The organism is Streptomyces sp. NPDC101234 (assembly GCF_044767525.1).
Lineage (GTDB): Bacteria > Actinomycetota > Actinomycetes > Streptomycetales > Streptomycetaceae > Streptomyces > Streptomyces sasae.
Genome location: NZ_JBIWOA010000002.1, coordinates 327515 through 442857, shown reverse-complemented (window position 1 = coordinate 442857; position 115343 = coordinate 327515). Strand labels below are relative to the sequence as shown.

The following is a 115343-nucleotide window of genomic DNA, read 5'->3' as shown; positions in this document are numbered from 1 at the left end:
GGTCTGGCGGGGCCCGACGTTCCAGTGCCCCTGGAACGTGCCCAGCTGCTCCTACGCCCGGCAGCAGTCGAAGACCACCGGCTGGAAGTGGTTGTGGCAGTACACCTGGTCCCCCAACGAGCGCTGGGGCAACTGGACGACCAACCTGAAGGTCAGCGACTACGGGACGTACCACGTCTGGTGACCCGTCCGCCGGCCGCTGAGAGCCCGGGTGCTCACGCCCCCACGGTCCCGTCGACGCCCTCCCGCAGGAAGTCGGCGTGCCCGTTGTGGCGGCCGTACTCCAGGAGGACGTGCACCATCACCATCCGCAGCGACACCTCCTCCTCCCACCTCGGCTGGTATCCGGCCAGGTCCAGCGAGCCGGCCGCGCGCTCGATCCGGCGCGAGGTCTCCACCTCGGCCTCCCAGGCCGTGAACGCCTCGGCCCGGGTCGACGCGCTCGCGTCGTACGCCGCCTGGAAGTCGATCTCGTCCGACCAGACCATCGGCGCGTCATGGTCCTCGAAGACCCGGCGGAACCAGGCCCGCTCCACCTCCGCCAGGTGCCGCACCAGGCCGAGCAGCGAGAGCGTCGAAGGCGGCATCGACCGCTGCCGCAGCTCCTCGTCGGTGAGCCCTTCGCACTTCATGGCGAGGGTGGCACGGTGGTAGTCGAGAAACGCCCGCAGCGTCTCGCGTTCGCTGCCGAAAGCGGGCGGTCCTATGCGGCTGTCGCTGCTCACTGACGCTGCTCCTGATCCGTTTGATCCGTTCCGAGCTCCGGGGACAGCAGCATGCCTCCTGATGCCGCCGGTCTTCCACACCCTGTGGACGGGGAAGGGTGCCGCCCGTCACCCGTTCGCCGGTGGGCGATGGCCGACGGCCCCGGGGGCCTCCACGATGGCGAAGAGGGCTGCGCGCGGCGCCCGCGGCCAGGCCGGACCACCCGACTCTCTTCCCCCGGAGGCCGCAGTGGGACACGCTGTCGGTGATGTGCTGGGGCTGGCCGCGGGTGTCGCGATCAGCCCGCTGCCGATCGTGGCGATCATCCTCATCCTGGCCACCCCCCAGGGACGCCTCAACGGACTGCTGTTCGCCCTCGGCTGGGTGCTCGGGCTCGCGGCGCTCGGCGCGATCATGCTGGCCGTGGGCGGGTCGGGCGGCGCCTCCGCCCACAAGCACCCCGCCACCTGGGTCGGAGCCCTCAAACTCGCACTGGGCGCGCTCCTCGCGCTCTTCGGCGCCCTGCAGTGGCGGCGCCGCCCCAAGGACCCCTCCCAGGCGCAGCTCCCGAAGTGGATGGCGGCGATCGACCGCTTCGGCCCCGGCAAGATCCTCGGCCTGGGGCTGCTGTTCTCGGCGGGCAACCTCAAGAACGCGCCCCTGACCATCGCCGCGGCCGCCTCGATCAGCTCCGCCGGGATCTCGGTGCCCCAGCAGATCGTCACGCTCGCGATCTTCGTGATCATCGCGTCCCTCGGAGTGCTCGCCCCGCTCGCCGTCTACCTGGTCATGGGCGAACGCGCCAAGTCCATCCTCGGCAGCTGGCGGGACTGGGCGGCGCAGCACAACGTCGCCGTCCTGGCCGTCCTGTTCTTCGTGCTCGGCCTCAAGCTCCTCGGCGACGGCATCAGCATCCTCGCCGGCTGAGGCTGGGCAGCCCCGCTAACCGCCGTTCTGCTCGACCTGCAGATGGATCGGCCCGCGCAGCACGGGGCTGCGCCGGTACGGCGGCGGGTCGGCGACCAGGCTGGGGTGGTCGAGCCGGCGGGCCAGCTCGGTCAGCGCGATCTGGGCCTCCCGCCGGGCCAGCGGTCCGCCGAAGCAGAGGTGGATACCGCTGCCGAAGCCGAGGTGCTGGTTGTCGGTCCGGTCGGGGTCGAAGCGGTCGGGATCGTGGAAGCGGTCCGGATCGCGGCTGCCCGAGGCCAGCATCAGCATGATCTGCGAGCCCTGCGGGATGACGGTGTCGCCGACGGTGATCTCGCTGTACGCCGCCCGCCAGGGAATGATGTGCACGGGCGGCTCGTAGCGCAGCAGTTCCTCGACCAGCGGTACCGCCAGATCCGGGTCCTCGCGCAGCCGTTGCAGCACCTGCGGGTACCGCAGCAGCGTCAGCATGCCGTTGGTGATGAGGTTGACGGTGGTCTCGTGGCCGGCGATCAGCAGCAGGTTGGCGGTGCTGATGATCTCCTCGTCGGTCATCCGCCCGTCCGGCCCGTCGTCGTTGGCCAGCCGTGACAGCAGGTCCTCGCCCGGGTGTCCGTGCCGCTCGGCCAGCAGCCCGCCCAGGTACTCGCGCAGGTCGGCGCGGGCCTGCACACCCTTGTCGAGCTTCTCCTTCGGGTCGGTCCTGGCGTCGTAGTCGATCGAGTTGATGATGTCGTTCACCCACAGGCTGAACCTCGGCTCGTCCTCGCGCGGCACGCCGAGCAGCCGGCAGATCACCGTGACGGGGAACGGGTAGGCGAGGTCGTCGACGATGTCGATCCGCTCCTTGCCCGCGAAGTCGTCGATCAGACCGCCGACGGTGGCGGACAGGGCGGGTTCCATGCCGGTCACCAGCCCCGGGGTGTGCGGGGGGCCGAAGTGGCGCATCGCCATGCGCCGCAGGCGGTCGTGTTCGGGCGGGTCGATGTTGATGAACGACGGGGTGGTCTCGCCCTCGTGCGAGGGCATCGGATGCGACAGATTGCGGACGTCGGAACTCAGGTGCGGGTTGTGCAGGATGTCCGCCAGCTCGCGATACGTGCTGATGACATAACTGCCGTCCTCCTGCCGGGCCACCGGTGTCCTGCGCAGCTCCGCGTAGAGCGGGTACGGGTCGGACCGGGAGGAGTAGTCGAGGATCCGGTGCAGCATGTCGGGCATCTCGGTCGTGGTCATCTGGCGCTCCCTCCTACCGGTGGTGCTGGTACGCGGCCGTGACGCGTCGCTCGCTCGGGTTGTGTCCGGTGACGACCACGGTGGCGCCCTGCGCGAGCAGGAGCGGGCCGGGGAAGTCGACGGGCACCGGTTTCGAGTCGACGGGCTGGTCGGGCGTGGGGCAGGACGGCGGGAAGTGCGCGGCCGTCTCGATGAGACGCCGGTAGTGGTCCAGCCACTTGGCGTTGTTGAAGCTCACTGCGGCGGTGACCCGGCCCTGGTAGCCGTAGGCGGCGACAAAGCGGCGGTCGGACACCGACCCCTGGGTGACGACCACCTCGTCGGCAAAGGTCGGTACGCCGACGGACTTGATGTTGACGCCGAACTGGATCGACCAGAACGTCGGGACGGACAGATGGGGCCAGCGGTCCGCCTGGCTGTTGACCATGTTGTGGGCGGCGACCTCCGCCTGTTCCACGGCGTTGACCCAGTGCTCCAGCGAGATGAGCCGGTACTCGTAGACCGGGTTCGGACAGCGCGCCACGTCCCCGGCGACGAAGACGTCGTCGGTGACCATGCCGTTGAGATCCATGGCCCGGCAGCCCGTGTCGCAGGCGATGCCCCAGACACCCGCCGCCAGTCCGGAGCCCTGCAGCCACTCGGTGTTGCGGATGCCGCCGAGCGCGACCACCGCCACGTCGACGTCGAGCGTGCTGCCGTCGTCGAAGTGGGCGCGGCGGAGCTTGCCCTGGCCGTCGCCCTCCAGCTGGGTGACCTTGACACCGCACCGCAGGTCGACGCCGTGCGCGCGCTGCAGGTCCGAGGCCACCTCGCCGATCATGGCGCCGAGCGCCCCGACCAGCGGGGCCGGCGCGAGTTCGGCAACGGTCACCGGGATGTCCCGCTCACGGCAGATGGAGGCGATCTCGGAGCCGGTGAACCCCGCACCGATGACCAGCACCCGGGAGGGCCCGGCGGCCAGCGCCCGCTGCAGGCCTTCGGCGTGCTCGCGCGTGCGGACGACGAACACCCCGTCCAGTTCCGCCTCGCTCTCCACGAACCAGGGCCGGGCCCGTACTCCGGTGGCGATCAGCACCCGGTCGAAGGGGACCTCGCGTCCGTCGGCGAGACGTACGTTGTCGGTGGCCAGGTCCAGCCCGGCGGCGGGCACGCCCAGCAGCCACTCCGCGTCGATCTCACGGCGCCGCGGCAGCAAGGTGCCGTCGGCGGGCACCCACCCCGTCAGGACCTGCTTGGACAAGGGGGGGCGGTCGTAGGGCTCGCCCGTCTCGTCGCCGATCATCGTCAGCGATCCGGTGAAACCCTCGTCACGCAGGTACTCCGCGGCCCGCAGTCCCGCCAGTGACGCCCCGACGATCACGATACGGCCGTCGCGCTTGAACGCGCGCAGATTGTCGGCGCTGGTCATGACCTCGACGCCTCCACCGGTACGCCCCGCTCCTCCGACCGCCCCTCCAGCCGGTCGACCAGGATCGCCTGGACCGGGCAGGCCGCCGCGGCACGCAGCACCCGGTCGCGCTGGGCGTCGTCCGGGTTCGGGTCGTACATCAGTGCTTCCTCGCCGTGCATCCGGAACGCGTCCGGAGCGAGGAACGCGCACTGCGCGTACCCTTCGCATCGGGAAAGATCCACGACAACTCTCATCCCGACCTCCACAGGGACTGCGAGACGGACTGCAGGACGGACTGGACGGACTGACTGCACGGGCTGCAGACGGGCTGGACGGACTGCAGACGGACCGCGGGCCCTGGAGCCGGCGCCGCTCCGGCGCACGAAGCGCGGGACAGGCCCGACGCGAAGGGGTCGCGCTCGTCGGGTCCGCGCGGAAGGAATCGGTCATCGCCCGCAGGGCCGGCGGCGTCTGTAAGACCGCCTAGAAATCCTGGAATTCCACCTGATCAGCCTAGGCCGCACACCCGGCACCCGCACCCCGGGAGGGTGGGTGCCGGGGCCCGGCAGGGTTCGGCCGTTCTGCCGATCGGCGCAATCCGCCCGCGCCCGGCGGGTGGCACGGCCCTCCCGATGATTCGGTGTCGGCAGGAGCGTCGGCAGGCGCAGTCGGCCGCAGCAGTCGGCACGAGTAGGAGATGTCCCGATGACCTCGGACCAGCCCGTGCCCTCCCGTCCCACGGCTGCGTGGCCCCTCACCGAAGCGGCGTTCCGTGATCTGTACCGCCGGCTGCGAGGCCGGCCCCGGGGTGGTGGGGAGGAACTCCGCGGCGCTCTGAACCGGCTGACACCGGAGCGGGTCGTGGCGGCCGCCGCCGAGGTCCGGTCGGGGCGCACCGTGTCGCTGGCGGCGACCGTGGAGACCCGGCCCGGCCCGGACAGTCCGGAGCCCGCCTCCCACCGGATGACGGCTCCCGCCCACCCGGAGACCGCCGCGCCCGGTCTCGCGTTCGCCCGCGACCGGTTCGCCATGAACGTCCACAGCGACGTCGACAGCCACCTCGACGCGCTGTGCCATGTGATCTTCGACGGCGAGCTGTACGGCGGCGTCCCGGCGAGCACCGTGACACCGGACGGCGCGGGCGCCCTCACCCTCGATCTGGTGCGGGACGGAATCGTCGGCCGCGGCGTCCTCCTGGACATCCCCCGGCTGCGCGGGGTGCCCTGGCTCGAACCCGGCGTCCAGGTGACCGCGGAGGACCTCGCCGCGGCCGAGGCCGCCCAGGGGGCCGCGGTCGGACCGGGTGACCTGCTGTTCGTGCGGGTGGGGCACCGGCTGCGGCGCAGCAGCCTCGGCCCCTGGGACGTGACGCGGGCCCGGGCGGGCCTGCATCCGACGGCGATGGACTTCCTGGCCGAGCGGGGCGTGTCCGTCCTGGGCTCGGACGGCAACAGCGACGCCGCGCCGAGCGCGGTCGCCGAAGTCGGGTTCCCCGTGCACGTACTGGCCGTCAACGCCATGGGGCTGCACCTGCTGGACTGGCTGGACTTCGAGGAACTGGCCCCGGTGTGCGAGCAGCAGGGCCGCTGGCACTTCCTGTGCGTCGTCGCCCCGCTGCGGCTCCCGGCGGCGACCGGCTCCCCGGTGAACCCGATCGCCGTGTTCTGACACCGTCCCTGCCCTGCCGGTGTCCGGCGCCGACGCGGGCCCGTTCCAGGTGCCGCGCCCCCGTACGGCGCGTACGTTCGAAGAACGGAGACCTGCACCGGCCGCGGACAAGGACGGTGGTTGCCATGGACGCCCTGCCCCCGTACGACGTCATCGTCATCGGAACCGGTGCCGGCGGCGGCACACTGGCCCACCGCCTGGCCCCGTCCGGCAAACGCGTGCTCATCCTCGAACGCGGCGACTACCTGCCCCGCGAACGCGACAACTGGGACTCCACCGCCGTGTTCGTGAAGGCCAAGTACCGGGCGCCGGAGTTCTGGCTGGACCGGCACGGCCAGGAGTTCCCGCCCGAGGTGAACTACTACGTCGGCGGGAACACCAAGTTCTACGGCGCGGCCCTGTTCCGGCTGCGCCCCGAGGACTTCGGCGAACTCCGCCACCACGACGGCATCTCCCCAGCCTGGCCGATCGGTTACGACGACCTGGAGCCGTACTACACCCAGGCCGAGCACCTCTACCTGGTGCACGGCAGGCACGGCGAGGATCCCTGGGAAGGGCCGTGCAGCGCCCAGTACGCGTATCCGCCGGTCGAACACGAGCCGCGTATCGAGCAGTTGAGCATGGACCTGGAGAAGCAGGGGCTGCACCCCTTCCATCTGCCGATCGGGGTGAACCTCACCCAGGACGAGGACGGCCGGGCCACCCGCTCCAGCGTCTGCATCCGCTGCGACCGTGTGGACGGCTTCCCCTGTCTGGTCCGCGCCAAGTCGGACTCCCAGGTGATCTGTGTCGAGCCGGCGCTGGAGCACCCGAACGTGGAGATGGTCACCAACGCCCGGGTGACCCGGCTGGAGACCGACCCCACCGGACGCAGTGTCACGTCCGTCGTCGCCGAACTCCCCGGCGAGCGGGAGGCCCGGTTCTCGGCCGATGTCGTGGTGGTGGCCTGCGGGGCCGTCAACTCGGCGGTGCTGCTGCTGGCTTCGGCGAACGACCGGCATCCGCGCGGCCTGGCGAACAGCTCGGACGTGGTCGGACGGCATTACATGCGCCACAACAACCTGGCGCTGATGGCCGTTTCGGAGGAGCCCAACGACACCCGGTTCCAGAAGACCCTCGCCCTGCACGACTGGTACCTGGGCGCGGACGACTGGGAGTACCCGCTGGGCGGGATCCAGATGCTCGGCAAGTCGGACGCCGAGCAGATCCACGGCGAGGCCCCGCGCTGGGCCGGGACGGTCACGCCGGACATGCCGTTCGAGGTCCTGGCCCATCACGCCGTGGACTTCTGGCTGTGCGGCGAGGACCTGCCGCAGCCGGACAACCGGGTGACCGTGGAGGACGACGGCCGGATCCGGCTCACCCTCGACGAGGGCAACAACATCGCCGGTCTCCAGCGCCTGCGGCACAGGCTCCAGCACCTGCTCGGCCATCTGGGCATGCGCGAGCAGCACCTGCTGTCCCACAGCATCTACCTGCACAAGGGCATGCCGATCGGCGCCACCGCACACCAGGCCGGCACGGTGCGCTTCGGCACCGACCCGGCGTCCTCGGCCCTGGACGTCAACTGCAAGGCGCACGACCTGGACAACCTGTACGTCGTCGACACCAGCTTCTTCCCGAGCATCGGCGCGGTGAACCCGTCCCTGACGGCCATCGCGAACGCCCTCCGCGTCGGCGACCACCTGCTGGAGCGACTGGGCTGAGCCCGCACGGGAACCCGGACCCCGACCGGGCGAACATCCTGCGCCGGGCAGCGCAACACGGTCCGCCGTGCCGTGCCGACGTCCCCGCCCGGTGCTTGTCTGAGGCCTGACCTCCGGGCGACGGGCCCGGCGGAGGCGGGCACGCAGTGGAGGGGCAGGACATCGTGAGTTCCACCGAGGGCGCACCCCGGGGCGTGATCCCCGCGCACCTGCTGAAGGGCCAGAAGGCGCTGGTCACCGGCGCGAACTCCGGGATCGGCAAGGCGACGGCCGTCGCCCTGGGCCGGGCCGGGGCCGACGTCGTGGTCAACTACGTGGCCGGCAAGGACGAGGCGGAGAAGGTGGTCGAGGAGATCACCGGCCTCGGGGTCAAGGCGGCCGCCTACGAGGCGGACGTCTCCGACGAGCAGCAGGTCGTCGCCATGATGGACCGGATGGTCCGGGAGTTCGGCACGATCGACATCCTGGTCGCCAACGCCGGACTCCAGCGGGACGCCCCGTTCACCGAGATGACCCTGGCCCAGTGGCAGAAGGTCCTCGACGTCAACCTCACCGGGCAGTTCCTCTGCGCCCGTGAGGCGACCAAGGAGTTCCTGCGGCGCGGAGTCGTCCCCGAGGTCTCCCGCGCGGCCGGGAAGATCATCTGCATGAGCTCGGTGCACCAGATCATCCCGTGGGCCGGGCACGTCAACTACGCCTCCTCCAAGGGCGGGGTGCAGATGATGATGGAGACGCTGGCCCAGGAGCTCGCCCCGAAGAAGATCCGCGTGAACGCGATCGCCCCCGGCGCCATCAGGACCCCCATCAACCGCAGCGCCTGGGAGACGCCCGAGGCCCTGGAGGACCTGCTGCGGCTGATCCCCTACGACCGTGTCGGCGACCCCGAGGACATCGGCTACGCGGCCGTCGGCCTCGCCTCCGACCTCATGGACTACGTCGTGGGCGCCACCCTGTACGTCGACGGCGGGATGACCCTCTTCCCGGGCTTCGCCACCGGCGGCTGACCCGCACCCCGCCCGCGTCGGCCCCGGAGAGACGACAGATGCACACGGTCCTGCTGCTGGCGGACGTACCGGCGCAGACGCTGCCCGCCAGATCGATGATGGCCTTCACCCTGGTCACGCACATCATCCTGGTGCCGCTGGGCGTGGCGCTGCCGCTGATCACGCTGATCATGCACGGCTACGGGCTGCGCCACGGCGATACGACCGCCCTGCTGCTGGCCCGGCGCTGGTCGGCGGTGATGGCCGTCCAGTTCGCCATCGGCGTCGTCACCGGCACCGTCCTGTCCTTCGAGTTCGGGCTGCTGTGGCCGGGCATGATGGGCCGGTGGGGCGATGTCTTCGGCCTCGGGTTCGGGGTGGAGGGCTGGGGCTTCTTCCTGGAGGCCGTCCTCATCGCCGTCTACCTGTACGGCTGGCGGCGGCTTCCCGCCCGGACCCACTTCCTGGTCGCCCTGCCGCTGCCCTTCGCGGCCCTCCTGGGCGCCTTCGGGATCATCGCCGCCAACTCGTGGATGAACACACCCCGGGGCTTCACCCTCGACGCCGCGGGCAACCCCGTGGACGTGGACGTCCGCAGGGCGATCTTCACGCCCATCTTCGGCCCGGAGTACTGGCACTTCGTCGTGGCGATGTTCATCACCGCGGGCTATGTCACGGCGGGTGTCTACGCCACGGGCTGGCTGCGCGGCCGTCGCGACCGGTACCACCGGCTCGGCTTCACCATCCCCTTCACGTTCGCCGCCGTGTTCACACCGGTGCAGTTCGTGCTGGGCGACTCCATCGCCCGGCAGGTCTTCCACAAGCAGCCGGTGAAGTTCGCCGCCATGGAGATCGTCTGGAAGACCAATACCCATATGCCGGAGTACCTGCTCGGCCGGCTGCATCCGGACGGGACCGTCTCCGGCGGCATCAAGATCCCGCAGCTCGACTCCATCCTGGCCGGCTTCCGGCCGGACACCAAGGTCACCGGGCTCACCGCGGTCCCCGCGAGCGACCGGCCGACGACCACCCAGGCCACCCTCGTCCACTGGACCTTCGACATCATGGTCGGGATCGGCTCCCTGCTGCTCCTGCTCGCCCTCTGGTACGGCGTCCTGTGGCTCTGGAAGCGCCGGCTTCCCGTCTCCCCGTGGTTCTTCCGCGGCGCGGCATGCGCGGGCGTGGCCTCCGTGGTCGCCGTCGAGTGCGGCTGGATCACCACCGAGGTGGGCCGCCAGCCATGGATCGTGTACCAGAACATGCGGGTCGCCGAGGCCGTGACGGCGACCCGCTCCGCCAGCCTGTGGATCATGTTCGCGCTGGTCGTCGTCGTGTACGTGTTCGTCTTCGGGTCGTTCCTCGTGGTGCTGCTGAAGATGCGCACACGCTGGCGGCTCGCCGACGCCGAGGGCGGGCCGCGGCCGCCGGAAGAGACACCCCGGGCGGAACTGCCGGAGACCGGCACACCGTACGGCCCCCGCTCCACCGGGAGCCGGCCGTGATCGCCGGGGTCGTCGCCGTCGTCCTGCTGCTCGCGGTCGCCGCCTACGCCTGCGGCGGAGGCACCGACTACGGCGCCGGCTTCTGGGACCTGACCGCGGGCGGAGCCGAGCGCGGCAAGCGCCCACGGTGGCTGATCGACCACGCGATGGAGCCCGTCTGGGAGGTCAACAACGTCTGGCTGATCTTCGTGCTGGTCATCATGTGGACGGGGTTCCCCGTCCTCTTCCAGCGGGTCTTCACCACCATGTGGCTGCCCCTGTCGCTGGCGGCCGTGGGCATCGTGCTGCGCGGCGCCGGCTTCGCCCTGCGCGAGCCCGTGCGGCGACTGGCCGGACGGCGCCTGTACGGGGCGGTGTTCGCCGTCTCCTCCCTGCTGACGCCGTTCTTCTTCGGCGCCGCGATCGGCGGGGTGGCCTCGGGCCGGGTCACCGCCACGACGACCGCGTCCACGGACGCCTGGGCCAACCCCACCTCCCTGCTGTTCGGCCTGCTCTCCATCGCGGCCACGGCGACGCTCGGCGCCGTCTTCCTCGCCGCGGACGCCCGCCGCTTCGACGCCCCGGACCTGGACCGCTACTTCCGCCGGCGGGCCTTCGGCGCCCTGGCCGCGGTCGCCGTACTCGCCGTGGTCACCCTGTTCGTCACCCACGGGGACGCACCCCATGTCTGGCACGGCCTCACCCACGGTGTCGGGCTCGTCTTCGTGATCGTGGCGGCGCTGGCCACGCTCGCCACCGTATGGCTGCTGACCCGCCCCTCGGGAGACTGGTCCCGGGTCACGGCGGTCGGCGTGGTCGCCTCGGCGATCATCGCCTGGGGCATGGCGCAGCGCCCCTATCTCATCCCGACCTCACTGACCGTCGCCGAGGGCGCGGGCGCCCACACCACCCTGCGCTGGCTGGTGCTCGTCACCGTCGTCGCCCTCGTGCTCGTCATCCCCGCGGTCGCCCTGCTGTACTGGATGGACACCCACGGCGAACTGGAGGGCCTCACCGACGCCGAGCTGCGGCGGAACGCCCCCTCGGACCCTTCCTAGTACGGAAGGGGCTGGACCTGACGTCTGTTCCTAGTACGGAAGGGGCTGGACCTGACGTCTGTTCCTAGTACGGAAGGGGCTGGACCTGACGTCTGTCGAGAGCCTCGTTCAGAGTGATGGCCGAGTCGATGAGGGCGAGGTGGGTGAACGCCTGCGGGAAGTTGCCGAGCTGACGGCCCGTCGGGTCGATCTCCTCGGAGTACAGGCCCAGATGGTTGGCGTACCCCATCATCTTCTCGAACACCAGCCGTGCCCGGTTCGTCCGTCCCGCGCGTGCCAGGGCGTCGACGTACATGAACGTGCACAGGGAGAAGGTGCCCTCCGAGCCGCGCAGGCCGTCGGGCGAGGCATCGGGGTTGTAGCGGTAGACCAGGCTGTCGCTGACCAGTTCCTCCTCCATGGCGTCCAGGGTCGACGCCCACATCGGATCTCCGGGGGTGAGGAACCCGACCGTCGCCATCCGCAGCAGCGAGGAGTCCAGGACCTCGCTGCCGTAGTGCTGGACGAAGGCCTTCCGGTCCCCGCTCCACCCCTTGGCCATGACCTGCTCGTAGACGGTGTCCCGCTCGGCCTTCCAGCGGTCGGCCGCGGACGGCCACCCCTTCGACTCGGCGAGCCGCACCGCGCGGTCGAACGCCACCCACGACATCACCCGGCCGTAGGTGAAGTCCTGACGGCCGCCGCGGGTCTCCCAGATGCCCTCCTCCGCCTGGTCCCAGTGGTCGGCCAGCCACTCCAGATCCGTCCGCAGCGAGGTCCAGCCCCCGTGCGCGACCTCGAAGCCGTGCTGGTGCGCGAAGTAGATGCTGTCCAACGCCTCGCCGTAGATGTCCAGTTGGAGCTGGGTGGCGGCGCCGTTGCCGATCCGTACCGGGGCGGAACCCTCGTAGCCCTCCCAGTGGTCGAGGATCAGCTCGGTCAGGTCGGAGGAGCCGTCGACCTTGTACATGATGTTCAGCGGGCCCGTGTTCCCCTCGCGGCCGGCCCGCTCCTTGACCCGGTCGCCCAGCCAGACGATGAACGCCCTGGCCTCCTCCGTGAAGCCAAGTCCCAGCAGGGCGTACACGGAGAAGGAGGCGTCCCGGATCCAGGTGAAGCGGTAGTCCCAGTTGCGTTCACCGCCCAGCTGCTCCGGGAGGGCCGCCGTCGGGGCGGCCACCACGGCGCCGCTGGGGGCGAAGGTCATGAGCTTCAGCGTGATCGCGGACCGCTCCACCATCTCCCGCCAGCGTCCGGCGTAACGCGACTGCGCCAGCCAGGACCGCCAGAACCCCGCCGCCTCCTCGAAGAGCCGCTCGTGCTCGTCGTGCCGGATCTCCCTGGGCGGGCCGTCGGCGCCCATCTCCAGGATCAGCCCGCGCTGGTCGCCGGCCTTCAGGGTCAGCGAGACCTGCAGATCGGCGTCCCGGTGCGTCAGGATGTCCCTGAGCGGCTCGTCCTCCGGCTCCCGGATGGGGTGCACGGTGAGTTCCGTGCCGTCCTCCGCGACGAAGACCGCTCCGTGCGGGGTGACGTGCAACTCGTGTTTGCTGCGCCCGTAGTCGAACCTCGGGGCGATCTCCACGTCGAACGTCATGGTGCCGCGCACACAGCGGACCAGGCGGGCCAGCCGGTGGCGGCTCGTGGCCGTCGTACCGGTCACGGGCATGAAGTCGATCACCTCGCCGGCGCCCGCCTCGGTCATGAACCGGGTCACCAGGATCGCCGTGTCCGGCAGGTACAGCTGCTTGGTCGAATGGGTCGGGTGGGCGGGCCGGACCGTGCAGTGGCCGCCCTTCTCCTTGTCCAGAAGCGCCCCGAACACACTCGGCGAGTCGAACCTCGGGGAGCAGAACCAGTCGACCGCGCCCTCGGTGGTCACCAGCGCCGCGGTCTGCAGATCGCCGATCAGCCCGTGGTTCTCGATCAGCGGGTAGCCGTCCATCGGGGCGTCCCTTTCGGTGCGCGATTCACCCGAACGCACCCCCTCGATCAGCGTATGCCGGAGCCTCTGCTCCGGCTCGTCGGGCGAGGCCCCCGGGCTGCTGTCGCGCTGCTGCGTACGGGCGTGCCCCCGGGCTTCCGACGGTTCACCGGTCCGGCGCGGGCACCGCCCGCACCACGGCCGCCAGCACCTCCTCCGGGCGCTCCGAGGCGTTGATGTCGATGGTGACGCCGGGTTCGTCGGGGTGCAGCGGATCCAGCGTGGCGTACTGGGAGTCGAGCAGCCCCGCCGGCATGAAGTGGCCCCTGCGCCGTGCCATGCGCCGCTCGGCCACCTCGCGATCCAGGGCCAGATACACGAACCACACGTCCGCTCCCGTGCGCCGGAACCGGTCGCGGTACGCGCGCTTGAGCGCGGAACAGGCGACCACACCCCCGTGTCCACCGGACGCGGTGGCCCGGATCCACTCCGTGATCGCCGCCAGCCAGGGCCGCCGGTCGGCGTCGTCCAGCGGGTGCCCGGACGCCATCTTGAAGCGGTTCGACGCGGAATGGAGGTCGTCACCCTCCAGGAACGGCACACCGAGCAGATCCGCGAGCCGGGCGCCCACGGTGGACTTGCCGGACCCGGACACACCCATGACGACCACCACGCGCGAACCGCCGACCACCTCGGCCAACGGTCCTCCCGGAACTGACACCGGAATGCGTTGCTCCGCTCCCCACTATCGCCCGTACCCCTGCGGCCCGGCTCGTCGGGAGGTCACTTCCGGGCGGCGGCCAGGTATTCGTCGATCTTCTCCCGCATGAAGACGGAGGACTCCCTGGCCTTCTCCTCCCAGGCGAAGACGCAGGCGGTGAGGGTGCCGTCGAAGCCGTTCGCCCGCAGTTCGCGGAAGAGCTCGTCGAAGTCGACCTCGCCCTCGCCCATGTTCAGGTGCTGGTGGATACGGGCCTGGGTGCCGGGCGGGTTGAGGATGTAGCGGTTGCCGGAGGACGCGGTGTGGTCGAGGGCGTCGGCGAGGTGGACGTGGGTGAGGAGGTCGCCCGCGTACTTGATGATGCCGGGGGCGTCGTCGCCGATGTGGAAGGTGTGCGGGGCGCAGTAGAGGAAGCTGACGTTGGGGTGGTTGATGCCGCGGATGAGGTTGACCGCGTCGTAGCCGTTCTCGATGAAATCGTCGGGGTGCGGCTCCAGGGTGAGCTTGATGCCCTCGCGTTCGAACAGCGGGAGCAGTTCGTCCATCGACTTCCAGAACTGGGCCTCGCTGCGGTCGGCGTCCTCCGGGCGGCCGTTGAACTCGGAGATCATGCTGGTGACCCCGAGGTCGGCAGCGATCTGGATGGCGCGCTTCCAGTACCGTACGGCGGCCTGGCGGGCGTCCTCGTCCGGCCCTGACCAGCGGAACAGGGGGAGGACGGAGGAGATGCCGACCCCCGCGCCGTCCAGCGCCTTGCGGAAGGTGCGGACCGTCGCGTCGTCGACGCGGGGGTGGCGGAAGAAGGGGATGAAGTCCTCGCGCGGCGACAGCTCGATCCACTCGTAGCCCAGCTCGGCCACCACGGCGGGCAGTTCCAGCAGCGGGACGTGGCGGATCATGTACGGGTCGAGGGCGATCTTCATGGTGGTGGGTGCTCCTTGGTGTCACAGGGGTCGGGGTGTTCCGCCGGAGGCGCTGGTACCGGCGGCGGCCTGGTCCTGGTGGGGGTGGCCGGCCCGGGCGGTCAGGACCGCAGGCTCTCCTGGAGCGCGGCGTCGGCGGCCTTGAGGACTCCGGCGGCGACGGCGACGCCCTCGACGCGGCCGAGCTCGGTGTCCTCGTGCTCGATGTTGACCAGCATGTCCGGGTCGACCTCGTGCAGGGCGCGCAGGAACTCGGTCCAGTAGGCGACGTCGTGGCCCTTGCCGAGGGCGACGAAGTCCCAGGCGGAGTTCTTGGGCCATTCGTTGGCCCACTCGTCGCCGCCGAGGTTGGTGCGCGGCTCGTCGGGCGACAGGCGGCGGAAGCTGTTGTCGAGGACACCGTTGAGGGCGGCGTGCTCGGGGTTGATACGGACGTCCTTCGCGGCGGCGTGGAAGACCAGCTCACCGAGGTGGCGGACGACGGCGACCGGGTCCATCTGCTGCCAGAACAGGTGCGAGGCGTCCAGCTCGACGCCCACGTGGGTCGCGCCGGTGAGCTCGATCAGCCTGTGCACGTCGGCGGAGTTGAAGATCAGGTTCTGCGGGTGGAGTTCGAGGGCGACCTTGACGTCGTGGTCGGCGGCGAGACGGTCGGTCTCGCGCCAGAAGTCGGCGGCGATCTTCCACTGGTGGTCGAGGACGTCGAGGGCGGCGGAGTTCCAGGCGTTGACGATCCAGTTGGGGCGGGTGGCTCCGGGCTCGCCGCCGGGCAGGCCGGACATGGTGACCAGGCGGTGCTGGCCGAGGCGTTCGGCCAGGCGGATGGAGCGACGGACGTCCTCGGCGTGCTTCTCACCGATGACGGGGTTGGGGTGCAGGGGGTTGCCGTTGGCGTTGAGGCCGGCGATGGCCACGCCGGTGCCCTCGAAGAGACCGAGGAAGTCGTCGCGGGCGGTGTCGCTGACGAGGATGTCGTCGAGGGTCGGTACGTGCACCGGGGGGAGGAAGCCGCCGGTGTTGATCTCGATGCCGGTCAGGCCGAGATCGGCGATGACCTTGATGGCTTCGGGCAGCGGCCGGTCGTGCAGGATGGCGTTGTAGAGGCCCAGCTTCATCGTGTTTGTTCCTCGGTCCTTCTCGGGTGCTTCTCGGGTGCTTCTCGGGTGCTTCTCGGGTGCTTCTCGGGGGTGGCGGGGCGGGTGGGGCGAACGGCCCGGGGTCACTGGACGGTGACGGCCGTGCCGCCCGCGTCCGCGGAGGCGACGATCGCGTCGATGACGCGCAGGTTGTGCAGCCCGTCGGCGAGCGTGGGGCAGGCCGGCAGTCGGTCAAGGCCCGCGATCTGCTCCAGGAAGGCGCGGGCCTGCCAGACGAAGAACTCGTGCTGGCCGTGGCCGACGCTCGGGAAGTCCATCGGCAGGCCGCCCGCGACATAGGGGTGGTCCGGGCCGACCACCACGCGCCGGTAGCCGTCCACCGGGTCGGAGGACGCCGAGTCGGCGATGGTGAACTCCGCGGCACGCGACAGCTCGAAGGTCGCCGCGCCACCCTGGGTGAACACCTCGAAGCCCAGCGAGTTGGCGAGGCCCCGGGCGATACGCGAGACCGAGAAGGTGCCGACGGCACCGGAGGCGAACGTCGCGGTGAAGGTGGCGATGTCGTCGTTCTCGACCCGCTCGCGCTCCTGGCTCACGGCCACGTCGGACGAGTGGCCGACGGCCGTGCCCAGCGGTACGGGCCGCTCGTGCACCTGGGTGGAGAGCACGGCGCCCTGCACGCTCCGCACCGGACCGCAGAAGTACTCGCCGAGGTCGATGAGGTGGCTGCCGATGTCGGACAGCGCGCCCGAGCCGAGCGGCCCGCGGTAGCGCCAGCTCATGGGGGCGTCCGGGTTGTGCCCGTAGTCGCACCAGTAGTGCCCGTTGAAGTGCTGGACCGGCCCGAGCGAGCCCTCCAGCACCTGCTGCCGTACGGCGTTGATCGCGGGTGAGCGGCGGAAGGTGAAGCCGGTCGCGGCCACCAGACCGGTGCCCTCGGCGGCCTTCACCATGGCCTCGGCGTCGGCCACGCTCGGCGCGAGCGGCTTCTCGCACAGCACGTGCTTGCCGGCCGCCAGCAGGGCCTCGACGATCTCCCGGTGCAGATGGTTGGCGACCACGACGCTGACCGCGTCGATGTCGTCCGCCTCGACGATCGCCCGCCAGTCGGTCTCGGCGCGCTCGTAGCCGTAACGGCGGGCGGCGTCCAGGGCGAAGGGCTCGTGGGCGTCGGCGACGGCGACCAGCCGGACCTCGGGCAGCCCGGCGCCGTACAGCGTCGCCGCCTGCCGGTAGCCGTTGAGGTGGGCACGGCCCGCCATACCGGCCCCGATGACCGCCACCCCGATCGGTCGTGTGCTCATGAGGTTCCTCTCCGGCGCGGCTCTGCACCGTGGCTCTTTAAAGCGCTTTAAGTGCTGGTACTATCTGCGGCGTCACTGGCAGATGTCAAGGGTGTTGCCGCAGAACGACGGGAGGCCGCGTGGAAGAGCCCGGTTCCAGCGCCCTCGCGGGCGCCAACGGCGCCTCGCGTCCCCGGCTGGAGGACGTGGCCGCGCGCGTCGGCCTGTCCACGGCATCGGTGTCACTGGTGCTGCGGGGCGTCCCGGGTCCCAGCGAACGCACCCGGCAGCGGGTCCTGAAGGCGGCCGCCGACCTCGGCTACCGCCCGGACCGCACCGCCAGCGCCCTGGCCAGCAAGCGCAGCCGGCTGCTCGGCGTCATGATCGACATCCACAGCGCCTTCCAGGCCGAGCTGGTCGAGCACCTGCACACGGCGGCCGAGGAGGTCGGCTACGACCTCGTCCTGAGCACCCACACCCGCACCCGCACCGAGAGCACCGCCGTCGAGACGCTGCTGGCCTTCCGCTGCGAGGCGCTGATCCTCATCGGCTCGGTGGCTCCCACCGCCGTCCTCGCCGACCTGGGCCGCCAGGTGCCGGTCATCTCACTGGGACGCCGGGTCACCGGAGCCGGCGTCGACGTCGTACGCAGTGCCGACGACGACGGGGTGGGCCAGATCGTCGCCCACCTGGTGGGTCTCGGCCACCGCGCGATCGCCTACGTCGACGGCGGCAAGGGCGTCATCGCCACCGACCGGCGCCGCGGCTACCGCACCGCCATGCGCAACCACGGCCTCGACGCGCAGATCAGGGTCCTCCACGGGGACCTCACCGAGGAGGCCGGCGACCGGGTCGGCAAGCACCTGCTCGACGGCGGCGAGCTGCCGACCGCGGTGGTGACGTTCAACGACCGCAGCGCCATCGGCATGCTCACGGCCCTCCGGGGGGCCGGTGTCGACGTCCCCGGTGATGTCTCCGTCGCGGGCTACGACGACGACACCCTGTCCCGGCTGACCTGCTTCGACCTCACCACGGTCAGCCAGGAGGCCGAGGAACAGGCCCGGCAGGCCGTGGTGGCCGCGGTCGAACGCCTCGACCAGGGCCGCACCGCCTCCCGCGAGATCGTCCTCGCCCCCTCCCTCGTCGTCCGCGGGACCACGGCACCTCCGCGCTGATCCGGGCCCACCGCACCGTCGGAGTCGGCCGTGCGCACCATGGGGCGCGACCACACGGGCCAGAAATGCATGGCCAATGCAGCTTTTCCCGGGCGAATAACGGGACTATGCGCATTTACGGGCAGAGCCTTGACACGTATCGGAAACACAAGCATGCTCTGGCCACCCCTTAAAGCGATTTAAAACAGCGCGGAACCCTCACTCACCATTCAGTCCGGTATCACCGCGACCGGTGCCGGGACGCCCCCGCGACGAGCCGTTCCACCGATCGCCGACACCTCTGTGCCCGACCACGCGAACCGCACGGCACCGCGAACGTGCCGGCCTTCCCCGGGCCTGCGTGCGACCCGCTGCACACACCCGCACAGCCCGAGCCCTGCCCTGCCCGGCCCCGCTCAAGCACCGCCCGGCACCACACGAAGGAGCACCCCAGCACATGGAACGCACGCAGACCCGGCAGCCGTCCGGCCGCCGTCTCTCCAGAAGCGGCCTGACCGCACTGAGCCTGCTCGCCCTGGCGTCCACCGCGCTGACCGGGTGCGCCAGCGGCAAGGCCACCGGCGACGACACGGGCACGGCGACGGCCTCCTCCGGCGGCGGCACGACGTCCACCGCGAAGACCGGCAAGGTGTCCCTCGTCGTCATCGGCGGCAAGTCCGACGACCCGTTCTGGTCCACGGTCAAGCGCGGTGTCGACGACGCGGCGAAGCTGGTCAAGGCCGGTGGCGGCACGGTCACGTACCTCGGCCCGGCCAACTACGACAACCTCGGCCCGGACGTCGCCAAGCTGACGCAGACCGCGGTCTCGCAGAGCCCGTCGGCGATCCTGGTACCGGACTGGGTGCCCGAGAACCAGGACTCTGCGATCAAGGAGGCCATCGCCAAGGGCATCACGGTCTTCACCTACAACTCCGGCGGCATCACCGCGGCCGACAAGGTCGGCGCCCTCAAGTACATCGGCTCGGACGACTACCAGGCCGGCAAGGCGGGTGGTGTCGCGTTCGCCGAGGCGGGCGCCAAGAACGTGCTGTGCGTCAACACCGTGCCGGGCGCCGCCAACTCGGAGGCCCGCTGCAAGGGCATCAAGGACGGCGCCGCCGGCAAGGGCTCGTCCTCGAAGCAACTCCCGCTGCCCTCCTCGAACTTCGGCAACCCCTCCGCCGTCACCCAGGCCATCAAGGCCGCGCTGCTCAAGGACAGCAGCATCGACGCCGTGGTGACCATCGGCGTCGGCGACGCCGACAGCGCGGCCGCCGCCATCAAGCAGGCGGGCGTCGGCAGCAAGGTCAAGCTGGGCACCTTCGACCTCTCGCAGAGCCAGCTCGACCGCATCAAGGCGGGCAACGAACTGTTCGCCATCGACCAACAGCCCTACCTCCAGGGCTTCTACGTCGTCTCGATGGCCAACCAGTACCTGTCCTACGGCGTGCTCCCGCCGCAGAACCCGATCCTGACCGGCCCGCTGCTGGTCACCAAGGACAACGTGGACAAGGCGATCGCGGGCACCAAGGCCGGCGTCCGCTGACCCACCCCGTCCCTGGCGCCGGGCCTCTCCCCGGGCCCGGCGCCCCTCCCCCACCCTGCCGCGCGGCACAACCGGATTCCCAAAGGTGACTTCACTCCGATGACAACCTCACTTCCTGACACCACGGCCGAGAAAGAGACCGCCGTAGCCGCTCCTCCGAAGCAGTCCGAGAGCATGCTGGGGCAGTTGCGGCATCGTCCCGAGGCGGGCGCGCTCATCGGAACGATCACCGTCTTCGTCTTCTTCGCGATCTTCGGCGGGACCAAGTTCCTGGCTCCCGCGGGCGCGGCGAGCTGGCTGAACATCGCCGCCGAACTCGGCATCATCGCGATCCCGGTCGGCCTGCTGATGATCGCCGGTGAACTCGACGTGTCGGTGGGCTCGGTCCTCGCGGGCAGCTCGATGACCCTCGCGATCGTGTCGGGTCACTGGGGCGCCCCGATGATCGTCGGCATCCTCCTCGCCCTCGCCCTGGGCCTGCTGACCGGCCTCCTCAACGGCATCCTCGTCACCCGCACCAACGTCCCCTCCCTGGTCATCACCCTGGCCACGCTCTCCGCGATGGCGGGCCTCACGCTCGGCCTGTCCCGGATCGCCACCGGCACCACCAGCGTCCCGGTCAGCCCCGACCCGCTCTCCAAGGCTCTGTTCGGCACCCTCATCGCCGGCCAGTTCGAGGTCGCGATCTTCTGGTGGCTGGGCCTGGCCGCCGTGGTCACCGTGCTGCTGCAGCTGATGAAGTACGGCAACTGGATCTTCGCGATCGGCGGCGACAAGGAGAGCGCCCGCGCCACCGGCATCCCCGTCGACAAGGTCAAGATCGCCCTCTACATGGCCAGCGGCTTCGGCGCGGCGCTGGTCGGCGTGATCCAGACCATCCTCTACAACGGCGCCCAGGTCGCCAACGGCCAGTCCTTCGTCTTCAACTCCATCATCGCCGTCGTCGTCGGCGGCGTGCTCCTGACCGGCGGCTACGGCTCCGTCTTCGGCGTCGTCCTGGGCACCCTCACGTTCGCGATCGTCAACCAGGGCATCTACTACACCGGCTGGAACTCCGACTGGGCCAGCCTCATCCTCGGCATCCTCATCCTCGCCGCGGTCCTGATGAACAACACCTTCCGCCGCCTCGCCCTGTCCTACAAGCCCCGCACCGCGAAGAAGGCAGCCTGACCATGACCACCCCCCTTCTGCGCCTGACCGGCATCGACAAGTCCTTCCTGGGCACCAACGCCCTCACCGACATCTCCCTCGAAGTCGACGCCGGCAAAGTGCTGTGCCTGCTGGGCGACAACGGCGCCGGCAAGTCCACCCTCATCAAGATCCTCTCCGGCTTCCACAAGCCGACCTCCGGCACCATCGAGATCAACGGGGAGAAGGTCGAACTCGACAGCCCGCGCGACGCGTCCGCGCGGGGCATCGCCACCGTCCACCAGTTCGGCGGCACCTTCCCCCTCATGGGCGTCGGCCGCTGCTTCTTCGTCGGCGCCGAACCCACCAAGGGATTCGGCCCGTTCAAGCTCTTCGACAAGAAACTCGCCGGCGAGATCGCGGTCCGCGAGATGCAGTCCCTGGGCATCACCCGCGTCACCGACGGCAACCGCCTGGTCGGCAGCCTCTCCGGCGGCGAACGCCAGGCCCTGGCCATCGCCCGCGCCGTCTACTTCGGCGCCAACGTCCTCATCCTCGACGAGCCCACCGCCGCCCTGGGTGTGAAGGAGGCCGCGCACGTCCTGCGGATCGTCATGCAGGCCCGCGCCAAGGGCGTCGCGGTCATCCTCGTCACCCACAACGTCCGCCACGCCATGATGGTCGGCGACCACTTCGCCGTCCTGATCCGCGGCCAGAAGGCCGACGACTTCCAAAAGGGCGAACGCACGCGCGAAGAGATCACCGACCTGATGGCCGGCGGCGAGGCCATGGCCCACCTCGAAGCGGAGCTGGCGCAGCTCCAGGCCGACGCCAACGGCTGAGCCGGGTGAGGCACGGTCGAGGACCCTGCCTCACACCGCGTCTTCCCCGAAGCGGAGAGCAGGGATCAACTCCCTCTGCTCTCCGCTTTGTTCTGTGCACGTGATCCTCTGAGGAAGCATCGCCGGGATGCGTACCGAGCGAGCGAGCTGTTCAGGGCCGATCCGCCCTGCGCAGCTCGCTTGTGTGCTGTCGCATGCGTGCAAACGGAAACGGCGACAAGGCGGCGGCAAGCACATGCGGGACAGCGGCGTCAGTCGGCCGGGCGACGGACAGACGGAAGGGGCGAGTGCCTCACGACCCTGACCGACGATGCAGAACAAACGTGGGCGGTCGCCCGCCCGCCTTGCCAAGCCGGACGGGCCAGCGGTGGTGGCGCACCAAGGATGCCCGCCGTACCCCTCGTAGTACCGCCGCACCCGTCACGCTGGTCCTGCCCCTCGCGCCCGTCCTGCCCCTCGCGCTGGTCCTGCCCGTCGCGCCCTCGCACCCGTCGCCCTGGTCACCTGCCGGAAGACGGCCTGCCCCCGCAAAATGACATCGGCCGCCCGCTCTCAGGAGCGGACGGCCGACGGAGTGTCGCCTGTGTCAGGCAGGCAGGGCGTGGAAGCCGGGAGCGGTGCTCAGTCGGTGCCGCCGTAGAAGGCGGGGCGGGGCTTCATGTCCGTGGTGATGATGCGGCCCGTCTTCCGTGCCTCGACGGTCGCGTTGGAGATGACGGTCGCGGCATAGCCGTCCCAGGCGGACGGGCCGCTGGGCTCGTTGCCGGCGGCGATGCCGGCGATCCACTCGCGGAACTCGGTGTCGAAGGCGTCCACGAAGCGGCCCACCCAGTCCGTGAGCACGGCCGTGCTGTGCCGACCTGCGGTGCGGACGCCGACCGCGGCCGGGTCGGGCAGCCGGACCAGACCCTCCTCACCCACCGCCTCGCACTGGATGTCATAGCCGTACTGGCAGTTGACGAAGACCTCCAGGTCGATACGGACACCCTTGGCGGTCTCGAAGAGCATGATCTGCGGGTCCGTCAGGTGCTCGAACCGCTTGCTCGTGGAGCGCGGCAGGACCACCTGGGCGGAGACGATCTCGTCGTCGAGGAGCCAGCGCAGTACGTCGATCTCGTGGACCGCGGAGTCGAGCGCGGCCATGTCGGTGTGGTACGACTCGGGCACGGTCGGGTTGCGGTGGGCGCAGTGCACGACGAGCGGTTCACCGATCGTCCCGGAGTCGATGACCTGCTTCAGCCGGCGGTAGCCGGCGTCGTAGCGGCGCATGAAGCCGACCTGGACCAGCCGGCGGCCGTGGGCCCGCTCGGCCTCGACGATGCGCAGGCAGTCCTCGGCGGTGGTGGCCAGCGGCTTCTCGCAGAAGACCGGCTTGCCGGCGGCGATCGCGTTCAGCACGTGCTCGGCGTGGGTGGGGCCCCAGGAGGTGACGAGGACGGCGTCGACGTCGTCCGCGGCGACCACGGCCGCGCCGTCGGGCAGCACCCGGGCACCGACCGGCTCGGCGGCCTCGGCGGCACGGGCCGGGTCGATGTCGGTGACGGCGGTGACCTGGGCTCCGGTCACGGTCTCGGTCAGTCTGCGGATGTGCTCCTGGCCGATCCAGCCGGCCCCGATCACTCCTACGCGTACGGTCATGGGGGTTTCCTCGTCCACGGAGACGGATGGATTTAGAGCGCTTTAAAAGACCCTCTGAATCGAGAACCATGCCGCCAGCCAAATGTCATGTCAATAGGTTGTTGCCGCGAGGTTTCACCCACCCGCAGGCCCTGGACGCCCGCATGGTCAGTCCCGATGCCGGCGGCGCCATACGTGCCGGAGGACGAGTGCGGCGACCAGGGCGGCGAGGGCGATGAGGGCGTAGAGCTGGTAGCGGCGGATCTCGTCGTAGATGGCGGCGATGTGGGTGCCCGCCACATAGGCGAGGCTCGCCCACAGGCCGACCCACAGCGCGGCACCGATGGCGTTGAAGACGAGGAAGCGGCGCCAGTGCATGCCGCTGGTGCCCGCGATGATGCCGTTGACCTGGCGCAGTCCTTCGACGAAACGGGCGACGACGACGATCTTGCCGCCGTGGCGGGTGAAGAACTCCTCGGCCTTCTGGAAGCGCTCCGGGGTGATGAACACATAGCGGCCCCAGCGGTGCACGAAGGCCCGTCCGCCGGTGTGGCCGATCAGGTAGCCGATGTTGTCGCCGACGACGGCGGCGGTGAACGCGATGGCCGCCACGGCCGCGATGTTCAGCTGTCCCGCCCCCGCGTAGATCCCGGCGGCGATCAGGATCGTCTCTCCGGGGGCGGGCACACCGAAGTCCTCCAGGAGGACCACCGCGCCGACGGCCCAGTAGCCGTAGTGGGTGAGCAGCGTGGCCAGGTGGGCCAGCGGGCCCGGAAGCGGCGGGGCGGCCATGCCCCCACCGTACGCGGCCGTCGGGCCCGGGTGCCGTCAGCAGGGCAGGGCGAGGGCCGCCGCCCCCGCGACCGCAGCTGGTCACGGCGGTCACCGCCAAGAAGCCCGGCGCGACACAGCGGATCAAGCAGGACCCGCCGCCCGCGCTCTTCACCGACGCCGAGATCGCCGCGATCGGGAAGGCGGCGGACGCCCAGCGCACGAAGGCCGACGCCCTCTTCGCCGAGTGGCGCAGGACCCACGGCACCGCCCGCGACGACAAGGCGTTCACCGCCTGGGCGGCGCAGCAGGTCCCGGCCCCGCCGTCGGCGAAGGAGCGCACCGCCGAGCTCCGCGCGGACCAGCAACTCGCGAAGACCGGGTCCGTACTCCTACCCCTCCCGGCACGCGGCCCGGTCCGCCGCGGCCGGCACCCTCCTCGGCGCCCTCTCCCCGCACCGCATCGCGGAGTACCGATGGATGCAGGACGAGGTCCTCTACTCCCGCCTCTACATGGCGGGCCACGTCACCGGCGACCTCACCGCCGGCACCCTGCTCGGCGACCTGGTCGGCGACTACGAACTCGCCGCCGGCGGGCACTGACCCCCCTGGTCGTCACCGGAGGGCGGCCGGCCACGCTGTGTGCCTATGGTGGGCGGGTGACGGGCGCTTCCCCGTGGACGCAGGTGCGCCGCAGGCTCCGGGTGCAGGGGCCGTCGGCAGCCCGGATCCTGGTGATCGCGGTGCTCTGCTGGCAGGCGGCGCTGTGGGCCGGGGCCGATCAGCCGCCGGTGTTCGCCGCCATCGTTCCCCTTCTGTGCCTGCGCGGTGACTCCGCCTCCTCCCTGGCGGCACTGCTGCTGAGGATCCTCGGTGTGATGGCCGGAGTGGCCCTGGGCGTCACCGTGGTCAATCTCTTCAAACCGACCACGGTCGTCCTCGCCGTCGTGCTGGGGCTGGCCCTGCTGTGCGGGACCGTCGTCAGTTCCGGGACGACACTGAACGTGCAGGTCGCGGTGACCTCGCTGCTGGTCTTCGCCAACCCTTCGCCCGACTCGTACGGCCTTGCGCGGCTGTGGGAGAACGCGCTGGGGGGCGCGGTCACCGCTGTCCTCGGTCCGTTGCTCTGGCCGCGGAACCCCCGTCGGGAAGCGGAGACGCTGGCGCGGCAGTGCGCGGACGGTCTGGCGGAGGGCGTGGTGCGCAGCACGCGGGCGATCGGGGCGCCGGACGCGGCGTGCGCGAACCGGGCGTCGGCACAGGCAGCGGCGGACAGGCTGCGTGGTTACGGGGCCCAGGCGCGGGAGGCGGAACAGGCCATGCGGTTCAATCCGCTGCGGCGGCGCCACCAGGACGAGGTGACCGAACTGGGCGACCGGATCGACCGCGCGGTCCGGGCGGCGACCCATCTTGTGACCCTGGCCGTCGAGGTCGAGATCTGCACCGTGCGCCACGGGCCCACCCCGACCCTCTCCCGGGCCCGGACACAGCTCCTCCCGGTCGCCGAGGCCACCGGGCGTGCCCTGGAGGCCCTCCTCGCGGGGCGGGATCCCCGCGCGGACACGGACGTCGCGCGCGCCGGACTGGCCCGGTACACGAGGGACGACACCGCACCTGTGGCCGTGGTGCTGCGCCGACCGTTCGGCAAGATCCTCGACCTCTGCGACGATTCCCGGCCGAGGGCGGGGGCCGGTTCCTGACATCGCCGCACCGTTGCCGACGGACGACGCACCTCCGGTCCGCTCAACAGATGGACAGCGTGTCCACGGTCCGCCATGCTGCCTTGGCGGTACTGGGCCCGTGTGGGCCGTGTTGTCCTAAGGGGCGGGGATCGATGGAACAATCGCAGGTCGGGGCTGTGCCGCCGGAGCGCATCCGTTTCCGGTTGACACCCCTCCAACGCCTGCTGGCCGTGCTGCCCGCCATCGTCATCTCGCTCTTTCAGGGCCTGTCCTGGTTGGGCAGGGATCCCTACGGTCCTCCAACCGTCCTGCTGTTCGTGTGGGGGGTCGTGCTGGTCGTGGGACTGATCGTCCCGCGGTCCACCGGGGTCACTCTCACGCCGTCCGCGGCCATCGTGCACAACTTCCGCCGCAGGACCATCCTGTGGTCGGACGTCCAGGCCATCCAGATCGAGCCCCTCATGGGAAACCGGGCCGTCGTGATCTTCGAGGCGGGCGGCCGCCGGACCCGCCTGCGGGCGCCGAGCACCGGGTTCCTCAGCTGGGATCGCGGCTTCGAGGAGAAGTTCCACACCATCGGCAGGTGGTGGCTGGATCACCGCGGCCCGGACTGGACCCCGGTCCCGCCGCCGGCGATGCCGTGGGGTGGCCCGCTGGGGCCCGACGGAAACCCCTACGCCCCTCCCGCGTAGTCGACGACCGTCGCCTGCCGCCGTGCGCTGCGCCGCTCACTTCGCCCAGTACTGGGCGAGGGCCCCTTCCCGGTACGGGGCGGGGCTGACGCTGAGGTCGCCGGCGAAGGGGCGGTCCAGGACGAAGACCAGGAGCAGGCTGAAGCCGCCGAGTCCGGCGACCGAGGCGACGAACAGGACCTGGACCCTCAGTTTCCGCATGCCGTACAGGAAGGTGAGCGGGACCAGGACGAGGGCACCGCCGATGGCCAACGCCTGGAGCAGCGACGGCAGTTCCTGGCGGGCCATGGTGATACGGGCGCGGCGCTGGGAGGCCACGTCGTCGAGATGGCCGACGGCCTGTTGCTCCGCGAAGGGAACCGCGGAGCAGCCTGGCAGGAACGTTCGCCAGAAGGCCGGGCCGAACCGGGGCATCCTCGCTCAGGGCTGGGGCCTGTTGCGTCGGCGCACCGAGCACAAGGCTCCTGGCCGGGTCGAGGACGTTCCTGCGCCTTACACGAGTCTGCGGTGCAGTGCCTGCGGGTGGATCGAGAAGAAGTCGCGTAAGAGCCAAGCCGACTTCATCTGCGTGTCCTGCGGCTTCACCTGCAACGCCGATGACAACGCAAGCATCAACATCGCGGCAGGACAGGGCGGGATCCCCCGCCCCCGGCGAACAGCCGGTGCCGGAGGGGTGACAGCGGCCACCAGCCGTTTGAGCGCCCGTGAACCTCAACCCGCCTGGGTTGGAATCCCCCTCTTTCAAAGAGGGGGAGGATGTCAAAGGGTGACGATCACGAACGCGAGGATGATCCCGTAGATGGCGCCGAACATCCCCGGCGTCACACCGACCATGTCGTTGCGCTCCCCGTGGGCCACCAACGGTTACCTGCGGCGCAGCAGCAGACTGCGGACGACGGCCAGCGTGAAGGTGCTGAAGTGGTTGAGCAACCATAGCGACATGTGCACGTGAGAGCCCGATGCGGGCGAACGGCACGGAGGGCGCGGGTCCGCCGCCTGTCGCCTGCCCCTCACCTCGAATCTGCCATGTCCGTGACACGGCTAGGATTGGCCGACTTCGGGGTTTCAAGGGGGAGTTGATGATGATGGTGCGACGAAGATCGCTCACTTTCGTCGGTGTGGCCGCGCTGGTACCGCTGATCGCGTCCGCCGCCTCCGCCACTTCCGCGCAGGCGGCGTCGGCCTCACTGACCGTCACCACGCTGGGGCGGCACGGCGGCAAGGTCTCGACGACGGTCACCGTCGTCAACGCGTCGTCCGGTCAGACGTACCGCGTCAAGTCCGGCAAGCGGATCAGCCTGCCGTCGGGGCGCTACATCGCGATGACCGACATCTACGAGAGCGCCACGGACGGTCTGGGCACCGACACCATCGGTGCGGCGGTCGTCCAGGTGTCGGGCAGCAAGTCGGTGACGCTCGACGCGCGCAAGGGCAAGGCCGTCAAGGTGTCGCTCGACACGCCCGCCGACGTGACCGCCCCGCCGCGGATCAGCGCCCAGGTGTGCGCCGCCGGTATGGACATGCCCTCCGCCTACAGCGCGGGCGGCTGGAACGACGAAGGGGCGCTCTACGCCATCCCGAACTCGTCCAAGCTGCTGCAGTTCGGGTACCTGGCGCAGTGGTCGGGCAACGACAGCTACGTCGCCGTGAAGAAAACCACGGGCATCCCGGCCGCGCCCGGCGGGTCGTTCAAGCGGTCGGGGCTGGCGGCGGTCCGCTTCTCGGTGCGCAGCGGAACGCAGATGGGCAGTCAGGTCTTCACCGCGCTCCAGGCGGCGCCGAAGGTCGACGACTGCACGACCGACCTGATGGCCGGGGTGCGCGACGACAACGCCCCGTACAGCGCCACCGTCCATGTGACTCCCGGGACCTGGCAGCCGCGCGACGACATCTTCGGCAGCAACGGCGACAACGTCAGCGGCGGCTTCCCGAAGCTCAGGACGCTGAAGGCGGGACAGAGCTTCACCCAGTCCTTCGGCCGGGCCGCGTGGGGTCCGATGACCAGTCTGCCGGTGCTCGGGCAGAAGTCCATCGGCTTCTCTCCGGACGCCCTGATCGGCGACCCCGACATCGGCGGCGGCTGGGGGGACATCACGAAGGAGACGGTGGTCCTGTCCAAGGGCAGCACCACCGTCAAGAAGCAGACCCTGACCGACTGGCGCACCGGGCCCGCCGAGTTCTCCGCCGGCATCCGCTCGGCCGGCTGGTACCGCCTGACGGTCGACGCCCACCGCTACCGCCCGGGCATCACCTTCCCCGTCGGCATGCTGTCGCCCCGGGTCACCCTCGACTGGCACTTCAAGGTGGCCGACCCGGCCAGGGCGATCGTCGCGCCCGTCTTCCTGACCCGCTTCCTGCCCACCGGGCTGAACAGCCGCAACCAGGCCGCGCCGAGCAGCACCACGACGGTCGACGTGACCGCCGGGCGCAGCTCCCAGGGCCCCGACGCGAAGCTGACCAAGGTGACCGCCAAGGCCGTCAAGGTCTGGTCGTCCGCCGACGGCGGCAAAACCTGGAAGGCGGCGACCGTCAGGCACTCCGGCTCGGTCTGGCAGGCGTCCGTCCACAACCCGGCCTCCGGCGCCGTCGCCCTGCGCTCCGAGGTGACCGACTCGGCCGGGGACCACTCGGTGGAGACGGTGTACCGGGCGTACGCCATCGGCTGACGCCCTCGGCACCGGCATAGCGGGAAGGGCGGCCGTACACCGGGGTGAGCGGCCGCCGAAGCCCCCTGAAGGTGCGTGGTAGCGTCCGTATACAGGCTGTATGCGATACCTGGGGGTTACCGTGACGTCCGGTCGGGACAAGGCGTACGCGTACCTCAAGGACACCGTGCTGACGGATCCGGAGATGCAGGGCGCCTTCCTGTCGGAGCAGGAACTCGCGGACCGGATCGGCGTCTCCCGCACCCCCGTCCGGGAGGCACTGCTGCAGCTCGCGGCCGAGGATCTGGTGGAGCTGGTGCCCAAGCGGGGCGCCCGGGTCTCCCCCCTGACGGGACGGGAGATCCGCGAGCTCATGGAGCTGCGGGGCATCGTCGAGCGATACGCAGCCCAGCAGCTCGTCTCCGGGGGCACGGCGCCGGTGACGGAGCTGCGCTCCCTGCTGGCACAGCAGAGCGAGCTCACCGGCGCCGGCCAGGCCCGGGAGTTCATCGCCGTGGACCACCGCTTCCATGCGGCCCTGGTGTCCGCCGTGGGCAACGCCCTCCTGGACCGTCACTACGACGGCCTGCGCAGCCGCCAGGTCCGCGCCGGGGTGGTCGCCCTCTTCAACCGGCAGGGCCGCCAGGAAGCGGTGCTGGAGGAACACGAGGCCATCCTGGACGCCTTGGCGACCGGTGACGCAGAGGCCGCGTGTACCGCCATCGACCACCACCTGGAGTCGACGCTCAGGGTGCTGCTCGCGGGCTAGGGAGTGTCCGGGTAGGTGATCACCAGCATGGTGACGCCGCCCTGGGAGGTCCAGGGGCCGTGCGGCATGCCGGGCGGGCGGCAGGCGTACATGCCCGCGGTGAAGGTCCGGCCGAGGGTCAGGTCGTGCATCGCGCCCTCGACCAGGTAGACCTCCTCCCAGAAGTCGTGGCGTGTCACGCCGTCCGCCGAGGTGTCGGTGCCCGGCGCCCAGCGGACGAGCGCCGTACGGGATCCGCGCCCGGGGTCGTCGGCCAGGACGCGCTCCTCGACGCCCGGCCCGGCACCGGCCGGGGCCTGCCATGGTCCGTCGGGGAAGTGGAACTCCAGCTCGGGCTTGCTCATCGCCACACCTCCGGGCGCCTGTTCGCCAGTACGGAGGTGCGCCGCCGGACCGCGGCGACCTCGTCGATGTCCAGGTCGGCCACCAGCAGCTCGGGGCCGGCGCCCAGGGCGTGCCGGACGGTCCCGTCGGGTCCGACGACGAGACTGTGCCCGATGCCCGTCGGGACGGAGCTCGGTCCACTGCCGGGATCGGCCTGGTCCACGGCGGCGAGCCACACGGTGGCGTCCAGCGCGCGAGCCCGCACCAGCAGCTCCCACTGCTCGCGCTTGCCGGGCCCGGCACCCCAGGAGGCGGCCAGCAGCGTGGCGTCGGCTCCGGCGTCGGCGTGTGCCCGGAACAGCTCCGGGAACCGGACGTCGTAGCAGGTGGCCAGGCCCAGCCGGACGCCGTCCACGTCGATGACCGTCGGGGCCGACCCCGCGGCGACGGTGTCGGACTCGCGGTAGCCGAAGGCGTCGTAGAGGTGGATCTTGTCGTACGACGCCTCGACGCCGGGGCCGGTGGCGAGCAGGGTGTTGGCCACCCGGCCCCCGGGAGCCGGGGTGAACATCCCGGCCACCACGACCGTGCCGGTGGCGCGGGCGATGCGCCGCACTCCGTCGGCCCACGGACCGTCGAGGGGCTCGGCGAGCGGTGCCGGCGGGGTGCCGAAGCAGGCCATCGACGCCTCCGGGAAGACGACGACGCGGGCTCCGGCGTCCGCTGCGCGCCGGGTCCACTCCTCGACGAGCCGGAGGTTCCTGCCGGGGTCGGGGCCGGTGGTGAGCTGACTCAGGGCGATCCGCACAGAGCGGTCCTCCTTCGCACTTCGAACGTCCGGGGCCGGCGGTGGGGTCGGCGTCGCCCTTCGAGCCAGGGGACATCGACCTTCCGGCATACTTCTTGTATACAGGCAGTATGCGCAAGCCCCCGCGTGAGAGCTTCACCGCGGACCCGAGCTCTGGGAGTGCCCTCATGGCCGTGCTGACCTTCGAACTGCCCGACGGATCGACCCGCGAGGTCGACATCGTCCAGGTCCTCAACGCCGGGTACGCCGGGCGCAGCCAGGAGGATGTCGCCGCGCATGTCGCGGAGCTCGCCGAGCTGGGCGTGCCCGGCCCGTCCGTGACGCCCGCCCTCTACCCGGTCTCCCCCTACCTCGCCCAGCAGACCGACCGGGTCCACGCGCAGCACGGGCACACCTCCGGCGAGGCGGAGTGGGCGCTGGTCGTGGCCGACGACGGCGAGCTGCTGCTGACCGCCGCCAGCGACCACACGGACCGCGACCTCGAGGTGCACGGCGTGGCCTGGAGCAAGAACGCGGGCCCCGACGTGCTGGCCCGCCGCGCCTGGCGCCTGGCCGATGTGGAGTCCCGCCTCGACGACCTCGTCCTGCGCGCCTGGGTCACCCACGGCGACACGTCGACGGAGATCCAGCACGGCACCCTCGCCGAACTCCTCGCCCCCGCCTACTGGATCGGCGTCCTGCGCTCACGCGGCGCGCTCACGCCCGGCACCGTCCTCTTCTCCGGCACCCTCCCCATGGCCCCCGGCGTCGACCAGTTCGCCGACGGCTGGACCGTGGAACTGGCGGACCCCGCCACCGGCGACACGATCCGCCTCCACTACGACGTCCGGCCCCTGCCGGCGCCGATCGGCTGACGCGCGGCAGCCCGGCGCCGGGGCCCGATCGCGACAACGCCCTTCAGATACCGGTGCGGCTGTCCGCCTCGGCCCGCGCTATGGCCTCGGCCTCGCTGTCGGCCAGTTCGATGGCGACGCCGAAGGCCTGGGCGATGTGGCCGGCCGCGGACATGACCCGCGCCGTCCCCACGACGGGTGCGATCGCCACGAGGAGATCCTGCAGCTGCTCGACGGTGAACTGGGCCTTGATCGCGGGGTTGACGTGGGCCAGGTAGGAGACCGCTGGTGCGTCCATGGCCACGAGCGCGGCGATACGGCTGAGGATGAGCGTGCGCTCGTCCATGTGGCAATGCTCGATGGAGTCGATCGTCATCGCGGCGATCGTGTCGAGAACGGGGGTGTCGAACCCAGGTGCAGTGGCCATGACGAGACCGCCTTCCGGTTCCGGTGCTACAGGGAGTCGGACCGCCGTCCGCTTCACGCGGGGGTCCCCCCGTCCATGCCCGGCGGTGACCAGTCAAGCGTAGGCATGGTCAAGCGGTGCCGCGCGGCGAGGCGGACGTGCGACCAGACAGGCGACCCTCGTTTGAATCACATGACGCCCTGCCACATATCCCTATGAACGGATATCCATACTTTTGCCTGGTTCGCCCATGTGCTGAGCAAGGAGTTCCATGAGGGGCGCTTCGAAGAAGTCGGAAAAGCCGGGCGCGAGGGGCTTCCTCGCGGTTCTGTCGGTCCTGGCGGCGCTGGGCGCCCTGGTGGCGGTCGCACCCGCCGCCCACGCGGCGTCGACACTGGTCGTACCGCGTGACTACCGCACCATCCAGGCGGCGGTGGACGCGGCCGCCTCGGGCGACACGATCCTCGTCCAGCCGCGGACTTACACGGAGGAGGTCGTCGTCAGCGGCAAGGACCTCACACTCAAGGCCACCGGCAAAGGCTCGCCGGTCATCAAGGCTCCGGCGAAGTTGACCCCCTTCGCCCAGGACGTGCGCCACAGCGTGCCGGTGACGTCCGTCGTACGGATCGCCCATGGCGCCCACGTCCGCATGTCCGGCTTCACCGTGACCGGGCCGGTGCCGTGCGATCAACTGGTCAGCGGCGTCACCGCGCTCCAGTCCGCCGTTCTCGACCTGTCACGCACGCGCGTCGTCGACATGCTGCCCGCCCCGTCCTGTCCGGCCGACCAGGCGTTCGGCCGGGGTGTGACCGTCGGACTGCCGGACTACGTCCAGGTGGACGGCGCGGCCGGCAGCGCCGCTTCCGGACGGATCACCCATGTCACGGTCACCCGCTACCAGACCGACGGCATCAGTCTGAACGGCCCGAGCCAGGGCACGCCCTCCCGGGTGATCGCGGAGAACAACGTGGTCACCGGTGGTGCCCAGATCCCGGCCGCCCAGGTCGGCATCGTCGTCGGAAGCGCGGTGGCCACCGTGACCGACAACCGGGTCTCCCATGCCGTATGCACCCTCCCCGGGTGCGGCGGGGATCCGATCAGCGAGTTCCAGTCCCCCGGCATCGCCGCCATCGGCACCCCGCCGGGCACCGAGATCTCCCGCAACCAGGTCTCCGACACCGACATCGGCATCTACCAGATCTCCAGCCCCGACTGCTGCCGGATCAGCCACAACCGGCTGACCGGCAACCGGTTCTTCGGGATCGTCATCCAGGACGGCAACGGCACGACCGACCACAACGAGATCACCGGCGGCCGGGTGGGCATCGGCGTCGTCGCCGGCACGGTCGACACGACCGGCACCCTGCGCGGCGACCGGATCCGCAAGACGTCCGTCGCCCCCGTCCGCGAGATCCAGTGCTGCGGATTCAAGGCGACGGCCGTCGTCAAGCCCGACTGACGCAACATCGCCGCCCAGGCCCACCGGCGACTGCGGCGGGCCTGGGCCTGGCCCATGAACGGCCGGGGTTCGCGGAGTCAGTCCACGGTGAAGTCGTAGGAGTAAGAGGCCAGTTGGATGCCGGTACGGGTCGTCGCGTAGACCTGGACGCCGTGGGCGCCCGTCGAGTCCGGGGTCCAGTCGACGCTCGCGGTGCCGTCGGCTCCCGCGGCGACCGTGACCTCCGGTTCCGTGTCGAAGGTGTACGTGTAGCTCACGACGCCCTTCACCTTCGGGGTGAACGTGAAGGTGCCGGGGACGCCCGCACCGCCGCCGGAACCGTTCTCGGGGTAGACCTCGGAGGCGACGGTGGGAGTCGTGTCGTAGTCGATGTCCCAGAATGCCGCGTCACTGACCCAGCCGTTCGCGCTCCTGCTGGTCACGTCGAGATGCTCGCCGGTGATGCCGTCGATCGTGAGCTCTGTCGTCGCCGTGCCGTCAGCCGCCGCCGGGACGTCGAAGGTCTTGTCGCCGTTAGGACCGCCGAAGGTGTGCACGGAGTAACCGACGACCGGACTCCTCGACTGGAGCGCGGCGTCGGGCCGGAACGTGAACGCGGTCGTGTCGCCGAACTCGGGTGAGGGGTCGGCCGGGGTGATGGTGGGCGGCGTGGGGCTGACGTAGAACCGGTAGCTGGTGGTCTCCGACGGGTTGAGGGCCCGGTCGAGGCTGCGCACCCACAGGGTCACGGCGCCACCTTGCGGCGGAACCAGGTCGACCGTGGCCGAACCGCCGGTGGCGTCGGCGCGTACGAAGTGCCCCGGGTCCGCGTACGGGTCGCGGGGCTGCGGGATGCCGTGGTCGCCGATGTCCGCGAGAACGATGGACTCAAGGGGCTGTGTCCAGGAGTACTGGAACCCGGCGACGTCGTCGGCGCCGTTGGCGCTCAACGTGAACCTGACCGGGTCGCCGCCCTGGTTCCACTGGTTCGGCGGGTAGTTCGGCGAGGTGACGGTCGGCGCGCTCGCCGGGCGGGTGTCGTCGATCGTGACGTAACAGGGCACGGACCAGTCCGAGGCCGCGTCCCCGGCCACGGTCTGCGCCCGCCACGCGTAGGTCTGCCCGTCGGCGAGCATGTCGCCGGGCAGGATGCTCGTGGCCTCGAACCCGGGGGTGACGCGGTCACGGGTGACCGTCTCGGTGTGCGACGGGTCGGCGACCGGCCAGACCTGGTACCGGACGCCGAGCGGAGAGCTGTCGGTGGGGTCGGTGGTCCCGGGGACGCCCTCGACGACAACGTTGTTCCCGGCCCAGAGGTACGTGGGCCGGTCCGCGTCGGTCGAGCAGTTCCGGTAGCCGTTGAACAGCTGGGTGGGTGTGGTGGGCGTCCCGCCGACCGCGCTCGCGGGCGACACGGCGGCGGCCAGCGACAGGCCGAGGGTTCCCAGCAGTGCGAGGACGGCACGCGGGCGCGCGCCGAAGGACATGGTCAAGTGATCCCTCCCGTTTGGATGCCCGCACCCGGTGCCCGAATACGCACTGGTGTGCGGGCGGCGAAGGGATCGTATGAGGCGCCGTGACAACATGCTTGAGAATTAGGGGGAGTTGAACAGGCGGCCGCTTCTTACCTCGCGCCGAGAACCCGCCCCGCCTTCCTTCCATCTCTAGAAGGGGTGCATGACGTGCGGGGGACCCAGCGAGGCGACAAGAACCGGAAGTGAGAAAGCGTGTCGGCCATCAGCCAGCGGGTACACCTGGTGCTGCTCACCGCCTGGACCGTCCTCTGGTTCGCCGTGGTCCAGCCGCACGGGGGGTTCTCCTGGCACTATCTGCGTTTCGGCGGGCAGTTGCTCTACGCGGGCTCGGGCAGGGCGGACGGCGGCCTGAATCTGTACGCCCACCACCCCCAGCTCCAGATGGGGCCCGTCAGCTTCCTGGCGGCGGGGCTGTTCAACCCTTTTCCCGAGCCCGTCGGACAGTTCCTGGCCGCCGCTCTGATGTCGCTGCTGGGGCTGCTGATCCTGGTGGTGGTCGGACGCAGCGCCGCCTGGCATCTCCTGGGCACGGGCACCAATCACCAGCGGCTGCGGCAGCGGGTGTTGATCGCGGGCCTGGCCTTCATCCCGATGTGGATCGAGGTCGCCGTCCGTTTCGGCCACCTTGACGACGTACTGGCACTCTTCTTCACGGCCCTCGCCGTACGCGCCCTCACCCTCGGCAACCCCGCCGCCACGGGCATCTTCCTGGCCCTCGCGATGGACTCCAAACCGACCGCGCTGGCCTTCCTGCCGCTGCTGCTCGCACTGCCGAGGGGACAGTGGCTGCGCGCGGGGCTGTGGTGCACGGCTCTGATCGCGCTCGCCTGGCTGCCGTTCCTCCTCAGTGACCCGCAGTCGTTGACCGCGGCCCGGTTCACCATCCCCAACCAGCCCGCGTCGGCGCTGCACTGGCTCGGCGTGGACGATCCGCGAACCCCTCCCTGGGACCGGCCCGCACAGGCCGCGATGGGGCTGACGCTGGGCTGCCTCGCGGTCTGGCGAGGCCGCTGGCCCGCCGTCGTCCTGCTCGGCGCCAACGCCCGGATCGCCCTGGACCCCAGCGTCTACACCTACTACACCGCCTCCGTCCTGCTGGGCACACTGCTGTGGGATGCGATCGGACAGCGGGCCCTGGTGCCCTGGTGGAGCTGGATCGGCCTGACCACCCTGTACGGCGCGGTCTTCGTCGTTCCCGGTGACGCGGCCCGCGGGCTGATCCGCCTGGGCTTCGTCATCGTCTCCACCGCATATGTGCTGTTCTGGCCGGTACGGGACCGGCGTCGGCGGGCCAACCGCGCACCCGCCCCGGCGATCGTGAACTGACTGCCCCGGCAGGCCGCGGTCGGTGTCACGGTGGCGACGGCCGGAAGCGCTCCGGCGATCCGCGTTCCGGTCGTGGCGGGGCTCCTTCAGTCCTCCGTGACGCGGATGATCGTCTTGCCCGGGGTTCGCGGGCCGGGGCCGAACGCCGCGGGGGCTTCGGCGAGCGGCCGTACGGCACCGACGGCCGGCTTGAGCCGGCCGTCCCGCAGCCGGGCGGCCAGGTCGGCGAGGCGGGCACGGTCGGATTCGACGACGAAGAAGACCGCGCGCCCGTCCTTGGGCCGGACCCTGGGCGGCATGGCGATGGTGACGAGGGTGCCACCGGTCCGGACCAGCGCCGCCGAGCGGTCGAGGATGTCGCCACCGATCACGTCGAGGACGACGTCGGCCTCGCCGGCGTCCTCCAGCTTCTCGGTCTGCAGGTCCAGGAAGGTGTCGACGCCCAGGGCGAGTACCCGCTCCCGGTCGGCGGTCCGGCCGGTGCCGATCACCCGGGCGCCGGCCTCACGGGCGAGTTGCACGGCGATCGAGCCGACGCCCCCCGCGGCCCCGTGGACGAGGACGGTCTGGCCGGTGGCCAGCCGGCCGTGGTCGAAGAGGCCCTGCCAGGCGGTCAGGCCGGAGATCGGCAGAGCTGCGGCCGTGGTGTGGTCGATGTCCGCGGGCAGCGGTGCGAGGTTGCGGGCCTCCACCGCGGTGTACTCGGCGAGCGATCCGTCACGGGTCCAGTCGGCCAGGCCGAACACCCGCTGACCGACGCTCAGGCCGGTGGTGCCGTACCCCAGCTCCACCACGACACCCGACAGTTCGTGGCCGGGCACGCTCGGCGTCCGATCGCGGCCGGCGCGGTCGGTCCAGGTGCCCGGCCAGTCCAGTTCGCCCGGGGTGAAGCCCGCGGCGTGCACCCGCACGATGACGTCGTTCTCGGCCGCGTGGGGGTAGGGCAGGTCCGTCAGGGACAGCCCTGCCGGACCGGCGTCACGGTCTCGAACAGTGATGGCTTTCATAGGTGTCCGTTCCTTACGAGGGCGGACGACCGGAGCGGACTGCCCGTCCGGCCCCGGGCCCGTCGCCCATGCGGATCGCAGCCTCCGCCGGCTCGCGCAGCCAGCCTAGCCATCCGGACCCGGGGCCCGGTGTTCCCGCGCCTGCCGCGCCGGGACCTGCGGAGATCCGGCGGTGTGTGAGCTGATCCGGGACATGAAGGGGGCGCCGAGACTTCCGGGATCACGCAGTGCGTGACCGTTGGCGCGATGTCACCCTTGCGCATGCGGCACACGGAGCGTGGCCGTCGGGGGATCGCGGAGGCGGGCGAGCGCAGTGGGGGACTTTCTGGGGGCGGTCACGGCGTATCCGACCGTGGTCTTCACCTTCGCCCTGGTCGTGGTGGCGGCCTACTGGCTGCTGGTGCTCCTGGGAGGCGCACATTTCCCCGGGGCACGCGCGGGACATCACGGCCATGGAGCCGGCGCAGGACATCACGGACACGTGCATGGGCACGGCCACGGGCACGGCGGGGGACGCCATGGCCACGGGGGGTTGCAGCGAGTGCTGGGCCTCGGCGGGGTGCCGATCACCGTGGCGGTGTCGCTCGTGGTCGCCTTCGCCTGGTTCAGCGCGCTGACCGGCCGGGTGCTGCTCGGCAGTGGGGATCACGGGGCCCTGCTGCCGGCCGCCCTGGTCGGCGGGTGGGCGGGCGCACGCCTGCTGGCGTGGCCGCTGCGACGGCTGACGCCCGCCCCCGTCCCGCCTCCGTCCCGCCGCGACTTCGTCGGCCTCGGCTGTGTGATCCGCACCGGACGCGTCGGCCCCGACTTCGGGCAGGCCGAGGTGCACGCCGTCGACGGGTCCGCCGCGACCGTGCAGGTCCGGCAGAGCCTCGACGACGCGGCCGGACCGGACGGCGCGGCACTGCGCGCCGGGTCGTCGGCGCTCATCTACGACTACGACGCCGAGGGCGAGTTCTTCTGGGTCATGCCCGCCCCGCCGGCCACCGGCTGACGCAACCGGCCCCGTCGTTCGTTCGTTTCACGCACTCATCCACTCATCCACTCATCCGCGGCAAGGCCGTCCAAGGGATCCGCCATGTCTGTCGTCACCATCGGAATCGGTGTGCTCGTCGCCGTCCTGCTGCTCATCGGCCTGGGCACGCTGCTGCTCTTCGGCCGGCTGTTCCGCAAGGTGGTCCAGGGCGAGGCCCTGATCGTCTCCCGGCCCAAGAGCGTCGACGTCACCTTCACCGGGGCCCTGGTCCTGCCCATGCTGCACCGCGCGGAGGTCATGGACATCTCGGTGAAGACCATCGAGATCATGCGCACCGGCCGCGAGGGCATGATCTGCAAGGACAACATCCGCGCCGACATCCAGATCACGTTCTTCGTCCGGGTCAACAAGACGGTCGAGGACGTCATCAAGGTGGCCCAGGCCATCGGGACCGAGCGGGCCAGCCACCAGGAGACCCTGCAGAACCTGTTCAGCGCGAAGTTCGCCGAGGCGCTGCGGACGGTCGGCAAGCAGCTCGACTTCGCCGACCTCTACACCAAGCGCGAGGAGTTCAGGGACCGGATCGTCGCGGCCATCGGCACCGATCTGAACGGCTACCACCTGGAGGACGCGGCGATCGACCACCTGGAGCAGACCCCGCTGGAGCAGCTCGACTCCTCCAACATCCTGGACGCCCAGGGCATCCGGAAGATCACCGAGCTCACCGCGCTGGAGCACATCCGCACCAACGACTTCCAGCGCAACGAGGAGATGGAGATCACCCGCCAGAACGTGGACGCGCGCGAGGCCGTCCTGGAACTGGAACGGCGGCGCGCGGAGGCGGAGATCCGGCAGCGCAAGGGCATCGAGACCCTGCGGGCCCAGGAGGAGGCGGCCACCGCGCAGGTCCAGGAGGAGGAGCGGCTCAAGGCGCACAGCGCGCTGCTGCGGACCGAGGAACTCCTCGGCGTCCAGCGGGAGAACCAGCAGCGGGAGATCGCGGTCGCCGAGAAGAACCGGGAGCGGGTCCTCGCGGTGGAGGGCGAGCGCATCGAGAAGGACCGGCTGCTGGAGGTCGTCAACCGGGAGCGGGAGGTGGAGCTCGCCCGGGCGGAGAAGGAGAAGCAGGTCGAGGTCGAGCGCCGGGGCGTGGCCGACGTGGTGCGCGAGCGGGTCGCGGTGGAGCGCACGGTCGCGGAGCAGGAGGAGGAGATCAAGCGGGTCCGGGTCGTCCAGGAGGCAGAGCGCACCCGGCAGACGGTCATCATCGCCGCCGAGGCGGAGGCGCAGGAACTGCTCGTCAAGGACATCAAGGCGGCCGAGGCCGCCGAGCAGGCCGCGCATCTGCGGGCCAAGGAGCAGCTGGTGCTGGCCGAGGCCGGGCAGAAGAGCGCGGAGCTGGAGGCCGCCGCCAAGGTACGCCGGGCGGAGGGCGAGCGCGCCATGGCCGGAGCGGCCGGTCTGGCCCAGGCCGAGGTGGCGGAGCGCCAGGCCATGGCCGAGGCGGCCGGTGTACGGGCCCGGCTGGAGGGCGAGGCGGCCGGCCTGAAGGAGAAGGCGGCCGCCATCGAGAAGGTCGGGCTGGCCGAGGCCGCCGTGGCCGAGAGCAAGGCGAACGCGGAGGCGGCGGGCATCCGGGAACGGCTGCTGGGCGAGGCCGCCGGTCTGAAGGAGAAGGCCGCGGCGATGGCCGCGCTGGACGAGGTGTCCCGGGCGCACGAGGAGTTCCGGCTGCGGCTGGCCGCCGACAAGGAGGTCCGGATGGCCGCGCTGGAGGTCCAGCGCACGGTGGCCGAGGCCCAGGCGGCGGTGCTGGCCGCCGGACTGGAGAGCGCGGACATCGACATCGTGGGCGGCGACAGCGTGTTCCTGGAGCGGCTGGTCGGCGCGGTGTCCTTCGGCAAGTCGATCGACGGCGCGGTACAGGGCTCGGAGACGGTACAGGCCCTCGGCGCGGAGTGGCTCAGCGGCGAGAAGAGCTTCAGCACCGACGCGACGGAGGTACTGCGGGGCTTCGCAGCGGGCGGCCCGTGGAACCTGGCCCTGCTGCTGAAGCTGCTGGGCGACCAGCAGACCGGAGACCCCGTTCAGCTCGCCAACGGCACGACGAAATAACGCGACCACAACAGCGCCCCGCAAGGGGCGCTGGGGGTGCCCCCGGCCGAAGGCTGGGGGAGGAACTGCGCGACCAGCCACGACGACGCCGCAGACAACCGACGGCGGCAGGGGGGAACGGCAAAAAACCATGGGCGTCGAGGACGGCACCTACCAGATCCTGCGGGCAAGGCTCGCCGACCGCGCTGCAGAGCTCGGCCGGCGTGCGGCCGAGCTGAACTCCCGTCGGCAGCAAGCCTTCGGCTCACGCCCCCTGGAGCTGGTCGGCTCGGCCCGCCCCCGCACCGCCGGGGAAGGCACCGCCCGCGGCATCGTCGCCGTACGGCCCGACGTCCTCCTCCTGGGGACCTCCGCGCCCGGCCTCGACGCGGGGCTGCTGTCGCTGCACGCCCCGGACGGCTCGGCGCTGGGCCCGGAGCGGGTGCCCGGCCTGCTCGACGACGAGCGTTTCCGCCGCGACCTGGCCGAACTGCTGCGCTACTACCGCGACGCCCGCCTCGCCGACCTGGTGCACACGGCGTCGGGGCGGTTGCTCGCGGTGTTCCGCACCGGTGAGAACGACGGTGATCTCCGGGTCCTGAGCTGGGAGTTGAGGGCGGACCGGGTCGAGTACCTGGGCAACCACGGGGAACGCGACCTGCCGCAGCCGTCCGCCTCCGAGCTGCCGTGGCGGACGACCGGCCGCGAGGACCACACCGACGGGCGGATCCTGATCGAGGGCGGCGAGGGCGCGGTCTCGGTCGCCACCACCGGCGGCAGCCTCACCGTCCACGCCGTGCCCGGCGACCGGCCGCTGTTCCGGGAGCCGGTCGACGAGCCGCTGCAGAGCCTGGCGGACGCCACGGTCGGCTACGCGGTGACCGGGCCCCTGCTGCTCCTGCGGATCCGCCCCTACAACGAACCGGCCGACCGCTACCTGGTCGTCAACACCCGTACCGGGTCGGTGCGCCGCCAGGACTCGCTCGGCCGCGGCGCCCGGCTGCTCCCCGCCGAGCAGGGCCTGATCTTCCCCGGCGGCTACGAGCTGGCGGACGGCAGCCACCGGACCTTCCGCATCGACGGCGGCACCGACGGCGACAGCGGTACGACGGCCGGCGCGGGAGCCGATACCGCCGCGGACGGCGGCCTGTACTTCGACGCCGTCCTCCCCGCCCCCAACGGCGAGGACCTCCTCTACGTCCTGCGCCGCCCCGGCCGCGCCCAGGTCCTGCTGCTGCCCTGGAACACCGTCCGCCGGGAGGCCGCGAGCGCCCTGCACGCCGCCGCGCACACCCTCCTCCCCGACGGCACCCTCGTCCTGCTCAGAGCGGACCGCGAGCCGGTGCGCACCCATGAACTCCAGCTGTGGCAGACCCCCTTCCAGTCCGCCGAGTACGCCGCCGCCCAGGCGGTCGGCGACGGCCCGCTGGAGCGGATCGGCAACGCCGACCTGGTGCACGGCATCGCCGAATGCCTCGATGTGGTCCGTACGGCGACGGCCGCCGCGCCGGAGAACCCGGCCGCGGCCGCCCCGGAGCTGATCCTCGACGTCTGTGCCAAGGCGGCGGACCGCCACTACTGGCTCGCCGACACCGGCCTGCTCGAACCGCTGACCGAACTGCGGGAGGCAGCCGCGCAGTTGGCGGCCGAGCAGACCAGGATCCGGCAGCTCGCCGCCCGTGCGGCGCGGGAGCTGGACCGGGCGCGCGAGGAGGCCGCCGGGCTGATCCGCCGTTCCCACGGCGAACCGCCCGCCGACGCGGACGGCTGGACCGCGCTGCTCGCCGAACTCCGCCGGGCCCAGGGCCGTACCCGCACCCTGCGCGAACTTCCCCAGCTCGACCCGGCCGCGCTGGACCGCGTCGAGGCGGACCTGGCCGACGAGCTCACGACCGCGACCGAGCGGGCCTTCGCGTTCTTCGCCGGTCCCGACGCCTTCGCCGCCCCCCTGGCCGCCGCCCTGCGCACCGCCGAGGACGCCGCCTCGGTCGCCACCGCCGCCGAGGCCGAGCGGCTCACCGACGGTCTCACCGAGCAGGCGGACGCGCTGGCCACCGTCACCGACCTGGTCACCGGCGCGGTCACCGCCGATCCGGGCGCTACGACGGCCGTACTGCTGGCCATCGGCGAGGTGCTGGCGGCCGTCAACCGGGCCCGCGCGGTCCTCGCGAACCGCCGCCGGGTCCTGCTGGACGCCGAGCACCGCGCCGCCCACGCCGCCGAGTCGGCCCTGCTCGCCCAGGCGACGACCGCCGCCCTGGCCGCCGCCGGCTCCCCTGCCGCCTGCGACGACCAACTCGCCCGGCTGTTGCTGCGGTTGGACGCGCTGGAGGCCCGATTCGCCGAGGCCGAGGACCTCGCCGCCGACCTGGCGCTGCGCCGTGAGGAGATCCGGCAGGCGTTCGCCGCCCGGCGCCAGACCCTGCTGGACGAGGCCGCCGCCCGCGCCGACCGGGTGGCCGCCTCCGCGCTGCGGGCCCTGGAGGCATTGCGCCGCAGGCTCGCCGGGCTCGCGTCGGCGGCCGACATCCACGCCGCGCAGGCCGCCGACCCGATGGCGTCGCGGGTCCGTGCCGCCGCCGGGGAACTGCGCGAGCTCGACGACCAGGTGCGCGCCCAGGAGCTGGAGGACGGCCTGCTCGACGCCGTCCGCACCGCCCTGCGCGAGCTGCGCGACCGGGCCGATCTGACCGAGGACGGCGGGGCCGCCGTGCGGCTGGGACGGCACCGGTTCGCCGTCCGCCGGGAGCCGGTGGAACTCACCCTGCAGCCGGACGGCGACGGGCTGGCGTTCGCCGTCACCGGCACCGGCTACCGCCGGCCCGCCCACCTCCCCGAGCTGCTGACCGGACGCGAGTTCTGGACACAGCCTCTGGTCAGCGAGTCACCGGCGCTCTACCGCGCCGAGTACCTGGCCGCCGCGCTGCTGCCCACGGCCACCGACGGCGAGCCGCTGCTCGACCAGGTCCGGCGCGCGGCCGAGAGCGCCTACGACGAGGGCTACGAGCGCGGCGTCCACGACCACGACGCCACCGTCGTCCTCGGCGCGCTGCTCCGGCTGCGGGCCGGTGCCGGGCTGCTGGAGCACCCCGCCGAGGTGCGCGCCACCGCCCAGCTGTTCTGGGCCCATGCCGCGACCGACGACCGACGGGCCGCCTGGCAGCGCCGCGCCCGCTCCCTGGCGCTGGCCCGCGCCCACTTCGGACCCGACGGCGCCGCACCGGCGACGGCCTGGTCCGAGCTGGCGGCCGAACTCTCGGACGCGGTGGCCGCGTTCACCGCCTTGACCGGGCTGCCGCCCGCCGCACGGGCCGGCGACTACCTGGTGGCCGAACTCGCCGATCCGCACGAGGGTTTCGCCACCGGTCCCGCCGTACGCACCCTCCTCGACGGCTTCCGCCACACGGACGCCGCTCCCGCCCTCGCGGCGGACCTGGCCGCGCTCGGCACCGACCTGCCCGCGCGCCGCCAACTAGCAGCCGCCTGGCTGGGGTCGTACGCGGCCGTCCACTCGGAGGGTGAAGGCGTGCCGGAGGCCGTGGCCCACCTGTGCGCACCCGATCTGCCGCGCTACGAGATCGCCGGTGCCGTCCAGGAGACCGTCGACGGACTGCTCGGCGTCCACCCCCGCGTCCACGACGGCCGGTTGACCGTACGCCTCGACGAACTCCCGCACCGCGCACAGGAGTTCCGACAGGAGCGGGCCCCCGCGTTCCGGGCCTTCCAGCGGCGGCGCGCGGACGTCCTGGCCGCCGAGCGGGCCCGGCTGCGGCTGGACGACCACCGTCCCCGCCCGCTCGCCGGCTTCGTCCGCAACCAGCTCATCGACCGGGTCTACCTCCCCCTCGTCGGCGACAACCTGGCCAGGCAGCTGGGCACCCTGGACCCCACGGGCCCGGCCGACCGCAGCGGACTGCTGCTGCTCCTGTCCCCGCCCGGCTACGGCAAGACGACCCTGCTGGAGTACGTCGCCGACCGGCTCGGCCTGCTCATGGTCCGCGTCGACGGCCCCGCGCTCGGCACCGGCACCACCTCGCTGGACCCCGACCGCGCCCCCGACGCGGCCGCCCGGCGCGAGGTCGAGAAGATCGTGTTCGCCCTGGAGGCGGGCAGCAACGTCCTGCTGTACCTGGACGACATCCAGCACGTCAGTCCCGAACTGCTGCAGAAGTTCATCCCGTTGTGCGACGCGCAGCGCCGGATCGAGGCCGTCGCCGACGGTGTCGCCCGCAGCTTCGACCTGCGCGGTCGCCGCTTCGCCGTCTGCCTCGCGGGAAACCCGTACACCGCGAACGGGCACCGCTTCCAGATCCCCGACATGCTCGCCAACCGTGCCGACGTCTGGAACCTCGGCGAGGTGCTCAGCGGCCACGACGACCTGTTCGCGCTCTCCTTCCTGGAGAACGCCCTCGCCGCCAACCCGGTCCTGGCCCCGCTCGCCGGAGCCGACCCGGCCGACCTGCGCCTGCTGGTCGCCCTCGCCGACGGCGACCCGACCGCCCAGGCCGACCAACTCGCCCATCCTGTCCTGGACTTGGACCGCGTGCTGGCCACGCTCACCCGGCTGCGCAGCGTCCAGCGGACCGTCCTCGCCGTCAACCGCGCCTACATCGCCTCCGCCGCCCAGGAGGACGCCGGCCGCCAGGAACCGCCGTTCCTGCTCCAGGGCTCGTACCGCACCATGGCGCAGCTCGCCGCGCGGATCGACCCCGTCCAGAGCGAGGCCGAGGTCGAGACCCTGCTCGACGACCACTACCTCGCCGAGGCGCGGACCCTCGGCAGCGCCGCGGAGGCCAACCTGCTCGCACTCGCCCGGCTCCGCGGCCGGTCCACCCCCGAACAGACCGCCCGTTGGCACGCGTTGTGCGCCGCCTACCCGTCCGCCGGCTGATCCTGGCCCGGCCATCCCAGCAGCCGTGCGCCGAACACCGCCGTCTCCAGGGTGTAGCGCTGCAACGCGTCGTCCGGATCCAGGCCGGTCAGCCGTACGACGTGGGCGATGCGGTACGCCAACGCGCGCACGCTCACCCCGAGCCGCCGCGCCGCCTCCGCCGCGACGTAGCGCGAATCGGCGTAGGCGATCAGCGTCTCAAGGAGCGGCCGGGCCCCGCCGCGTGCCGTCCGCAACGGGCCCAGCACCCCGCGTACCAGATCCTCCAGGGCCTCCCGGTCCCGCAGCAGCACCGGCAGGACCAGCAGATCGGCCGCGTACAACAGCGGTTCGCGCAGCTCCAGTTGGGCCGCGTGATCCAACGCCGACCGGGCCTCCTCGTAGGAGTGCACCACCCCGCCGGGGCCGCTGTGCGGACGGCCCACCACGACCCGCCGGCCCTGGGTCAGTTCCGCGAACGCCTTGACCGCCGTGGCCTCGCCCGGACCCGACGGCACGATGCACACCAGCCGCCCGTGCTTCACCGCCAGCAGGATCTCCTGCTCGCCGAACCGGCCGAGCAGCCGCCGCTCCAGCGCCCGTACCAGCGGATCCTCCAGGTCGTAGCCGTCGCCCTCGGCGACCGCGACGACATGCGCGCACGCCAGGTTGAGCCCGAACCGCTCGGCGTGCTCGGCCAGCCGGCCCAGGTCGCTGCGGCTGCTCAGCAGGTCCGCCACGAACTCCCGCCGCCCGGCCTCCTCCCGGCGCAACCGCTCCCGGTAGGCCCGCCCGTGCCCGTCGGCGAGCGCGGCCATCGCCGCCCGCAGTGCCGTCATCGACGCGGCGTCGACCGGCTGCCCCTCCCAGACCCTGCCGGTCACGGCCAGCCGCTCGTCGACCAGTTCGGCGAGCCCCCGCCCCTGCTCGGCGGCCCGGTCGCCGTACTCGCGCAGCGAATCCAGCTCGGCACGCCGCAGCCGCCGCCCGCTCCTCGCCACGTCCTCCAGCAGCCGCGCCCAGGCATCGTCGTCGGACGCTGCAGACATACCCGTGGCCGCTTTGGCAGTAGCCAACTCCCGTTTCCTCCCCCGCACACCGCACCTGCGACCCGCCAGCGTACGACGAGCCGCGCGCACCCGACATGGGAGGTCGCGTTTCAGCTGCGGCGAGACCCGGTCAGCGGCCGCCGGCCTCGGCGCGCGCGTAGAACGCGGCGAGGTCGTCGGGGTTCTTCGTGTAGACGTCGATCCTCCGCACCGTGCCGCCCTCGACCCGGTGGATCTCGACCATGGTCAGCGGGAACTCCTCACCGGTGGTGTGGGCCGTGAGCGTTCCGACGACGCCGGCCGGGCCCTCGAACACCTGGACATCGGTGAGGGCGACGGCTGCGGCGGGTCAAGGTGGTGAGGCGAGCCGTTGCTCGGTCCAGATGACCTTTCCGTCGGATGTGTAGCGGGTCCCCCAACGGTCGGCGAACTGGGCCACCAGGAAGAGGCCGCGGCCGCCCTCCTCCATGGTGGTGGCCCGGCGCAGGTGCGGCGAGACACTGCTGCCGTCGGAGACCTCGCAGATGAGGCTGCGGTCGTGGATCAGGCGCACCCCGATGGGGCCGGTCGCGTGCCGGATGGCGTTGGTGACCAGCTCGCTGAGGATCAGCTCCAGGGTGAACGCCTCCTCTTCCAGGCCCCAGTCCCGCAGCAGATCGGCGGCGGCGGCCCGGACTCCGGCGACCGCCGCGGGGTCGGACGGCACGTCCCAGGACGCGGTGTGCTTGTCGTCGAGCAGCCGGGTACGGGCCACGACCAGGGCCACGTCGTCGCGCGGCGGCCCGGGCAGCAGGGTGTCCATCGCCGCCTGGCACATCTGGTCCGGTGTGCGCCCGGCCGGCTCGACGGCACGGCGCAGGCGTTCGATGCGCTCGTCGATGTCGTGGTGCCGGTCCTCGACCAGACCGTCGGTGTAGAGCACGATGCTGCTGCCTTCGGGCAGGATCACCTCGGTCTTCTCGTACGGCAGCCCGCCCAGCCCCAGCGGTGGGCCGACCGGTACTCCGGGCAGACTGGCGTGGCCGTCCGGGAGCACGAGGATGGGTTCCAGATGGCCCGCCCTGGCCATCGTGCACCGCCGCGAGACCGGGTCGTAGATCGCGTACAGGCAGGTGGCGCCCGTGAGCGTCGGTGTTCCGCCGTCTCCGTCCCGGTCCTGGTCGATGCGGGTGACCAGCTCGTCCAGGTGCCAGAGAAGTTCGTCGGGCGGCAGGTCGAGCGTGGAGAGGTTGTGGACGGCGGTACGCAGCTGGCCCATGGTGGCGGCCGCGTGCAGCCCGTGTCCCACGACGTCGCCCACCACGACGGCGACCCGCGCCCCGGGCAGGGGGATGACGTCGAACCAGTCGCCGCCGACGCCGCCGAGCCCCGCCTCGGCCGGAACGTAGCGGTGCGCCACGTCGACCGCGTTCTGCTCCGGCAGGAGGTGCGGCAGAAGGCTGCGCTGCAGCGTGACCGCCATGGTGTGCTCCCGCGTGAAGCGGCGCGCGTTGTCGATGCTCACCGCCGCACGGGCGACCAGCTCCTCCGCGAGCGAGAGGTCTTCATGGGTGAAGGAGGTCGGCTCCTTCGAACGCCAGAAGGTCGCCACGCCGAGGATCGCGCCGCGGGCCCGCAGCGGAGCGGTGATCATGGAGTGGACGCCGTGTGCCACCAGTCTGCGAGCGCGGTCCGGGTCCTGTGCCTGCCAGCCGGAGAACGCCGCCAGGTCGGCCTCCAGCACCATCCGCCCGGAACCGAAACTCGCCGCCTGCGGGGTCGCGGGGTCGAAGCGGATGAGCGCTCCGGCCGGGTAGAACGGCACACCCGGGCGGATGCCGCGCAGGGCGACCCGGCGCAGCTCCGCGGCGCTCAGGGGGTCGGGTTCCTCGCCTCGCAGCACGGCGTCGGCCAGGTCGACGGTGACGTAGTCGGCGAACCTGGGCACGGCGAACTCCGCCAGCTCTTCGGCGGTGCGGGTCACGTCGAGCGTGGTGCCGATGCCTATTCCGGCGTCGTACAGCAGCTTGAGCCGTTCCTGGACCAGCTCCACCCGGCCCATCAGCGCACTGAGTTCGGTCGTGTCCCGCAGCGTGGCGACCCAGCCTCCCGGTCCCGGCCGCAGCGTGGGGCGCTGGCTGATGGCCAGCAGCCGGTCGCCGACCTCGATCACCTCGTCCGTGGTCGCCCGGCCCGACAGGAGGAGCTGTTCGGCCTCCGGGGCGAGTCCCAGGTCCGTGACGGGCCGGCCCTCCATGTCGGCGCCGAGCCCCAGCAGACGCCTCGCCTCGTCGTTGGCCAGGAGCAGCCGGCCCCGCGGATCGACGATGAGGACGCCTTCGCGTACCGAGTGCAGAACGGCGTCGTGGTGTTCGTACATGCGGGTCATCTGGATCGGTCCGAGACCGTGTGTCTGACGGCTCAGACGCCTCCCGATCAAGGCGCTTCCCCCGGTGGCCGCCGTGAGCACCGCTCCGGCGGCCGTCAGGACGAGCGGCATCTCCCGTCCGGCCGCCGTACTCACCTGGCTGATGACGATACCCGCGGACACCAGCCCGACGATCTTCCCCTGGGAGTCGGTCACGGGGACCACGGTCCGGACGGAGGGACCCAGCGTTCCGACGGTCGTCTCGGTGACGATGCCGCCGTGCTGGGCCGCCGCGATGTTGCCGATGTAGTGCTGCCCTATCTGGGCGGGGGTCGGATGGGTGTAGCGGATGCCCGTGGGGCTCATCACGACGACGAAGTCCACGCCGGAGCGTTTGCGGGTCTCCTCGGCCTGCTGCTGGAGCACGGCACTCGGATGAGCCTCCGTCAGGGCCCGCTGCACCGTGGGGTCCGAGGCGACGGAGGCCGCCACGGCGAGTGAGCGCTTCTGCGCCTCGCGCTCGGCGTCGTTCCGCGACTGCAGCAGGAGGGCGGCGACCGCCGCCGCCACGAGAACCAGGACGACCACGACCTGCAGAACGAACATCTGACCGGCAACGCTGCGTATCCCACGCCGGGACCACACCCGCAGGAGCAGTTGGTGCATACGGCTCATATAACACCAAAGGGGTGTGACGACATCACCCCTCGGGCGGCACACCTTCACTCCAGGGGCGCACCGCGCGTTCGTGCCTGCACGGTCAGTGACGAGAATCCCGCGGATCCCGGGACGGCGCTCAGGTCGCGTCCTGCCGTCCCGTGCTCTGGGCCAGAGCGGTCAGCTCCTCGACGGTCCAGCCGAGCCGGCCGCTGCGCAGATCGTCCGTGACGCCGCGGAGCCAGTTCAGTTCCGCCGCGGTGACCGCACGCAGATACTCCTCTTCGAGCGTGATCACCCGGGGCAGGCCGTAGACCTCCGCCTGCTCCGCCAGGGACTTGTCGTGCGCCTCAAGGGTCCGCGCGACGGTCGCGGCGCGCTGTTCCAGCACAGCGAGGGCCTCCTCCGGGGCGAGCATGAGGACGAACGACAGCGCGGCGGGGAACTGCGGGAACTCCTGCTTCGGCGCGGCCAGCATCTCGTCGAGCCAGACGCGCAGGGTCGAGCGCCCCTCGTCGGTGAGCTCGTACACCGTCCGCTCGGGGTACTGCTGGTCGCGGCCGGTCTCCCGGACCACGACCAGGCCCGTCGCGAGCAGCCGGTCGATCGTGCGGTAGAGGCTCGCGCGCTGGCCGACGTTGACGACCCGGTCCTTCCCCCACTGCTTGATCAGTCTCTGGATTCCGTACGGGTGCAGCGGCTGGAAGTGCAGCAGGGCCAGCACGGTCAGGGCCAGTGGGGAGCTGCGGGACGGGGTGCTCATGTCCGCATACTACCCACAGCGAAACTAGTTGACATGAGACTAGTTGCACTGCAACTATCGAGTCATCGGAAAGCGCATCGCCCGCGAGCGGACGGAGACCGCAGAAATGACCGTCACCACCACCGAGAAGACCGTCACCACCCAGCGCATCCACGCCGACCACGCCGTGACCAAGCGGCTGGGCGACTGGACCCGCGCCGGACACATCCAGGTGCGCGCCCGCCGGGGCCTGGCCGTGCTCGACCTGCGCTCCCCCGACCTGCCCGACGACATCGAACTGCCCCTGGAACTCCAGCGCGCCACGGTCAAGCTGCTGGTGCCGGACGACGCCGTCGTCGAGCACTGGGACCTGCGCTGGACCGCCCGCGGCAAGGTCAAGGACGCTCAGGTCCGGACCGCCGGGGAACCGGCCCCCGCCGGCGCCCGCCGGATCCGCCTGACCGGTGCCGCCTCCGACAGCGAGGTCCGCGTGCAGCGCGGCGGCGTCGCGGTCCTCAGCGCCATGTGCTCCCGCGCCTACCTGGAGGACCTGCGGCTCGCCCACCGGACGGGCACCCACCCGACGGTCGACGACCCGGCACGCGGGCACGGCCACTGACCATCCGGCCCGGACACGGGAGAGAGGCGGACCCATGAGTGCGATCAAGACGGCGGCCGTCGTCGGAGGCGGCACAGCCGGACCGGTGACGGCCCTCGCCCTGCGCAGGGCGGGCATCGAGGCCACGGTCTACGAGGCCTACGAGAACACGGCGGACGGCCGCGGCGGCATGCTGATGGTCGCCCCGAACGGGCTCAGCGCCCTCGAAGTCGTCGGTGTGGACCCGGGGTTGGCCGGTCAGCCGATCCACCGCATGGCCATGACCGACGGACGAGGCCGGCGCATGGGCGAGTTCGGCGGCCTGACGGGCCTGCCGCCCAGCCAGGTGATGTGGCGCGCCGACCTGTACGGGGCGGTGCGCGAGCGGGCCGCCGCGGCGGGCGTGCGGACCGTGTACGGCAAGCGGCTGGCCGAGGTCGAGGAGACCCCGGCCGGCGTCACCGCCGAGTTCGCCGACGGGACCCGGGTGACCGCGGACGTGCTGGTCGGGGCCGACGGCATCCGGTCGACGGTCCGCCGGCTGATCGACCCGGCGGCGCCCGGCCCCCGGTACACCGGCCTGCTCGGTTTCGGCGCCTTCTCGAAGGCGGAGGTCCCCCGGGCACGGCCGGACACCATGTACTTCGCCTTCGGCGAGCACGGGTTCCTCGGCTACTGGCCCGTGCCCGGCCAGGGCACCGCCTGGTTCGGCAACCTGCCGTACGACGAACCGCTCAGCGCGGAGCAGGCGCGTGCGACACCGTCGGCCGCGTGGATGCGGATCCTGCGGGAGAAGTTCGCCGGGGACGTGCCCGGCCGCGATCTGCTGCAGGGCACCGATGACGACGACCTCCTCACCTTCGGAGGGCTGGAGATCCTGCCCTCGGTGCCGACGTGGCACCGGGGACGGATGGTCCTGGTCGGCGACGCGGCCCACGCGCCGTCCTCCAGCTCCGGGCAGGGCGCGTCCCTCGCCGCGGAGAGCGCGGTGCAGCTGGCGCGGTGCCTGCGGGACATCCCTGACCCGGCCACGGCGTTCGCGACATACGAGCGGCTGAGGCGGGGCAGGGTGGAGAAGGTCGCGGCCCAGGCCGCGAAGACCAACAGCCAGAAGTCGATGGGGCCGGTCGCGACGAAGATGATGGCCCTGCTGATGCCGCTGGCGACGCGGACGTTCCTGACGCCGGAGAAGATGTTCGGCTGGACGCACCGGTACCGGATCGACTGGGACGCGCCCGTGGTGCCCGGCTGACGCCACGGCCGTCAGGACGGGCGCGGCTCCCGCTCCACGACCGCGAACTCGGCCTTTCCCACGGTGAGTACTCCGTCCGTCAGCGGCGTGCAGCGTACGCCGCCCTTGCCCCGCAGAGCCCGCTGCGCGCCCGGACCGATGACGGCGTCCATCCATGCGCAGGGCCGGGCGGGACGCCGTACGGCCAGCAGGACGGGGCCCGCGCCGGTGTCCAGCGACACGGTCGAGCCCACGTGCGCGTCGATGTCGACGCCACGGAGCAGGATGTTCCTGCGGGTGAGCGTGAGATCGGTCCGCGGGTCGATGTCCAGCGGCAGGTTCTCGGCCGACATGATCGTGACGGCGGCGTCGCGGTGTGCCGGGCGCGCGTAGTAACGGTCGCCCACGATGCCCAGGTTCCGCCGCACCTCGACGCTCCGGACCAGCTCCTCCCCGACCGCGGCCGAGGGTCCCTCGGACGGCCGCCCCAGGTACCGGTGCACAGGCGACACCAGCAGCTGGACGACCTCCACCACGTACATGCCGTCCACCCTATTGCGTGGGCGTACGGCCCTGATTCCGTGGGCGTGCGACGGCGAGCGGCTCAGGAATCCGCCCGCTGTCCCTTGTCCCACTGCGCCCTCGACAGGGCGGTGGGCCGCGGGAGCAGGACACCGTCCACGTACAGGTCGACGTGCTCGTTGTAGAAGGCGACCATCCCCGCGACGGCGGCGCACGACACCGTGGGGAAGTCGTACGCCCAGGCCAGATCCTCACGGACGACCGGCCCGCGCGCGAACGACCAGTACTCGCTGGTCCTGCCCTTGTACGGGCATGTCGTCACCGTGTCCGAGCGTCGCAGCAGGGTCCAGTCGACATGGGTGCGTTCCACGTAGTAGCGGGTCGGCAGGCCGGTCTCGAAGAGCTTCACCGAGGACGGCGCGTCCGCCAGGACCGCGCCGTCCACCTCGACGCGCACCCGGCTGGACGAGCGCAGCGCGTCCACCCGGGTGTACGGGCTCCGCGGGTGGACGAAGACCTGTTCCTCCTCCTCGTACCACGCGTCGAGCGCGTCCCACCGGAAACGGGCGGTGCCGATGAGTTCCGCCGGGGCTCCCTCGTCCCAGACCCACGCCGCACCCTCACGGACCTCGGAGCCGACCCGCAGCGAGTGCCGCCGCGCGGGGCCGGGGCCCAGCCGGCCGACGCGGCCGTCGTCGGTCAGGACGCCCTCGGCCAGATCCCGCAGCGGAATGCTGTACTGCGGGTAGCCGGGCCACTCCCACACGTACCGCGCGCGCCGGGTGTCGAACACCCACCGGCCGCCGACCTGCGCACGGATCCGCCGCGGCACCGGCTCGACATGCCCGACCGGGACGATCAGCCCGGGATGGTCCACACCCTCGTCCGCCATTCGCGATCACCTCGGTCTGCTGGATCGGCGCGCCACAACACCGTAGGGGCGCGGCCCGAAAAGCAGCACGCGGCTCGGCGGCTGCCCTCGGCACATCACCTGTGCCGAGGGCAGTTCACCGGCAGGGGCGACGGGTCACGCGGCGTCGCACGGTTCGACCGGGCCTTTGATGAACGACGGCTTGAAGTAGTGGGCGTACTGCACGGCGGGCCCCTTCCGAATGGGACCGGGCAGGTGCTCTTCGACCAGAAACGCGTCAGCGTGTGTCATGACGTACTTGTAGCCCCCCTTGCCGTCGCCGGACCTCTGCTGGTTGAGAAGCTTCCCCCGATCGAGCCGGCAGTGCCTGCCCGGGGGGATCTTGTCGATGACCGCCGTGAAGCCGGCCGCCCGGATCCTGTCCGCCAGTTGCCGGAACTGCTGAGGGCCACCCGACCAGTCGAGGTCGCGGAGGGAGACGGTCAGGGTGCCGTCCGGGTTCTTCTCCACCGCATAGGCGGGGGTCTGCGTCCCGTTGGGCACCGCCACCGTCACGCCTGCCGCGATCGCCGCCGCCGCCAGCCCCCACACGAACCGCTTCTGCACACGGCGCCTGCGCCCACCGGTGCGTTCCTCTTCCATCGTCCGCCAACTGCGCATCAGGTGTTCCTCACGCTGGATCCGTCGGCCGGCGGGAAAGTCCCGCTCGTCCGGCACGGCCAGCAGCCGGCGCAATTCCTGTACGTCGCTGTCCCGACTCCGTTCCCGGCTCACCACGGTCCCCTTCCGTTCCTTCGCCCGGCCGGACCGCCTCGTGGCGGTCACCTGTCTGCTGCCGTCCTGCGGCGGTGGGTTCCGCATTCCGGTCGAGATTCTTCTGCGCCACTCCTTCCAGCCGACGACGCGCCCGGGCCAGCCGGGAGCGGACGGTGCCCACCGGCACCCCCAGCGCCTCCGCGGTCGCGGCGTAGTTCAGTCCGGCCCATACGCTCAGCGCCAGCACCTCACGGTCCTGCCGCGACAACTGACTCAGCGCCTCGACCACCGCGGCGATCCGCTGCTGGTCCTCCAGCCGTCCGACCACCTCCTCGGCGAAGTCCGACAGCGGTTCGGGCGCAGGCATGCGTTCCATCAGGGCGCGGTGCCGCCGAGCCGCACGTCTGCGGTGGTGCACCACGTTCGTGGCGATCCCGAGCAGCCACGGCAGCAGGCTTCCGCCGTCCGTATCGACCTTCTCCCGCAGCCGCCAGGCTTCGAGGAACACCAGCGAGACGCAGTCCTCGGCAACCGACCAGTCGCCTGTCAGGCGGAAACAGTGGTTGTAGACCGCCCGCCCGTGTTCGCGGAAGAGCACCCTGAAGGAGTCCTCGTCGCCCGCACGGACGCGGGCCCTGAATAGTGGCTCCATGCCTGGCTCTGCCAAGAGGCCACCCACCAGTTCCATGTGACGTGCATCACCGGCCCGGGAACGGACCGCGGTGCTCCACCCGAACATCGAAGGCGCCCGGTGAGACCAAGTCTCCGGGCGCCTTCGGCGGATTGAACTCGCCCCCTACGTAAGGGACTTGTAGCCGCTCCAGCCGGTCGCGATGCGCACCCGCGCACCGAACGAGCCCTTTCCGTCCCCGCTGTTGCGCCACACGTTGCCGCTGGAGTCGCGGGAGACCAGGTCCGGCCTGCCGTCGCCCGTGATGTCGCCGACCCCGACGACCGCGTTGTAGGAACCGCCCCAGTTCGAGAACACCTTGACGCGGGCCGCGAACGTGCCGTCGCCCTTGCCGTTGTAGCGGTAGACGTTGTTCGACGTGTCCTGGACCAGCAGATCGGCCCTGCCGTCGCCGGTGATGTCACCGGTGCCGACGATCTTCTTGTAGCCCTTCCAGTTGTCGTAGAGCTTGACGCGGGCGGCGAGCTTGCCGGTGCTCGTCCCCTTGTAGAGGTAGACCGCTCCGGTGGACGCGTTCCGCGCGATCAGGTCCGGGCGCCCGTCACCGCTCACGTCACCGGGCGAGGTGAGCACGTTGTACTGCGTCCAGCCGCTGGTCCCGAGGGTGGTGTACGACGTCGTCGGCTCGACCGCCGCCCCGCAGCCCGGCTTGTAGAGCCGCAGCGCGCCGCTGCTGTAGCGGACGAGGACGTCGTTGCAGCGGTCGCCGCTGAGGTCGCCGAAGGGGACCGCCATGATGCTCGTGGGCCAGCCTGTGCCCGTGTACTTCTCGCCGAACTTCCCCGTCCCGGTGCCGCTGTGGAAGGTCAGTCCGCCCGAGGAGTTCAGGGTGAGCAGGTCACCGCGGCCGTCCGGGCCGTCGGGGCTGACGAAGTCGCGGCGCACCGCGGCCCCGCGCTCCAGGAACCCGTCGCCGGCGGTCACCGTGTCCGGCGTGGCGGTGCCGAGGCCGGTCGCCTTCAGGGTCCAGGTGTAGTGGCCGTTGGGGAAGTAACTCCCGTCCGCCGTCGTGCCGTTCCAGGTCGCCGTCACCCAGGCCGCGGTCGCGCCGCCGGTGAGGGTACGGGTGGCCCTGCCGTTCGCGCCGCTCTGCACCGAGGTGAGGGTGAGCGACCAGGAGGTGGCCGGGCGGGACAGCACCCAACTGCCCTGGAGGGGCGTCCCCGGGCCCACGTAGTCGCCGACCGACGTCTCGAAGGCCGTCACGGCGGACGGGGCGATGCCCGTGGTGGTGACGTGGGTGCGCTCGTAGTCGTCGAACCAGGCGACCAGACCGGTGTACTCGTCGACCGTCCAGCGGTAACGGCGGTCCACGGTCAGCCCCTTGTCGGCCAGACGGGAGGCGATCGTGCGGGTGGTGCCGGTGGCCGCCTCGGTGAGGACCAGCGTGTCCGCGCCGTGGTCGTGGCGGACGGTGAAGCCGTCGCCGAGCAGCACATCGCCGGGGGTGACCGCCCTCGCCGTACCGGCCTTGGTGTCGTACACGCCCGCCGAGTCCGTCCCGCAGGCCCAGTACAGCCAGCGGCCCGCCGCCTGGAGTTCGCTCGGCACGCAGGCCAGACCCGGGACGGTCACCGTGGTGAGCGTCTTCTCCTGCGGGATGCTGTACGAGGTCAGCTTTCCGGCGGTGCTGGTGGCGCTCCACAGGGTGGAGCCGTTCAGGGCGGCGGCGCGCACGGAGCGCTTCAGCTTCTGGCCCTGGCCGAACTCGCCGACGTACTGCGCCGGGGTGGCGCCGCCGGAGTCGAAGACGGCGTAGTCGTCGGAGACGTCGACGATGTGGCCGCCCTGGCCGCCGAAGTCCAGGTAGTGGCCGTCGATCGCCACCAGCCGGTCGTCACCGAGGCTCTCGCCCTCGTCGGTGCCGCCGTTCGAGTCGAGGTAGACGTCCTGGGCGTCGAGGTTCCCCCACAGCGCCGAGCACGTGGTGCCCTCGTAAGGGCAGAGGGCGGAGTGGACCGAGCGGCCCGCCGTGGCCTCGGACGCCGTCAGCGCGGCGGAGCCGTCGGTGGCGAGGGTGCGCACGGAGGTGGTGTCGTCGGTGGACTTCGGGTCGTCCTCGGCGACCCGAAGGCTGCCGCGGCTGAGCGCGATGCCCGTCTTGACGTTCTCCACCGCCGGGGACTGCTGGACCTTCGCCAGGTTCAGCGTGCCGTCCTCGGCCTGGCTCACCCGCCGCACCCACCAGTCGGTGGCGTCGGTGCCGCCGGTGACCAGGGCGGTGCCGTCGCCGGCCGGCAGCGTGTACTCGCCGGCGCTCTCCAGCAGGGTCCGCTGCACCGAGGGGTCGTCCACATTCACCGCGAGCAGCCGGGAGCCGAGCGAGGTGGAGGACAGCGGCAGCAGCAGCCAGTCGCCGACCAGGACCGGGTCGCCGTCGAGCGTGCCCGGGTGCGAGGGCAGGGTGACCACCTGGTCGGCGGCGGTGAGGTCGGAGCGGGACTTCAGATGCAGGGTGAAGGTGCTGGTGTCGTACCAGCCGACACGGTCACCGCTCATCACATAGTGATCGGCGTCGTCGGCGTCGGCGAAGGCGACCGCGTTCACGGCCGACCCGACGTCGATGTAGTCGACGGTCCCGCCCCGCTCCCACAGCACACCGTCGGAGTCCGCGGCGACGACTTCCTGGTCCTGGATGTTCGTCCATTCACCGGTCATCTTGCGGGTGCGCCACGCGCCGTCGACCTTGTCGATCAGGGAGTAGCCGGTGACGATCGTGTCGCCGGCCAGGCCCCGGTAGTTGCCGTGGCCGGCGACCGCCCAGCTCAGGCTCTCGGACGTGGCCGTGGCCGGGTCCCAGAGGGTGACGGACGGGGTGCTCGGGGCCGTCGGCAGGGCGACCAGGTCACTGTCCGACCCGTACCAGGCCGTACGGCACTCGGAGCCGATGCCCGTGCAGCCGGTGCCCGGGGTGTAGACGCCGGCCGCGTTCCGCACGGTCACGGTCCTGCCGGTCGTGTAGTCGGTCCACAGCAGTCCGGCCTTGCCGGTCTGACGGTGCAGGAAGCCGGTGTCGCCCGCGACGTACGGGCGGTCGGTGCGTGGTGTGGTGGAGCTGGGGTCCACCAGTGTGATCGCGGTGGTGTCGGCCTCGGTCGCTTCCGCTGAGCCGCCGCCCTCCGACAGGACGACGACGGACGCGGCCACGACGGCGAGCGCGAGCGAGGAGACGACGGCGGCCGGACCGCCCCGTCTCAGGGCGTGTCTGCCCACGTGATGTTCCCTCCCCTACGAGGGTCCGACCCCTCGCACAAGTGGCCGCATCTTACGCGACTCTTACCTTGGCCTTACCGAGGGGTGGTCCGCGGGCACCGACCAGCGCAACCCACGTGACCGCGTACGGCGCAGGCGGCCTGCCCGGCGTGTACGACGACAGTCTCGGCGCCGGCGAGACCCGCCCGGCCCTGGCCGTGGTCCCGGTCGACGCCGACGGCGACATCCATCTCCACAACGCGACCGGCTCGGTCCATGTCGTCGCCGATCTTGAGGGCTACATCGGCCGACCGGGCGGAGCCTTTGCGACCGTTATGACCTCGGTCACAGCGTTCCGCCCATCATCCGGTGCGCTTAGTAGATGCAGCGGGATGGACATTTACCTATTTGTCCATCTTGACCGTGATATGAACCCCGGCGTACACCTCGGATTTCCGCCCGACCGGTACGCGCGCCCACTGCCCCTCGCCGCAAGGTTTCTGACTTGGCGTCAGCTCTCCCTCCCGTCGTCACACGCGGACCGGAGACCCGCACCCCGCTCCGACGGGGTCCCGGGACCTACGAGGCGACGTAGTTGCGGGGACCCTTTGCGCTCCCTGTGGAGCCGTTCTAAGAATGTCGACCCACAGGACGTCGCCGCAGTTCGGAACCGGTGTTCCCCACAGATTCGACCGCGCACCGGGCGCTCGGCGTCACCGAGTGAGTAGGAGCCCCCCACATGAAGTCGTCCCGAACCTCCGCGAGACTCCTCGCTCTCGCCCTCGGCCTGGGACTGCCCGCCGGCGTGCTGGGCGCGGCGGTGCCGGCGAGCGCCCAGACGGCCGCCGTCCCGTCCGCCTCCGCCGGTACCTCCGTGGCGGGGTACGAGGGGTCGGCCGAGGAGGCCGCGAACAACAAGGCGTTCTTCGAGGCCGTGCTCAGGTCGGTCGCCGCGAAGCGTGCCGCCCAGCCCGGCGGACAGGCGGTGACCGTCTACTACGACGACTCCCAGGCACCGAGCTTCCGTTCGCAGATAGCGAGCGCGGCCTCGATCTGGAACAGCTCCGAGTCCAACGTGAAGCTCAAGGAGGCGTCGAGCGGCGCCGACTTCTCCTACCGCGAGGGAAACGACTCGCGCGGGTCCTACGCCTCCACCAACGGCCACGGAAGCGGCTACGTCTTCCTCGACTACACCCAGACCCGGCAGTACGACTCGGTCCGCGTCGCCACCCACGAGACCGGGCACGTACTGGGCCTGCCGGACGACTACGGCGGGCCGTGCAGCGAGCTGATGTCGGGCGGCACCGCGGGCACGTCCTGCACCAACCGCTACCCGAGCGCCGCCGAGCGTTCGCGTGTCGACCAGTTGTGGACCACCGGACTCGCACAGACCCAGGGCACGACGAACCAGACCACCGGCCAGCCGGGCAGTGCGAACCAGACCACCGACCAGCCGGGCACCGCGGTGCAGCTGCCGACCCTGACGCCGGGCCAGGGCCCGTGGAGTCCGCTCCTGGGCATGCCCTGGAGTTGACCGCGTTTCACCCACCCGCAGATGACACAGAACCCCCAGGTCCAAGGCCTGGGGGTTTCTGCTGGACCGGCTGTCGAGAGTCGCGAGCGTGTCGAGACGGTCCATCGACTTTGCTTTTGCTACCGTCCTCTTCGCCTAAATCGTCCATAAAAGACCGATTCGCGCCCGCTGGTGGCCGAGAGGACACGGACCATGAACGACTTTTCCCGTCGAAGACTGCTGAAGACGACGGCGGTCGCCGGCGCCGGTGCGGTCGTCGTGCCGGGGGCCGCAACCGCCGCGGCCCCCGACGCGAGTGCCATGACCGGTCCGGCCGAGAGCGAGGCGAACGGGGCGCACTGCGGGCCGGCACAGCTGACCGGCCGGATCGTCCGCCCCGAGGACCCCGGGTACACGGACGCGCGCCTCGGCTGGGACCAGCTCTTCTCCCACTATCCGCTGGTGATCGTCTTCGCCCAGAACACCCAGGACGTGGTCAACGCCCTGACGTGGGCGCGCCAGCACAACACCGCGCTGCGGATCCGCAGCGGCCGCCACAGCCTCGAGGGCTGGTCGAACGTCGACGCCGGCCTGGTGATCGACATCAGCGAGCTGAAGTCGGTCCACATCGACGCCGGCGCTCGCATCGCGACCGTCGGTGCCGGCCTCAACCAGCTGGAGGCGGTGACCACACTCGCGAAGCAGAACTTCGCGGTGACGACCGGGACCGAAGGCAGCGTGGGGCTGTCCGGGGCGACGCTCGGCGGCGGGTTCGGCTTCCTCACCCGCTGGCTCGGCATGGCCTGTGACAGCCTGATCGGCGCCGAGATCGTCGTCGCGGAGGGCGGCGAGTGCGCCAAGGTGCTCAACGTCGATCTGCACCACGACGCGGATCTGCTGTGGGCGCTGCGCGGAGCGGGCAACGGCAACTTCGGAATCGTCACCTCGCTCACCTACAAGCTGGCCCCGCTGAAGAGCGTCACGTATCTGACGGCCACCTGGGACGGGACCAGCGACCTGCGCAGGATCTTCGAGACCTACCAGCGCGTCGCGCCGTACACCGACAGCCGCCTCGGCACCCAGCTCGAAGCCCACCGGAACCAGATCCTGCTGTTCGCGGTCCTCCCGGAAGGGACACCCGCGGAGGCGAAGAGGCTGCTGGCCCCGCTCCTGTCGATCGACACCCCCCAGGTGACGACGCAGGTGGGAAACTGGGGCGACGTGTACGCGGGATTCCAGGTCCCGATCGAGAACGAGCCCGCGAACTGGAAGTTCTACTCGCAGTTCGCCAAGAAGCCGCTCCCGACCAAGGCGATCGACATCATCTCCTCGTTCGTCAAGACGGCCCCCACGGACGACAGCAACTACTTCGTCCAGGCGTTCGGCGGGAACGTCAGGAAGTCCCCGCGCGGCGGCACCTCGTTCCCGCACCGCGACGCGCTCTTCTACGCCGAGCCCGGCGTCGGCTGGGGCAAGCGCAGTGACCAGCCGGGCATCTGCGACCCGCTCACCCCGCAGGCCCAGGCCTGGATCGCCGAGTTCAGCCAGGCACTGCGCCCCTTCGTGGACGGCGCCTACGTCAACGTGCCGAACATCGGCACGCAGGACTGGGAGACCGCGTACTGGGAGTCCAACTTCGACCGGCTGCGCCGGATCAAGGCGAAGTACGACCCGCAGAACGTCTTCCAGTACGACCAGAGCATCCCGCCCGCGGTCTGCTGACCGAGCGGCACCCGAGCCCCCTCCCCGACCGGCGAGGGGGCTCAGCCGTGCGTACCCGCCCTGAGCCTCGGCCGTATCGCATGAAGGTGCCGACACGGCAGGGCCATGGATACGGGCACTGAGACGACACCGCGGCCCGCGCAGGCGGAGTCGGGCCCGGGCCCGCGCAGGCCCAAGCCCCGGGGAAGCGGCCCTCGGGTGTCTGTGCGCTGCTTGGCGGTGTGTGTCTCGCCCTTTCGTGTGGCGGGTCCGGCGCGTGGGCGGCCGACGGGAACGGCACCGGCCGACGATCGGTCGACTGGCCGATCGGATCGCAGGAGGAGCCTGCGAGCCGCTGCGTGAGGGTAGGGCACTGTGATCGACAGGCGGAACGTGCTGCGGGCGGGTGTGCTGGGCGGCGTCGGCGGGGCGTTGGGACTGCAGGCACCGGGGAGCGCGGCGGCGGCCGGGGAAGCGGGGCCGGTCAGCGCCCGGGACTGGAAGCGGCTGGCCGACGCGCTGTCCCCCGGGGCCGACCTCTACCGGCCGTCCGGCTCCGTGTACGAGTCGCTGGCCCTGCCGTTCAACCACAGGTACGCCGGAATCCGGCCCGCCGGCATCGTCACCTGCGCGACCACCGAGGACGTGTCCGTATCGATCCGCTGGGCCCGTGAGGTGGGGCTGCCCGCCGTACCGCGCTCCGGGCTGGGACACAACTACGCCGGGTACTCGACCACCACGGGCCTGCTGCTGAACATGGCCCGTATGAAGAGCATCGTCTCCACCCCGGCGCCGGGCCGTGCCCACTCCCGGGTCTACGGGCCGATGAAGGTCGTGCACAATGCCGGCACCGTCACCGTGGGCGCCGGCGTCACCAACGGCGACCTGCATCCGCTGCTGGAGGACCAGGGCATGTTCGTGCCGACCGGTCGTTGCCCCAGCGTCGGCGTCGCGGGGCTGGTGCTCGGCGGCGGTATCGGCTTCAGCGACAAGATGTTCGGCCTGACCTGCGACCGGCTCGTCTCCACGACCGTCGTCCTCGCCGACGGACGCGCGGTCAAGGCGAGCGAGAACACACACCCCGACCTGTACTGGGGCTGCCGCGGCGGGGCCGGCAACAACTTCGGTGTCAACACCTCGTTCACCTTCCAGTACGAGCAGTTCGAGGGCACCGTGGGCTTCTACCAGCTCCGCTGGAGCCTCGACTCCGTAGTGCCGGTGGTCGCCACCGCGCAGCACATCGCCCAGGAGACCGAGGGCGACAGGCGGTTCCATATGCGTATGGGTATCGGGACCAACGGAACGACCAGGGCGCAGATCCGTGCGAACGCCAACGTCAACGCCATCGGCCAGTTCTACGGCACGGTCCAGGAACTGCGTGCCGTCCTCGCTCCGCTGCTGAAGATCGGCACGCCCGAGGAACGCGCCCGCAACAGCGCGTCGGTCCGTCAGGTCACGCCCGGTGAGGCGAGCGTACTGCTGAGCGCCACCACGCCGATCGATCGCTTCGCCACCAAGTCGGCGATCCTGGACTCCCGCACCCTCCTGTCCGACCAGCAGGTCGGCGCGGCGGCCGAGCGCCTGCTGGACTGGCCCGGCAGCAACAACGAGGACGGCGCCGGGTTCGCGATGTTCGCCCTCGGCGGTGAGATCAACCAGGTTCCGCCGGACGCGACCGCGTTCGTCCACCGAAGCGACCTCTTCGTCTTCGCCGCCGAGACCTCGTGGGCGGACTACGACACCGCCGCCGTCGCCGAGGCCAACCTCCGCTGGCTCCAGCAGTTCTACGACGACATCTTCCCCGGCAAGGCGCCCGACCAGGCGTACCAGAACTTCCCCGACCCGACGCTGAAGAACTGGCGAGAGGCCTACTACGGCGCGAACTACCCTCGCCTGGTCGACGTGAAGCGGAAGTACGACCCGACCGGCTTCTTCGACTACCCGCAGGCGATCGGCACACGCTGAGCCCGAACGGCGCCGATCCCTGAGGCGGACGGTCAGCTCCGGGGCTCGGTCCGGGTACGGTCCGCGTCCGCGGGCCGCTGTCCGGCCCTGTCCACGACGGCGAGTTCCAGCTCCGCCTCGCTGGACAGCAGCGTTCCGGCCTTTCCGTACGAGGTGTCCTTGGTCAGATAGCTGCGGGAGCCGAGGAAGGCGAAGTCCTTCCCGTCGAAGACCCACTCGGTCCTGATGCCGTAACGCGTGTCGTCGCGGGCGATACCGAGGCCCCTGCGACCGATCGCGTCGCGCGCCTGCGGGGCCGCCGTGACGCCGGGGATCTTCGCCGCGGCCCGGTAGAGGGCGGCGGCGATACGCGGTGGCATCATCCCGCCGAGCATGGACCCGATCTGCTCGAACACCGCCTGGTCCCGTCCCCGCCCCTCGGCGTGCGGGGTGTTCGCATACAGATACGCCAGCAGTTCGTCGGGGTCGGTGGGCAGCGTGCTGAGCCAGCTGTAGGTGGGCCGGCTGAGACCGGCCGGGGTGCCGTCGGTGTCACCGAACTCGGCGTTGATCGGCAGGGTCTCGCCGTCCTCCCTGACCAGCCCGAGCTTGTGCAGGGGCCCCGGTTCCTGGGCGGACCACGTCTCCCGTTCCTTCAGCGGGTCGAGGACAGCCTTCCCGCTGGTCAGATCGGCCCCCTGGGCCTTCTCCCGGGTGTAGACGAACTGGTCGTCCCGCACGCGGGGCGTGCTGCGCTCCCCGGCGGCGTCGGAGATCCGGCCCAGGATCGCGGCGGCGGGCTGCATGTCGGTGGCCGGACGGTGCGAAGCGGTGTCGGAGGGCGTCCCGCCGTTGCCGTGCAGGGCGACTCCCGTGGCCAGCGCGCAGGCCAGGGTCAGGGCGGTCGCCGGCACCAGGAGCGCGGGCCGCAGCAGCCGGCCGGCGGGGCGGGTACGGGGCGCCTGGTCTCGGTCGATGTGGTGCATCAGCAGTTCCTTGTGACGAAGGTGCTGCTCGCGCGGAAGGTCCCAGTCGGCCGGGACCGGCAGCAGGCGGGCGATCTCCTCGCGGTCGCCGCTGCGCTCCGGCGAAGCGCCGGTGGTCCTGTCGTTCATGTGAGCTCCTCCCGTACGGGCAGGGCCGCGATCGCGGCCGCACTTGTCATCTCTCCGCGGGTGGCGGGTGGTTCCCGGTCCTCTTCCGCAAGCCGGGCGAGCTTCTTGCGGGCACGCGAGAGGCGGGAGCGTACGGTGCCGACGGCGATGCCCAGAGCTTCGGCCGTCTGCTGGTAGTCCAGGCCGGACCACACGCACAGAGCCAGTACCTCCCGTTCCTGGCGCCGCAGCCGGCCCAGCGCGGCAGACACGGCGCGCAGCCGCCGTGCATCGTCGATGCGCCCCACCGTCCGGGCGGCGAAGTCCTCCTCCGCGCCCGGCTGCGGCTGACGCGCCAGGAACAGCTGGCGTCTGCGCTGTCCCCGGCGGGCGTTGTCCGCCTTGTGGGTGGCGATGCCCAGCAGCCAGGGCAGCAGCGAACCGCCGTCCTCAAGCACCCGTGCGCGGGTCCGCCACGCGGTCAGGAACGTCTCGGACATGACCTCTTCGGCCGTCGACCAGTCGCCGGTCAACCGCAACCCGTGGTTGTACACGGCGCGGGCGAACTCCTCGTACAGCTGGGCGAACGCCTCGCGGTCCCCTTCGCGCACACGGCGGCGCACATCGTTTTCTGAGTCCCTCACGACCACTTCTCTCCGCGACACCGGAGGAGTTCCAGTGGCCTGTGTCACGCACGGTACGGCTGCCCCTGGGGGCGACGGCGGATCCGGGCGGCCTCAGCCGGACCGATCAAGAAAACGGTAAGAACCACTCACCTCATGCCTCTCCGCTGCAACCCTCCGTTTCGGCCGAACGTCCAACTCCCGTCCGGTGCATGTCACTTGCCTGGTCACTTCGGTCTCATCTGGGGGATGTCATGAGTTCTGTCTCCATCAGGCGTGCGCTGCACAGCGGGGCCTGTGCCGCAGCCGTGGGGGCGTTGGCCGTCGCCGGTCTCGGGGGCGGGACCGCCTTCGCCGACGCCGCGCAGACCGATCAGCTGTGGATCCAGGCGCCGTACGACCAGGCGGTCACCGTCGCCCCGGAGGGCGGTGCGGCACCGTACCGGCCGCTGGCGCTCGGCCTGTACCACGACAACGCCAACTTCACCGTTACGGCAGGGAAGTTGACCGTCGACGTCACCGGGCTCGCCGGCGTCGCCGAGGTGGCCTGGCCCGACAACTGCGCACCGAACGACGCCGGTACCGTCGCCGTGTGCGACACCGGGGACGTGCCGACCCGCTACAGCGCGCAGGTGCGGCTGCAGGTCCGGGCCGCCGCAGGTGCCGCCGTGGGAGCGCAGGGCACGATCGAGTACTCCGCCGAGGCCACCGGCGGACCCGACGGCAAGCTCACCGCCCCGCAGGGCTCCGCGGAGACCTCCGTCACCGTCGGCTCCGGTCCGGACCTCGGCATCAGCGCCCCGCAGGACGTCGGCGACGTCGCGACCGGCACCAGCCTCACCGTGCCGTTCTCCGTCACCAACACCGGCAACGAGACCGCCCACGGCTTCAGCGTGAAGATGTGGGCGACATACGGCCTCGATGTCGCCACCCGCTACCCGCAGTGCACCTACACCGGGCCGGACGACAGCGGCCAGTACACGGCCATGACGTACGTGACCTGTTCCTTCGACACCGACATCGCACCCGGCGCCACCGTGGAGCTGCCGGAGCCGCTGCGGCTGACCGTCACCGGCCACGCGCTGTACGAGCGGTTCGACTACGAGGTCCAGCCGGGCGCCGGCGCCACCGACCTCGACGGCACGGACAACGGCCGCGCCTGGCACATCGACGCCGACAACACCGCCGACTTCGCCGTGCACGGCACCGAGGTGAGCGGCGCGGCCGGCGACACCGTCACCACCGCCTTCCGCTTCGACAACCTCGGCCCGGCCTGGGTCGGCAATGTCGGCTCCGGCGACCCGGTCGCCGTGATCGACTACTACCTCCCGGAGGGCACCACCGCCACGTCCGTACCCAGCACCTGCCACCCCGCCCGGACGGCCGGCGACGACCCGGCCATCGGCCACTACGCCTGCACCCTGCCGATGTGGGCCAAGCCGGACCTGCAGGTCAGCTTCCCGTTCCAGCTCCACATCGACCGGGTCGTCCCCGACGCGGCGGGCCACGTCGTCGTCCACCCCCAGTCCGACACGTCCCGCACCTTCGACCCGGACAGCGAGAACAACACGGCCACGGTGGTCGTCAACCCGTCCGCCTGACAGCGACGAGGGGGGCGGGCCCAAGGGCCCGCCGGTCAGGTGGGCCAGTTTTGTTTCACGGCCGGTGGCGAACCGGCCAAGGCGAAGGAGAGAACGCTTTGGGCAGGCATGCGCTTCCGCGTGACAGGAACTGGATGAACGGGAGGAACGGCCAGCGGGTGGCCGTGCTCGCTGTTCCGGTGGCGGCCGCGATGGCGATGACCGCCACCTCCGCGTCCGCGGCGAACGCGCTGACGGCGGCCGACAAGGCGATGGCCGGGAAGCTGGACCAGCGCGTGGACGTCGCCCAGTCGGGCAGCAATGCGGTGGGCGAGGTCCGGGACGTCGCCTCGGGGCAGACGGTGTGGTCCAAGGACAGCACCACGGGGGTGATGCCCGCGTCCACCAACAAGCTGGCGACCGCGGTCGCAGCGCTCACCGTGCTGGGTCCCGGCCACACCGTGCAGACCAAGGCCGTCTACCGGTCCGGCACGGTGTACCTGGTCGGCGGCGGCGACCAGCAGCTCGGCTCCGCCGACCTGAAGGCTCTCGCCACCGCCGCCGCCAAGGCCCTGAAGGCCGAGGGCCACCACTCGGTGCGGCTGATGTTCGACGACCACCTCTTCGCCGCCCCCAGTCTCGCCACCGGCTGGAACAGCGACTACTACCCCGACACCGTCGCTCCCGTCCGGGCCCTGCGGATCGAGGGGGACAACACCCAGGACACCGCGCTCACCGCCACCCAGTACTTCGCCCAGCAGCTCACCGCCCAGGGCATCACGGTGGGCAAGCCCGCACGGGCCAAGACGCCCTCGGGCAGCACGGTGCTGGCCACCCACAAGTCCAAGCCGCTGTCGACGGCCGTGGAGTACATGCTCAAGCACAGCGACAACGACATCGCCGAGGGCCTGCTGCGGCTCACCGCGCTCGGCCAGGGCCGGGCCGCCACCTTCGCGGGCGGCACCGCCGCGGTCCACGCCGTGCTCGTCCACTACGGCATACCCCTCACCGGCGTGCAGGAGTACGACGGCAGCGGCCTGTCCCGCAGCGACCGGATGACCGCCGACGCGCTCTCCGCCATCGCCGGGCTCGCCGTCGACACCCGTTACCAGGCCACACTGTGGCCGATCCTGAAGGGCCTGCCGGTCGCGGGCGTCGACGGCACCCTCAGCACCTCCTACGGCCGCTTCACCACCGCGCCCGCCTCCTGCGCCGTGGGAAAGGTCGACGCCAAGACCGGCACCCTGCGCGATGTGTCCGCCCTGGCCGGAGTCACCAAGGGCGAGGACGGCCGCTGGAAGAGCTTCGCGTTCGTCGAGAACGGCTCAGCACCCACCGACACCGTCACCCAGGGCCTGGACGGCCTCGCCGCCACGGTCGAGGGCTGCTGGTAACACCGGCCGCGGTGCCGCGGAAACAGAACGGGGCGATGTCGTCGCCGAAGCTCATGGTTCGGCTCACCGAACCAGCGCGAACGAACGACCGGCGAGTGTCCGACGACACCGGCTCGGCGACACCGGCAGTTCACCGGGCCCCATGGGCGTGCCGGGCCGGTCGGCTCACCGGCCGATCGCGGTGCCTGGGCTGCACAGGAATGACTTGTTGTCGAGGCTCGGGCCCAGACTGCACACGGGGCCGCGTACAACACCGTTCGTGTTGCGGAAGGCGAGGTCCCAGGTAGTGCCCGTGGAGCGGAGGTCCGCGTACCCGAAGACGCCCCGGCCTCCCGCGGTGCTCACGGTCTGGGTGATCGACTGGTGGACGGGCTCCGTCGGGGTGCCGACCGGCTGATTGACGACCAGGCGGTCGTCCGGGCCGTCGTCCAGTGGTCCGCCCGAGGAACCCACGGTCACCTGCGGCGGGCGGACCGTGTTGAAATCGATCATCTGGTAGAGGTGGACGTGCCCCGACAGCACCAGTCGCACGTTGGGCGCCAGCCGGTGCAGGCCGGTGTCGGCGACCGCGTCGCTGAGGACCCTGGTCAGCCAAGTCACCGCGCCGGTCGTCCGGCCGGCTGATTTCACCATCCACAGCGGCTTGTGCGTGAACAGGAAGTAGTCGTTGCCCGGATGCTGTTGCGCATCCTGGTTCACCTGGTTGAGCTGCGCGGTGAAGAGGGCCTTCTCGGCCGTACTTCCGGTGTCCCCGGGGTCGGCGAAGGAAGAGTCCAGGGAGACCAGGTTCAGGGTGCCGGCGCGGATCGCCACCGGATCGCTGTGGCGGCTGCACGACCCGTCCGCACGGAGCTCGTCGGCGAGGTAGCGGAACCATGCGCCGCCCGCACCACCGTGGAAGGTCGCGTTGCAGTCTTCGTGATTGCCCCGGGCCAACGCGACCGGGGCGCCGGCCAGCAGTGTTTCCGCAGGCCTGAAGAAGTCGGCGACGACACAGGCCCAGCCGGCCGCCTCGGCGGACGTCGTGCAGCCGGGATTCCGCAGTTTGTCGTCCTCCCTGGCGGGGTCTTCCCGGTAGAGGTAGTCGCCGACATGGATCACGAGATCCGGCCGCGTCACGGAGGCGACGCTGTTCGCGATCAACGGAAAGGGCCAGCCGGTCCGGCAGTTCTGGACCGTGCCCGTCGTCGGGACCTCGCAGCCGGTGTCACCGATGACGCCGATCCTGCCGGGACGTGTCGCCGCGGTCCAGTCGGGCAGGGGAAGCCGGCCGGTGCCGGGATGCAGTACGGCCGCGGTGACCTGTACGAGCTGCGCGCCGGACGCGGTGAGGGGCACACCCAGCTCGCAGACCTTGGTCGGGAACTGTGCTCCATCGGGGCTGCTCACCAGGTGCATCATGACCGTGTTCGTGGCCGCCCCCAGGGTGTAGCGCACCGAGGGGCATGTCTGGCCCGTGTCGGTGGACACGTAACGAATCTGCGTACCGCGGCTGGTGAGCTGAGTCCATGCCCAGGCCTCGCCGTTGACCGCACCCGGCGGAGGCGTGGGCCGGGGAGGACGCCCCGGTCCGGGGGGACGTGTCGGCCCCGGGGGCCGTGGCCCCGCGCTCCGGGACACGGCCCGTAGGTGAGTCGGGCCGGCCGAGACCGCCGTGGCGGAGGCCGCGATGCTCAGCGCGCCCACCAGGAGGAGCACGACCATCCGGTACTTCATGTTCGGGTTCCTTCGTTCCTGCGGCCGATGAGCGCCACGGATCACCGCCGATGGCACATGCCGAGAACATCCCGTGTCATTTCGCCTTGCACACCGGCCGAAAGCCGAATGGCCCATGCACTGCCGGAACAGCGCGTGGGCGTCAACCGGCCACGGTTTCCCCACCGCCCGTGTCGGGGGACGTCCACGACGCCTGCGAACGCCTGCTGCGAGCGGGCTACGACAGCTACCCCATCGACACCTGAGGCCGGTGCCCCCGTCGCGCCGGGGAGCACGCCGGTCGAGGGGAGGCCGGGTGCGGGGCCGGCCTCCCTTTGGCGTTACGGGATCACTCGACGGTGGCCTTGCTCTGTACGAGATACCCCGAGCCCGATGCGGGCTTGATCGTGGTGGAGTTCGTGCGCACCGTGGCGTTGCGGACCGTGAGGCCGGTCCTGGCGCTGATGGTGACCGAGGTCAGGGTGATCCCGGTGATCGGCCGTTCGGGGAGGCCGATGATCTGGCCGGCCTCGCCGGCGCCGGTCGCGGTGAGGCCGGAGACGGTGATGTCGTGGTAGTTCGGGGTGGTGCCGGTGATCGCCTGGGCGGCGTCGCCGTCCGCGGGCACCTTCGGGTAGTAGCCGACGACCTGGATGGGCGTCGCCACGTTCGTCATCGTGAGGTTCTTGTACGTGATGTCGCGGACCTCGCCGCCGCGGTCGCGCGCGGTCTTGATCCGTACGCCCGCGGTGGTGCCGTTGAGGGTGTTGTCATGGATGTCGATGTCGTAGACGCCGCCCGCGGTGTAGCTGCCGATGGACAGGCCGTGGCCGTGCAGGATCGTGCAGCCGCTCAGCGAGATGTCGTGGGCGGGCCCGCCCGACGGCGAGGAGTCGATGGCGATGTTGTCGTCGCCGTCGTCGATGGTGCTGTTGGTGACCGCGACGTCGGACGACGACCAGACGTCGATCCCGTCGGTGTTGGGCGAGTCCGCCGGTGCCGAGATCGTGATCCTGTCGAGAGCGGCGCCGGTGACCTTCTTCAGGGTGATGTGCACGTTGGGCGCGTTCTTCAGCGTGATGCCGGTGATCTTCACGCCGGAGGCGTCGCCGATGTCGACCAGGCCGGGGCGGGACGACAGCGTCCTGCCCGCCGCCTTCTCGGACTTGGTCCTGGCCCACCAGGGGGCACCCTGGCCGTCGATCGTGCCCGAGCCGTTGATGGTGAGGTTCTTGACACCGGACGCGGACAGGAACGGGGCGAGCTTGGATCCCGAGGCGGCGTAGTCCGCGGCGTCCTGCGAGGCGAGCAGGGTCGCGCCGGAGTCGAGGGTGAAGGTGAGGCTGCCGGGCAGGGTCAGGGCGCCCGAGAGGTACTTGCCGCTGGTCAGTTCCACGGTGCCCTTGCCGGCACAGGCGTTGATGGCCTTCTGCAGTGCGGCCGTGTCCTTCGTCCGGCCGTCCGCCTTCGCGCCGTAGTCGGTGGGCTTGCAGATCGTGGCTGCCGACGTGCCCGCCGTCGTACCGGATGCGCCGCCGGCCGTGGCGAGGGGGTTCCAGCCGTCCGAGCCGGCCAGGTACTTCTCCGGGGTGTAGTCCGCCGCCCGGGAGTCGCCCAGCTGGGGCCGGTTGGCGTTGACCGTCGCACCGGCGCCGGTGTTGCGGTACTCGCTGAAGCGGGCGTTCTTCCAGGTGGCGCCGGACATGTCGGTCCAGGGCTGCCGGGTGTTCACGAACGACCCGATGGTGGACTCGCGGTAGAGCACCTGGGCGTTCTGCCGCCACGGGCGGCCGAGGCTGCTGGTGCCGGCGGCTCCGGCGCCGGTGATGTCCGACTTGTAGAAGAGGTATCCGTAGGTGCGGGCCGCCGGTGTGCTGGCGGCGGTGAGATAGCCGCCGCTGCCCAGCTGGTGGATCTCGGACCGGTCGAAGACCGCGATCCCGCCGCCGAAGACGAAGTCGACGGTCCCGGCCACGTAGGACTTCAGGAAGTAGGCCCGCGCGGAGTCGTTGACCAGCAGGGTGTCCTGGTGGCCGAGGATCCGGACGTCCGTGAGGACCGCCCGGTCGGCGGACAGGCTGAGCGCCACCGCCTGGCCGGTGCTGTTGGTCCCGGTGTCGTAGTCGTTGGAGATGGTCAGGTTCGACGCCGAGAAGTCGTGCCCGCCGACGAACGCGGTGGCGCTGCCGAAGGTCCCGTACGTCGTCCCGTCCGCCTTCTTCGTACCGGCCCCGTGGTTCTGCACGAGGACGACGTCGGCGGGGGCGGCCCCGAGGCCCTTGAGCGTCACGTAGGGCTTGTCGGCCGGGACGGTGAAGACGCCCCGGTAGGTGCCCTTCTTCACGGCGATGGTCACCGGCGTGGTGTTGTTCGCCGGGACCTTGTCGACCGCCGCCTGGACGGTGGTGACGTCACCGCTGCCGTCCGCGGCCACCGTGATGGTCCGTCCGGCGGCCGCGGCCGGGGTCGGGGTCGGGGTGGCGGCGGCGCCACCGACCGGGTTCAGCTTCCAGAGCTTGTTGCTGTTGGCGGTGCAGGTCTCCTGGATGACGGCGGCGCCGGGCGCGGTGCTCGCCCCCTTGTCGCTGACGCACAGCCCGCTGTTGACGTTGACGATCTGGTACGTGCCGTTCCGCGACGCCTTCAGCGTCCACTGCTGGTTGGTCTGGCCGCTCGCGCAGCCCCACTGCTGCAGCTGGGTGCCGACGGCCGTGGAGCCGCCCGGGACGTCGAGGCACATCCCGCCGGCGGACTTGACCGCGAACCTGCCGGAGCCCTGGTCGGCCAGCGTCCACCGCTGGTTGCTCTGCCCGCTCGCGCAGCCCCACTGCTGGATCCGCGCGCCGCTGACCGAACCGCCGCCGGTGACATCCATGCACAGACCGCTCCCGGCGACCGAGAGGGTGTAGGTGCCGGCCTTCGCCCCGGACGAACCGCCGGTTCCCGAGACGACGTCGGCCGCCATCGCCACGCTGCCCGTGACGACGATGGCCGCGCCACCGGCCGCCGCGAGGTGCCACTTGGGGCGCCTGCTCCGGGCTCTTCTGCCCCGACTGGAATTCATTGCGGTGCCGTTCCTTTCTCCGCTGTCCCTACGGAGACGGCCCACCCCGGCAGCCCATAACGGGTTCGGAGCCCTCGATTTCGCCGGACTTCGCGGCCCGGTGCCGCTTGGCCGGTCGACGCGGCCATGCCATCATGACCGCCTTCACCCGAGATCATTCTGCGAGGGCGCTTTGCGCAAGGATCCGGCCCGGCCCACGCCCCCCGGGCCCACGACCCCCACGGCGACCCGCCCGTCCCGGACCGAACTGACCGGACCCGGCCTGGTCGAGGCCGCCCGGTCCGGCGACCCCGGGGCACGGGCGGCCCTGTTCGCCGAGTACCTGCCCCTGGTCTACAACGTCGTCGGACGAGGTCTGCAGGGTCACGGGGACGTCGACGACGTCGTCCAGGAGACCATGCTGCGCGCGATGCGGGCGCTGCCCCTGCTGCGGGAACCCGAGAGGTTCAGGTCCTGGCTCGTGTCCATAGCGATCCGTCAGATGCAGGAGCAGGGACGGCGCAGCAAGGCGGCGCTCGCCCGGCACCGGCCCGTGACCGACGCGGACGGGATTCCCGACGACGCCCGCTCCTTCGCCGACGTCGCCCTCGACCGCCGCGCACTGAAGGAAGCGGGCAACGACCTGCTGGAAGCCGGCCGTTGGCTCAGCGACGAGGAACGCCGGACCATGGCCCTGTGGTGGCAGGAGACCGCCGGGCAGCTGACCCGCGCCGAGGTCGCCGAAGCGCTGGACCTGAGCGCTCCGCACACCGCCGTACGCATCCAGCGGATGAAGGGCAGGCTCTCGGTCGCCGTCGGTGTGCTCGCCGCCTGGCGGGCCGACCCGCGATGCGCCGATCTCGACGCCCTGGCGGGCGGGCGCCGGGCGGGTCCCTCGCCCACGGCGGGCCCCTCGCGCACGGCGGGCACGGCGTCCGCGGCCGGCGGACGGCTGCTGACCAGGCTCGACCGGCATGTGAAGGACTGCCCGCGATGCGGGGCGGCGGCCACCTGGAGCTCGGTCGACGACCTGCCGATCCGGATCGGTGCGCTGGCCGTCCCGGCCGCACTGGTGGCGGCCGTCCCGGGCCTCGCCGCCCAGCACGGCGCGGCCGGCGGACTGGTGTCGTCCCTGCTGAGCTCCTTCCGGCACACGCTCGGCCGGATCCCGGTGAAGGCGGCGGCCGCGGCGGCCGGCGCCACCGTCACGCTGGCCGTCGTGACCGGAGTGGCGATCCATCAACTGCCCCCGGGATACGACGCCCCCAACACCTTGCGGAGCCCGGCCGCCGGCGCCCCGCACCTGCCCGGTGCCGTCCCCTCGGCCCGTACCACGCCGTCCCCCACCCCGAAGACCTCGCCGGCCGCCTATTCAGGCGTCGTCACCGCCGACTACTACGTCGCACCGGACGGGGACGACACCAACCCGGGCACCCTCGCCCGTCCGTTCGCCACGGTGACCCGGGCCGTCTCCCGGGCCCGGCCGGGCCAGACGGTCGCGGTCCGCGGCGGCACCTACCACCCCGGAACCACGATCTCCCTGGCCGCCTCCGGCACCCGGGGGCACCGGATCACCGTGAGCAACTACCGTGACGAGCGCCCTGTGTTCGACGGATCCCGGCTGCCGTCGGGCGCCGGACTGTTCGTCCTGAGCGGCGGGTACGTCACGGCCCAGGGGCTGGAGATCGACGGCACCGCCGGGCAGCCGTTCGTCTGCGGCTCCTGCCACGACGACGTGCTCGCCCGGCTCGTCGTGCACGGCAACGGAAGCACCGGCCTCCTCCTCCAGGGGGCGTGGACGCACGACAACCTGATCCAGGACGGCGACTTCTACGACAACCACGAGTCCGGGGCGAGCGGCGGACACGTCGACGGTGTGGGATTCAAGACCGGTTCCGGGGCGGGAAACCGGATCCGGGGCTGCCGGATCTACGACAACTCGGGCGACGGGCTGGACCTCAGCGGGTTCGACGGCTCCGTGACGATCGACCACACCTGGGCGTTCGGGAACGGGGTGAACCGCTGGGGCATCGCGGACTTCTCCGCCGGGGGCAGCGGGTTCAAGCTCGGCGGTGACGCCGGCCTGAAGGTGGCCCCCGTCGTCTCCGACAGCGCGGCCTGGGACAACGCCGGCTTCGGGTTCACCGAGACAGGGGCCGCCGGAACTCCCCGGCTGACCAACGACACCGCCTACCGCAACGGTGCGGCGGGGTTCGCCTTCGTCACCTCCGCCGCGGTCCTGCAACGCGACCTGGCGCTGGGCAACCACCCCGACGACTGGCTGGGCACCCAGGCCGGGCACACGGCCAACTCCTGGGACCAACAAGGCTGGACGACCGCGGCACTGGACCTCACCGGCACCACGTCACCCACCGCCGACCGCGGTCCGGACGGCCGACTCCCCTCGACACCCTTCCTCAGCAACACCCGAAACCCGTCGATCGGCGCCAGACTGGCGCCCTGACCTCCACAGCGCGACGGGCACGAACACGTCGTGCGGCATGCCCCACGGCTGCGGACACCGGGCAACCGTGCCGAGGCCGCCGCGCGAGAGCGTGTTGACGGCCCTCACGCGGGAGTGGCCTGATCGGCTGATAGCCCGCGAGCCGGGGCTCGCGGGCCAGGGGCGACAGGGACGGCGATCGGGCAAGGTCGCCGCCCCATGTCAACGGCGGTTCAGAGGATCCTGATCTCGTCCATACGGACTCCACCCGGGTTGTTCGGGAAGGTGTAGACCGTGTTCTTCTCGATCGGCGTGGCGGACTGCCATCTTCCGTCCCCGTACCAATGGAAATTCTCCACCTTCCAGGGGTACGGTCCTGCCCTTTGGGGCAACTGCCGATGGTTCAGAGAATCCTGATCCAGGATGCGCTCACTCCACCGGGGTGGTTCGGCCAGGTCATCACGGTCCACTTGTCGATCCCGTCGGCGGGCTGCCACGCCGCGTCCCCGAACCACTGGACGCGGTTGTCGCCGGTCGAGATCCGGGTGATCCACGAGTTGCCGGGCAGGGAGATGGTTCCGGCGTTGGCGAAGCACAGGTCGGTGTCGGAGTGGCCGGCCTGATGGGACGTGACCTGCACGAAGTCACTCCGGCCGCAGTCGACCTGATTGGTCGCGAACGCGTCCGTCGCCGTGACGGCGGTCAGCGACGCCGTCACCGCCAAGGTCGTCGTAGCGGCCAGGGCCGTCCGCTTGGCGATTTGCTTCATGGAAATTCTCCGTCTTCCGGAAGTCGACAAAAATGAATCGGTCGACTGTTGATACGAACCGCCGTCGGAGCAGGTTGCTTCGCCGCGGCAGAGTTTTTCGAGCCTGCCCTTCAAGGCAGGCTCGAAGGCGGAAAGGGCATTGACCCCGGCCATTCATGATTGCCCGTCAGCCTGTTGCATCGCGCATTGCACAAGTTCAGGCGGGCGGGCGCGCAGACAGGACCCCCGGATCCATGAATGCGTCTGAGTAAATCTTCGATTGAAGAGAGTGCATTTGATTCATGTGACTGCGGGCCTTTGACTGTGGCTGTCGGCGCGACGCGGCGATGACGGCGATGACTTCGAGGCGAGGGGAAAGACCATGACTGCATACGGCGAGTTGCTGGCCTCTGTGGTGGAGGCGGCGAACCGGGGAGCCGACTTCCTGAAGGCCAGGTTCGACCCGCAGACGAGGCCCGCCGACCGGGCCGCCATGTACCACCTGGGTGCCGGTCTGGAGCAGGGCTCGGTGGCCGCCGTACGCGAGGTGCTGGACGGGGTCCTGCCGGGCACCGGGTGGTTCGACGACGAAGGCGACGAAGGCGCCGAAGCGGAGCGGAACCTGCCGCCCGGGGAGTGGTGGATCGTGGACGGCGCGGAGGGCGGGGTCAACCACGTTCACGGCCTGCCGGAGTGGGCCGTGACGATCGCGCTGGTCAAGGACGGCATCCCGCAGCTCAGCGTCGTACGGCAGCCGGTCGACGACCTGACCTACACGGCCGTCAGGGGCACGGGCGCCTGGCGCAACGGCGAGCCGCTGCGCGTGTCCGCCAAGACCGGCCTGGACTCGGCCATCGCCAGTGCCAGCCAGGCCGGCAACAGCCCCGGGACGCACGCCAGGTTCGGCCGGGCGGTCGCGGCGATGTCGGACCGCGCGCTGCTGGTGCGCAACACCGTCCCGACGACGTTCCCGCTGCTCAGGGTCGCGTCCGGGCAGTCCGACGTGTTCTGGCAGTACGAGCCCGACCTGCCGGGCACGGCCGCGGGCACGCTGCTGGCCACCGAGGCCGGCGCCCTCGTCAGCGACCTGTCCGGGAAGCCGTGGGATCTGAACAGCCCGGACATCCTGGTCGCGGCCCCCGGCGTGCACTCCGCCGCGCTCGAGGTGCTGTCGTCATGACGCTGACCATCCTGGGCGCCTCCGGCGGCGTCGGTACCGAGCTCACCCGGCAGGCCCTCGACCGCGGCGAGGAGGTCGTGGCGATCTGCCGGCGCCCCGACCGCATCGCGCTCCCGGACTCACCCAGGCTGACCCGCGTGGCCGCCGACGTCCTCGACACGGAGGCGATCGCCAAGGCGCTGGACGGCCGCGACACGGTGCTGTCCGCCCTCGGGACGGGCGACGGGGAGAAGCCCGGCGTACTCACCGCCGGTGCCCGGGCGATCGTCGCGGCCGCACCGGCTCGGGTCGTGTCCGTCGGCGCCTTCGGCACCGGCCGGTCGGCGAAGGCCGCCGGGTGGCTGACCCGCACACTGGCCGGCGTGTTCCTCCGCGCCGAACTCGACGACAAGGTCGGCGCGGACGAGACGATCCTGGCCGCGGGCGGCACGGTCCTGCACGTCGGCCCGATGTCCGACGGACCGGTCAGCGCCACCTGGCGGACCGTGTCCCTCGACGGGGTACCGCGGCGGATCTTCCCGGCCGGCGTCAGCAAGGCCACCGTGGCCGCCGCGATGCTCGACGCCGCGGACACGGGCCCGCGCGGACGGATCCTGGTCCCGCTCGCACGCTGAGCGCGCCGCCTGCCCCTCCCTACTGCGCCAGCGCCTCCGCCAGCGCGGTACGGCAGTGCCCGCGCAGCCAGGTGTGCTCGGGGTCCGTGTCGTACCGGCTGTGCCAGGCGAGCACCACCGGCGCGGCAGGCAGGTCGAGGTCGAGGTCGTGGGTGCGCAGCCCGAGATCGTCCCGGGTCCGCGCGCACAGATGGCGGGCGACCACCACGACGGTGTCGCTGTGCGCGGCGGCCTGCAGCGCGAGCGCGGCCGTGGGCAGTGCCGCGACGACCCTGCGCTCCAGTCCGCGCTCGGCGAGCAGTTCGTCGAGGCCGTCCCGCAGCCGGCCGCGCCGCGAGACGATGACATGTGAAGCGGCGGCGAACCGTTCCAGGGTGAAGTCCTGTTCCAGCGGGTGGCCGGCCCGGAACACCGCGACGAGCCGGTCGTGTCCGACGGTCTCGTGGCTGATCTCCGGCGACGCGGGCACCGTCGCCCCCACCTCCAGGTCGACGTGCCCGCGCGCCAGGCCAGGGGTGTCCACCGCCGGCTCGGGCAGGAACCGCAGGTGCAGACCCGGCGCCTCGACGGCGGCCCGGGTGAGCAGCGCCGGGTACAGCGCCCCGATCAGTGCGTCGTGCCCCTGGACGGTGAACGTCCGCCGCAGCGCGGCCAGGTCCAACTCCTGCGCGGGCCCGAGTAGTTCGTTCGCGCGCTGCACCAGGGCCCGCACCTCGTCACGCATGGCCACGGCCCGCGGCGTGGGAGTCATCGTGCGCCCCGTGCGGACCAGGATGTCGTCCCCGGTCGACCGCCTGATCCTGGTCAGCGCCCGGCTCAGAGCGGGCGCGGACAGATGGAGGCGGTCGGCCGCCGCCTGCACGCTGTTCTCTTCCAGCAGGGCGTCAAGCGCGGTCAGCAGGTTCAGGTCCACCTGCGCCAGGGTAATCGCGCGCCTCTGACGAATGCGTCCCGCTCAACTGCCCCCCAGATCCGGACCGGCCGACAGACAGCCCCCGGGCCACTGCCCTGAGGTCTCCCTCCGGAGCTGATGACGAGAACCGAACCTGGAGGGATACTCCCGCTGACCGACTCCGGTCCCGTGAGCCGGCCACCAGCACGCTGTCCCGGACGGGGGTGCACGCTATCCCACTGTGGCGGTGGGGTGTCGAGGTCCGTTCCGGCTGCCGCAGGACCTGATCGCACGCCGCACCGCAGGCGCCCCCGTGCCGGTGCCGTTCTCCCTGGGAGAGCGGCTGCAGAAGCGCGCGAGCCCCGGCCGGATGGGCTTCCGACCGGGACTTGACAACCGACACCGCTCCGAGGGGGATGCCGTCAGCAGCCGACCCGCTCGAAGCGGAGCGAGGTGTAGCCGGAGTTGTCGGAGAAGATCTGTGCAATGCTGGCGGCCCCGGCGGCGTCGATCCGTTGAGCCTGCAGCCGGATCGTCGTCGGCCCGCTGACTCTGATCAGCTCGCTGATCGGTGCGGTCTGGTTGCCGGCGGCCGCGGCCTGGCCCGGGTTCAGGTTGATGATCTGGTACACGAGCCGCTCGCTCTGCGGCACCTCGGCGCCGGAGTTGACGTTCCACAGCCGCGCGGTGATGAACGTGTTGACGACCGGAGTGCCTTGGAGGCGCCCGCGGACGTCCGCGTCGAGTGTGTATGTGCCGGCCTTGGGGAGGGTGACCTCGAGCGGGGTGTCGGTCCAGACTCCGTTCGGCAGATTGACATTCGTGTTCAGCGTTGCGATCCCAGCCTTCGCTGGGTATGCGACCGCTGCCGTACTCGCGTTGCTCGGCGCAGTGAACGCGGTTGCGGTGCCGATGAGCAGCGTTGCGGCGACGGCGGCGAGGCCGGTGCGCAGGACTGATTTCATGGTTCCTCCCGAACGAAGGCGATTCGGACATGCCTCCGATAAGCTACGGAACCTGACACAATATGAATGTATTCAACATGCCGGTTGAATGGGTGACAGCAGCCCGCGCAGGTGTCTCGGGGCGGCCCAAAACCGGATGCCCGGCATCGGCCTGTTGGGCTATCGTCCTCGTCGTGCAGGTGCGCAGGCTGCGGATACTTCGCCTTCCCAGCGGGTAACGCGGGTTCGAATCCCGCCGTCGGCTTCGGCCGGTGTCGTCCAGCGGCCCAGGACGCCTCATGTCTCCGCCGCCGACCCTGATCTCTGCACACCACACGCGCACCCCGCCCAGCCTTGGGTCGGGGTTGCTCGGCCCCTGGACCGTAAGGCCATGCTCCTCACCCGCCTGCTCGGTGCCACCCGTCGCCCGCCCGGCCGCCGGTTCCTCGCCCGGGTCCAGGATGCCGCTCAGCACGGACCGGGCCCCGTCATCCGCCCGGCGCTGCAGGAGCACTCGGCCCGACTCGTCGACGACGACCGCGTTGACACCCGGGATCCACAGCCGTTGCTCCGAACCCACGGCCGCTCGCAGTTCACGGATGTATTCCGGTGTCTCAGGACGCATCGGCGGTCGGAGCGTGCCGGCACGGTTGCCGATCGCATCACCGCCCTGACTCGGAGAACCGACCTGTCGGAGGCGGAGTGAACCGAACCACAGCGACCCACCGTGATCTTCGGCGATGCCCACATCGAGGGCCGCGTCATCGGTGAGATCGCCGAACGCGGGACAGCCTTCATCCTCGTCGACCCGAAATGGGAGACCACCTCCTTGAAGATGCGGCCGCCCAGCTCACCGGCGGGGTCCGGGCCCTTGGCCGAGACCTCACGGCCTGGCTGAAGTCGTGGCCAGGTGCCCCAGCGGTTACAGGCGGACGATGATCAGAGCGATGTCGTCGTGTCCGCCGCCGCTGACACCCAGGTGGGACAGCAGGACGTCGGCCAGGTGGTCGGGGCTGAGCCGTGGGTTGTCGGTGAGGGTGGTGGTGAGTCGGTGCAGGCCGACGTCTATGTCCTCTTCGCGGCGTTCGATGAGCCCGTCGGTGTAGAGGACGAGGGTGTCGCCGGATGCATAGGGCACGGTGGCCTGGGGGCGCGGGGCATGGTTCGGGCGGGCTCCCAGGGGTGGGTCGGTGGCCTGGTCGAGCAGGACGGCGGTGCCGTCGGGGCGGACAAGGACCGGTGGGGGGTGGCCGGCGCTGCTGTAGGTGATGTGCCGACCGTGGGGGTCGATGACAGCTTTGACGGCGGTGGTTGCGCAGGCACCGTCCACCGACCGGGAGTACAGGCCCAGCGCTTCCATGGCGCTGGCGGGCTCGTGCAGGGCGCGGACCGCGGCGGACAGGGCGCTGCGGAGCATGCCCATGGCGGCGGCGGCCTCCAGGCCGTGGCCGACGACGTCGCCCACCGCGACGGCGAAGCGGTCGTCGGGCAGGTCAACGACGTCGTACCAGTCGCCGCACACGTTGAGTCCTTTGGCCGCGGGCAGGTACCGCACCGCGATGTTCGGATGCCGGTCCAGGTCAGGCGACTGCATCATCGCCTCTTGGAGGGTGACGGCGATCTTCCGTTCCCGAGCGTGGGCCTTGCGTACCTGCTCGATCACCAGTTGGAGTTCCCGCGTCCGCGCATAGAGTTCGGCCTCCATGGCTTCGCGTTCGCTGAGTGCCTGACCGGGCCGGGCGCGGATGTTGTGGGAGAGCACGAATTCGGTGACGTCCTCCACCCGGTGGATGATCCACGCGACCTGTCCGTCCGGCCCGAGCACGGGGGTGTTGATCGGGGACCACCAGCGTTCCTCGAATACTCCGGGGCGGTCGGGCACCGGGATGTCGTACTTCTGCACCGCCATGGTGTCCGGCTGCTTCGCGAGCAGCACCCGGTGCAGGGAGGCACTGAGGTTCTTCACCCCGTCGGCATGGGGGTCCGCCGGGTTGTCGGGGAATGCCTCGAAAAGGTACTGCCCGATGAGGTCGTCCCGCGTGCGGCCGGTCGCCCGGCAGTAGGCCGCGTTGACGTCGAGGATCACGAGATCGGGGCCGAGTACCAGGTATGGGCTGGGGGTGGCGGCGAACAGCGTGTGGTAATCGATCGCTGGTGTGGTCACGGGCGCTCTCCCGTTCCCTTCGGGGCCCCCTCTCCGGTTCCACTATGCGCCCGCAGCGCGGTGGCGGGCCTGACGCGGGTCATCCGATCAGAGCCTCGTAGTGCGCTTGCCACCCGCTATGCCATTTTCAATAGCATCATCGGGGTGTGGCTGATGACGACGTTGACTTCCCGCCCGGCGACGGCCCCACCAGTGGCATCTCCGTCACGCTGACCGCCGGAACCCTGCAGGCGATCCGCGAGCGGGTCGGCAAGCGGGGCGTCTCGGCGTACCTGGAGAAGGCGGCCCAGCGGCAGATCGAGCGGGACAACCTGGACGAGCTGATCGCGGACCTCGACAGGACGCATGGCCCGGCCGGCCCCGAGGCCGTGGCGGCCAAGCGTGCCCGGCTGACCGGCGGTGCTTCAGGTGCCGAGGCGGTCGCGTGAGCGGTGTCCTGGTCCTGGACAGCGAGGGGCTGGCGAAGGCCGTACAGCGTGACCGGGAGATCCACGAGTGGCTGACGGCGGCTCGCGACGCGGACCTGCCCGTGATCACCTCGGCAGCGGTGCTGGTCGAGGTGATCCACCCGGAGATCGACGAAGCCGCACTGAAGTGGACGCTGTCCCGACTTGGTGTCGAGCCGGTGGCCCAGGCCGTCGCGCACACCGCCGCCACTTTGCCGCGTGCAGCGGGACTGCACGGCCACAAGCACGCGATCGACGCCATGCTGTGCGCGACCGCCTTGCAGCATCCCGGCCGAGTGACGATCCTGACCTCCGATGTGGAAGACATCAGGCTGCTCACCACCGGGCATCCACGTGTCAGTTCCGAGAAGGTCTGAGCCAAGGCGCCGTCAGGGCGCACGGCGCTCGCATGCACAGACGCCCCGCACGCCCGGTGTTCCCCGCACGACCTGGCACGGTTCCGGCACGCCTGGCCGGAGCTCCCGTTGCTGAGAGCGCCGCCTGGCCTGCCTGGCCTGCCTGCCTGCCTGTGCAACGCTCTCAGGGTTCCGCGCCACGCACTGTGGTGACGCTTCCGCGAGGGGAGGCGGTCCGCGCACGTCGCCTACCGCACGGCGACGTAGTCCCCGGTCGACGACTTCGCCCCAGAGGTGGAGTTCCCGTAGTACGTCCACCGCCACGTCCCCGGCCCGGTGGCCTTCACCGTGGTCCTGAGCGCCCCCGTACCACTCGACGTCACCTTCTTGACCGTCGTGTACGAGGGCGCGCCCGCCGCCTTGAACTGCAGGCTCACCGTGCGGCCCGCGTACCCCTGGTACGTGTGGGTGTCCCAGTTCGCCCGTGTGACCCGTCCGGTCACGGTGATCGTCTTCCCTGCCGCGACCGGCTCCGGCGCGGCGTCGACGGTGACGCGTGTGGCCCGCTTGACCTGCAACGGGAGGTTCATGTCGTCGGTGTCCTGGGCGTCACCGGCGAGAAAGACCTGAGCGGCGGTTTTCCAGGTGCCGGCGTCCTCGTTCCCGAAGTCGACGTGCCGCGGGTCGATGTACAGCCATTCGTCGAAGTCGCAGATTCCCTTCGCCCTGTCCACGACCTTGCAGTCGCTGGTGATGACGGCGCTGTACAGTCTGTCCCCCGAGTCGAGCCTCCCGCGGTAGGGGAGCACCGTTGGCCCGTAGTCGTATTTGAGCGTGGTCGTCATCCGGAAGGCCGCCGGCACCTCGACCTCCTCCTTGACCCCGATCACGATCGGCTTCCCGCCGTTCACCGTGACCCGGCTGAAGGAGACCCCGCCCTCCGCCGCCCCGGCCGGCACCGCGGCCACCCCTGTGAACACGATTGCCGCTCCACCGGCCACCACCGCGCTCCACATCGTCTTCCCCATCTTCGAGCCCGTCCTTCCCCCTGCAGCCTGGACCGAGCACATGGGCGCAACGGCCAGAGGTTCATCCTCAGAGACCCAACTGTCCGACCAGGGAGGGCTGTTCGCGGTTGTACGCGGTGCGGCAACGATTTGATCACCACCACGGCATCGCTCTGGCCCGGTTCCGGGAGGGACCCCGATGACTTCAAGGCGGGCGGGCTGGACGAGGTGGTGCGGGCGGAGTGTGCGAAGAAACACGAGGCCAACGCCGCGCACCACAAGGAGGAGTGCAGCGGAAGCCGGCCGGGCGGTTGTGGTGCGCGAACCCTGCACCGGCCTGGGCAACAAACGGAAGCGACGGTACTCGGGGAGTCAGGTGGCCGCCGACCTGCGCGGATTCGCCGCGCCGGCACGATCGCGCGGGCTCGCCCACACCGCTGCTGACCGTGGTCGCCCGTTCCTGTGGGCACGCTCTGGGCACGGGAACCACCAGCGGCCGACCCATACGGCTCTTCGGCGAGAACTTCACCGAGGCGGCCCCGTTCACGGTCGTCCATGATGTGACCCCACAGAGCCAGGGTCTCGTCGAGGAACTCCTCCAGCGGCACGGCCTGTTCGCTGTCCCGCCGGCCGAACAGGGTGGTGCGCACGCCCGGCGGGGCCACTTCGACCAACACCGGTGTCCCGGTCAGACCCCCTCGGCGGGGAACACCTCGTCGACAGCTCGGCGCAGTGTTTCGCGGACGACCGCGGGGTCGCCGAGTTCTGCTGCCTGGAACGCGCCGTCGTGCAGCAGGACGAGTACGCGTGCGGCGTGCTCGGGGTCCGCATGGCCCAGGTCGGTGGAGAGTTCGCGGAACACCTCGAACAGCCAGGTGCGTTGGTCGTCGATGACCGCGCGCACCGGATGGGTGCGGTCGGGGTACTCGGCGGCCGCGTTGAGGAACTGGCAACCGCGGAAGCCGTCTTCGAGGGTCGCGTCGCCCAGGACGGCCATCACCGCACGAATCGCCTCGCGTGGCGACTTGCCGTCTCGCGCACGGCCGACAGCGTCGCGTATCCCGTCGGCGGTCGTCGTGAGGTAAGCGGAGACCAGGTCGTCCTTGCTGGGGTAGTGCCGATAGAAGGTGGCGCGCGTGACCTGGGCCTCGGTGATGAGGCGTTCGACCCCGACAGCGTGGATGCCCTCCGCGTAGAACAGGCGGGACGCGGTGCGCAGCAGCCGGTCCTTGGGGTGGAGCTCCGAGGCAGTCGTCATACACCCATCGTAAAGAAAGACCAGTCGTTCTGGACGGTCGCCCTCATCACGTTGCCCCATCTAGAGAGAACGACTAGTCTTTCTCGTAGAAAGACCGATCATTCTTCCCGAGAGGTACGGACCCCATGAGCACCACCCCCACGATTGTTCTCGTCCACGGCGCCTTCGGTGACTCCGGCATGTGGAAGGGCGTCATCGCCAAGCTCCAGACACAGGGCTACACCACCCTCGCCGTCTCGAACCCGCTCCGCGGCCTGGAGTCCGACGCCCAGTACGCGGCCACCGTCGCCAAGACCGTGGACGGCCCGGTCGTGCTGGTCGGCCACTCCTACGCCGGTGCGATCATCACCCGCGCCGCCCGCGACGCGTCGAACGTCGAGGCCCTGGTCTACGTGGCCGCCTTCCAGCCCGACGAGGGCGAGAGCTGCCTGGAGAACGCCTCTCGCTTCCCGGGCGCCAAGATGGGCCCGGACACGACCATCGCCACCGAGTACGAGGGCGAACCGGAGCTGCGCATCCTGCCCGAGCACTACCGGGACGTCATCGCCGGTGACCTGCCTGCCGAAGTCACCGACGTCCTCGCGGTCACCCAGCGCTCGGTGCGCGTGCAGGCCCTGACGGCGGAGCTGTCCGGTCGGCCGGCCTGGCGCACGCTCCCGTCGTGGGCAGTGATCGCGACTCAGAACAACGCCATCCCCGGCCAGGCGCAGGAGTTCATGGCCGAGCGCGCCGGATCGCACGTCGTACGTATGGAGGCGTCGCACGCGGTAGCCATCTCGCAGCCCGACGCCGTGGCCGACCTCATCATCGAGGCCGCCAAGGCCACCGGCTGACTCCCTGTTCTCCGTCCTTGTGGGCACGCGGGATGCTCGACGGTCTTGCGGTCGCCGACGTGCAGGCCCGCGGTGCCGTTGGACCACAGGTGGGCGAAGCGGGGGCTGGTGTGCAGCAGCCGGTCGACGGGGGCGGCGAGGCGGGTGTCGTCGGGGTGGGTGGCGGCGGTGATCCGAAGGTCGGCGACGAGGGCCTCGGCCTCCGCCGCCGGGATGCCGGCCTCGACAGACCCGGACCGAGGAGCGGCCGCACAGGTCTTGCCGACTGCGCAGATCAGCGAACCGGCCTGGTCGGTCGCTGCGCTCACGTCAGGCGCACTGCCCGGGTTCGTCCGATGACGTCATATTCGCCGAATATTCGCCGACTTCCCGCGTGTGTCATGGCGATGAGATCGAACGGCGGGGACATTTCTTCCCGTTGCTCCATCTTGCGCGGGGTCACCACCGCGAATCGATCTTCGTAAACCGGCAGCACGTCCGGATCCGCGGGATTTTCATGTGATAGTGCGTATTTCGCGCGATAATAGACCTGCAGCGGGAGAGCCTCCCCGGAGCGGCCTGACAGGCGGTGACCCGGTGACGGGGGCCTCCAGGCAAGGGAAGTGAGCAGGGTGTCGGTCGCCTGGGACCGCATCGGCGGACTCGTTGACGCTCATGAGCGCTTTCTGTCCGGTGCGCAGGTCGAAAGAGACGTACGCGGTCCGATCCTCGAATCCTGGAAGCGATGCAGGTCAGAAGGGGTCGAGCCGCACGACGTGCTGCTGCCGTACACGCCTGGCCTGGAGCTGGACGACCGTCTCATGCGTGCGATCGAGCCGGTGCTCAAGGATCTGACCGCGTCCTTCTCCAACATGAGCATGACGGTCGCGCTCTGTGACGCGCAGGCCCGCATGGTCCAGCGGCACGGCGGTGGGCGTCAGCTGCTCCAGCGCCTCGACGAAATCAACTTCGCCCCTGGTTTCGACGCTTCGGAACGGGTCGCGGGCACCAACGGTGTCGGCACGGCACTGGCCGGGCGGGGCCCGATCTATCTCGCCGGCCGTGAGCACTTCTCCGACTGCCTGCAGCCGTTCAGCTGCGCGGGTGCGCCCATCCGCGACCTCCTCAGCGGGCGCATCGAGGCGGTCCTCGACCTCACCTGTCTGCGCGGCGACGGCGACCCCGCCATGCTGCGACTGGTGCGGGAGGCCGCCCGCGACATCGAGACCCGGCTGTTGGAACAGGCCACGGAGCGGGAACGGGCACTGCTCGCCGCGTATCGGCGGGCCTGCCGCGACACGGATGGCTCCGGTGGCCGGCCACGGCACGCCCCGCGTGCACTCTCGAGTTCCGGGCCCGAGAACGGCCGCCTCGGCCGGATCGACCTGGCCGTGCTGCGTGAGAAGGCCGAGGAGCTCCTCGCCGCACCGCAGCGCACCCTCGACACGGTGGCCCTTTCCGGCGGGCGGGAAGCCACGCTGCTGCGCCACGCGGTCACGGGAGCGGCAGGTGAGACGGGCGCGGTCGTCGAGGTCCGGCTCCTGGGCGGTCCGAGCCTGCGCCATGCCGGACTCACCGCGCCGACCGAGTCGGGGCGGCCGACGCCCCTGACCGCCGTGCCGGCGAGGCCCTCCTCGGTGCCGAGGCGGCACGTCCGAGTACTCCCACGTGTGGTCGGGCCACCGCCCCCGGCGGCGGCAGCGGCTTCGCCCGCCCTCACCGTGGCCGGCCCGCAACCCCGGCCCCGGGCCGGAACCGAGGGGAACGGCAGTGACTCCGGCTCGGCCGACGGCTGGGTGCTGCTCGTCGGCGAGCCCGGCGTCGGCAGGCTCGCCGTGCTGGCCCGCAAGCGTCTGGAACTGCTGCACGACGCCAGCGTGTGCATCGGAACCACCCTGCACGTCACCCGCACCGCGGAGGAACTGGCGGAGGTGACCGTCCCCCGGTTCGCCGATCTGGTGGTCGTCGACCTGCCCGACTCCGTGCTGCTCGGTGACGAGCCCGAGCCGCTCGGCGGGCAGACGCCGCTGCGCCGGGTCGCGCTGGGCACCGTGCGCGAGGAACTGCCGGTGTACGGCGTCGGCGACCCCGTCCAGTACGTGCCGTCCACCCCACAGGCCCGCTGCCTGGAGACCGGACAACCCGTACTCGAACCCGTCCTGGCCGACGCCGAGGGCTGGATCGCCCAGGAACCGGCACGGTTCGGGCGGGCACTCACGGTGGGCATCCACTCCCTGATCACGGTACCCCTGCGGGCCCGCGGCACGATCCTCGGCGTGGCGAGCTTCTACCGCTCCGAGAAACCCGCCCCCTTCGAGGACGACGACCTGTCCCTGGCCCAGGAACTGGTCGGCCGGGCCGCGATCTGTATCGACAACGCCCGCCGGTACACGCGTGAGCACAACACCGCCCTGGCGCTGCAGCGCAGCCTGCTGCCCCGCGGGCGGCCCGAGCAGAACGCCGTCGAGGCCGCCTACCGGTATCTGCCCGCGCAGGCCGGAGTGGGCGGCGACTGGTTCGACATCATCCCGCTGTCCGGCGCCCGGGTGGCACTCGTCGTCGGCGACGTGGTCGGCCACGGTCTGCACGCCGCCGCCACCATGGGCCGGCTGCGCACCGCCGTGCACAACTTCTCCGCCCTGGAGCTGCAGCCCGACGAGCTCCTCACCCAGCTGGACGACCTGGTCGGTGGCCTCGACCCGGCTGAGCCATGGTCGGTGGAGCCCGGTCACCCGGACCCTGGAATCGTCGGCGCGACCTGCCTGTACGCCGTGTACGACCCGGTGTCCCGGAGGTGCACCCTCGCCCGTGCCGGGCACCCCCAGCCCGCGGTGGTCGGACCCGACGGGTCGGTGGAGTTCGTGGACCTGCCCTCGGGGCCGCCGCTGGGGCTCGGCGGCATGCCGTTCGGGACCGCCGAACTGGAGCTGGCCGAGGGCAGCCAACTGGTTCTCTACACCGACGGTCTGGTCGAGGACCGGTGCCGTGACATCGACGCCGGCCTGCACAAGCTCCGCGCCGTCCTGGCAAGCGCCGGCCGGGAACCGGAGGACACCTGCGAGGCGGTCCTGGACGCGCTGCTCCCGGCCCGGCCGGCCGACGACGTCGCCCTGCTCGTCGCCCGCACGCGCGTGATGGGCTCCGATCAGGTCGCCCAGTGGGACCTGCCCAGTGATCCGGCGGTCGTCTCCCGCTCCCGTGCGGCGGTCACCGCCCAGCTCACCGCCTGGGGGCTGGACGAGCTGGCCTTCGCCACCGAACTGGTCGCCAGCGAGCTGGTGACCAACGCCATCCGGCACGCCGTCGGCCCGCTCCGGCTACGGCTGCTCCGCGATCGCGCCCTCATCTGCGAGGTCTCGGACGGCAGCAGCACGCTGCCCCGGCTGCGCCGCGCGAGGAGCGAGGACGAGGGCGGCCGCGGTCTCTTCCTCGTCGCCCAGCTCACCGAACGGTGGGGCACCCGTTACACCGGCGAAGGAAAGACCATCTGGACGGAACTGCCCCTGCCGTGACGCCCGGACGCCGCTTCCGCATCGAGCTCGGCCGGCAGGAGCAGCCGATGCGTCCTCACCGTGGCCTCGGCGATCACGGGGTTCAGGGTTGCGTCTTTCCGGCGCGGACCAGACCGCTTTCGTAGGCGATGACGACGAGTTGGGCGCGGTCGCGGGCGCCGAGTTTGGCCATGGCCCGGTTGGCGTGGGTCTTGACGGTGACAGGGGTGACGAAGAGGCGTTCGGCGATCTCGCCGTTGGACAGGCCGGTGGCCACGAGGGTCATCACCTCACGCTCCCGCGGGGTGAGGGTGGCCAGGCGGCCGGGGTCGGAGAGCCCGCCGGGAGACGGCTGGGCGAGGAAACGGGCGATCAGTTTCTTGGTCGCGACGGGGGACAGCAGCGCCTCGTCCGCCGCGACGAGCCGGATGGCGTCGAGGAGCTGAGCGGGCTCGATGCCCTTGCCGAGGAACCCGCTCGCACCCGCTCGGAGCGCTTCGACGACGAACTCGTCGACCTCGAAGGTGGTGAGGACGAGCACCTTCACTCCGGCCAGGTCCTCGTCCCGCCCGATGAGCCGGGTGGCTTCGATGCCGTCGACCCCGGGCATCCGGATGTCCATCACCACGACGTCGGCCCGCTCGGACCGGGCCAGTCGCACGGCTTCGTGGCCGTCGGAGGCCTCTGCGACGACCTCCATGTCCGGTTGCGCGTCGATGAGCAGCCGGAAGGTGCCGCGCAGCAGGGCCTGGTCGTCGGCGAGCAGGACGCGAATGGTCATGGGCGGCTCTTCCTCACGGGTGGGTCAGACGCTGGTGGGGGCGGGAGAATGCGGCAGTTCGGCGACGACCTGGAAGCCGCCTTCGCGCCGTGCGCCGGCGGTGACGGTTCCTCCGATGGCGGTGGCGCGCTCGCGCATGCCGATCAGGCCGTGCCCGCTGCCCGGCCCGCCGGCCGCGTGGGGCGCGCCGTCGTCCGTGACGGTGACGCGCAGGGTCGTGGCACCGTAGTCCAGAGTCACCTCGGCGTGTGCCGCGGCGGCGTGTTTGTGGGTGTTGGTGAGGGCTTCCTGGATGATGCGGTAGGCGGTCAGCTCGACGGAGGGCGCCAGGGACCGGCGTACGCCCGTGGACGTCACCGTCACGGACAGACCGCCGCCGCGGACGCCGCCGACCAGGGAGTCGAGGTCGGCCAGGCTGGGGACGGGGGCCCGGGAGTCGGGTGCGTCGTCGGGCTGGCGCAGCAGACCGACGGTGGTCCGCAGTTCGTCGAGGGCGGCGCGACTGTTGTCCTTGATGTGGGCCAGTGCCTCGTACGCCCGGTCCGGGTCGGTGCGCATGAGGTGGTGTGCGACGCCCGCCTGGGCGTTGACCAGCGTGATGTGGTGGGCGACCACGTCGTGCAGTTCGCGGGCGATGCGTACGCGCTCCTCGGTGACCCGGCGCCGGGCTTCCTCCTCCCGGGTGCGCTCGGCGTTCTCCGCGCGCGCCTCGGCCAGTGCGAGGTGCCGGCGGCGGCTGCGGACGGCGTCACCCAGGGCGGTGGCCGCGATCGCGAAGTCGAACCGGAGCAGGCTGGTTCCCACGAGGAGCGGCTCCTGGTGGGTCGCGGCGTAGACCCCCGTGATCGCGGCCGCGGCGATGACTGCGACCGTCCAGGCGGTGCGCCGGTCGCTGCGGGTGGCGAGCGTGTACAGGGCGACGAGGCTCGCCGCCGGGGTGAGGGCGTGATCCGGGGCGAGGGCCATGACCGCCAGATCGACCGCCAGGGTGAGCACGGCGACGGGCAGCGGCCAACGGCTCCGGAACACGAGGGGGACACAGGTCAGCGCCGTCCAGGCCACCCCCGCCACCCGGGGCGCGTGCCAGCCGGAGTCTCCCGCGGCGGTCGCGGCCACCGCGATGACGATCAGCACCACCGAGGGGAGCGCGTCCCTGATCCGGGCGTGCCGGGCGAGCCACCGCCTCATCTCTGTCACCTGCATTTCCACAATGTACGGAGCGCGGGCCGACGACGGGCCGGGTCCGCTCCGGGCCTGCCGCCGACCCGCGTGTGCGTCGGTCTCAGTCGTGTGCGCCGGTCTCAGTCGGCCAGTCCGGCGGGCTGCGGCTCCCGCGCCGGGTGCCGCGGCCGCTCCGGCTCGTCCGGCGGTCCTTCCACGGACACGCGCGGCAACGCCTTGTCCAGCCCGCGCGGCAGCCACCAGTTGGCCCGCCCGCACAGGTGCATGAGCGCGGGGACGACGACCATCCGGATCAGCAGCGCGTCCAGGGCGACCGCGACGGCGAGGCTGACCCCGAACTCGGAGATCACCCGCATGCCGCCGAAGACGAAGGAGCCGAAGACGCAGAACATGATGGTGGCGGCGACCACGATCACCTTGCCCGTCTCGGCCTGCCCGACCCGCACGGCCCGGCGGCTGTCACCGGTGTGGGCCCATTCCTCGCGCATCCGGCTGACCAGGAAGACCTGGTAGTCCATGGAGAGGCCGAACATGATGCCGACGACCAGGATGGGCACGAACGACTCGATCGGTCCGGCGGCGCCGAGCCCGAGGAGCGAGGCGCCGTAGCCGTACTGGAAGACGACGACGATCGCGCCGAAGGCCACCCCGATGCTGAGGATGTTGAGCACGGCGCCCACGGCGGGGATGAGCAGGCTGCGGAAGGCGACGGTCAGCAGCAGGAAACCGAGCGCGGCGATCACCAGCACGAACAGCGGGAGCTTGCCCATCAGCACGGACGCGAAGTCGTCGTTGCTCGCGGTGAGACCGCCCACGTAGACCTTCATGGACGTGCCCTGCTCCGCCCGCGGGATCACGTCGTCGCGCAGGCGGTCGATCAGGCCGGAGGTGGCGGCCGACTGCGGGGAGGTCGTCGGGACCACGGAGATCACACCGACCGTCTGCCCCGCCTTCATGGGCGCCGCGGTGGCACCGGCGACGCCGTCGACCTGCTGGAGGGCGGTGACCAGCTTTGTCTCGGCCGCCCTGTCGGCGGCAGCGGGGGCCTGGACGGCGAGGACGAGCGGGCCGTTGAAGCCGGGCCCGAAACCGTCCGCGATCATGTCGTACGCCTGCCGGTTGGTCGAGGTCGTGGGCAGGTTGCCGTCGTCGGAGGCGCCCAGGCGCAGGGACAGGGTCGGCAGCGCCAGGGCCGCCAGCACGGCGAGCGCGACCAGGCCGAGGGCCTTTGGACGAGCCTGGACCCGCGCCGCCCAGCGGCCCCACAGCCCCGGCCCGCTCCCGCCGTCCACGGGAGCACGGCGTGCCCTGCGGCCCAGGACCCGCGGTCCGATCATGCCGAGCAGCGCCGGCAGCAGGGTGATGGCCGCCAGCACGGTCAGTACGACGGTGACGGCCGCGCCGACGGCCATCCCGTTGATGATGCCGACGTTCAGGGTGAGCATGCCGAGCAGCGCGACGACGACGGTCAGCCCGGCGAACACCACAGCCCGGCCTGAGGTGTTGAGAGCCTTGGCCGTGGAGTCCGCGACGTCCATGCCCGCCGTCAGGTTGGCGCGGTGCCGGTTGACGATGAACAGGGCGTAGTCGATGCCCACGCCCAGGCCGATCAGCGAACCGAGGGTGAGCGTCGTGCTGGACAGGGGGATGACGTGGCTGAGCAGGATCACCGCGACGGCGGAGGTGCCGACGCCGACGACGGCCGTGACGATGGGCAGCACCGCGACCCACACCGCGCGGAAGGCGAACAGCAGCACGACGAAGGCGAGCGCGATGCCCATGGCGTCGGCGACCGGATTGGGCGCGGGGTTGACGGTGAACGCCTGCCCGTTCAGGGCGATACGCAGGCTCGCCGACTCCGGCGCGGTCGCCAGCGTCCTCACCTGCTCGATCCGGGCGTCCGACACGTCCCGGTCGAAGGACACCGTGGCGTAGGCCGTCCTGCCGTCCTTGCTGACCTGCGCCTTGCCGACGGACGTGTAAGGGCTGGTCACGGAGGCGACACCCGGCGCGTGGGCGATCCGCCCCAGCACGTCGGTCATCGCCCGCTCGACCGCCGACGCGGTGACCTTGCCGTCCTTCGGCTGCCAGACGACCCGGCCGTTCTTGCCCGCCGCGCTGTCCGAGGCGTGTTGCAGCAGGGCGGTCGCCTTGGCCGAGTCGGTGTTCTGCGAGGTCTGGCTGTTGCCGAACGCACTGCCGACCGCACCGACCCCGGCCCCCAGACCGATCAGAAGGCCCACCCAGACCAGGACGACGGCGAGCCGGTGCCGGTGGCACCAGCGGGCTAGAGGGGACATCGACGAGCCTTTCCAGGGACACCGCACATGATCGGGCCGGCCATCCCGGCCCCCTCTCACGCTCGCATCGCTCCGGTCTCCCGTCGTCGGGCGACCGCAGACGATTGCCTCTACTGCGATCGCAGCAGAGACGACCGTCCGATGCGGTCAGGAGGCGGTCAGGAGGCGGTCAGGAGCAGGACACGGGTGGTGCCGTACGGTGTGCCGGCGTTCTCGACGCTTTCGGTGCCGTGGAGGAGGGTCGCCCCGTCGTCGCTGTAGTCGGTGCGGGTGAGGTCCGGGTCGCCGGAGGAGTACGGCGTACCCCACGGAACCGGTCGGCATGGCGGCTCCCGTTCAGGTCCCGTTGGCGGGCTGGGTGTAGGCCTGTCCGCCGACCGTCGTGGTGAGGGTGCCGGTCGCCTGGAAGAGGGTCTGCCAGAGGTCGATCGTCAGGTGGAAGCCGTCGGTACCGGTCTTCTTGGTGGCCAGCACCTTGCCGCCGCGCGCGGTCTTCACAAGGTCCGAGTACCAGTCGAGGGTGGTCAGGGTGGGGCTGGCGCCGGTGCGGGTCACGCTCTCGGAGCCGTCGAGGAAGGTGCTGCCGTCTTCGGAGCAGCGGGTGTAGCGCACGGACACCGTCTTCACGGCGGTCTTCGCATCGTCCCAGAGGATGTCGACCCGGGCGCTGCCGGATGCCTTGCCGCGCAGGGTGTACGACCCCTGCGGCGGGTAGGGCCGCTGCGGGGCCGCGGTGCCGGGGACGTACGGCGTGCCCCACGGCACCCGGTCGGACACCGGCTCGACCGGCCTCCGGCGCACCGGCTCGCGATCCACCAGGTGGGCGATCATCAGCCGGGTCCGCCGGCCGCCGGGCTCGGTGGACACCGGGCACGGCAGCGGGTTCGCCCCGCCGCACGAGGGGGCCGAGACCAGCCGCTCGTAGTAGGCGACCGCCGTGCCGTCCGGGGACCAGCGCGGGTCGGCGCCGGAGTTCCAGTCGGGCGACGTGTTCGCGTAGTTGAGCCGCTGGCCCCGATAGGAGCCCCGGTCACCGTGACGGTCGATCAGGTACGGCTGGAAGAAGCGCCGCTGGCCGTTGTTGCGCACGGAGGAGACCACGGAGGTGGACAGCAGGTCGGTGATCGCCGGGATGCCGGTCATACCGGAGACGAACGTCATGCGGTCCGTTCCGCGGGTGTCCAGGGCCACGATCCACCGGTCGTCCGGGGAGGCGTCCACAGGATCGGCGTACCCGGGGTCGGCGGTCATCCGGCGGACCCTGCCGGTGCGCAGATCGACGGCCATCAGGTCGATGTTGGACGACTCGACCGGATAACCGACGTAAAACGCTTCCCTGCCGTTCTCGGAGAAGCCGCGGAACTCACCGACGCCGGGCAGCGAGGGGTCGAAGACCAGCCTCGACGGGTGGCGCGGGTCGACGTGCACCGGCTGCGCGCCGGGGGACGCGTCGAACAGCCGCGTCACCTTCTCCACCTCGTAGCGGGGGACGAGCGGCGCACCGGTCCTCGGGGACGGGTCGAAGCGCAGCCGGCCGAAGTAGCCGTACTGGTCCAGACGTCCGCCGGTGACGGAGACGCTGTTGAAACCGAGGTGCACCTGGTCCGGGTGCAGCCGCAGCTCCCGGATGGAACCGCCCGGTCCGGATCCGTCGGCCGAGGTGTTCCAGCGGATCGGATAGACGTGAACGCGGGCCGGTGTGCAGGCCGGCGAGGCGAGCGGGTACGGGCCGCAGTCGACGATGTTCGTCCCGTACAGCACCCGTCTGCCGTCGGCGAACGGCTGGGGATAGCTGGTGTCGGCGTTGATGCCCCGCTCGTTGCCCGGCGGTGTGCCGCAGGTCAGGCACTTCCAGGGATCGCCGCCCGGGAAGGTGGCCCCGTCGGTGCGCACGAGGACGAGCTGACTTCCGCTGTAGACGCTCGCCGGGTCGGGCGCGGCGGGGGCGCCGGCGAAGGTCACACGGGCGGTGACGGTACGGCCGTCCGACAGGAAACCGCCGTTCTGCAGGGCGTTCCAGTCGGCCGAGATGCAGCCGGTGCCACGGGAGTTGACGGCCCGGGTGCAGGACCCGGCCTCGTCGGAGGGGGCGGTCGGCGGCAGGGGCAGCTCCGCGGCCCGGATGCGTTCGGGAGCGGGTGGGGAAGGGACGGACGGGGCGGCCTGCGCCGGCGACAGCAGGGCGGCCCAGCCCAGCAGGAGCAGCAGCGTGACAAGGGTTCTGCTTCCCGACATGATCCTCATGCGCATGACAATCCAGTTCGTCGTCGAGGCAGTTGTTCTCGCACAGGTACTGGAATCGCGGTGAAGCCCCACGCTCGCACGGCTCCGGTGGCCGGTCGTTGGTCGTACGCAGACATTCGCGTCTACTGCGATCGCAGCAGACGCGGCGGTGAACGGAACATGGTCATGAGCGTCGCCATGACCAACGGCGGCAACATCGGGACCTCCACCGTCACCGGCTACCACATGGACCAGCGCGGCAAGCTCTCCCCGACCGACGAGGCGGGCATCGCCCCCCGTCCTCCGCCAAGCCGCAGAGCGTGATCGACCTCGCCGCGACCGAGGACGCGAGGGGACACCGACACACGTCGTCGAACCGCTCCGCCCTCGGCACACGACGACCAGTGCGGACAACTCCCCGTCGAAGCCCGCGCCGATCCAGAAGCACCTCGACATCGAGGGACAGATGCCCACCGGGCAGGACGAGACGACCACAACCGCCACGGCCTCGCAGCACAAGTCAACGAACAAGCCCCCCAGGTCCACGACCTGGGGGGCGCTGGAGCGGGTGACGAGAATCGAACTCGCGCTCTCAGCTTGGGAAGCGACGGCGCTTGGGGAGTCAGGTAGCCGCCGACCTGCGCGGATTCGCCGTGCCGGCACGGTCGCCCGCGCCCGAACCAGCCGTGAGTACGACGAGATCGCGGAAATGTTCACCGACCTCTACCCCGACGTGGCGGTGCCGAAGAACGCAGGGCGTTGGATCAGCGCGGTGCAACACCGTATGGCCCAGGCCGGGGAGCATCGCAGCGCCTCGGCGGTGGACCTCGTCGTCGCCGCCACCGCCGCCCACCACAGCCTGGCTGTTCTCCACGACGACGCCGACTACCGGGCCATCGCCCGGCACGCAAGCGACCTGCTTGAGCACAACGTCCACGACGTCACCTGAGGTGCTTTTCCCCACAGGTTGCGGGAACTCGCGACGGCGGGCCGTCGGGACCCGACGTGTCACCTTACGTGTACAGCACGCCCGGCAATGCGCCAACCGTCATTGGTACGTCGGGGTTCATCCTCGTGGACGGCGCTGATGACGGTGCCGCCGTCTACGACGCCCAAGCCCTTGGACGGGACTCGGACCTCGTCGCCCGGGCCTTCCGACACAACGACGTTCGTCGTGTGATGAGCACGCGCGTGCCCGTCGGCGCTCAGGCCGTCCCGTACGGCGTCTGGTCGTAGGCGACTTCGGAGTCGACACGCCCGGGGGACTCCCGTGACCCAACAGCTATACACTGCGCGTATACATGTTATGTATAGTGTGCCGGGGCACACCAGAGGTACGTCAGACACCAGCGTGATCGCGGAGGCCGGCATGACGACGACCATGACCCCTGAGGACCTGACGTCACCGGGCGAGGCCGCCGGCCCGCGGGTCGCCACAGCGGCAGCTGCGGTCGGCGGGCTGGCGTTCGGCGTTCTCACCAACTTGGCTCAGGGATGGCTCCCGGGAGCATGGAACCAACTCGCCAACTCCGGCGCCGTCTGGTCCACCGTCGCATTCGCCGCCGGAGCTCTGCTTGCCCACCGGGGGACCTTGTCCCGCGCGGTGGCCTGCGGCCTGGGTGCGGAGGCCGGGCTCGTCGTGGGGTACTACGCCTACGCCGAGCTCGGCCGCGACGGCATGGGTTCCCTGTTCTTCCCGCTCGTCTGGCTCGGCATGGCATGCATCGCGGGGCCACTGTTCGGTGTCGCGGGACACTGGTGGCGAAGCGACCGGGACGCGCGGCGCCGTATCGTCGGCTTGGCGGCATTCGGCGGACTCTTCGGCAGTGAGGCGCTCATGGCCGCATGGGACCTTCACCATGCGCCGCAAGCCTGGACCTGCTTCGCGGCGTTCACCCTTGTTCCGCTGCTCATGGCCCGCGCGAACCGGGAGCGAGTCCACTCCCTGGCACTGGCGTTGCCCTGTGCACTGCTCGCCTACACGGCGATCGACCTGCCCCTCCAGCTGATCCACAGCTGAACGGCCGTTGCCGTCGTCCACCGCGACAGCGAGGACAGCACCCCACACGCGACAACAGATCACCCCGCACAACGAAAAGGCCCGGGTCTGCGACCTGGGCCTTCTCCATGGAGCGGGTGACAGGAATCGAACTCGCGCTCGAACCCGTCAGTCCTTGTAGTCGGGGGCGATGCGGTCGACGAGCCGGAGCAGCGCCGACCAGGCGAGGTCGTAGGCCTTGTCGTCCTGGAGGTCGGAGTCGTGGGTCTCGCCGGTCAGTTGGCGGGCGGTGAGCTCGCAGGTCTCGGGATCGGGAAGGACGAGCTTCGCGCCCCCGGCGGCAGCGGTGGTCTGGATCTCGCAGGCCCTGTCCAGGTAGTACATGCGGAGAAACGCCTGCGCGGGGGTCTCCCCGACGGTCAGCAGGCCGTGGTTGCGCAGGATCATCGCCGGGTGGCCGCCGAGGTCGGCGACCAGCCGCCGCTGCTCGGCGAGGTTGAGGGCGACGCCCTCGTAGGAGTGGTAGCCGAGCCTGCCGTAGAACTCCATGGAGATCTGGTTGAGCGGGAGCAGACCCTCCTCCTGGGCGGCGACCGCGCATCCCGCCCTGGTGTGGGTGTGCAGCACGCACCGGGCGTCGGGGCGGGCCGCGTGGATCGCACTGTGGATGACGAAACCGGCGGGGTTGACGGGGTGCGGAGTCTCCTCGACGGGGTGGCCGGACAGATCGATCTTCACCAGGTTCGAGGCGGTGACCTCCTCGAAGAGCAGCCCGTAGGGGTTGATCAGGAAGTGGTGCTCCGGCCCGGGGAGCCGCACCGAGATGTGCGTGAAGATGAGATCGGTCATCCGGAAGTGGGCCACCAGGCGGTAGACGGCGGCGAGTTCGCGGCGCAGACGGAGTTCTTCCGTGCTGACGGTGGGCATTGAGGACCTTTCCATGGCATACGGCACATGCGAGTGCGGGTGCGATCGGGTGGTGGGGGGGTCAGGCCGCGCTGAGTTCCGGGCCTGTGGCGGCCGGTGCCGGTGCCGGTGCCGGCTCGCCCGCCAGGCGGCGGCGCCAGGTCTCCAGGATCGTCTCGTCGGTCGGCCGGGTCACCAGGCTGACGGCGACGTAGGCGACGAGGCTGGCGAGGAGGCCGTAGTAGATGGGCTCGTTGGCGAGGAGACCGTCGGTCACCATGAGGACGATCACCGTCGTACCGCCCGCGACCATCGCGGTCAGCGCGCCCGGCAGGTTGCCGCGCCGCCAGACCAGGCCGCCGAGGATCGGCACCAGCAGGCCACCGACGAGCAGGTTGTAGGCGACGGTGAGCGCCTCGATGACGTCCCCGAGGACACAGGCGATCGCCATGGCGACCACGCCGAGGACCGCGATGGCGAGCCGGTTGGAGCCGATCTCGTCGTGGTCCCCCGATGCCGTACGGCGGCGCAGCCGGGCCCAGATGTCCTGGTTGGCCACGGTGGCGGAGGCGATCAGGGCGCCGCTGGCGGTGGACATCATCGCGGACAGGGCGGCGGCGAGGACCAGTCCGCGGACACCGGTCGGCAGGGCGTGCTTGACGATGGTGGCGAACGCCTGGTCGGCGGCGGTCAGGTTCGGGTACAGGGTCTTGGTCGCCATGCCGATGAACGCGCCGGCCAGGGCGTACACCAGGCAGTAGACGCCTGCGACGGTGCCGCCCCAGGCGGCGACCCGGTCGCTGCGGGCAGTGAAGACGCGCTGCCAGATGTCCTGCCCGATCAGCATGCCGAAGGTGTAGATCAGCACGAAGGTGACGATGGTCTGCCCGCCGATGGAGGTGAGGGAGAAGTAGCCGCCCGGCAGCCGGTCGGCCATGGCGCCGAAGCCGCCCGCCTTCACCACCGCGATCGGCAGCAGCAGCACGAGCACGCCCACGCTCTTCACGACGAACTGCACCATGTCGGTGAGCGTGATGGACCACATGCCGCCGAGCGCCGAGTAGCCGACGACGATCGTGCCGCCGACGACCACCGCGACCCAGCGCGGCACGTCGAAGAGGACGTCGAAGACACTGGCGTACGCGATCGTCGAGGTCACCGCCAGCATCAGCGTGTAGATCCACATGACGACGCCCGAGATCACGCTCGCGGCGTCGCCGTAGCGCAGCGACAGCATCTCGGCGACCGTGTAGACGCGCAGCCGCGAGATACGGGCCGAGAAGAACACGCTCAGCGCCAGCAGTCCGAGGCCGATGGCGCCGACCATGGCGGCACCCGAGACGCCGTACGTGTAGCCGAGGCGCACACCGCCGATGGTGGAGGCGCCGCCGAGGACGACGGCGGCCATGGTGCCGGTGTACATGAGCGGGCCGAGCCGGCGGCCGGCGACCAGGAAGTCGCTCTTGGAGGCGGCACGGCGTCTGCCCCACAGGCCGACACCGATGATGCCGAGCAGGTAGGCGGCCATGACGAGATAGTCGACGGTCACGGGGACCTCCGGGGGAGGAGAGGGAGCGGGGCGGGGAGGGGGGTGACATGACCGTAGCCACGGGGTGTACTGGTGCTGAAGTGCCGCTTCCGCACAATGTGGAGATGCTCATTGGATGAATCCGCCAACGCCGCCGCCGACGCGGGGCAGCCGTCCGTGCGCCTCGGCGTGCTGCTCGCCGACCCGGACCTCGGCCTCGCCCAGGTCGCCGGTCCGGCGGCCGGGGACCACCCGGTCGGCACGGTCGGCACCACGGAGCTCGAGGACCCCACGCCCTATCTCGTCGGCGGTGAACTCCTCCTCACCTCCGGCGTACGGCTCCCCGGGGACGCGGACGGCATCGACACCTACGTACGGCGGGTCGTCGCCGCCGGAGTCGCCGCGCTCGGCTTCGGCGTGGCCCCCGTGCACGCCGAGGTGCCGCCCGAACTCGTCCGCGCCTGCGACCGGCACGGTCTGCCACTCCTCCGCCTCCCGCCCGCCACCCCCTTCGTCGCCGTCGGGCAGGCCGCCTACGCCGCGATCGCCGCGGTCCGCAACCGCGAGTTGCGGGAGATCTCCCGGGCCCAGTCGGCGCTGGCCTCGGCCGCCGCCCGCCCGGACGCCCTCCGGGCCGTCCTCGGCCAGCTCGCCGCCCACACCGGGGCCTGGTGTGTCCTCTACGACGTCCAGGGCACCGAACTCCTCTCGGCGGGCCGCCGCCCCACGTCCCCGCACCTGCTGCGCGACCTCGCGGTCCACACCCTGCGGCGGGACCGCGGTCCGACGGCGGCCGCGACCCACGACGCCGACCAGGGCAGCCACCTCACCGTCCACACCCTGCCCGCCGGCGGCGACCGTACGGCCGCCGTGACGCTGGCCCTCGGACAGGCCGCGACCGCACCCCCGACCGCCGTGCACCGCCAGGTGACCGGCACGGCGACGGTCCTGCTGGCCCTGCTCACCGGCCCGCGGCACGCCCTGAGCACCGACACCCACAGCGTCGGCGCACTGGTACGGCTGATGCTCGGGGCCACGCCCACCGAGGTCGCCCCCGAACTGGACCCGGACGGAGCGGCGGACGGTCACTGGACGGTGGTCCACGGTCGGTACCCCGACGGGGCGCCCTCCGTCGGGGTACCGCAACTGGCCGCCCTGGCGACCCTGTTGGGCACCCCGTACGTACACATCGACGGCCCTGGGCTCAAGGCGCTGGTGCCCTGCGCCGCCGGCGCCCGGCCGCAGGTGCCCGCCCGGGCGGCCGAGCTCGGCTGGGTCCTCGGCTACAGCGCACCCGTGTCCGCAGGCGACCTGCCGCACGCCGACACCCTGGCCGAACGCGCCCTGCAACGCGCCCTCGCCGCCGGGACACCCGCCGTCGTGCACACGACCGATCCCCTCACCTTCCACGCGCTCGTCGACCCGGCCGACGCCCGCGAACTCGCCCGTACCCGCTTCGCCCGCCTGGACCGGGCGGGCCCGCCAGGCGCTCCGGTCTTCCTCGACACCCTGCGGACCTGGCTCACGCTGCACGGCAGCTGGGACCGCACCGCGGCGCTCCTGGGAGTCCACCGCAACACCGTCCGCCACCGTCTGGCGCGGGTGGCCGACCTCCTCGACGTCGACCTCCAGGATCCCGGAGCCCGGATGGAACTCTGGTTCGCCCTGCAGTGGCTACCGGGCGAGGCACCGCCCAAGCACCCCTGAAGCGGACGTTCTCCGCAGCGTGCCGTCGTACTCCGGGTCCGTCCGGGCTCCGGGAGAAGTCCGTGTCGTCGGCCATCGCCACGATCACGTCCTGGTCCTGGTCCTGGTCCTGGGTCACCTGGGCACGACGTCGCGAAGGCTTGGAGCGGCGCGTGCGGGAAGCGTCGAGCGGCGGGTCATGGACCCGCCGCTCGGATGATGTTCCGGCAGCCCCCGGGCAAGTGGCCGGATCCTGGCGCTTCACCTGTACACAACTTTTGCGCCGGGAGCCTTTTGCCTCAGCCGTAGTAGCCCTCCAGGTCGGCGACGACATCGACCGAGCCGAGCGCGTTGTGGATGCGGATCGAACCGTCGGCGCCGACCGGGACCACGGCGAGGACCGGGCGGGTCTGACCCGCGGTGAGGTTGTCGTTCGACACGGTCGGCAGGGTGCCGTCGCCGTAGGCGGTCAGGTGGGTGTTCGCAGTCGGGGCGACGCCCGTGAGGTTGACCAGTACCGCGGTGGCTCCCACCGGGACCTTGGTGAGCTTCACCGTGAGGGTGCCGTTCGCGCCCAGCGGCTTCGCGGACGCGCCCAGGCCCGTGCGGGTGTCGAGGAAACGGGTGGGCGCGGTTGCCACGAACGGCCCGCCGGCAGGGGCGTCCGGGTCGCCGCCCGTGTTGGCCAGGTCGTTGGTGTACACGCCCTGGAGGTCGGCGATCAGGTTGACGTGTCCGGCGCTGTTGTAGATGTGCAGCGTTCCGGAGTAGGCGCAGGGGATCGCCAGATTGGAAGCGGTCTGCCCGGCCCGGTAGTTGAGAGTGGACGTGGTCGGCGGGGTGGTGCCGTCGCAGGCGACGGTGATGTAGCCGCTGCTGGTGCCTCCGGTGACGGTGACGTTGAGGACGGCACCGTCGGTCGCCCCGCCCCGGGTGTATTTCGGCAAGGTGATGGTCGTCGTGCTGCGCGGCCCGACCGCGCCCTTGGGGGCCCCGATGCCGGAGCGGGTATCCAGCACCCGAGTCGGGGTCACCACGGCCAGGCCGGTCATGTCCTGCTCGGCGGTGGCACCGGCCTTGGTGGTGTAGTAGCCCTCCACGTCCGCGATGAGGTTCACCTCGCCGTGCGCGTTGTACAGGTCGACATAGCCGTCGGCGCCCGTCCGGACGGTGACCAGGTTCGGATTGAGCTGCCCGGCGGAGAAGTTGAGGTTCGAGGCACTCGGGCGGGCGGTGCCGTCCGGGTAGACCGACACGTAACTGGACGCCGTGGCGCCCGTGTCGGTGACGTTCAGGGTCACCGCCGTCACCCCGGACGCCGGGACGCCGCCCACGCCGAGGACCTTCAGCCGGACCACACCGCCGGTGCCGACGGCCCGCTTGGGCGCGCCCGTCCCGGTCCGGGTGTCCAGCAGCCGTACGGGACCGAGGGCGACGAAGGCCGCGCCGACCGTGGCCGGGTGAGTCGCGGTGGCGGTCCGCCCGTCGGAGTCGGTGACCGTCCGCGTGACGGTGTACGTGCCGGGCGCCTTGTAGGTGTGCCGCACCGGACCGCCGGCGCCGGTGACGGAGAGCGCCGCCGAGCCGTCGCCGAAGGTGATCCGGTCGCTGGTGACCGGGTAGGGGTCGAAGCCGGTGTCGTACGTGCACTGTGTGGTGTCCGGCAGCGAGGGAACGGTCCCGCAGCCGATCGTCTGGGTGAGGTCCGGCAGCGGGTCGACCTGTTCCCAGTAGTCGGCCGCACCGACCCGGGTGCCGTCGGCCCTGTCGACCACCACCCAGGCCTGGACGCCGCTGCCCGACGTGGCCTGGGTGTAGGTGTGGGTGGCCGAGCCGGTGGTGGAGGTGACGGTCGTACCGTCGGCGAAGCCGAAGGTGTAGGTCAGGCCGTCGACTGAGTCCGACCACGGGTTGCTCAACTGTGCGACGGCGGTGGTCGGCACGCCCACGTATCCGTGGCCCACGCGGAGCCCGCTCACCGTGAGCGGGTCCTGGAACTCCGTGGCGCCCCGGTCGTCGTGGCCGGCGCCGGTGTCGGCGACCAGGGGGTCGTCGACCCGGGGACGGCCGTCGACGTCCGTGGACAGTTCGCCGGGGGCGTCGGAGTCGGCCGAGTCGATGAGCGGTGAGTGCTCCGCGGGCAGCCCGCCCGCGGGGATCGTCAGATCCGTCTGGTCCAGGTCGTGGGCGCCCTGGCCGGTGCCCGCCCGGAACGCCTCCGCGGTGGCGTAGGCGGTGCCGGCCCAGTCGTAGTCCGTCCCGGTCGACGGCGGGTTGAACGCGTTGTACTCGGCGGTGACCTGAGGGGCGGAGGTGGCGTCCACCGTGAGTTCGGCCGTGGTGGCGGAGCAGGCCGTCGTGCCGTAGGGCAGAGCGACGGTGTTCTCCACCGACCCGGAACTGCCGTCGGTCAGACTGATCGCACCGCAGACCGTCCGGAACGTGTCGCCCGCGAAGTCGATGCCCGTGGTGCCCGCGGCCGAGACGCCGCCGCCCTCGAAGGTGTCGCCGGCCAGCGTGATGTTCCGCGCTCCGGCCGCGCTGCTGACGTCCGGCCCCGAACTCTGGCCGATTTTGAGGCGGGTGAGGGCGATGTCGGAGGAGGATCCGTCGATCGCGATCACCACGGTGCCGTCGGCGAGGTTGCTCTGTACGGAGGCGGCACGGTAGGTGATGTGCTGCGAGTCCTCGACGGCCAGGGCGGTCGCTCCGACGGCCCTGGTGCGGATCCCGGTCATGTCGACATACCGGGCACCGGAGAAGGTGAGCGCCGTGGCCGGGTGCGGGCCCGCGACGGTGACGAGCGAGCCGTCGCCGGTCGCGGCGGAGAAGGTGACGGGTGCGTCCGCGGTGCCCGTGGACCTGATGGTCACCGGTGCGTATGACGTGCTGTTGCCCGCGATGCGCACGGTGTCCCCGGGCGCCGCGGCGGTCGCGGCCGGCTGAATCTGGCAGAAGGGCTCCGCCGCCGTACCGGGACCGGTGTCGCTGCAGCCGGCGGCCTCGTCGTTGACGTAGAACGTCGTGCCGGTGACGGCGTCCGCGTGGGCGACGCCCGCCGCGGGACAGCCGATGAGCATGACCGCCAGGGCCACCAGTGCCGGTCTCCGCCCCATGAACACGTCCCCCTCCGGACCTTCGTGCTGGAACTGACGGGACAGTAGGCCAGGTTGGGGACAGCGGATGCCGATCATCGACCCAAGTCTCCCGAAACGTCGAAAGTTTGCGCGAATTTTGACTTGGCCGGGGATCGCGCAGACCAGTGCATGGGCGGGCTTTGAAGGGAAGCGCCTACGAGCCGGGCCACTTCCAGGTGCAGGACGCGAACGGCACCCTGGTCGGCGCACCGCTGAACCACTGGCGCGGGCCGCTGCCGCGCAGAGAGCGCCCGGCAAGCCTTCTGGCACGGATCCGGCACGCGACAACTGATCACGATGGACGGCAAAAAGGCCCGGGTCTGTGACCTGGGCCTTCTCGATGGAGCGGGTGACGAGAATCGAACTCGCGCTCTCAGCTCGGGAAGCGACGGCGCTCGGGCGGCCACATCGCCGCCGACCTGGTCGTACGTTGTCCGAGCAGCAGCCCTGTCCGGGCCGAAGGAACCGCTGTTGACCGTGGTTGGCCGCTCTTACGGGCACGCGGTGGGCACGGCGCGGCGAAAGGGGACGACCGTCACTCGGAAGTGGCTCGATCGACCCTTGTGTCCGGCCGACGCACAGCGCGACTCGATGCAGCCGTTGCGGTCACACACAGCCGTGGAACCGCAGTCCTCCGCGGGGCGCTCGCTCATTCGGCACCGCCCAGGACGGTCATCGGTGTGACGCGGGTCGCGCGGCGGGCGGGGAGCAGGCCGGCCAGCGCGGTAAGGGCCGCCAAAGCACAGAAGACCAGGGCGAGTTGAGTTCCCGGCAGGACCAGAGGCGCGCTGCTCACGGCGACACGGACGAGGAGCCAGGCGTACGGGACTCCGAGCACGAGGCCGAGGGAGGCGCCGAGGACGCCGTACAGTCCGGCCTCCATGGTGATCGTGCGGCGCAGTGCTCCGCCACCCAGGCCCAGCGCGCGCAACAGGCCGAACTCACGGGCACGTTCGATCGCGGTCAGGCTGGTGGTGGCGGTGACGCCGACGACCGCGATGAGGACGGTCAGGGCGACAAGGCCGAGCGCGGTGACGCCCATCGTCTCGATGGTGGCCCGGTTGTTGTCCCGGTCGTCCGCCAGGACGCTGATGGTGACGTCGTCCGGGTCCGGGACGTGTTCCCGTATCACGGTCTCCAGGGCCCGTTGCGCCTTGCCGCGGGCCGCGAGGCCGGACGTGGCGGCGTCGGCGAAGATGCCGCCGGCGCTCTCGGCGGCGCCCATGCGGGTCAGGTCGGCGGGGACCACGAGGATGTCGGCCTGTCCCGGACCGTCTTCGGGCAGCGTGGCGGCGACGGTCAGCCGGATGTTCCCCCGGCCCGACGAGGTGACGGTGAACGAGTCGCCCACACGCACGCCGAGTGCGTCGGCCACACTGGACGCGAGGACCGCGCTGCCGGGGCCCAGATCCGACAGGGACCCGGTGGCGGTGTCGATGTACCGGCCCGTGGGCAGGGCGCCCGGGTCCAGGTCCGACACCTCGTACTGGATGTGCGCGTCCTTGGGACCCGCGGTGACCTGGACGGTCCGGTAGCCGGTGACGTGGGTGAGCTCGGGCAGTGCCGCGAACCGCCGTACGACGGCGGGGTCCAGGCCCTTGGCCTCGGACGTGACCCGGAAGTCGGCGGGAGCGTCGACCGCGTCGGTGCGTTGCGTGTAGCCGGTGAGACAGGCGACGGCGACCAGGGCGCCCGACACCAGCGCGACCCCGAGCGCGACGACGACGGAGACCGCCGCGGCCCGGCGCGGGGTGCCGCCGACGCCGCTGACGGCGAGCCGGCCGGTGGTGCCGAGTCGGCGCAGCGGCCAGCCGGTCACCGCCAGGACGGGGCGGACCAGCAGGGGGCCCAGGACGACCAGCGCCAGGAACGCCAGGCCCGCCGAGACGGCGGTACCCAGCATGCCGAGACCCCGGTCGTAGTCCTGCTCGCCGGGCTCGGGGAGGTTGCGGAGCAGCAGGACGGCGAGTCCCGTGGCCGCGGCGGCGAGGACGACGCCGGCGGTGAGGCGGCCGCCACCGATCCGGCGTTCGCCCGCGACGGTGCCCGCACTGCGCAGGGCCTGCAAGGGCGAGACCCGGGCCGCCGACAGGGCGGGCGCGAGGACCGCTCCGACGCTGACGAGCATGGTCCCCACGACGACCAGCGCGGCGTCCGTGACGGGGAGACCCGGCGCCGACAGTCGCTGTCCGGCGATGATACGGGCAGCCGTCGGGGCGAGTTGCCCGGCGCCCAGCGCGAGCAGCACCCCGATGGTGCCGGCAACCGCGCCGACCAGGGCGCCTTCGGCGGCGAGCGCGGCCGCCACCCTGGGCTGCGGGGCGCCGATGGCGCGCAGCAGCGCCAACTGCCGCAGCCGCTGGGCGAAGACGATCCGGAAGGCGGAGGTGGCGACCAGGGCGGCGGCCCCCACGGCGACGGCGAGGAACACGGAGATCAGCTGGAAGAGCTCACGGAGGTCCCCGCTGACGGCCGCTCGCTCCTCCGCGGCACGTACGGCGCCGCCGGTGACGAGCTTCGCCTTGGCCGAGGCCTTGCCGGCCCCGTCGAGCGCGGCGCGCACCTGGCCCGTCAACTCGGCCTGCGAAACAGCGGACTTGGCCTCGATGTCGATGTGATCGTAGCCCGGCAGGTCCGCGAAGGGGGCGATGAACGCGTCGGTGGTGTAGCCGCCGGGCTGCTGGTCGGCGGTCGCGGTGCTCTCGACCACGCCGGTGACGGTGACGGTGACCTCGACGGTCTTCTCCCCGTCCTCGGGGTTCTTGGGGTCCGGGACCTTCAGGGCCGTCCGGGTGCCGGGGGCGAGCCCCAGTTCCTCGGCGGCCCGGCGGTTGACGGCGAGTTCACCGGCGCGGTCGGGGTAGCTCCCCTCGACCAGTTCGACCTGGGAGAGCGGGCCGGTACCGGGGTCGGAGCGGAGTTCCAGCCAGTGCTCGGACGGGCCGGTGACCGGGGCGCCGGAGTTGACGCGGCCGACGGCCTCCGCCACACCCGGCAGCGCGCGGATCCGCCGGAGCGCCGTGGCGCCGATGTTGCTGTCGCCGGCCTTGGCGACCATGTCCACGGCCTTCGGGGTGCCGCGGTAGTTGTCGACGGCGGTGTTCGTGGTGATCTGCTGGGCCATGATCGTGGCGAAGACCACGAACGCGGCCACCAGGACCGACAGCCCCGTCGTCACCAACCGGCCGGGGCGGCGCAGGAGTTCGGCGAGCTGAGAGCCGAGAACACTGGCCCGCCACGGGGTGCCCTGTTGCCAGGGGGTGCTCATCGGGCGGCCCTCCCCAGGTCCCGCAGGGCGCGCGTTGTGTCGGCGCGGTACGCCGCGTCGACGTCGTCGACGATCCGGCCGTCGGCGAGGACGAGCACGCGGTCGGCGTGGGCTGCGGCGCGCGGGTCGTGCGTCACCATGACCACGGTCTGGCCCAGGTCGCGCACCGAGCGGCGCAGGAAGTCGAGGACCTCGGCGCCCGAGCGCGAGTCCAGGTTGCCGGTGGGCTCGTCGGCGAACAGTACGACGGGCCGGGCGAGCAGCGCGCGGGCCAGGGCCACGCGCTGCTGCTGTCCGCCGGAGAGTTCGGACGGCCGGTGGGACATGCGGTCGCCGATGCCGAGGACGCCCACGAGGTGGTCCAGCAGGTCCCGGTCAAGGGGGCGGCCGGCCAGGGTGACGGGCAGGACGATGTTTTCCAGCGCCGTGAGCTGCGGCAGCAGGTTGAAGGCCTGGAAGACGAAACCGACCTTGTCCCGCCGTACCCGGGTCAGCTCGCGGTCGGACATGCCCGTCAACTCGTCGTCGGCCAGGAAGACCCGGCCCGAGGTGGCCGAGTCGAGCCCGGCCAGGCAGTGCATGAGCGTGGACTTGCCCGAGCCCGAGGGGCCGGCGATGGCCGTGAACCGCGCGCGGTCGAAGCCGACCGTCACCGAGTCCAGGGCCCTGATCTCCGTCTGCCCCTGCCGGTAGGTCTTGACCAGGTCGACGGCCGAGGCGATCCGGCCGTCGACGGCAGGGTGGTCCGTAGTGTGCGCGATGGTCATGACGTGAACGTCCTTCGCCGGACCGGGTCAGGAGTTCAGCGACGGGAACGCGAGCGTGATCCTGGCGTCCGCGCAGTGGGAGTTGGCCTGGTCCGCGATGTGCACCATGTCCTTCTTCGACAGCTCCCCGGCCTCGCCCCTCGCCTGCGTGGTCACCCACCCCTCGTACTGGGCGATGTTGTAGCCGAGGTAGCCGTCCTTCATCTGCGTCCGGCGCAGCGTCGCCGTGTCCTTCTCCCACTTGTCGACGGCCTTCTTGTCGCCGGTGGGCAGCTTCTGCGCCTCGTCGATGATCTGCTGGGCCAGCGTGCAGTCGGCCTTCGAGGCCTGGCTGGGCAGGTTGCGCTCGTGCCACCAGTGGGCACCGGCGATGCCGACGCCGGTGAGAACCACGAGGGCGAGGGCGCCGATGACGATCGCCAGGCTGCGACGCGGGCGTGCGGAAACAGACATGGTGGCCTCCGGGAATTCGATCCGATGCTTTTCGTCCGACGGATTGCGTCCCGCTTTTTCGCGGACTTTCTCGCCGTTCGGTATGGATGAAATTCTCGAAGACCGGGCGGTCGGGCACATCGGATCGTGAACTGATCCGTGCGCCGCGGTTCTGCGACCGGGGTGGCAGGCGGCGACTACGACCGTGGTCTGACAAGCCCCGCGTCGTAGGCGAAGATGACGGCCTGCACCCGGTCCCGCAGGTCCAGTTTGGTGAGGACCTTCCCGAAGTGGGTCTTCACGGTGGCCTCCGCGATGAACAGCGCGGCCGCGATCTCGCCGTTGGACAGACCCTCGGCGACCAGGCCGAGCACCTCCCGCTCGCGCAGGGTCAGTTGCTCCAGTCGCTCGTCGGTGCGGTCCGTGGGCGCGAGCTTGCCGGCGAACCGGTCCAGCAACTGGCGGGTGACGCGCGGCGACACGACGGACTCGCCGGCCGACACCACCCGGATCGCCGTCACGACCTCCTCCGGCGGGGTGTTCTTCAGCAGGAAGCCGCTCGCCCCGGCCTGCAGCGCGGCGAAGGCGTCCTCGTCGGTGTCGAAGGTGGTGAGCACCAACACCCGTGGGGAACCCGGGCGTTCACCGAGCCACCGGGTGGCCTCGACGCCGTCCATGACAGGCATACGGATGTCCATGATGACGACGTCCGCCCTGGTGCGGGCCAGCAGCGCAAGGGCGTCGGCGCCGTTCTCGGCCTCGCCGACGACCTCGATGTCGTCCTGCGCGGCCAGCACCATCGCGAACCCCGCCCGGATCAGCGGCTGGTCGTCCACGACGACGACCCGTATCGGCCCGCTCGCCTCACCGGCCCCGTTCGCGTCCGTCATGCCGTCCGCCATCCCGTCCCTCGCCCCCTCGTTCATCCCGGCGTCCTCACCGAAGCCTCCTTGACGGGGATCTCCGCGTCGACCTGCCATCCCGCGCCCAGCCGCGGCCCGGCGGCGAACGTGCCGCCGGACACCTCCACGCGCTCGCGCATCCCCACCAGCCCGTTCCCGCCGCTCCCCCGGTCCGTCACGGCCTGCGGACCGGTGAGCCTACCGGCCCCGTCATCGACCACGCCGATCCGTACGACGTCCCTCTCGAACCGCAGGGTGATCGCGACCCGGGCGCCGGGCCCGGCGTGCCGCAGCACGTTGGTCAGACTCTCCTGGACGATCCGCAGCACGGTCAGCCCGTCGGCCGTGGACAGCCCGCCCCGCTCGCCCTCGACGACCAGATCCACCTCCAGGCCTGCCGCCCGGGCCCGCTCGGCGACCGTCTCCAGATCGTCCAGCGACACCCGGCGCCGGGCGGCTTCCGTGTCCGCCGCCTCGTCCCGCCCGACCGGGGACCGTCCGGTGCGCAGTACCTTCACGATCCGGTGCATGTCCTCCAGCGCGTCCCGTCCGGTGTCACCGATGGCCTTCAGCGCCGAAGTCGCCTTCTCCGGGTCCGACTTGAGAACATAACCAGCGCCGTCGGCCTGCAGGATCATCACGGCCAGACTGTGGGCCACGACATCGTGCAACTCCCGCGCGATCTCGGCCCGTTCCTCGGCGGCGGCGAGCCTCACGAGGTGCTCGCGCTCCCGCTCGGCGGTGGCGGCCCGCTCCTCCAGGCCGGCGACGTACAGCCGACGCGTGCGCAGCACCATGGCCGTCAACCACAGGGCCGAGAAGGCACCGCCGGTGAGGCCCAGGCTGACCAGGTCCACGTACTGGTCCCGCGCGCCGGGCAGGCCGAACCCGGACTCCAGCGCCACGCCGAACAGCAGGATCGCCCCCGACGCCCAGATCTGCCAGGTCCGCCGGGCGTGGGTGACCACCGAGACCATCGCGATGAGCAGTGCCGCGTCGTAGGCCGCGGCGCCGGACGCCAGAGGCTCGTCCGGGTACTCGGCCAGCACGTACTGCACCAGCGCCAGCCCGGCGACCACCGCCATCACGGTCGTCGGCCCCCGGCGGCGGAAGACCACGGCCAGTGCCATCGACCAGCCGATGGGCTGGTCGTAGGACATGTTGTAACTGTTGGCCAGGCAGACCACCAGCACCGCGAGGGCGATGTCGTACGCCGTGTGCACCCACGGCAAGGCCAGTATCCGGCGCACCATGCGCCACAGGCTACGACACCGCGGCGCGACAACATTTCGACAATTCCCGTGATCCAGACCGGAGTTGTCCGACAACCGGTCCACTGTACGATCTTCCTTCCGCACCGGGATCCTCGGCTTCCGGGAGAAAGAAATCCCCGACCCAGAGGGACATCCATGCGCAAATCGACGTCGGTTGTCGCAAGTGCCGTGCTGGCGTTCGCCGGTCTGGCGACGATGGTCAACACCCCCGCCCAGGCGGCGACACAGGCGGAGTACGTGGCCCTGGGCGACTCGTACGCCTCCGGCGTCGGCGCGGGCACGTACGACGCGGCCAGCGGCGACTGCAGACGCAGCCCGTCCAACTACCCGCACCAGTGGGTGGCCGCGAACCCCGAGTACACGCTCGACGACGTCTCCTGCAGCGGCGCGACCATAGCCGACGTGCGCAACAACCAACTCTCCGCGCTGAGTTCGTCCACCAGCCTGGTCACCCTCACCGTGGGCGGCAACGACGCCCAGTTCTCCAGCGTGGTCAAGGGCTGTCTGACCGAGAGCGACAGCTACTGCCAGACGGCCACGCTGTGGATGTCGTACTACGCCCAGCACCAGATGGTGGACGACCTCGCCGCCCTGTACAAGGACATCAAGGCCCGCGCGCCCCACGCCCTGATCCTCGTCTTCGGCTACCCGCAGGTGCTCTCCTCGTCCGGGACGTGCCCGGTGATCGACCTCGACGCCGCCAAGCGCACCTACATGAACGGCTTCGCCGACGCGCTGGCCGAGGGCACCAAGGCCGCCTCGGTCAAGGAGCCCGTCTACTTCGTCGACATGCGCCGGCAGTTCACCGGTCACGGCGCCTGCGGCTCCGACTCCTGGTTCAACGACCTGACCAACGCGTCCGCGCTCTTCCACCCGAACCTGGCGGGCTACACGAACGGCTACGCGGCCAAGTTCAAGGCCACCTGGGGCAAGTCCGCCTCGTGAGGCATCGCGGCGGGGTCGCCGACGCACTCGGCACCGTCACCTCGCGTCCACCGTGGCCGCCGTCGCCGGACGCCGACCACGGACGGCCGTGACGGCACCCGCCGTACGGCGGACAACCGTACGGCGGACCCGAGCGTGCCGAGGACGCCCCGGCGCTCGCGCCGATCAGCAGCGTCGCCACGAGGCCCAGGTCGGCGTCCCGAGCAGCAGCTGACACGGCCCCGCGATGGCCACCACGGGATGCCCTGGACGACGTCGGCGTCGACGAGCCGGCCCGCCCTCTGCCGCGGGTGGGCCGGCGTGAGCATCACGACGACCAGCGGGCCGGAGGGGGATCCTGTCCGTCCCGCTGTCGGGAACACCGCGCCCCGGCGGGTCACTTCTGTACGACGTCGGTGCAGTAGAGATCCTTGTCCGGCAGGTGACCGGTGGCCAGGAAGTCGACGGTGGTCCTGTCCGCGCAGGCGGAGCCTTCGTCGTAGACGTAGTGCCCGCCGTTGTCGACGCCGACGAGGACGGAGCCGTCGCCGAGGGTCTTGTGCAGTCCGACGCCGCCTTCCCACGGGGTGGCGTTGTCCCTGCGGTTCTGCAGGATCAGGGTGTTGCGCGGGCCGCCCTTCACAACCTTGACGGTCGCCTCGGCCGGCTTGTTCCAGAAGGCGCACGCCCAGATGTTGGCGGGCATGCCCGCAGTGAGCGGCCAGTTCTCGCGGTCAGCGGTGGTGCGGGTGGCGTAGCCGTCGACGTCGTGCGGCCATTCAGCGTCGCCGCAGGTGAGAGCCATGAACATGGTGGCCTGGTTGTCCGCGGGGATGCCCGGGGCCGTCGGCGTGTCGGCGAACACCTCCTTGAGAACCGCGGTGTCGGTGGCCGTGGTGCTGCCGTGGGCCAGGTCGTCGGCGGCCTTCCAGAACGTGGCGAGCACGGGAAGCGTGTTGTTGTGCAGCAGCAGGGCGTAGGTCATGTTCCGCAGCAGCGCCCCGTCCAGCGACGCCGATGCGCCGGGAATCGCCGCGGGTGTGCGGTCGAGCCGGTCGGCGAGGGTGAGGTAGGTGTGGGTCACCTGCGCGACGCTCGTGCCCAGCCTGAGGGTGCTGTCCTGCGCCGCGGCGACGCGGGCGGCGTCGGGGAACCGGTCGGCCATACCCTTGCCCCAGGTGTCCGCGACCTGGTCGGCCCATACCTTGGTGGGGTCGACGTTGCCTTCCAGGATCATCCGGTCGGTGTGGCCCTGGAAGAGGGACCGGTAGACGGCGCCGAGGTAGGTCCCGTAGGACTGGCCCCAGTAGGAGATCTTCTTCTCGCCGAGCGCCTGGCGGATGCGGTCCATGTCGCGGGCGGTGTTGGCGGTGTTGTAGTACCGCAGCTTCTTGCCCACTGCGTCCGCGCACTGCTCGGCGTCGGCTTTGGCAAGGGCCACGTTCTTCGTGATCGAGCCGTCCGTGGCGGGATAAGGGAAGAGCCCGGTCACGCTGGGGTCGTTCAGACCGCAACTCTGCGGGGTGCTGTGTTCGACGCCGCGCGGGTCGAAGCCGATCAGGTCGTAGCGTTCCAGCACGGTCTTCGGCAGGGTGGGCGCCATGGTCTCAGGCATGTCGAGACCGCCCAGCGCCGGCCCGCCGGGGTTCAGCAACAGGACACCGCGCCGCTTCCCGGGTTCAGCGGTGGACAGCCGGGAGACCGCCACGTCGATCTTCGTGCCACCCGGATGCTGGTAGTCCAGGGGAACTTTCAATGTCCCGCAGGCCAGGTGGGGGCTACGGGTCTGTCCCTCGCCCAGGGCCGGGCACTTGCCCCAGGTGATCTCGGCGTCCCCCGCGGTCTCGCCGGCGCTCTTGCCGGCGACCTGGGCCGGTTGCGCGCCCGTGGCAACGGCACCGCACCCGACCAGTGCGGTTCCTGCCACCGTCGAAACCAGCAGAGCCGCGGCGAGTCGGCGGCCTGCGGGGAAACCGTACTTCGCGGAACTGCGCGTCGTGGTCATGGCGTTGTCCTTAGCTGCTCGGCTGCTCGGCCCTGCCTGGTCAGGCCGTCGTGTTGACGGTTCGAGTCAACAAGGGACCACCGGTCGCGCGCGTCACCGCGGAGAGGACACATCAGGTAGCTCGCTCGGGGGATGCCGGGCCGAACCTGAGAAGGGGTGAGCGGCCCCAGCGGATCGGGGCGGGCGAGTCGTGGGCGCGGACGGAGCCGTTGCCGCCGGTTGCGCCGCCCCGGACGGATCACCCGGAACGAGGCGTCGGAACGTCCGGACATCCGGACATCCGGTCAGGAGGCGATCGCGGCTGTGGCGCGCTCGCCTGGCCCGGCCGGCTTCACAGGGCCGTCAGGCGCGGTCGCTGTCCCCCGTCAACCCCGCCCGATATGCCAGGACCACCGCCTGGACGCGGTCGCGGAGGTCCAGCTTGGTGAGGATGCGAGAGACGTAGGTCTTGACGGTTTCGTGGCTGATGACCAGCTCGGCGGCTATTTCGGCGTTCGACAGGCCCTCGCTGACGAGGAGGAGAACCTCGTGCTCGCGGGGGGTGAGGACCTTGAGGCGCTCGCGCTCGGGAGACGCGGGGGCGGCGGAGGGGCGTACGCGTTCGGCGAAGCGGCCGATCAGGGTGCGGGTCACAGCGGGGGCCAGGAGGGACTCGCCGCGGGCGACGACGCGTACCGCGTTGATCAGTTCGGGCGGTGGGGCGTCCTTCAGCAGGAAGCCGCTGGCTCCGGCGCGGAGGGCCTCGTACACGTACTCGTCGACATTGAAGGTGGTGACGACGAGGATCCTGGCGGGGCTGAGGGAGTCGGGGCCTGCCAGGCGGCGGGTGGCCTCGATTCCGTCGAGCAGCGGCATACGGATGTCCATGACGACGACGTCCGGCTTCA

Annotated in this window: 95 protein-coding genes and 1 pseudogene (2 of these 96 running past the window's edge); 43 read left to right on the top strand and 53 right to left on the bottom strand. The window is 71.2% G+C overall.

Going from position 1 to position 115343, the window contains the following annotated elements; genetic code table 11:
* Positions 1-184: the final stretch of a hypothetical protein gene (locus tag ACIRR9_RS05310; RefSeq protein ID WP_403747771.1), read on the top strand. Its footprint begins 221 nt before the window's first position; the window shows 184 of its 405 coding nt (coding positions 222-405); its start codon lies off the left edge, out of view; it ends in the stop codon at positions 182-184.
* Between the two features lie 31 nt (positions 185-215).
* On the opposite strand, the gene ACIRR9_RS05305 is transcribed toward ACIRR9_RS05310, so the two are convergent.
* On the bottom strand, positions 216-725 hold the full coding sequence (locus tag ACIRR9_RS05305) for a DinB family protein (RefSeq protein WP_403747768.1): 510 nt from the start codon (positions 723-725) through the stop codon (positions 216-218).
* A 229-nt stretch (positions 726-954) separates the two neighbouring features.
* On the opposite strand from ACIRR9_RS05305, the gene ACIRR9_RS05300 reads away from it, so the two are divergent.
* Positions 955-1632, top strand: coding sequence for a GAP family protein (locus ACIRR9_RS05300; RefSeq protein WP_403747765.1), 678 nt, complete (start codon positions 955-957; stop codon positions 1630-1632).
* Positions 1633-1647: 15 nt separating this feature from the next.
* Here the strand turns inward: ACIRR9_RS05300 and ACIRR9_RS05295 are convergent, their stop codons facing one another.
* The 3 genes from ACIRR9_RS05295 to ACIRR9_RS05285 are packed head-to-tail and all read right to left on the bottom strand — an operon-like array spanning position 1648 to position 4512.
* Entirely contained in the window at positions 1648-2868 is a 1221-nt protein-coding gene (locus ACIRR9_RS05295; protein WP_403747763.1) for a cytochrome P450, read from the bottom strand.
* A gap of 13 nt (positions 2869-2881) precedes the next feature.
* Positions 2882-4276 carry an NAD(P)/FAD-dependent oxidoreductase gene (locus ACIRR9_RS05290; RefSeq protein WP_403747762.1) on the bottom strand — a complete coding sequence of 465 codons (1395 nt, stop codon included), beginning with the start codon at positions 4274-4276 and terminating at the stop codon, positions 2882-2884.
* Complete coding sequence (locus ACIRR9_RS05285) at positions 4273-4512, bottom strand: ferredoxin (protein ID WP_123975463.1); 240 nt, start codon at positions 4510-4512, stop codon at positions 4273-4275. The genes ACIRR9_RS05290 and ACIRR9_RS05285 overlap by 4 nt, the downstream gene beginning before the upstream one ends.
* A 451-nt stretch (positions 4513-4963) precedes the next feature.
* Between ACIRR9_RS05285 and ACIRR9_RS05280 the strand changes: the two genes are divergently transcribed.
* The 5 genes from ACIRR9_RS05280 to ACIRR9_RS05260 all read left to right on the top strand — a co-directional run bounded on the left by ACIRR9_RS05280 (position 4964) and on the right by ACIRR9_RS05260 (position 11154).
* Entirely contained in the window at positions 4964-5926 is a 963-nt protein-coding gene (locus tag ACIRR9_RS05280; protein ID WP_403747760.1) for a cyclase family protein, read from the top strand.
* A 125-nt stretch (positions 5927-6051) separates the two neighbouring features.
* A complete protein-coding gene (locus ACIRR9_RS05275) occupies positions 6052-7632 on the top strand; it encodes a GMC oxidoreductase (protein WP_403747759.1) in 1581 nt (526 codons plus the stop codon).
* Between the two features lie 164 nt (positions 7633-7796).
* Entirely contained in the window at positions 7797-8636 is an 840-nt protein-coding gene (locus tag ACIRR9_RS05270; protein ID WP_403747757.1) for an SDR family oxidoreductase, read from the top strand.
* 38 nt (positions 8637-8674) lie between these two features.
* Complete coding sequence (locus ACIRR9_RS05265; RefSeq protein WP_403747756.1) at positions 8675-10117, top strand: cytochrome ubiquinol oxidase subunit I; 1443 nt, start codon at positions 8675-8677, stop codon at positions 10115-10117.
* Positions 10114-11154 (top strand): cytochrome d ubiquinol oxidase subunit II, encoded by a 1041-nt coding sequence (locus ACIRR9_RS05260; RefSeq protein ID WP_403747755.1) that lies wholly within the window; start codon positions 10114-10116, stop codon positions 11152-11154. Before ACIRR9_RS05265 ends, ACIRR9_RS05260 begins: the two co-directional genes overlap by 4 nt.
* Before the next feature lie 64 nt (positions 11155-11218).
* On the opposite strand, the gene ACIRR9_RS05255 is transcribed toward ACIRR9_RS05260, so the two are convergent.
* From ACIRR9_RS05255 to ACIRR9_RS05235, 5 genes are all read right to left on the bottom strand, one after another.
* Positions 11219-13078, bottom strand: a complete 1860-nt coding sequence (locus ACIRR9_RS05255) for a glycoside hydrolase family 15 protein (protein WP_403747752.1) — start codon at positions 13076-13078, stop codon at positions 11219-11221.
* Positions 13079-13223: 145 nt separating this feature from the next.
* Positions 13224-13757, bottom strand: coding sequence for a gluconokinase (locus ACIRR9_RS05250; protein ID WP_403747749.1), 534 nt, complete (start codon positions 13755-13757; stop codon positions 13224-13226).
* Positions 13758-13840: 83 nt separating this feature from the next.
* A complete protein-coding gene (locus tag ACIRR9_RS05245; RefSeq protein ID WP_403747746.1) occupies positions 13841-14701 on the bottom strand; it encodes a sugar phosphate isomerase/epimerase family protein in 861 nt (286 codons plus the stop codon).
* A gap of 101 nt (positions 14702-14802) precedes the next feature.
* Entirely contained in the window at positions 14803-15816 is a 1014-nt protein-coding gene (locus tag ACIRR9_RS05240; protein WP_403747744.1) for a sugar phosphate isomerase/epimerase family protein, read from the bottom strand.
* Positions 15817-15920: 104 nt separating this feature from the next.
* A complete protein-coding gene (locus ACIRR9_RS05235) occupies positions 15921-17102 on the bottom strand; it encodes a Gfo/Idh/MocA family protein (protein WP_403747741.1) in 1182 nt (393 codons plus the stop codon).
* A gap of 119 nt (positions 17103-17221) precedes the next feature.
* On the opposite strand from ACIRR9_RS05235, the gene ACIRR9_RS05230 reads away from it, so the two are divergent.
* The 4 genes from ACIRR9_RS05230 to ACIRR9_RS05215 all read left to right on the top strand — a co-directional run bounded on the left by ACIRR9_RS05230 (position 17222) and on the right by ACIRR9_RS05215 (position 21751).
* Entirely contained in the window at positions 17222-18256 is a 1035-nt protein-coding gene (locus ACIRR9_RS05230; protein WP_403747739.1) for a LacI family DNA-binding transcriptional regulator, read from the top strand.
* 436 nt (positions 18257-18692) lie between these two features.
* Positions 18693-19781, top strand: a complete 1089-nt coding sequence (locus ACIRR9_RS05225) for a sugar ABC transporter substrate-binding protein (RefSeq protein WP_403747737.1) — start codon at positions 18693-18695, stop codon at positions 19779-19781.
* A 99-nt stretch (positions 19782-19880) separates the two neighbouring features.
* Positions 19881-20951: an ABC transporter permease gene (locus ACIRR9_RS05220; RefSeq protein ID WP_403747734.1), complete on the top strand. Its 1071-nt coding sequence runs from the start codon at positions 19881-19883 to the stop codon at positions 20949-20951.
* Between the two features lie 2 nt (positions 20952-20953).
* Positions 20954-21751: an ATP-binding cassette domain-containing protein gene (locus tag ACIRR9_RS05215; protein ID WP_403747731.1), complete on the top strand. Its 798-nt coding sequence runs from the start codon at positions 20954-20956 to the stop codon at positions 21749-21751.
* A 621-nt stretch (positions 21752-22372) separates the two neighbouring features.
* Here the strand turns inward: ACIRR9_RS05215 and ACIRR9_RS05210 are convergent.
* Positions 22373-23389: a Gfo/Idh/MocA family protein gene (locus ACIRR9_RS05210; RefSeq protein WP_403747729.1), complete on the bottom strand. Its 1017-nt coding sequence runs from the start codon at positions 23387-23389 to the stop codon at positions 22373-22375.
* A gap of 147 nt (positions 23390-23536) precedes the next feature.
* Positions 23537-24160: a DedA family protein gene (locus ACIRR9_RS05205; protein ID WP_403747727.1), complete on the bottom strand. Its 624-nt coding sequence runs from the start codon at positions 24158-24160 to the stop codon at positions 23537-23539.
* A gap of 459 nt (positions 24161-24619) precedes the next feature.
* On the opposite strand from ACIRR9_RS05205, the gene ACIRR9_RS05200 reads away from it, so the two are divergent.
* The 3 genes from ACIRR9_RS05200 (at position 24620) to ACIRR9_RS05190 (ending at position 26513) form a co-directional block, all read left to right on the top strand.
* A complete protein-coding gene (locus tag ACIRR9_RS05200) occupies positions 24620-24742 on the top strand; it encodes a hypothetical protein (RefSeq protein ID WP_403747725.1) in 123 nt (40 codons plus the stop codon).
* Between the two features lie 56 nt (positions 24743-24798).
* On the top strand, positions 24799-25839 hold the full coding sequence (locus ACIRR9_RS05195; protein WP_403747723.1) for an FUSC family protein: 1041 nt from the start codon (positions 24799-24801) through the stop codon (positions 25837-25839).
* 134 nt (positions 25840-25973) lie between these two features.
* Positions 25974-26513 carry a hypothetical protein gene (locus tag ACIRR9_RS05190; RefSeq protein ID WP_403747721.1) on the top strand — a complete coding sequence of 180 codons (540 nt, stop codon included), beginning with the start codon at positions 25974-25976 and terminating at the stop codon, positions 26511-26513.
* Between the two features lie 36 nt (positions 26514-26549).
* On the opposite strand, the gene ACIRR9_RS05185 is transcribed toward ACIRR9_RS05190, so the two are convergent.
* Positions 26550-26927, bottom strand: a complete 378-nt coding sequence (locus ACIRR9_RS05185; protein WP_403747718.1) for a hypothetical protein — start codon at positions 26925-26927, stop codon at positions 26550-26552.
* Between the two features lie 22 nt (positions 26928-26949).
* On the opposite strand from ACIRR9_RS05185, the gene ACIRR9_RS05180 reads away from it, so the two are divergent.
* From ACIRR9_RS05180 to ACIRR9_RS05165, 4 genes are all read left to right on the top strand, one after another.
* Positions 26950-27312, top strand: a complete 363-nt coding sequence (locus ACIRR9_RS05180) for a zinc ribbon domain-containing protein (protein ID WP_403747716.1) — start codon at positions 26950-26952, stop codon at positions 27310-27312.
* On the top strand, positions 27313-27465 hold the full coding sequence (locus ACIRR9_RS05175) for a hypothetical protein (RefSeq protein WP_403747714.1): 153 nt from the start codon (positions 27313-27315) through the stop codon (positions 27463-27465).
* 166 nt (positions 27466-27631) lie between these two features.
* The gene (locus ACIRR9_RS05170) at positions 27632-29179 is read left to right on the top strand and encodes a hypothetical protein (protein WP_403747713.1); all 1548 of its coding nucleotides are present in this window, start codon (positions 27632-27634) and stop codon (positions 29177-29179) included.
* A 121-nt stretch (positions 29180-29300) separates the two neighbouring features.
* Positions 29301-29927, top strand: coding sequence for a GntR family transcriptional regulator (locus ACIRR9_RS05165; RefSeq protein ID WP_403747711.1), 627 nt, complete (start codon positions 29301-29303; stop codon positions 29925-29927).
* Here ACIRR9_RS05165 and ACIRR9_RS05160 read toward each other — a convergent pair.
* Entirely contained in the window at positions 29924-30271 is a 348-nt protein-coding gene (locus tag ACIRR9_RS05160) for a cupin domain-containing protein (RefSeq protein ID WP_403747708.1), read from the bottom strand. The genes ACIRR9_RS05165 and ACIRR9_RS05160 overlap by 4 nt on opposite strands.
* A complete protein-coding gene (locus tag ACIRR9_RS05155) occupies positions 30268-31059 on the bottom strand; it encodes a carbon-nitrogen hydrolase family protein (RefSeq protein ID WP_403747706.1) in 792 nt (263 codons plus the stop codon). The genes ACIRR9_RS05160 and ACIRR9_RS05155 overlap by 4 nt, the downstream gene beginning before the upstream one ends.
* Before the next feature lie 167 nt (positions 31060-31226).
* On the opposite strand from ACIRR9_RS05155, the gene ACIRR9_RS05150 reads away from it, so the two are divergent.
* The gene (locus ACIRR9_RS05150; protein WP_403747703.1) at positions 31227-31913 is read left to right on the top strand and encodes a DUF2848 domain-containing protein; all 687 of its coding nucleotides are present in this window, start codon (positions 31227-31229) and stop codon (positions 31911-31913) included.
* Between the two features lie 43 nt (positions 31914-31956).
* Here ACIRR9_RS05150 and ACIRR9_RS05145 read toward each other — a convergent pair whose 3' ends face one another.
* Positions 31957-32319, bottom strand: coding sequence for a carboxymuconolactone decarboxylase (locus ACIRR9_RS05145; RefSeq protein WP_365337844.1), 363 nt, complete (start codon positions 32317-32319; stop codon positions 31957-31959).
* Between the two features lie 250 nt (positions 32320-32569).
* Here ACIRR9_RS05145 and ACIRR9_RS05140 point away from each other — a divergent pair, with 250 nt between their 5' ends.
* Positions 32570-33757, top strand: coding sequence for a nitrous oxide reductase family maturation protein NosD (locus ACIRR9_RS05140; protein ID WP_403747700.1), 1188 nt, complete (start codon positions 32570-32572; stop codon positions 33755-33757).
* Positions 33758-33834: 77 nt separating this feature from the next.
* Here ACIRR9_RS05140 and ACIRR9_RS05135 read toward each other — a convergent pair whose 3' ends face one another.
* A complete protein-coding gene (locus ACIRR9_RS05135; RefSeq protein ID WP_403747697.1) occupies positions 33835-35223 on the bottom strand; it encodes a hypothetical protein in 1389 nt (462 codons plus the stop codon).
* Between the two features lie 240 nt (positions 35224-35463).
* Between ACIRR9_RS05135 and ACIRR9_RS05130 the strand changes: the two genes are divergently transcribed.
* On the top strand, positions 35464-36597 hold the full coding sequence (locus ACIRR9_RS05130) for a hypothetical protein (RefSeq protein ID WP_403747694.1): 1134 nt from the start codon (positions 35464-35466) through the stop codon (positions 36595-36597).
* A gap of 86 nt (positions 36598-36683) precedes the next feature.
* Here ACIRR9_RS05130 and ACIRR9_RS05125 read toward each other — a convergent pair whose 3' ends face one another.
* A complete protein-coding gene (locus ACIRR9_RS05125; protein ID WP_403747692.1) occupies positions 36684-37604 on the bottom strand; it encodes an NADP-dependent oxidoreductase in 921 nt (306 codons plus the stop codon).
* 313 nt (positions 37605-37917) lie between these two features.
* On the opposite strand from ACIRR9_RS05125, the gene ACIRR9_RS05120 reads away from it, so the two are divergent.
* From ACIRR9_RS05120 to ACIRR9_RS05110, 3 genes are all read left to right on the top strand, one after another.
* Positions 37918-38598 carry a hypothetical protein gene (locus tag ACIRR9_RS05120; RefSeq protein ID WP_403747690.1) on the top strand — a complete coding sequence of 227 codons (681 nt, stop codon included), beginning with the start codon at positions 37918-37920 and terminating at the stop codon, positions 38596-38598.
* 84 nt (positions 38599-38682) lie between these two features.
* Positions 38683-40695 carry a flotillin family protein gene (locus ACIRR9_RS05115; RefSeq protein WP_403747688.1) on the top strand — a complete coding sequence of 671 codons (2013 nt, stop codon included), beginning with the start codon at positions 38683-38685 and terminating at the stop codon, positions 40693-40695.
* 130 nt (positions 40696-40825) lie between these two features.
* Positions 40826-45565 (top strand): DNA repair ATPase, encoded by a 4740-nt coding sequence (locus ACIRR9_RS05110; RefSeq protein ID WP_403747686.1) that lies wholly within the window; start codon positions 40826-40828, stop codon positions 45563-45565.
* On the opposite strand, the gene ACIRR9_RS05105 is transcribed toward ACIRR9_RS05110, so the two are convergent.
* The 4 genes from ACIRR9_RS05105 to ACIRR9_RS05090 form a co-directional block, all read right to left on the bottom strand.
* Positions 45547-46593 (bottom strand): PucR family transcriptional regulator, encoded by a 1047-nt coding sequence (locus ACIRR9_RS05105; protein ID WP_403747685.1) that lies wholly within the window; start codon positions 46591-46593, stop codon positions 45547-45549. The two genes, ACIRR9_RS05110 and ACIRR9_RS05105, sit on opposite strands and share 19 nt — an antisense overlap.
* Before the next feature lie 130 nt (positions 46594-46723).
* A complete protein-coding gene (locus tag ACIRR9_RS05100) occupies positions 46724-46909 on the bottom strand; it encodes a hypothetical protein (RefSeq protein WP_403747683.1) in 186 nt (61 codons plus the stop codon).
* Between the two features lie 33 nt (positions 46910-46942).
* A complete protein-coding gene (locus tag ACIRR9_RS05095; protein WP_403747682.1) occupies positions 46943-49606 on the bottom strand; it encodes a SpoIIE family protein phosphatase in 2664 nt (887 codons plus the stop codon).
* A 130-nt stretch (positions 49607-49736) separates the two neighbouring features.
* Positions 49737-50360, bottom strand: a complete 624-nt coding sequence (locus ACIRR9_RS05090; protein ID WP_403747680.1) for a PadR family transcriptional regulator — start codon at positions 50358-50360, stop codon at positions 49737-49739.
* 106 nt (positions 50361-50466) lie between these two features.
* Here ACIRR9_RS05090 and ACIRR9_RS05085 point away from each other — a divergent pair, with 106 nt between their 5' ends.
* Together ACIRR9_RS05085 and ACIRR9_RS05080 are read left to right on the top strand one after the other, a co-directional pair.
* Positions 50467-50958 (top strand): hypothetical protein, encoded by a 492-nt coding sequence (locus tag ACIRR9_RS05085; protein WP_403747677.1) that lies wholly within the window; start codon positions 50467-50469, stop codon positions 50956-50958.
* 34 nt (positions 50959-50992) lie between these two features.
* Positions 50993-52189: an FAD-dependent oxidoreductase gene (locus tag ACIRR9_RS05080; protein WP_403747675.1), complete on the top strand. Its 1197-nt coding sequence runs from the start codon at positions 50993-50995 to the stop codon at positions 52187-52189.
* Positions 52190-52200: 11 nt separating this feature from the next.
* On the opposite strand, the gene ACIRR9_RS05075 is transcribed toward ACIRR9_RS05080, so the two are convergent.
* From ACIRR9_RS05075 to ACIRR9_RS05055, 5 genes are all read right to left on the bottom strand, one after another.
* Entirely contained in the window at positions 52201-52710 is a 510-nt protein-coding gene (locus ACIRR9_RS05075; protein WP_403747672.1) for a molybdenum cofactor biosysynthesis protein, read from the bottom strand.
* 62 nt (positions 52711-52772) lie between these two features.
* Positions 52773-53582 carry a DUF427 domain-containing protein gene (locus ACIRR9_RS05070; protein WP_403747670.1) on the bottom strand — a complete coding sequence of 270 codons (810 nt, stop codon included), beginning with the start codon at positions 53580-53582 and terminating at the stop codon, positions 52773-52775.
* A 135-nt stretch (positions 53583-53717) separates the two neighbouring features.
* Positions 53718-54221, bottom strand: coding sequence for a hypothetical protein (locus ACIRR9_RS05065; RefSeq protein WP_403747667.1), 504 nt, complete (start codon positions 54219-54221; stop codon positions 53718-53720).
* A gap of 10 nt (positions 54222-54231) precedes the next feature.
* The gene (locus ACIRR9_RS05060) at positions 54232-54969 is read right to left on the bottom strand and encodes an RNA polymerase sigma factor (RefSeq protein WP_403747665.1); all 738 of its coding nucleotides are present in this window, start codon (positions 54967-54969) and stop codon (positions 54232-54234) included.
* A 144-nt stretch (positions 54970-55113) separates the two neighbouring features.
* The gene (locus tag ACIRR9_RS05055) at positions 55114-58221 is read right to left on the bottom strand and encodes an FG-GAP-like repeat-containing protein (RefSeq protein ID WP_403747663.1); all 3108 of its coding nucleotides are present in this window, start codon (positions 58219-58221) and stop codon (positions 55114-55116) included.
* 718 nt (positions 58222-58939) lie between these two features.
* On the opposite strand from ACIRR9_RS05055, the gene snpA reads away from it, so the two are divergent.
* From snpA to ACIRR9_RS05040, 3 genes are all read left to right on the top strand, one after another.
* Complete coding sequence (gene snpA / locus ACIRR9_RS05050) at positions 58940-59734, top strand: snapalysin (protein ID WP_403747660.1); 795 nt, start codon at positions 58940-58942, stop codon at positions 59732-59734.
* Positions 59735-59926: 192 nt separating this feature from the next.
* On the top strand, positions 59927-61435 hold the full coding sequence (locus ACIRR9_RS05045; RefSeq protein ID WP_403747657.1) for an FAD-binding oxidoreductase: 1509 nt from the start codon (positions 59927-59929) through the stop codon (positions 61433-61435).
* A gap of 354 nt (positions 61436-61789) precedes the next feature.
* A complete protein-coding gene (locus ACIRR9_RS05040; protein ID WP_403747656.1) occupies positions 61790-63379 on the top strand; it encodes an FAD-binding oxidoreductase in 1590 nt (529 codons plus the stop codon).
* A gap of 32 nt (positions 63380-63411) precedes the next feature.
* Here the strand turns inward: ACIRR9_RS05040 and ACIRR9_RS05035 are convergent, their stop codons facing one another.
* A complete protein-coding gene (locus ACIRR9_RS05035) occupies positions 63412-64473 on the bottom strand; it encodes a CU044_5270 family protein (RefSeq protein WP_403747654.1) in 1062 nt (353 codons plus the stop codon).
* The gene (locus ACIRR9_RS05030; protein ID WP_403748166.1) at positions 64470-65075 is read right to left on the bottom strand and encodes an RNA polymerase sigma factor; all 606 of its coding nucleotides are present in this window, start codon (positions 65073-65075) and stop codon (positions 64470-64472) included. Before ACIRR9_RS05030 ends, ACIRR9_RS05035 begins: the two co-directional genes overlap by 4 nt.
* A 254-nt stretch (positions 65076-65329) precedes the next feature.
* On the opposite strand from ACIRR9_RS05030, the gene ACIRR9_RS05025 reads away from it, so the two are divergent.
* Positions 65330-66676: a hypothetical protein gene (locus ACIRR9_RS05025; protein ID WP_403747651.1), complete on the top strand. Its 1347-nt coding sequence runs from the start codon at positions 65330-65332 to the stop codon at positions 66674-66676.
* 134 nt (positions 66677-66810) lie between these two features.
* Positions 66811-68049, top strand: coding sequence for a D-alanyl-D-alanine carboxypeptidase/D-alanyl-D-alanine-endopeptidase (dacB, locus tag ACIRR9_RS05020; protein WP_403747648.1), 1239 nt, complete (start codon positions 66811-66813; stop codon positions 68047-68049).
* A gap of 165 nt (positions 68050-68214) precedes the next feature.
* Here dacB and ACIRR9_RS05015 read toward each other — a convergent pair whose 3' ends face one another.
* Positions 68215-69519 carry a metallophosphoesterase family protein gene (locus ACIRR9_RS05015; RefSeq protein ID WP_403747645.1) on the bottom strand — a complete coding sequence of 435 codons (1305 nt, stop codon included), beginning with the start codon at positions 69517-69519 and terminating at the stop codon, positions 68215-68217.
* A gap of 574 nt (positions 69520-70093) precedes the next feature.
* Complete coding sequence (locus ACIRR9_RS05010; RefSeq protein ID WP_403747643.1) at positions 70094-72808, bottom strand: pectinesterase family protein; 2715 nt, start codon at positions 72806-72808, stop codon at positions 70094-70096.
* Positions 72809-72980: 172 nt separating this feature from the next.
* Between ACIRR9_RS05010 and ACIRR9_RS05005 the strand changes: the two genes are divergently transcribed.
* Positions 72981-75251, top strand: coding sequence for a sigma-70 family RNA polymerase sigma factor (locus ACIRR9_RS05005; protein ID WP_403747641.1), 2271 nt, complete (start codon positions 72981-72983; stop codon positions 75249-75251).
* A 212-nt stretch (positions 75252-75463) separates the two neighbouring features.
* Here ACIRR9_RS05005 and ACIRR9_RS05000 read toward each other — a convergent pair whose 3' ends face one another.
* On the bottom strand, positions 75464-75589 hold the full coding sequence (locus ACIRR9_RS05000; protein WP_403747638.1) for a hypothetical protein: 126 nt from the start codon (positions 75587-75589) through the stop codon (positions 75464-75466).
* Between the two features lie 44 nt (positions 75590-75633).
* The gene (locus ACIRR9_RS04995; RefSeq protein WP_403747637.1) at positions 75634-75999 is read right to left on the bottom strand and encodes a beta/gamma crystallin domain-containing protein; all 366 of its coding nucleotides are present in this window, start codon (positions 75997-75999) and stop codon (positions 75634-75636) included.
* Between the two features lie 361 nt (positions 76000-76360).
* Here ACIRR9_RS04995 and ACIRR9_RS04990 point away from each other — a divergent pair, with 361 nt between their 5' ends.
* A complete protein-coding gene (locus ACIRR9_RS04990) occupies positions 76361-77158 on the top strand; it encodes an inositol monophosphatase family protein (protein ID WP_403747635.1) in 798 nt (265 codons plus the stop codon).
* Positions 77155-77772 (top strand): NAD(P)-dependent oxidoreductase, encoded by a 618-nt coding sequence (locus ACIRR9_RS04985; protein WP_403747632.1) that lies wholly within the window; start codon positions 77155-77157, stop codon positions 77770-77772. Before ACIRR9_RS04990 ends, ACIRR9_RS04985 begins: the two co-directional genes overlap by 4 nt.
* 19 nt (positions 77773-77791) lie before the next feature.
* Here ACIRR9_RS04985 and ACIRR9_RS04980 read toward each other — a convergent pair whose 3' ends face one another.
* The 3 genes from ACIRR9_RS04980 to ACIRR9_RS04970 all read right to left on the bottom strand — a co-directional run bounded on the left by ACIRR9_RS04980 (position 77792) and on the right by ACIRR9_RS04970 (position 81772).
* Positions 77792-78685, bottom strand: a complete 894-nt coding sequence (locus tag ACIRR9_RS04980; protein WP_403747629.1) for a LysR family transcriptional regulator — start codon at positions 78683-78685, stop codon at positions 77792-77794.
* A gap of 401 nt (positions 78686-79086) precedes the next feature.
* On the bottom strand, positions 79087-79629 hold the full coding sequence (locus tag ACIRR9_RS04975; RefSeq protein ID WP_403747627.1) for a hypothetical protein: 543 nt from the start codon (positions 79627-79629) through the stop codon (positions 79087-79089).
* Positions 79630-80530: 901 nt separating this feature from the next.
* Positions 80531-81772: a SpoIIE family protein phosphatase gene (locus tag ACIRR9_RS04970; RefSeq protein WP_403747624.1), complete on the bottom strand. Its 1242-nt coding sequence runs from the start codon at positions 81770-81772 to the stop codon at positions 80531-80533.
* Positions 81773-81918: 146 nt separating this feature from the next.
* Between ACIRR9_RS04970 and ACIRR9_RS04965 the strand changes: the two genes are divergently transcribed.
* A complete protein-coding gene (locus ACIRR9_RS04965) occupies positions 81919-82200 on the top strand; it encodes a hypothetical protein (RefSeq protein WP_403747621.1) in 282 nt (93 codons plus the stop codon).
* Positions 82197-82595 (top strand): PIN domain-containing protein, encoded by a 399-nt coding sequence (locus ACIRR9_RS04960; RefSeq protein WP_403747618.1) that lies wholly within the window; start codon positions 82197-82199, stop codon positions 82593-82595. The genes ACIRR9_RS04965 and ACIRR9_RS04960 overlap by 4 nt, the downstream gene beginning before the upstream one ends.
* A gap of 227 nt (positions 82596-82822) precedes the next feature.
* Here the strand turns inward: ACIRR9_RS04960 and ACIRR9_RS04955 are convergent, their stop codons facing one another.
* Both ACIRR9_RS04955 and ACIRR9_RS04950 read right to left on the bottom strand, forming a co-directional pair.
* Positions 82823-83602 carry a hypothetical protein gene (locus tag ACIRR9_RS04955; RefSeq protein ID WP_403747615.1) on the bottom strand — a complete coding sequence of 260 codons (780 nt, stop codon included), beginning with the start codon at positions 83600-83602 and terminating at the stop codon, positions 82823-82825.
* Positions 83603-84269: 667 nt separating this feature from the next.
* The gene (locus ACIRR9_RS04950) at positions 84270-84839 is read right to left on the bottom strand and encodes a TetR/AcrR family transcriptional regulator (protein ID WP_403747613.1); all 570 of its coding nucleotides are present in this window, start codon (positions 84837-84839) and stop codon (positions 84270-84272) included.
* A 125-nt stretch (positions 84840-84964) separates the two neighbouring features.
* Here ACIRR9_RS04950 and ACIRR9_RS04945 point away from each other — a divergent pair, with 125 nt between their 5' ends.
* On the top strand, positions 84965-85672 hold the full coding sequence (locus ACIRR9_RS04945; protein WP_403747611.1) for an alpha/beta fold hydrolase: 708 nt from the start codon (positions 84965-84967) through the stop codon (positions 85670-85672).
* A gap of 38 nt (positions 85673-85710) precedes the next feature.
* Here ACIRR9_RS04945 and ACIRR9_RS04940 read toward each other — a convergent pair.
* Together ACIRR9_RS04940 and ACIRR9_RS04935 are read right to left on the bottom strand one after the other, a co-directional pair.
* Positions 85711-85980, bottom strand: a pseudogene (locus tag ACIRR9_RS04940) (hypothetical protein); the annotation flags it as partial.
* Entirely contained in the window at positions 85977-86306 is a 330-nt protein-coding gene (locus tag ACIRR9_RS04935; protein WP_403747608.1) for a hypothetical protein, read from the bottom strand. The gene ACIRR9_RS04935 and the pseudogene ACIRR9_RS04940, both read right to left, overlap by 4 nt.
* 121 nt (positions 86307-86427) lie before the next feature.
* Here ACIRR9_RS04935 and ACIRR9_RS04930 point away from each other — a divergent pair, with 121 nt between their 5' ends.
* Positions 86428-89163, top strand: coding sequence for a SpoIIE family protein phosphatase (locus ACIRR9_RS04930; protein ID WP_403747606.1), 2736 nt, complete (start codon positions 86428-86430; stop codon positions 89161-89163).
* A gap of 82 nt (positions 89164-89245) precedes the next feature.
* Here the strand turns inward: ACIRR9_RS04930 and ACIRR9_RS04925 are convergent, their stop codons facing one another.
* The 4 genes from ACIRR9_RS04925 to ACIRR9_RS04910 all read right to left on the bottom strand — a co-directional run bounded on the left by ACIRR9_RS04925 (position 89246) and on the right by ACIRR9_RS04910 (position 95640).
* Positions 89246-89923 (bottom strand): response regulator transcription factor, encoded by a 678-nt coding sequence (locus ACIRR9_RS04925; RefSeq protein ID WP_365337754.1) that lies wholly within the window; start codon positions 89921-89923, stop codon positions 89246-89248.
* Positions 89924-89947: 24 nt separating this feature from the next.
* On the bottom strand, positions 89948-91126 hold the full coding sequence (locus ACIRR9_RS04920) for a sensor histidine kinase (RefSeq protein ID WP_403747604.1): 1179 nt from the start codon (positions 91124-91126) through the stop codon (positions 89948-89950).
* A gap of 98 nt (positions 91127-91224) precedes the next feature.
* Positions 91225-93405: an MMPL family transporter gene (locus tag ACIRR9_RS04915; protein ID WP_403747602.1), complete on the bottom strand. Its 2181-nt coding sequence runs from the start codon at positions 93403-93405 to the stop codon at positions 91225-91227.
* A 336-nt stretch (positions 93406-93741) separates the two neighbouring features.
* Entirely contained in the window at positions 93742-95640 is a 1899-nt protein-coding gene (locus ACIRR9_RS04910; protein WP_403747599.1) for a hypothetical protein, read from the bottom strand.
* 174 nt (positions 95641-95814) lie between these two features.
* On the opposite strand from ACIRR9_RS04910, the gene ACIRR9_RS04905 reads away from it, so the two are divergent.
* From ACIRR9_RS04905 to ACIRR9_RS04895, 3 genes are all read left to right on the top strand, one after another.
* Entirely contained in the window at positions 95815-95952 is a 138-nt protein-coding gene (locus tag ACIRR9_RS04905; protein ID WP_403747597.1) for a hypothetical protein, read from the top strand.
* 142 nt (positions 95953-96094) lie between these two features.
* Positions 96095-96577: a VapC toxin family PIN domain ribonuclease gene (locus ACIRR9_RS04900; RefSeq protein ID WP_403747594.1), complete on the top strand. Its 483-nt coding sequence runs from the start codon at positions 96095-96097 to the stop codon at positions 96575-96577.
* 420 nt (positions 96578-96997) lie between these two features.
* Positions 96998-97648: a DUF6518 family protein gene (locus tag ACIRR9_RS04895; RefSeq protein WP_403747592.1), complete on the top strand. Its 651-nt coding sequence runs from the start codon at positions 96998-97000 to the stop codon at positions 97646-97648.
* A 147-nt stretch (positions 97649-97795) separates the two neighbouring features.
* On the opposite strand, the gene ACIRR9_RS04890 is transcribed toward ACIRR9_RS04895, so the two are convergent.
* Together ACIRR9_RS04890 and ACIRR9_RS04885 are read right to left on the bottom strand one after the other, a co-directional pair.
* Positions 97796-98554 (bottom strand): class II aldolase/adducin family protein, encoded by a 759-nt coding sequence (locus ACIRR9_RS04890; protein ID WP_403747590.1) that lies wholly within the window; start codon positions 98552-98554, stop codon positions 97796-97798.
* A gap of 61 nt (positions 98555-98615) precedes the next feature.
* Positions 98616-100082: a sodium:solute symporter gene (locus ACIRR9_RS04885; protein ID WP_403747588.1), complete on the bottom strand. Its 1467-nt coding sequence runs from the start codon at positions 100080-100082 to the stop codon at positions 98616-98618.
* A gap of 111 nt (positions 100083-100193) precedes the next feature.
* On the opposite strand from ACIRR9_RS04885, the gene ACIRR9_RS04880 reads away from it, so the two are divergent.
* Positions 100194-101768 carry a PucR family transcriptional regulator gene (locus ACIRR9_RS04880; protein ID WP_403747585.1) on the top strand — a complete coding sequence of 525 codons (1575 nt, stop codon included), beginning with the start codon at positions 100194-100196 and terminating at the stop codon, positions 101766-101768.
* A 278-nt stretch (positions 101769-102046) separates the two neighbouring features.
* On the opposite strand, the gene ACIRR9_RS04875 is transcribed toward ACIRR9_RS04880, so the two are convergent.
* The 6 genes from ACIRR9_RS04875 to ACIRR9_RS04850 all read right to left on the bottom strand — a co-directional run bounded on the left by ACIRR9_RS04875 (position 102047) and on the right by ACIRR9_RS04850 (position 111506).
* Positions 102047-104863 carry a PKD domain-containing protein gene (locus ACIRR9_RS04875; RefSeq protein ID WP_403747583.1) on the bottom strand — a complete coding sequence of 939 codons (2817 nt, stop codon included), beginning with the start codon at positions 104861-104863 and terminating at the stop codon, positions 102047-102049.
* 670 nt (positions 104864-105533) lie between these two features.
* On the bottom strand, positions 105534-108152 hold the full coding sequence (locus tag ACIRR9_RS04870) for an FtsX-like permease family protein (protein WP_403747580.1): 2619 nt from the start codon (positions 108150-108152) through the stop codon (positions 105534-105536).
* Positions 108149-108919, bottom strand: a complete 771-nt coding sequence (locus ACIRR9_RS04865) for an ABC transporter ATP-binding protein (protein ID WP_403747577.1) — start codon at positions 108917-108919, stop codon at positions 108149-108151. The genes ACIRR9_RS04870 and ACIRR9_RS04865 overlap by 4 nt, the downstream gene beginning before the upstream one ends.
* A 27-nt stretch (positions 108920-108946) precedes the next feature.
* Positions 108947-109372 (bottom strand): hypothetical protein, encoded by a 426-nt coding sequence (locus tag ACIRR9_RS04860; RefSeq protein ID WP_403747575.1) that lies wholly within the window; start codon positions 109370-109372, stop codon positions 108947-108949.
* Between the two features lie 176 nt (positions 109373-109548).
* Positions 109549-110241, bottom strand: coding sequence for a response regulator (locus ACIRR9_RS04855; protein ID WP_403748165.1), 693 nt, complete (start codon positions 110239-110241; stop codon positions 109549-109551).
* A 32-nt stretch (positions 110242-110273) separates the two neighbouring features.
* On the bottom strand, positions 110274-111506 hold the full coding sequence (locus tag ACIRR9_RS04850) for a sensor histidine kinase (protein ID WP_403747572.1): 1233 nt from the start codon (positions 111504-111506) through the stop codon (positions 110274-110276).
* Positions 111507-111662: 156 nt separating this feature from the next.
* Here ACIRR9_RS04850 and ACIRR9_RS04845 point away from each other — a divergent pair, with 156 nt between their 5' ends.
* Positions 111663-112472, top strand: coding sequence for an SGNH/GDSL hydrolase family protein (locus tag ACIRR9_RS04845; protein WP_403747570.1), 810 nt, complete (start codon positions 111663-111665; stop codon positions 112470-112472).
* Positions 112473-112848: 376 nt separating this feature from the next.
* On the opposite strand, the gene ACIRR9_RS04840 is transcribed toward ACIRR9_RS04845, so the two are convergent.
* Positions 112849-114456: an alpha/beta hydrolase gene (locus ACIRR9_RS04840; RefSeq protein ID WP_403747568.1), complete on the bottom strand. Its 1608-nt coding sequence runs from the start codon at positions 114454-114456 to the stop codon at positions 112849-112851.
* A 342-nt stretch (positions 114457-114798) separates the two neighbouring features.
* A protein-coding gene (locus ACIRR9_RS04835; protein ID WP_403747567.1) for a response regulator crosses the window boundary here: on the bottom strand, positions 114799-115343 show its 3' portion. Its footprint extends 154 nt past the window's final position; the window shows 545 of its 699 coding nt (coding positions 155-699); its start codon lies off the right edge, out of view; the stop codon is at positions 114799-114801.

Excerpts from the sequence above, each read along its gene's own strand:
- ACIRR9_RS04865 (WP_403747577.1), bottom strand. The coding sequence starts at position 108,919 with ATGACCATCGCGCACACTACGGACCACCCTGCCGTCGACGGCCGGATC.
- ACIRR9_RS05090 (WP_403747680.1), bottom strand. The coding sequence starts at position 50,360 with ATGAGCACCCCGTCCCGCAGCTCCCCACTGGCCCTGACCGTGCTGGCC.
- ACIRR9_RS04900 (WP_403747594.1), top strand. The coding sequence starts at position 96,095 with ATGCCCACCGGGCAGGACGAGACGACCACAACCGCCACGGCCTCGCAG.
- ACIRR9_RS05210 (WP_403747729.1), bottom strand. The coding sequence starts at position 23,389 with ATGACCGTACGCGTAGGAGTGATCGGGGCCGGCTGGATCGGCCAGGAG.
- ACIRR9_RS05205 (WP_403747727.1), bottom strand. The coding sequence starts at position 24,160 with ATGGCCGCCCCGCCGCTTCCGGGCCCGCTGGCCCACCTGGCCACGCTG.
- ACIRR9_RS05160 (WP_403747708.1), bottom strand. The coding sequence starts at position 30,271 with ATGAGCAAGCCCGAGCTGGAGTTCCACTTCCCCGACGGACCATGGCAG.
- ACIRR9_RS04955 (WP_403747615.1), bottom strand. The coding sequence starts at position 83,602 with ATGGGGAAGACGATGTGGAGCGCGGTGGTGGCCGGTGGAGCGGCAATC.
- ACIRR9_RS04985 (WP_403747632.1), top strand. The coding sequence starts at position 77,155 with ATGACGCTGACCATCCTGGGCGCCTCCGGCGGCGTCGGTACCGAGCTC.
- ACIRR9_RS04875 (WP_403747583.1), bottom strand. The coding sequence starts at position 104,863 with ATGGGGCGGAGACCGGCACTGGTGGCCCTGGCGGTCATGCTCATCGGC.
- ACIRR9_RS04915 (WP_403747602.1), bottom strand. The coding sequence starts at position 93,405 with ATGTCCCCTCTAGCCCGCTGGTGCCACCGGCACCGGCTCGCCGTCGTC.
- ACIRR9_RS05025 (WP_403747651.1), top strand. The coding sequence starts at position 65,330 with ATGAGTTCTGTCTCCATCAGGCGTGCGCTGCACAGCGGGGCCTGTGCC.
- ACIRR9_RS04995 (WP_403747637.1), bottom strand. The coding sequence starts at position 75,999 with ATGAAGCAAATCGCCAAGCGGACGGCCCTGGCCGCTACGACGACCTTG.
- ACIRR9_RS04870 (WP_403747580.1), bottom strand. The coding sequence starts at position 108,152 with ATGAGCACCCCCTGGCAACAGGGCACCCCGTGGCGGGCCAGTGTTCTC.
- ACIRR9_RS04910 (WP_403747599.1), bottom strand. The coding sequence starts at position 95,640 with ATGTCGGGAAGCAGAACCCTTGTCACGCTGCTGCTCCTGCTGGGCTGG.
- ACIRR9_RS05105 (WP_403747685.1), bottom strand. The coding sequence starts at position 46,593 with ATGTCTGCAGCGTCCGACGACGATGCCTGGGCGCGGCTGCTGGAGGAC.
- ACIRR9_RS05185 (WP_403747718.1), bottom strand. The coding sequence starts at position 26,927 with ATGCCCCGGTTCGGCCCGGCCTTCTGGCGAACGTTCCTGCCAGGCTGC.
- ACIRR9_RS04920 (WP_403747604.1), bottom strand. The coding sequence starts at position 91,126 with ATGCAGGTGACAGAGATGAGGCGGTGGCTCGCCCGGCACGCCCGGATC.
- ACIRR9_RS05245 (WP_403747746.1), bottom strand. The coding sequence starts at position 14,701 with ATGAAGATCGCCCTCGACCCGTACATGATCCGCCACGTCCCGCTGCTG.
- ACIRR9_RS04945 (WP_403747611.1), top strand. The coding sequence starts at position 84,965 with ATGAGCACCACCCCCACGATTGTTCTCGTCCACGGCGCCTTCGGTGAC.
- ACIRR9_RS04855 (WP_403748165.1), bottom strand. The coding sequence starts at position 110,241 with ATGACGGACGCGAACGGGGCCGGTGAGGCGAGCGGGCCGATACGGGTC.
- ACIRR9_RS05140 (WP_403747700.1), top strand. The coding sequence starts at position 32,570 with ATGAGGGGCGCTTCGAAGAAGTCGGAAAAGCCGGGCGCGAGGGGCTTC.
- ACIRR9_RS05075 (WP_403747672.1), bottom strand. The coding sequence starts at position 52,710 with ATGTACGTGGTGGAGGTCGTCCAGCTGCTGGTGTCGCCTGTGCACCGG.
- ACIRR9_RS05290 (WP_403747762.1), bottom strand. The coding sequence starts at position 4,276 with ATGACCAGCGCCGACAATCTGCGCGCGTTCAAGCGCGACGGCCGTATC.
- ACIRR9_RS04845 (WP_403747570.1), top strand. The coding sequence starts at position 111,663 with ATGCGCAAATCGACGTCGGTTGTCGCAAGTGCCGTGCTGGCGTTCGCC.
- ACIRR9_RS05070 (WP_403747670.1), bottom strand. The coding sequence starts at position 53,582 with ATGGCGGACGAGGGTGTGGACCATCCCGGGCTGATCGTCCCGGTCGGG.
- ACIRR9_RS05065 (WP_403747667.1), bottom strand. The coding sequence starts at position 54,221 with ATGCGCAGTTGGCGGACGATGGAAGAGGAACGCACCGGTGGGCGCAGG.
- ACIRR9_RS05150 (WP_403747703.1), top strand. The coding sequence starts at position 31,227 with ATGGCCGTGCTGACCTTCGAACTGCCCGACGGATCGACCCGCGAGGTC.
- ACIRR9_RS04990 (WP_403747635.1), top strand. The coding sequence starts at position 76,361 with ATGACTGCATACGGCGAGTTGCTGGCCTCTGTGGTGGAGGCGGCGAAC.
- ACIRR9_RS04935 (WP_403747608.1), bottom strand. The coding sequence starts at position 86,306 with ATGCGGTCCCAGGCGACCGACACCCTGCTCACTTCCCTTGCCTGGAGG.
- ACIRR9_RS05045 (WP_403747657.1), top strand. The coding sequence starts at position 59,927 with ATGAACGACTTTTCCCGTCGAAGACTGCTGAAGACGACGGCGGTCGCC.
- ACIRR9_RS05085 (WP_403747677.1), top strand. The coding sequence starts at position 50,467 with ATGACCGTCACCACCACCGAGAAGACCGTCACCACCCAGCGCATCCAC.
- ACIRR9_RS05190 (WP_403747721.1), top strand. The coding sequence starts at position 25,974 with ATGGAACAATCGCAGGTCGGGGCTGTGCCGCCGGAGCGCATCCGTTTC.
- ACIRR9_RS05145 (WP_365337844.1), bottom strand. The coding sequence starts at position 32,319 with ATGGCCACTGCACCTGGGTTCGACACCCCCGTTCTCGACACGATCGCC.
- ACIRR9_RS04905 (WP_403747597.1), top strand. The coding sequence starts at position 95,815 with ATGAGCGTCGCCATGACCAACGGCGGCAACATCGGGACCTCCACCGTC.
- ACIRR9_RS05285 (WP_123975463.1), bottom strand. The coding sequence starts at position 4,512 with ATGAGAGTTGTCGTGGATCTTTCCCGATGCGAAGGGTACGCGCAGTGC.
- ACIRR9_RS05035 (WP_403747654.1), bottom strand. The coding sequence starts at position 64,473 with ATGAACGACAGGACCACCGGCGCTTCGCCGGAGCGCAGCGGCGACCGC.
- ACIRR9_RS04895 (WP_403747592.1), top strand. The coding sequence starts at position 96,998 with ATGACGACGACCATGACCCCTGAGGACCTGACGTCACCGGGCGAGGCC.
- ACIRR9_RS04850 (WP_403747572.1), bottom strand. The coding sequence starts at position 111,506 with ATGGTGCGCCGGATACTGGCCTTGCCGTGGGTGCACACGGCGTACGAC.
- ACIRR9_RS05265 (WP_403747756.1), top strand. The coding sequence starts at position 8,675 with ATGCACACGGTCCTGCTGCTGGCGGACGTACCGGCGCAGACGCTGCCC.
- ACIRR9_RS05225 (WP_403747737.1), top strand. The coding sequence starts at position 18,693 with ATGGAACGCACGCAGACCCGGCAGCCGTCCGGCCGCCGTCTCTCCAGA.
- ACIRR9_RS04950 (WP_403747613.1), bottom strand. The coding sequence starts at position 84,839 with ATGACGACTGCCTCGGAGCTCCACCCCAAGGACCGGCTGCTGCGCACC.
- dacB (WP_403747648.1), top strand. The coding sequence starts at position 66,811 with ATGAACGGGAGGAACGGCCAGCGGGTGGCCGTGCTCGCTGTTCCGGTG.
- ACIRR9_RS05010 (WP_403747643.1), bottom strand. The coding sequence starts at position 72,808 with ATGAATTCCAGTCGGGGCAGAAGAGCCCGGAGCAGGCGCCCCAAGTGG.
- ACIRR9_RS05220 (WP_403747734.1), top strand. The coding sequence starts at position 19,881 with ATGACAACCTCACTTCCTGACACCACGGCCGAGAAAGAGACCGCCGTA.
- ACIRR9_RS05275 (WP_403747759.1), top strand. The coding sequence starts at position 6,052 with ATGGACGCCCTGCCCCCGTACGACGTCATCGTCATCGGAACCGGTGCC.
- ACIRR9_RS04975 (WP_403747627.1), bottom strand. The coding sequence starts at position 79,629 with ATGAAATCAGTCCTGCGCACCGGCCTCGCCGCCGTCGCCGCAACGCTG.
- ACIRR9_RS05135 (WP_403747697.1), bottom strand. The coding sequence starts at position 35,223 with ATGTCCTTCGGCGCGCGCCCGCGTGCCGTCCTCGCACTGCTGGGAACC.
- ACIRR9_RS05295 (WP_403747763.1), bottom strand. The coding sequence starts at position 2,868 with ATGACCACGACCGAGATGCCCGACATGCTGCACCGGATCCTCGACTAC.
- ACIRR9_RS05200 (WP_403747725.1), top strand. The coding sequence starts at position 24,620 with ATGCAGGACGAGGTCCTCTACTCCCGCCTCTACATGGCGGGCCACGTC.
- ACIRR9_RS04860 (WP_403747575.1), bottom strand. The coding sequence starts at position 109,372 with ATGTCTGTTTCCGCACGCCCGCGTCGCAGCCTGGCGATCGTCATCGGC.
- ACIRR9_RS05280 (WP_403747760.1), top strand. The coding sequence starts at position 4,964 with ATGACCTCGGACCAGCCCGTGCCCTCCCGTCCCACGGCTGCGTGGCCC.
- ACIRR9_RS05255 (WP_403747752.1), bottom strand. The coding sequence starts at position 13,078 with ATGGACGGCTACCCGCTGATCGAGAACCACGGGCTGATCGGCGATCTG.
- ACIRR9_RS05080 (WP_403747675.1), top strand. The coding sequence starts at position 50,993 with ATGAGTGCGATCAAGACGGCGGCCGTCGTCGGAGGCGGCACAGCCGGA.
- ACIRR9_RS04890 (WP_403747590.1), bottom strand. The coding sequence starts at position 98,554 with ATGCCCACCGTCAGCACGGAAGAACTCCGTCTGCGCCGCGAACTCGCC.
- ACIRR9_RS04925 (WP_365337754.1), bottom strand. The coding sequence starts at position 89,923 with ATGACCATTCGCGTCCTGCTCGCCGACGACCAGGCCCTGCTGCGCGGC.
- ACIRR9_RS05235 (WP_403747741.1), bottom strand. The coding sequence starts at position 17,102 with ATGAGCACACGACCGATCGGGGTGGCGGTCATCGGGGCCGGTATGGCG.
- ACIRR9_RS05110 (WP_403747686.1), top strand. The coding sequence starts at position 40,826 with ATGGGCGTCGAGGACGGCACCTACCAGATCCTGCGGGCAAGGCTCGCC.
- ACIRR9_RS04840 (WP_403747568.1), bottom strand. The coding sequence starts at position 114,456 with ATGACCACGACGCGCAGTTCCGCGAAGTACGGTTTCCCCGCAGGCCGC.
- ACIRR9_RS05125 (WP_403747692.1), bottom strand. The coding sequence starts at position 37,604 with ATGAAAGCCATCACTGTTCGAGACCGTGACGCCGGTCCGGCAGGGCTG.
- ACIRR9_RS05215 (WP_403747731.1), top strand. The coding sequence starts at position 20,954 with ATGACCACCCCCCTTCTGCGCCTGACCGGCATCGACAAGTCCTTCCTG.
- ACIRR9_RS05115 (WP_403747688.1), top strand. The coding sequence starts at position 38,683 with ATGTCTGTCGTCACCATCGGAATCGGTGTGCTCGTCGCCGTCCTGCTG.
- snpA (WP_403747660.1), top strand. The coding sequence starts at position 58,940 with ATGAAGTCGTCCCGAACCTCCGCGAGACTCCTCGCTCTCGCCCTCGGC.
- ACIRR9_RS05060 (WP_403747665.1), bottom strand. The coding sequence starts at position 54,969 with ATGGAGCCACTATTCAGGGCCCGCGTCCGTGCGGGCGACGAGGACTCC.
- ACIRR9_RS05240 (WP_403747744.1), bottom strand. The coding sequence starts at position 15,816 with ATGAAGCTGGGCCTCTACAACGCCATCCTGCACGACCGGCCGCTGCCC.
- ACIRR9_RS05175 (WP_403747714.1), top strand. The coding sequence starts at position 27,313 with ATGGCGCCGAACATCCCCGGCGTCACACCGACCATGTCGTTGCGCTCC.
- ACIRR9_RS05095 (WP_403747682.1), bottom strand. The coding sequence starts at position 49,606 with ATGCACCAACTGCTCCTGCGGGTGTGGTCCCGGCGTGGGATACGCAGC.